The following is a 113,284-nucleotide window of genomic DNA, read 5'->3' on the forward strand; positions in this document are numbered from 1 at the left end:
CGGCCACGGGATGGCGGCCGATATTTTGACGTCAGAAGTTGCCAACGCCAGGCAGCGCATTCACCGGACCGAGCTCGCGCTTCAACGCACTGAAGAAATGCTGGCCGAGAATCTCGCGATGTGCAGAAGAATACAGGCCGCGCAACGGCGCGTGGTAGAGGCGAGATCGCGGCTGACGAAGATCGATCCCTGCAGCGCTGACAGAGTTCGCACGGGTCACGCAGCGGTCCCTCCGGGCTGACTGCCACGACAGGACTGCCTGATCATCTCGACTTGGACCGCAGACCAGAACGCGCTTTCTAGTTGCCTGACTTTTCTGCCGAGCGATAGGCGTTGACGAGCCGCTCGACACGTTCCCGCGTCACGGTCTTCCACTGGTCGGAAGGTTTGTCTTTGCCTTTTGCGGGCAGGTCTGCCGACTGAACCAGGTCCGGAGATTGAGCAGGTCGACTGAGCAGCATCATCGGACGATCTCGTCCCGGCCTTCCGGCCAGCCCTTTGCGAGCGTAAGGTCGGACATCGGAACGAAAGTCGGCTCCGCGAATTCTACTGCGAGATAATTGGAATCGTCGCCCATGAGGCTCGCGACCCTCCACCTTGAAACTGCGAGATACGGCGACGTATTTCGCGCAGCAAGGCTCGCGCAGCTGAGGCGGGAAATGGTGAGGCATATCCAGCGCACAGACGCCTCGGCTCAAAAAGTCGAGCAAGCGCTGGCTAGGTTGGCCGAAGCAAACGCACCCATGGACCGGCTCGCGCGGCATCAGTAGGGCCACGCTCATGTCCGCCTCCGCATCGGCACGATGTTGAGACGGCCGCGCACATAACTGATTTGCTCGAGACCTGATCGACATGGTTGGCACCAATCGTGCATCGCTGCTGCAAGAAGCCAGGATTCTGAAGGCGCATGGAGGTCTTACTTCCTGACCGAGTCCTGGCAGCCGAATGGTATTGGAACATTCGGGGGGGAAGCAGCAAAACGGGCTCTCGCTACCATAAACGTAATTTAGACCCGCCCCTTGGCGGGTTTTTCATTTCCGTCGCCGAGTTGGGGTGCGCGCGGTTTCGCGGCTGACGCCGCGTGCAATTGCCGCCGCAGCATCCTCCCGTTTGACCAACCGGATGGACGCGCCGAGATGATGTCCTTCATTCCACGCTTCGCTGGTCGGAGAAAACCCGAACGGGCACGAGGCGTGCTATTCGCTGTGGCGGTGAGCCTGACAACGTCGCTGTCGGCCACGGCGGAGCAGGTTTCCTCGGTGGATCTCGAACTGGTTCTTTGTGTCGATGTATCGTCTTCAACGAGCGAGACGGAACAACGGCTGCAGCGGGAGGGATATGTCAACGCACTGCTCGATGCCGAAGTGTTGCAGTCCATTAGAATCCGGCCGGCGTGGTAATGCCCATATCGGTCTCCTTCGACCAATATGAATCATAGGCCGTCCATCAAAGGAATCCTGAATCCCTTAATTCGCGACTGACTTTTAGCCCGGTGGCGGGGCAGCCACAGGGTGGACATTTCAGCCCACATGGAAAATGATCATGTTGCCATGCACAACACTGCAGTGCTCTGATCTCGACGAGAAGCCTGAGCGTAGAAGCGGATCAACCGACCTCCGGTCCAGCGAGCGAGGACGCAAATGGACACCCCAGAGAATGGGCAATTGCATCGCGACGCGGGCGGGCGACCCCGTCGATCGGCCGGCTGGCTTGCCCGCGCCGCCATGTCGACGGCATTCCTGCTCGGCATGGCTTTCAGCAGCACTGCGTTTGCGCAGGACCAGCAGCTTCCCGTGGTGACGGCGGCCAAGCCGGTGGTCCGTGAAATCGTCGAGGACGACGAGTTCGTCGGGCGCTTCGAAGCCGTCGACCAGGTCGCCATCCGTTCGCGCGTCAGCGGCTATCTGGACAAGGTCAGTTTCCAGGACGGCGCACTGGTCAACAAGGGCGACCTGCTCTTCACCATCGACCAGCGTCCGTACCAGGCGGCTTATGATGCCGCCAAATCGCAAGTGGACGTCGCCAAGAGTCTGCTCGAATTCTCCAAGATGCAGCTGGATCGCGCCGACGAACTCGCCAAGACCGGCAATATCTCAACCGCGACGGTCGACGACCGCCGGCGGGAATACCTTTCGGCGCAGGCGCAAATGCAGGGCGCGACGGCTGCGCTGACGACGGCCAGCCTGAACATGGAATTCACCGAGATCAAGGCGCCCTTGTCCGGCCGCATCGACCGCCGGCTGGTGTCGGTCGGCAACCTCGTGCAGCCGGATTCCACCTTGCTGACGACCATCGTTACGCGCGATCCGATCGACTTCTATTTCGACGTCGATGAGCGCCTGTATTTCAGCTACGCCCGCGACGCGAAGGAGCGTGGCGGCAGCATGCAGGAAGGCGCCGGCGGGCTCGAGGTGGTGGTTCGCGTCGCCGACCGCGCGGAGGCGGTATTCAAAGGCAAGCTCGATTTTGCCGAGAACCGGATCGACAACGCGACCGGCACCATGCGGGTGCGTGCAAGTTTTCCCAACGCCGACGGCATTCTCCAGCCAGGCATGTTTGGGCGCATCAACGTGCCGGGGTCGCTGCCGCATAGCGGCGTGCTGGTGCCCGACAAGGCGATCGGCGCCGATCAGGATCGCCGCATCGTGTTCCTGGTGGATGAGGCCGGGATGGTGTCGGCCAAGCCTGTGCGCACCGGCCCGCTTCTCGACGGCTACCGGGTGATCCGCGCGGGCCTGACCGGCGACGAGACGATCATCGTCAACGGGCTGATGCACGCCAGGCCCGGCACCAAGGTGAAGGTCGAGATGGTGACGTTGCCGCCCAAGGCCGAGACCGCCGAGTTGCAGCAATGAGGTTCGCACATTTCTTCGTCGACCGTCCGATCTTCGCATCGGTCGTTTCGATCGTCCTGCTGATCCTCGGCGGGATTGCTTATACCCAGCTCCCGGTCGCGCAATATCCCGAGATCGCGCCGCCGACCATCGTCGTTCGCGCGCAGTATCCGGGCGCCGACGCCGAGACGGTCGCAGCGACGGTGGCAACGCCGATCGAGCAGGAGATCAACGGCGTCGAGGGCATGCTCTACATGTCGTCCTATTCATCGGGCGACGGGGCGATGGCGCTGACCATCACCTTCAAGCTGGGCACCGATCTCGACCAGGCGCAGGTGCTGGTGCAGAACCGCGTGTCGGTCGCCGAGCCGCGCCTGCCCGAAGAAGTCCGCCGCCTCGGCATCACCACCACCAAGACCTCGCCCGACCTGATGATGGTCGTGCATATGCTGTCGCCCGACAATACCTACGACCAGCTCTACGTCTCGAACTACGCCCGCTCGCGGGTGCGCGACATACTGCTCAGACTCGACGGCGTCGGCGACCTCATCATCTTCGGCGAACGCGAATATTCGCTGCGCATCTGGCTCGATCCGGAAAAACTGTCAGCCCTGGGGATGACCTCGGGCGATGTGGTGCAGGCGCTGCGCGACCAGAACGTCCAGGTGTCGGGTGGCTCGATCGGCGCGCCGCCGACCAGCACCGGCACGGCGTTCCAGTACACGGTCACCACGCAAGGCCGCTTCAACGACGCACGCGACTTCCGATACGTGATCGTCAAATCGACCGACGACGGCCGTCTGATCTCGCTGCAGGACGTGGCGCGCATCGAGCTCGGCGCCAAGGATTACGTCACCAACTCCTATCTCAACGGCAAACCGGCCGTGGCGCTCGCCATCTTCCAGCGGCCGAGCACCAATGCGCTCGCCGCAGCCGCGGAGATCCAGGACAAGATGAAGGAGCTTTCCCGCGACTTCCCGAAGGGGTTGAGCTACGACATCGTCTACAATCCGACCGAGTTCGTCGCCGAGTCGATCCAGGAGGTATACAAGACAATCCTCGAGGCGATGCTGCTGGTCATCATCGTCATCATCGTCTTCCTGCAATCGTGGCGCATGGCGATCGTGCCGATCGTGGCGATCCCCGTGTCGCTGATCGGCACGCTGGCGGTGCTTTACGCCGCCGGCTTCTCGCTCAACATGCTGACGCTGTTCGGCCTCGTTCTGGCGATCGGCATCGTCGTCGACGATGCGATCGTCGTGGTCGAGAACGTCGAGCGCAATATCGCCAGAGGGCTGGCGCCCAATCCGGCGTCGCACCTGACCATGGACGAAGTCGGAACGGCGGTCATCGCGATCTCGCTGGTGCTGATAGCCGTGTTCGTACCGACAGCCTTCATCCCCGGCATTTCTGGGCAGTTCTACCTGCAGTTTGCGATCACCATCGCGGTGTCGACGGCGATCTCGGCATTCAATTCGCTGACGCTTTCGCCGGCGCTGGCGGCACTGCTGTTCAAGCCGCATCACGCTGCGGCGGCGCCGCCGCGCTTTTTCTTGGCGCGGTTCGGACGGGCGCTCGCCGACGGCTTCAATCGCGGCTTCGACAGCGTCGCCCACTGGTATTCGAGCATCATCCGCGTGCTGGTCGGGTCGTGGATAACGATCGCCGCCATGCTGGCCGTTTTCGCGGCCCTCATCTACGCCACGGTCTACATGGTGCAGGCGGTGCCGCGCGGTTTCATTCCGTCGCTCGACCAGGGCTATGCGATCGTCGTCGTCCAGTTGCCGGACGGCGCCTCGCTGTCGAGGACCGATGCGGTCATCCAGCAGGCGTCGCAGATCATCCAGAAAACGCCAGGCGTCGACTACGCAGTCGCCTTCGCCGGCTTCTCCGGCGCGACCTTCACCAACGCCAGCAACGCGGGCGTGATCTTCGCCAGGTTCAAGCCGTTTGACGAGCGACTGAAAGCCGGCCAGTCGGCGACCCAGGTCATCGGCAATCTGTTCGGCAGCCTGCAAAGCATCAAGGAAGCCTTCATTATCGCACTGCCGCCGCCGCCGATCCGCGGCGTCGGCAATGCCGGCGGCTTCAAGCTGCAGATCCAGGAGCGCAACAGCGCCGACATGCGGCAGATCCTGGCGCTTGCCAACGAAATCGCCGGCATGGCCAACAAGACGCCGGGGCTGACGGGCGTGTTCACCACGTTCTCCGCGTCGAGCCCGCAATTCTTCCTGGCGATCGATCGCGACAAGGCGCGCATCCTGAACGTGCCGATCCCCAACATCTTCGAGACGCTGTCGATCAATTTGGGCACCGCCTACGTCAACGACTTCAACGCTTTCGGGCGCGTCTACCAGGTGCGGGCGCAGGCCGACCAGGCGTTCCGCCTCGATCGCGCCGACATCTTGAAACTGAAGGTGCGCTCGGCGACCGGCGCGCTGGTTCCGCTCGGCACGTTGATCGAGATCCGCGACGTCACCGGCCCGGCGCTGGTCCAGCGCTACAACATGTACGTCTCGGTGCCGCTGCAGGGCAACGCCGCGCCCGGCGTTTCCACGGGCGACGCGCTGGCATTGATGGAAGGGATCACGGCAAAGACGCTGCCGGCCGGTACCTCCTATGAATGGACCGAGCTCGCCTATCAGGAGCGCAACACCGGCAATGCCGCTGTCTATATCTTCGGACTGTCGGTGCTGTTCGTGTTCCTGGCGCTGGCGGCGCAATATGAAAGCTGGGTGCTGCCGTTCGCCATTGTGCTGGTGGTGCCGCTCGGCGTGCTCGCGGCGTTGCTCGGCGTGTCTTTCCGAGGGCTGGACAACAACATCCTCGTGCAGATCGGCCTCATCGTGCTGATCGGGCTTGCCGCCAAGAACGCGATCCTGATCGTCGAATTCGCGCGCCAGGCGCAGGAACGCGGCCTGTCGGCCGCCGAGGCTGCCGTCGAAGCCTGCCGGCTCAGGCTGCGGCCGATCCTGATGACCGCTTTCTCGTTCATCCTCGGCGTCGTGCCGCTGATGATCGCAACGGGCCCGGGCGCAGAAATGCGCCAGTCGCTGGGCACCGCGGTGTTCTCCGGCATGCTCGGCGTCACCTTCGTCGGCCTGTTCCTGACGCCGGTGTTCTACGTCACGCTCAGGTCGCTGTTTTCACGGCGCAAGCCCCGTGCCGAGGCCGAGCCTTCGGGGCCGGCAGAGGCGCCATTGGAGACGGCCGCCGAGTAGGGTTACGAATTCGCCGCGTCGGGCGCGGCTTATCACTCCAGAAAATCGGCGGCGCGGTAACGGCCACGATCTGCGCACCGCGACCTCCGGAGTCCTCGCTTGCGATGTCTGCTTTCAGGACGCGGCGAAGCTGATCTCTATGACCGAAATCAGGCGCGAAGCTGCCTTTCAACACCGGACCAAAGCGCTGGATTTTGATTCGTTTAAGATATCTGGCACGACCGAAGAGATTAGACTGCTGACCCCCGAATTTGATTCCCAGCAGACGGCTCTACTCAACCGCAGCAACGAAGCCTGAACTGGTAAATTATAGGGTCTGGGGAAAGGCGGTAGCGCTCTCCCGCTACCATCGCTCCCCCCGAACGGAGACGAGGTGGCCAAGGCCTTGGTCGACCATGTTTGACAGGTATCCATCAATCAGGATCGATGGCTGCTCGCCTGCCTTCGGCGGGTAGACTGTCACGGTCGACACGACGTCGCGGACGATCTTCTTGGCTTCTTCCGAGACGAAGCCATTCTCTCCGATCGCGGCGGCGAGCGCTTCCAGATCGCGGATGTAGCGGGCGACAAGCGCCGGCTTCAGCGTCACGACCTTCGGCGGCTGCGGCAGCACGGCGAGCTCGCCCTCGAGGTGCTGGCGCTCCTCGCGTAGCATTGGCAAGCGCTGCTCGGCTTCGGCTTCCGAAATCATGCCTTTGACATAGGCGTTCAGCACGCGGTCGTATTCGCGCCTGGCGGCGTCGAGCCGCTGGGCGGCCTTTTCGCGAGGCGCCCTGCCCCGAATAGAGCTTTTGATGCTCGTCATTGTAGGCGGCGACATAGTGGTCGATCAGCGCCTTGTCGTTCAACCTGGCGCGCAACCCGTCGATGACCGTCGCTTCGATATGATCGAGCGCATAGGGCCTGACATTGGTGCATGAGCGCGATTCCTTGGCGCGCGTGCACATGATGCGCGTCAGGCGACCCATCCTGTCCTTGACCGACATGCCCGACCCGCAGGCGCCGCAGCGCAGCGGGGTGTGCCAGCGCAAGTGCCTCACGTCGGCGATTTCCTGCCTCGATTCTCCTCTGAGGAAATGCTAAATTAGTCATTGCTTGGGCAAAGAGAGGGAGGTCTTTATGCGTGCATTTGCAATTTTTCTGTTAGGCGGCGCTTTGACTAGTTTTGTGTGTGCGTCCGCATGGGCCGGCAAGCTGCCGAAGGACGCGGTCGAATTAACCGCAGCCGAGGTCAAGGCGATATATTCAGGCAAGACCGGTATTTATGACGTCTCTAGCATTTACTATGCATCTGACGGCACAACCAAAGGAATCTTTGGCAAACCTAAGGTAACGGCAACTTTTAAGGGCACTTGGAGCGTAAGTGGTAATGAGATGTGCGCCAAGAATAAGCCAAAGGGTGATCCAAAAATCTACAGGGACTGCAACAAATTTTGGCGTTCTGGAAAAAGGATATATGACCTTTGGTCTGTCCACTATGATGGATCAAAGCCGGATCTAAAGAGCGGGTATGTTACCACTACCGTTAAGAAGCTTAAGGACGGAGATTTAGTGGCGAAAAAATACGCTGCTGCAGGCGGGGAGTGACAAAAGCGACAGGAACACGCAAGGAAAAAGCCCGCCACCGTGAGGCGGCGGGCTTAGCAGTTCCGTCTGGGTGCCGGTTCAGTGGCGCCCAGCGGGCCCTTCAAGGAACTCCATGAAGTTTTCCACCGCTCTGTCCGCTGGCGTTGACCGGGAGTTGCAAGCACTGAGAATGGCGGCGGCGATTTTCAGCATATCGGTGCGACTTCCAACAATCTTTGACACCACGGCATTTTCTGTGCCGCCGTCATAAGTCGAGCGCTGCAGGACATGCAGCGTCAGCCTGAGATTGTCGCCCATAAATTGGAGTGGGCCGGCACCAGTGACGAACGTGTCAGAGACGCAGAACGGTTCGACGGTCGGGACGGCGCTCATGATGCCGCCTTTCTGGCCTTGGCGTCGGCCATCGCGTTGTCGATACACGCTCCAGCCGCTTCGTTCAGACGTTCGGCGAGGTCGCGGGCGATCATGGCCAGCGCGCTTATTTGGTCCGCCAAAGCGACCCTCTTCCCGTCGCGCTCGAACTCCTGTTCCATGGTCTGGCCATAGAGCACTTCGAGCAAGTGGTGCAGGTTCCCAGTATCGAATTGCAGGTCGTCGAGGTCATCTGAAGGCGCGGTCATGACGCGGCGCCCCCGAGGGTTTCGTAGTAGGCGTTCTTAACCTTCCGCGTCATCTGCTCTGCAATGGTGGCAATGAAGAAAAGGCGCTCCCCCCTCGCTTGGGTCAGAACGAAATTCCCGTCAGGTACTGTGGAAAAGACCTCCAGCATGGTCAGCAAGACGTCGGCCACGTTGTCCGCGTCACAGATCAGCGGCTCCAGATCGGCGAAGGTCATCTTCTCCTTGGCGGCGCTCATTTTGGGCAGAATCTGAACTTGGAGTTGGCCAGCAGTTCTGTAGCCGAAAGTGGAGTTGCGGCTCCGTGGCTCGGAAGGTCAGAGCCAGACCTTCAAGCGCCCCGCGAGCATCGGCATGAACTATGCCCCGAACCGGACTTATCCCAAAAGTCCGAAATGCCTGCTCTCGAGCCAAATCTGGCGATCCGCTTCCTGGCACAAGTGTGCGGCAGTCGACCCGTTGCGTCATTCGATCCTGTACGCAACGCCGGATCAAAGCGCTCTCCTCTGCAGTTGTTGTTTGGGATCCCGGGCTCGTGCCTTGTTGCCGAAACGGATTCCGGCGTAGGGCGAGGCCCCCGCAAAGCCGACGTTGACGTCGCGGCAGACGTTCGTCGTCTGCGGGTCAGACTTTTCGTTTCGGGAACTGCGCGATTGCGCCAACTTCGGACGTTCAGCTTCCCTACTGCTACGGCAGGTGTAATCCTGGTTAGAAGCCTCAGCGCACCGTTCACGTCGAGAGGTGAGCGCATCAGCCTAGCGACTGGACCCTTGGCTAGGAACTCTCCGTCGTTCACATGTCGAGACCAGAGAAAGACGATGAACTCCGCAGACTAAATCGCAGACTAATTTCTCTCTCTAGTCTGCGATGTCCTTCTAAGTCATTGAAATGTTGGCGCGCCCGGAGAGATTCGAACTCCTGACCCCAGATTCGTAGTTTGCAGCTACGCCGCATGCCGGCGAAAATGGAAGACGCGTCTTCGATAGTGGGTATTGCGATGTAGCGGTCTCCCGCTACCAAATTCAGATATTTGTCCAGCCCGGAGACATGGGTAACAGTTTGTACCTAAGACATGGGTGACAATCTCGTGCCGAACGGATTGCCGATGGTCTGCAACGTCCTCTGTTCCAGGTCGAGATATCCCAGATCATAGTGCATGAAGCTGACGAGCCAAATGCCTCCGGCCAAAAGCCAAAAGTGTTACCCATGTATCCGGTACAAAATGTCACCTATGTCTCGGGTCGCTCAGCCTGCCATATGCATCGAGATCGTAGCCGAATGCAGCCATATCGGGCGTGGCGCTGTAGCCGAAGGCTGGTGAGGTCGGAATCAGAAAGGCACCTGCGCTCAACGGCCATTCGCCCGGCGGACCCGCCAGATGACGTTACCGACGTCGTCGGCGACGAGCAGTGCGCCAGTCTGATCGATAGCAACGCCGACCGGACGGCCCATCGCCTCGCCATTACGCCCGATGAAGCCAGTGAGCACATCTTTCGGAGGACCGCTCGGTTTGCCGCCATGGAACGGCACGAAGATCACCTTGTAGCCGCTGTGCACGCTTCTATTCCACGAGCCGTGCTGGCCGACGAAGGCGCCGTTGCCGTAGGTCGGACCGAGCCGGGCGCCTTTGGAGAAGGTCAGTCCCAGCGAGGCGGTATGAGAGCCCAGGGCGTAATCGGGCTTGACCGCCGTCGCCACGAGATCGGGGCGCTGCGGCTTAGCGCGTTCGTCGACGTTCTGTCCGTAGTAGCTGTATGGCCAGCCGTAGAAAGCGCCGTCACGAACCGAGGTCATGTAATCCGGCACGAGATCGTCGCCGATCTCGTCACGCTCGTTCACGGCGACCCAAAGCTCGCCAGTTTCAGGATTCCAGGAGAGCCCGTTCGGGTTGCGCAGGCCCGAGGCGAAGACCCGCGTGCGGCGGGTCGACCGATCCACTTCAAGGACAGTGGCGCGGTTCTTCTCCGCGGCTATGCCGTTTTCTCCAACGTTGCTGTTGGAACCAACGGTGACATAGAGCTTGCGTCCATCCGGACTTGCGATCACGTCCTTGGTCCAATGATGGTTGAGGTCCCCGGCCGGCAAGTCGATGATCTTTTCCGGCGACGTGCTGACTCGGGTCTGGCCATTGGAGTAGAGGAAAGCGACGAGCGCGTCGGTGTTCGCGACAAAGAGCTTGCCTTTGGACAGCGTCATGCCGAAGGGCGAATTGAGGCCTTCCGCGAACGTCGTGCCCACATCCGCAATGCCGTCGCCATCGGTGTCGCGCAGCAGCGTGATGCGATTGGCGCTTTTGGTCGCGGCGCCAGCCCGCTTCATAGCCAGGTCCATGAAGACCTTTCTAAGACTGAAGCCTTCGTCATGCTTGGCAGGGGCATTGGTTTCAGCAACCAGAACGTCGCCGTTCGGAAGCACATGCAGCCAGCGCGGATGGTCGAGGCCGGTGGCGAAGGCGTTCACTGTCAGCCCCTTCGCCGGGGTCGGCATACCTCCTTTCTGCCAGCCTTTCGCCTCGGCGATGTTAACAGTCGGGATCAGCGTCGGTCTTGGTTTCGGTAAAGTGGGGTTGGGGCCATAGCCGGTTATTGCCCCGGTTTTTTGCGCCGGGATGCCGGCGCAGCTTGCCATGACGGCGCCCAACACCGCTACGAGTACGCTCCCTCGGAAGCCGGCATGCATCGGACGTCCTCCGCATGGATATGTGTCGCGCTCTTTGTGCAAACGGAAGTCAGTGGCTTATTCTTCCAATTGCTTCGAAAAAAACAGCGGCGCTCGGATCCGAGGGCCAGGAATTCGCGACAGATCTGCTCTCGGCAGAAATATGGCGCGAGAAGATTGTGGCAACCGCGCGAATATCTGTCGCGCAATATGAATCTCAGATTCGTATCGCGCGAAATCGATACGGCTTGCGCTTTTCGGTATCGAGTTGCTCATGGGCCAACATGCGTTCGAATGGAACGAGACCGTGAACGGCGGGACCCACAATGACCCACCGATTGCACCAGCCGGTGAACCAGCTGTTGTTGCTGCTTAGCAAGACGCTGCAAATCTGCTAAAGTCTGCGATGGGAGGAGACGGATATCCAATCGCTGCCGATAGCACAGCCAAATGTAGCTAAGGCGACACCCGGCGCATCACTTCCGCTCGCCTATTCCCTCGCGACGCTCTGCTGGCTCCTGTCCGCCGGCGTCTATATTGCCGCCAAGTGGGTTGCCCCCGAGATGCCGCCTTGGGCGCTCTGCTTCTGGCGGCTGACGCTCGCCTGCGCGATCCTGCTGCCTATCGTCCATCGTCATCACGGGGCGATGCTCGTGCTGATCCAATCCCGGGTGATCGAGGTGCTGGCCATCGGCGCCATCGGGCTGACCTTGTGTCAGGGCATGATCTACACGGGCCTCAACTACACCAACGCGACAACCGCCGGCATCATCATGGCGCTGTCGCCGATCATGACCATGGTGCTTGCCCGCTTCGTGCTTGGCGAGCCCCTCGGTGTCTGGAAAGCGCTTGGAGCGCTGGTCGCTCTGGCTGGGATGGTGGTGATCGTGGCGCGCGGCGACCTTGCCGCGCTTATGCAGCTACGGTTCAATCCCGGCGAGTTGTGGATCGTCGGCAGCGCGCTTTGCTGGGGCCTCTACACCGTGCTGCTGCGTCGCGCGAAATTCGGCATTGAGCTTCTGCCGATGGTGGTCCTGCTGCTGGGAGCCGGCGCGCTGGCCGCACTGCCTCTCTATCTCTGGGAACTGTTTTCCGGGGATCGTTCGGCGCTGCATGCGAACGGCCTTCTGGCCCTCGCCTATGTTGCCGGCCCGGGCGGCGCTCTGATGTACTATCTCTACAACCGCAGCGTCGAGACGCTTGGCGCCGGGCGCGCCAGCATGCTGCTCTATCTGCAGACCGCCTTCGTCGCCGTGCTCGCTTATCTGTTCCTTGGCGAAAGCTTGCACGACTACGATCTCGCCGGCGCCGCCTTCATCGTCGCCGGCCTGCTGCTCGCCACCGCGATCAAGCCGAGGCAGCGCACGGTGCGTGTCGCTTAGCGAACCTCAGCACCGTCGCTTCGGCCAGCAATTCGTAAGTCTTTGACAGTCCTTTCGGCCGGAGCGGCCCATGAGAGCTGCGTCACCGGTCGAGCTCCGTACGAAGAGGCTGCCGCGAAGGCCGCCTTCGATTTTCCTATCCGGCCCTGACGATCCGGAACCCTTCGACTTCCGCAATGACCGGCAGACCCTTCCATCGCTCTATGTCGTGCAGGACGATCAGTTGCCCAAGATCGCCGCCGATCGCGGTGTTGATGCGGTCGATGGTCTTCAGCTGCTCCCAAACACTGCCGACGGCATTGTTCAGCGGCGCATAGACGCCGTCGTGCTTGTGTCCGGTGATCTGGCGCTTCGAATAGACACAGTCGCCGGAGACGACCAGTTTGCCCCGCGCGGACTGGACGATGACGAATTGCTGTCCGATCGTGTGGCCGCTTCCCAGCCGTACATGGATGCCCGGCAGCACGTCGTCCTTGTCGCCATCGATCAGCGAAACGCGGTGTTCGACCGATGCATCAAGGGCGGCGCGCAACGTGTCGGGATCGATGATGGCGGTGAGATAACCGAACCGCGGCGGCAATGCGATCGCCTCATACCAGGACAGCAATTCGCTTTTCTGGATATAGAGATTTGCATTCGGGAACTCGGCGATCGATCCCATGTGATCGAAATGCGCATGGGTCACAAAAATGTCGGTGATCGCGCCGGCTGCAATGCCAAGCTCGGCCAGCATGCGAACCGGCGAAATCCAGTGGGGAATGTCGAACTTCAGCGAGAAGGCTGTGCTCGTTTCCTGAATGAAGCCGGTGTCGACCAGCACGTTGCGGTCGCCATGGCGTAGCAGGACAAAGGAGAAGGGCAGATCGACCTTGCCATCGTCATACATGCCTGCGACGAGATCCACCCAGGGCTGCTGCTTCGATCGGGCGAATTCGACGACGTAAACCTCCCAATGCGTGTTTTCGCTTGTCATGCTTTCTCCTTCAGCGTTCCGCCAGCGAGCGGCCCAGGCTCGCCATGCCCACGGCAATGATCAGGATGGCGCCCTGCAACACATATTGCGAGAAGGTCGGGGCGCCGAAAATGTTGAGGCCGTTGAAGCCGAAGGCGATGATGAGAGCGCCGACCAATGTGCCGAGCACATGGAATTCCCCGTCACGCAGCGTCGCCGAACCAAGGAACACAGCCGCGAATGCGGTGAGCAAGTAGGAGTCCGCGGCGCTGGCCGTGCCGCTGCCGAGACGCGAGGCAAGCAGTATTCCGGTCAGCGCCGCGCACATTCCCGAAATGACGAAACCGAGGATCTTGATACGATCGACATTCACGCCGGCAAGGCGGGCAGCCACCGCATTGCCGCCCACGGCCTGGATCTCCTGGCCGAGCGGCGTTCGCTCGACCAGCACCCAAAGCCCGCCGAGAACGAGGATCATGACGATGATGTTGTTGGGAATGCCGAACAGCCAGCGGCCAAGGGAAAGCTGGAGAAATGCCTCCGGCACGCCCGCCACAATGGGAACGCCGGCGGAATAGGCGAAGGCCAGGCCTGTAAGGATCGTTCCGACGCCCAGCGTCGCAATGACGGAATTGACCTTGATCTTGGTGACGATGAAGCCGTTGACCAGACCGATCACCGCGCCCAGCGCGATGACGATGACCACCGCAAGCGGGATTGGCAGCTTGTCGTGGACGACGAAGCCGGTGATCAGAATGCCGTGCAGGCTGGCGGCAAAGCCTATGGAGAGATCGAGTTCGCCAACGACAACGGCCAGTGTCAGCCCGCCGGCAATGATCATGGCCAGCGAAGCCTGGTTCAGCACATTGGTGAAATTGCCCACGGTTGGAAAGGCGGCGGGCGACAGGATCGAAAACGTGACGATCATCGCCAGAAGCCCAATGATCGTCCCATAGCGGGCAAAGATACCGAGCGCCGCCTTGGTTCCGGGCGACAGACGCCGGGCGCTTATCGCAACATCGCTCATCAGGGATGGTCCTCCATCAGTGCTTAGGGTTCGACATAGCTTGCCTCGACGATTGCCTTCCGCGACATGGCTAGGCCGGTCAGCTCGCGAACGATGCGGCCTTCCGCCATCACCAGAACGCGATCGCACAGCTCAGGCAACTCGTCCGGTTCCGACGAAATCACCAGAACCGCCATTCCTGCCTCGGCTTGCTGGCGGATCAGTCGGTGGATCTCGGTGCGCGCTCCGATATCGACGCCTCGCGTCGGCTCGTCGAGGATCAGCACCTTCGGTATGCGTTGGAGCCAGCGGCCGATCGCCACCTTCTGCTGATTGCCGCCGCTGAGACGGCCGACCGGCGTGCTCGCGTTCCGCGCCTTTATCGACAGGGCGCGGATCATCTCGCCGGCCATAGACGTGCGGGCGCGGCGGTTCATCAGCGGCAGGTAGCGACCGAAAGCGACCCTGTCGAGATTGGCGATGCTCAGATTGAAGGCGATACTCTTGGACAGGAAGAGCGCTTCCGCCCGGCGCTCCTCCGGGACCAGCCCAAGCCCCACCTGGACGGCCGCCGCGGGGGAAGAGGGCGTATAGGGCCGGCCCATCAGCGCCATCTCGCCGCTGTCCGGCCGGTCCGCCCCGAAAAGCAGCCGCGCGAGCTCCGTTCGTCCGGCGCCGACAAGGCCGCCGATGCCCAACACTTCGCCGGCGTGAAGCTCAAGGCTGACGCCGCGGACTTTCGGCACCCGCGTCAGGTTCTTCGCTTCCAGCACGACACCGCCGCGTGCCCTTGCGGTGGCCGTCCTTTGAGTGTCGCGAATTGCACCGCCGACGATCGCCTCGACCAGCGCGGGGCGGTGGAGCGCGTCTCCGGCGAGTTCGGCGACGGAGCGGCCATCGCGGAAGACCGACACGCGCGTGCACAGGTTCAGGATCTCGTCCAGCCGGTGCGAGATGTAGAGCACCGACACCCCTGACGCGGAAAGATCGCGGACAATCGCAAACAGCCGTTCCGCTTCACCTGCGGCAAGCGATGCGGTCGGTTCGTCCATGACGATCAGGCGCGCCTTGCGCACCAGGGCGCGGCAAATGTTGATCAGCCATATCTCGGCCGTCGAAAGTCCCTTCACGCTGGCGTTGAGCGGCGCCGATATGCCGACGCGACCGGCGATCGGCGCAACGTCACGCGCGATTGCACGCCAATCGGTCAGCCCGAAGCGCGTTTTCTTCGGGACGCCCAGCATGATGTTCTGCAGCACGGTCATGCCCGGCACGAACGCAAGCTCCTGATGGATGAAGCTCATGCCGAGTTCGGTCGCCCGCTGCGGCGTGCCAATCTCCTGGCGGCGGCCGTCGAGCTCGATACGACCGGCGTCGGGGTGGTTCAGTCCGGCGAGGATGCGGATGAAGGTCGACTTGCCTGCACCGTTGGCGCCGACAAGGCCATGGATTTCACCCGGCGCAATATCGAGCGATACGCCCTTCAGCGCTTGGGTGCCGCCGAAGGCCTTTGCGATATCGCGTGCGACCAGCAATGGGACCGTCATTTCAGCGCCGCCCGGCTGCGGCGCACCTCTTGTGAACGCCGCCGCCAAACCAAGTCCTACTTTATGGCTTCCGGATGGTCCTTGAGGAAGGCGTCGACGGTTTCCTTGGTCACCAGCACCGCCGGAACCTCGGCTGCCTTGGCTTGCCATGCGCCGCCTGCGTCCTTGATGTCCTTCAACATCTTGACCATGTTGTAGCCCTCGGTGAAGCTGTCCTGCCAGGCCGTGGCGGTCATGAAGCCATTCTTGATGTTCTCCAGCGCCTGGGCATTGCCGTTGATGCCGTAGACGAGAACGTCGTCGCGCCCCTGGGCGCGCAACGAGCCGATAGCGCCAATCGCCGGGTCGTCCCAGCATCCCCAGATCGCCAGGTTTTCCTTGCCGGCCGGATGCGACGCCAGCCACGCATTGGCGTACTGGGCGCCGTCCTCGAAATAGCCGGGAATACGCACCTCGTTCTTGGTGACGGTGATCTCGGGGTGTTTGGCGACGATCTCGTCCATGACGACTTCGCGGTTCCGGCAGACTTCGCCGGTCCGGTAGGTGAGCGCCAGTATCGAGCCCTTGCCGTCCATCTTCTTGACCATCAGATCCACGACCGGAATCGCCATCGGGCCGCCCGAGCCGTTGGTTGCGGCAACGGTCGAGCCGAGCCCGCCGCCCCAGGTCACCACAGGTATTCCAGCGTCGCCTGCGGCGGCCAGACCGGCGCCGATCGACGAATAGGGAAACACCATGTCGATGATCGCATCCGCCTTGAGCTGCGCGAAATTCTGGATCGCCGCGTTCGCCTGGTCGGCGCTGCCGGCGGCATCCACGACGTTGGTCTTCCAGCCAAGCTCGTCGGCGGCCTTCGTCGCGCCCTGGATGTAGCGGACATTGTTGGCCTCGGTGGCGCTTATCGACACAACGCCAAGAAGCGGCTTGTCCTGCGCGGCAGCGCTGGCCGTCGCCAGCGAGAGCGCTCCTGCGGCAATAATGCAAGCTAGATTTTTCATGGTGTTCCTCCCTTCGCCTAGTCTGCCGTCAGAGCCCCTTGATAGCAAACCGTTTCGCTAACGTCCTGCAAAACGCAGTCCAATGCAAGCATGAATCCGCTGGACACAGGGATAAATCTGAACCAAAGTTCAGCGAAACGATTAGCTATCGGGGCAAAATGGCCACCATCAAAGACGTCGCCAGAACGGCAGGCGTATCGACTGCGACGGTTTCGGCCGTCATGAACGATACGGCCTTTGTCAGTCCCGAGCTGAGGGCTCGCGTCGTCACCGCCATTCGCGAGCTGCGCTATGAACCGTCGCTGGCCGCCCGCAATCTGCGTCGCAACCGCAGCCAGCTGATCGCCCTTGCGGTGGCCGATCTCTCGAACCCGTTTTACGCACGCATCGTCTGGTCGGCCGAGGCAGCGGTCGCGGCATGGGGTTATTCACTCGTTCTCTTCAACAGCGATGAAAAGCCCGACACCGAACGGCGCATCCTGTCGCGGATTCGCACCCTCGGTTGCGACGGAATGGTTCTGGTTCCGGTGGGCGCCGCAAATCAATATCAGCCGCATGAGTTCGAAGGCATCGCGACCGTTCTTCTAGGTCGACCGATCGAAGGCAACAGCGCCGATACGGTGAGCATAGACAATCGGGCAGCCGGCAGGCAGGCGGTCGACTACCTGCTCGATCTTGGGCATCGCCGCATAGGTTCGGTCACCGGGCCGATGCAACTGTCGACCAGCAAGGGCAGGCTTGACGGCATGATCGACGCGATGGCCGCGCGGGGATTAACTCCGCAGCCTGGCCATGTCAGGTCCGGCGAATTTCGCGAGGAGGCCGCCTATTCGGTGGCCCGCGACATGATGGGTTCGCCCGACCGTCCCACGGCGATCTATGTCGCGAACGGCGTCATGGCGATCGGCGTGATGCGCGCCATTGCCGATCTCGGCTTGCGCTGTCCGCAAGACGTCTCGGTCGCCTCTACCGACACCGTCGCAGGCGCCGGAGGCCTGAAGCCGCGACTGACGAGAACGGAACATCCCATTGCCGACATGACCAACGAAGCGCTGCGCCTGCTCGTCGACCGCATCGAGGAAAGAGTGTCGGAGCCCGTGCGCAACATCGTTTTTCAGCCGGCACTGATCGTTGGCGAGAGCTGCGCGCCGCTGCGTAAGGATATCGGGTGACGGACCCGCAATGGTGCGGAACAACGAGCCTCAGAGCACCGCTGAAGCGAAGCCGGATCATCGAAGCCGGCCGTGCTGGACAATGGCCCGCCGACGCCCAGATCGACCTTGAGGAGCACGAAGTCGTCTTGGCCGACGGCCGCACCCCACATCAACTCCGCAATGGCCGAGCAGTTGCTCTCATTTTCGGCGAAGATCGGCTGTTCGAGGGTCGGCCCAAACAAGGTCGGAACGATACTCGCGCACAGCACACCGCCGCACCTAAGGCGCTACGCCTTGACCAGCGACATTGGTCGATCCCGTGTCAGTCGATCCGAATGCTTGAGACCCCAGTGCGCAAGCGGAGCAAGAGCGTCGTCCAGCTCCAGACCTAGGTCAGTCAACGAGTATGCGACGCGAGGCGGAACCTCCCCAAAATCGTGTCGGTCAAGGAGTCCGTCCGCCACCATCTCTCGCAAATGCTGGATGAGCATCTTCTCGCTCATGTCGGGAATAAGGCGACGCAACTCGCCAAACCGCCGCGGCTGCTTCCGGCAAAGCCAGAGGATCGTGCCTTTCCACTTGCCGCTGATCACAAGGAATGCCGGCCCCAGGCCGCAGGCTTCAGGTAAGTTCGTTGCCATCACATCGCTCCGATAGGGTACCTACAAAATAGTAGGTACTTGCCAAACCGGCGGTAAGTCAATCACCTTGCGCCTCCCTCGTGGCGTTATCGCGCCGCAGGCAAGCAAAAGGACTTTCCCATGGATATCCCATCCAAGAATTTTTCCGCCGCACCCGATCCACGACGCTGGATTGCATTGGCGGTACTTTGCGTAGCCTTCTTTATGGTTTGCCTTGACGGACAGATCGTCCTCCTCGCCTTACCCTCGATCGAGGCACAACTCGGTTTCACCCCATCCGCGGTGCAGTGGGTGATGAGCGCCTACATGCTGGCTCTGGGCGGGCTTCTTCTTCTCGGGGGTCGAGTATCGGATCTGTTGGGTCGGCGGCGCCTGTTCATGGCGAGCACAGCTGCTTTCCTTGTCGCCTCGCTGGCGTGCGGGCTTTCCGGCAATCCAGGATTTCTCATCGGTGCCTGGGTTGTTCAAGGAATTGCCGCTGCCGTATTGACCCCCAGCGCCCTATCGATCCTCATGACCACCTTCGAGGGAAATGAACGGAATCGAGCCCTGGGGCTATGGTCCGCGATGGGAGCCGGCGGGGCCACCGCCGCGCTGCTGGTGGGTGGACCGCTTGCCGATTGGCTCGGTTGGCGCTGGGTGTTCTTCATTAATGTCCCCATCTGCGCCATGATCCTGGGGCTCAGCCCGTTCACGCTGCGCGAGAGCCGTGCTATCGGCAGCCGCGGTGGCTTCGATCTCGGCGGCGCCGTGACGATTACCGCGGCGCTCGTGGCATTCGTACTGGCGATCACCGAGGTTCCCAGCGTTGGCTGGGCCCATCCGCAAACCCTGGGCCTGTTGGGTGCAACGCTCGGACTGCTCGGCGCATTCGTGCTGATCGAAAGGCGGGTGAATAACCCGCTTGTTCCCCTTGCCATCTTTCGGTCTCGCTCATTTGTCGGCGGGAACCTGACCATGCTCTTCGCCGGGGCGCTCGTATTCGGCATGGCACTTTTGGTGTCGCTTTATGCCCAGAAGGTCCTGGGTTACTCGCCGCTTGTCGTTGGCCTTGGCACGATGATCTATGCAATCCTGTCGATCGTCTCCTCAACACTGACGGGTAAATGGATCGGTCGGGCCGGGGCGCGTGCGATTGCCGTGATCGCCATGCTCTTGATGGGCGCTGGGTGCGCACTCTTCACCTTCATCGTTCCCGAAGGCACCTACCTCGCGCATCTGCTTCCGGGCTTGATCGCCTTCGGGCCTGGTATCGGAATGGCTGCCGTTGCCGGTTCCGTTGCAGCTCTCTCGAAGGTCAAGGAAGCCGACGCAGGCCTCGCGTCCGGGATAAACAGCGCGATGTTCCAGATTGGCGCTGCTCTGGGGGTAGCTATCACCGCCACCGTCGCTGTCTCGATGACGGGGACGTCGGATACCCCCGCAGCACTGACCGCAGGGTATGCGGCGGGCTTTTGGGCCTGTGTGATCATCGCCGCCACCGGTGCAACGCTTGCGCTGCTCCTTCTTTCGCGGGACAGAACGCCGGCCCCTGCGCCGGTGCACGTCGGGGTATGAGGAATTGGGGAGCCGCCCTCGCGGCTCCCCAACCAGGTGCGCAAACGCGAGGCGGCACAGCCTGCGACGGGCCATATGGGTTGCATCATACAAGTCAATATGTAGGCTGTGCCGATGCTTAGACGCGTCTACGAAACCAGAACTGCTCAGCAGCGCGCGCCCCGGCCCGATCGAGTTCCGCGACGCCTTGGGCCGACAGCGAATCGAGTTGTAGTTGCGCCGCGTCGACGACGATACGCTGGCTGACGTCGCCGACGTGGTTGCCAGCCTGGCTCAGCGCGGCCAGAGTTGTGCATTAGATATTTGAGGTCCACATGCCGCTGCTTGGCGGCAACGCATCGAGGAGAGCAAGATGGTTATTCGTCAATGGCGCGCTCGCGCCGCGGCGTCCAATCCGCACGGTTATCCCAACCACTTCAGAACCAGTGTCCTTCCGGCATTGCTCCAGACGGCCGGATTTCTCGGAGCGCAGTTGAGCGTGCGCAAAGTTGATGCCGAAATCGAATTTCAGGTGCAGACCCGGTGGCAATCGATGGAGGCCATCGGCAGATTTGCCGGGTCAGATGTCGAAAAGGCGGTCGTCGAGCCGGGCGCTGTCGCCGAGCTGCTCTCCTTCGATCCGCGTGTATGCCACTACGACGTCATTGAGGACGCAGGGAAGTCGTCCGGGTCAAGCGGAACCTGACCGAGTGTTCCAGCCATCATCCCGTGCAAAACTCGGATTCCAGCCGACCGCCGGGAGTGTATCCTGCATCGCCGCGCGAGGAGAGGATGACGAGCCGCTTGCCGGCGGGCAGCGAACTCCGAAGCTGGATTCATTTTGGACGCTGGTGCACCGCCTCCCCGGGAGGCCGAGAATGTCGGCAGCGGCGAGGGATATGGCGCCATCCACGACGGCTTCACCCGCCTTTCCCGCTCTTTCGCCGGATCAGCTCGAAAACACCTGAAATATCTTCATCTCCGAATCCGTCTCCGACCCGTTTGCGGAACAGGTCCAGCATGGGGTCGAGCAGATCGGCGGCGACCCCCTGCTCCCGGGTAGCTGTGAGGATGTTGTCCAGTGAGGCGGCCTGCATCCCGAGGTTCGACACCACATTCACGCCATGCCTGCCGCTGTCGATCTTCTCCGCATATCCCGGCAGCTCGCCCATCATCGCGGTCATCCATGGGCCAAGGAGCTTGAGGAAAGCGCCCGCGCCGATGCCTTCGGAATCTACGAGCGCGGTAGCGTGGAAGAAGCCGGCGAAAAGGCCATACATGCCGCTAAGAAGGGCCAAGTCGTGCAGCGATGCCAGCCCGGCATCCCCGCCGAGATAGTTCGCGGCGCCAAGCGCCTCGAGCGTTCGGGCGTGCGCATCGAAGGCCGCTTTGGAGCCGCTGTAGAGGATAAGCGCATGTTCGCCGCCGATCATCGGAGGCGTCGCCATGATGCCGCCGTCGAGATAGGCGGCGCCCAGCTTGGCAATCCGCTCGGCCGTGGCGCGCGCCTGTGCCGGCGTGCCGTTGGTCAGATTGACCAGCGAACGCCCGGAGAGCGCCGATGCCGCATCATCGATCACCGAATCCGACGCGGCATAGTCCAGCACGCACATCACGGTGACGTCGCTTGCGGCGGTCGCGTCGGCGGCGGACTTCACCTCGCGCGCGCCTTTGGCAAGCAGTGATGCGGCCTTGCCGGGCGTGCGGTTCCAGACCGTGACCGTGTGGCCCTGCGAAAGAAATCGGGCGGTCAGCGCCTGCCCCATAGCCCCGAGGCCGAGGATCGAGATATTGGCCATGTACGTGCGTCCTTCTACGTTCCGAATTGCAGCCCCGCCCCACGGCGGCGGCTACAAAGAGATGCAATATTGGACGCAGAAGCAGTAGTGGGTTATCTGTAGACCTATCGTCCACATTTAGGAACGATGAGAGCTCCGGATGCTGAATCTCAACGACCTCCTCGTTTTCGTTCAAGTAGTTGATCATGGCGGCTTCGCTGCGGCGGGGCGTGCCCTGGGCATCCCCAAGTCCACTCTCAGCAAGCGGCTCTCCGAGCTGGAAAAGGCGATCGGCGTGCGTCTGGTCCAGCGGACCTCGCGCAGCTTCACCGTGACCGAGATCGGCCGAGATTTTCATCGTCATGCCGCCGCCATGCTGATCGAAGCGGAGGCGGCCGAGCATGTGATCAAGGGTCGCCTTGCGGAACCGAGCGGAACGGTGCGGATCACGGCATCGCTGCCGATCGCCCAGTTCCGTCTAGCGCCGATCCTTCCGCGTCTCGCGGCGAGCTATCCGAAGGTCCGCATCATGCTCGACGTCTCCGACAGGTTCGTGGACATCGTGCAGGAAGGTTTCGACATCGCCATCCGCAACCACTTCGCCCCGTTGCCGGATACCGAACTCGTGCAACGTCGCATCGATTACGACCCCGCCTGGCTCGTCGCCTCGCCCGACTATATTCGGAAGAACGGCATGCCTTCTCGACCCGAGGAAGCGAACGGGCTCGATGGGGTTATGGCATCGTCGTCGGAGAGGGTCTGGACGCTTCACGATGGGCAAGGCGTCGTTGCGGAGGTCACGCCATCTCCGCGCTATATCGCCAACGAAACCGTCTCCTTGCGGGAAGCCGCAAGGGCCGGGCTCGGCGTGGCTTGCCTGGCAGGTAGCTTCTGTGCGCCGCTGATCGAGTCCGGCGCGCTTGTCCGCATCTTACCGGACTGGACAGCGCGTGGCGTGGCGACGACTCTGCTGATGCCGCATCGTCGCGGGCAGCTTCCCTCCGTTAGGGTCGTTGCCGACCATCTGATCGCTGAACTCTCGCAACGGCCACAAGGTGCAGACCTAATCAATGCAGGCTGATAGTCGTTGGGCGGGCACGTTGGAATCCTAGGCCGATCGCTGGGGTGTCGTGGGCGCCGAAGTGTGATGTCCGCTTACGTGCGACCAGACCCCAAATGTCGCAAAATGAGGGCTGAGCCGTCATCGCCTCAACGGATTCGAACTCAATCAGTCGCCGCCGCTGCTAGGCTGGCGTGCTCTGGCCGGCGCGTGCGCCGTAGGCGGCGGCAAATGGCGGTGTTTGGTGCACCCAAAGGGATTCGAACTCATGACCTATGCCTTCGGACGGCAAGGTTTACCTGGAACGTAGCCATATCATCGCAGTCGGCTATTGTGGCGCAGCACGAGGCCGACCGCGCCGAGCAATGCATCGTTCTCCGTGTGCTTGCCAACGATTATCCGCGTGCGCAGCGCGGGCGCCACATCGCGGGACTTGATGAGCGTGTGGCGTTCATATGACGCGATCAGTGGCGCCAGGAGAATGTCGCCCGCCAAGGCCATGCGGCCGCCGATGATAATGAGCGGCGGATTGAGCACCGAACCGATCAAGCCGAGCCCACGGCCGGCGAACTCGGCGGTGTCCTCGATCATCCGCAGCGCCCTTACGTCGCCCTGCTCGGCCATCATGATCACGTCGTCCATCGTGACCGGCCGCCGCACGATGCGCGAAATCTGCTCGAGCGGCCGGGCAAAGCTGGCATAGAGCTCCAGGCATCCGCGATTGCCGCACCGGCAAAGGTCACCGCCGGGATCGATGCTGATATGCCCGAATTCGCCGGCGCCGCCGGCGATGCCGCTCACCAGCCGGCCGTGCTGGACAATGGCCCCGCCGACCCCCAGATCGACCTTGAACAGCACGAAATCGTCCTGGCCTACGGCAGCCCCCCACATCAGCTCCGCAATGGCCGAGCAGTTGCTCTCATTGTCGGCGAAGATCGGCTGTTCGAGGACCGGCCCGAACACATCGCGGATGTTGACCCCGGCCCAGGTCGGAACGATACTCGCGCGCAGCACCACTCCTTCGCGGCTGACTGGGCCCGAGACGGAGACCCCAACCCCCAGGAGCCCCGCCATCGGCAGACCGTTCTCTTCGTAGCATCGGGCAATTACTGACTTGGCGAGCTGGGCCGCCTGTTGCGGCTGGTAGTCCAGACCCATGGGGATAGTTTGTTCGGCAACGAAAGAATGCGAGACGTCGGCGACGACGCAGCGCATCTCGTCGAGGCCCAGATGGATGCCGACGCAGGTGCCCGCAGCGGGATTGAGCGTCAATGTCGTGGCAGGCCTGCCGATACCCCTGGCCGCGTCATGATGGACCGAGGATTCGATCACCATCCCCGACTTTCTCAAGCCATTGAGCGCGGTTGAAACCGTCGACCGCGCCAAACCGGTAATGCGGGTAATTTGCGACGCAGAAAGCACGCCGCGCTCGCGCAGGCATCGGACGATCAGGCTCTCCGGCGACGCGGACGGCCTGTCGATCAGCCAATTTCTAAGCGAAGGTTTGTTCATGATGAGCACAAAGCACGTTGACTGATAGCCCAAATATGTCATCTTGGAAAGAACGGAGATTACTGCATCTCACCGGCCACGACCTCAAATCGCGGGCCACAAGCGGTCGATACGAACCGTGCATCACATATGGGAGTGAAACGATGAAATATCTGAGGACGGCCTTTGCGGCCGCTACCGCCTTCACCTTGGTTACCGGAACAGCGCTCGCGGAGCCCAAGACCAACCTCTTGCACCAATGGGCGACCGGATCGGACGCCCAGGCTATCGCCAAGCTCGGCGAGATGTTTACCGCCAAGGGTGGCACCTAGCAGCAGACCTCCATCGCCGGCCATACAGCCAACACATTGGCCAAACTGCGTGCCGATGTGATCGCCGGCAACGCACCTCCCGCTGTACAGCTCAAAGGCCCCGAGATCGCCGAATGGAACGAGACGGGCATGACAGCTAATCTCGACGACCTGGCGAAGGCGGAAAATTGGGAGAAGGTCGTCGCTCCCGAATTGCTGCCGGTGATGAAGCCGACGGGGAATTGGGTGGCGGCGCCGATGAACATCCACCGCATCAACTGGCTGTGGGCATCGCCAAAGGTCATGAAGGATGCGGGCGTCACCGAGATGCCGAAGACATGGGCGGAATTCAACGCCGCCTGCGACAAGATCGTGGCCAGCGGCAAGATCTGCATTTCGCACTCGACCGCCGACTGGACCGACTCGACCGTTTTCGAAGTTGTCGTGTACGGTCAGGACCTCGATCTGTACAAGAAGGCTTTCGTCGAGGGCGACGTCGAGGCGATGCGCAGCGACGGCATGGTCAAGGCCTTCGAGCAGTTCCGCACCATGACCTCGAAGTACATGGATCCCGGCATGAACGGACGCGACTGGGATACCATGTCGCATCTGGTCGGCCGCGGCGAGGCCGCCTTCCACATCATGGGCGACTGGACGATCGGCCTGCTGACGGCTGGCGGCTTCAAGGAGGGCGCCGACTATGTCTGTGCCCAGGCGCCGACCGATTGGGGCAAGCCCGGCTTCATCCTGAATTCAGACTCGGTCGTGTTCTTCAAGCAGAAGGACCCGGACTACATCGAGGGACAGAAGCTGCTTGCCAGCATCATCCTGTCGCCCGAGTTCCAGACCATTTTCAATCAGACCAAAGGCTCCATCCCGGCCCGCCTCGACGTCGATCTTTCGAACGGCTTCAATCCCTGCCAGCAACTCTCGCAAAAGGATCTGCAAGCCTCGATCGCCGCCGGCACGCTCGTCCGTTCGATGGCGCACAACATGACGGTTCCGCAAAAAGTCCGCGGCGCAATGATGGATACCATCACCGAGTTTGTGGCGACGCCGGATATGAGTGCGCAGGATGCGGCCAATGCCATGGCGGATGCGGCAGAAGCGCAGAAGTGAAGCTGCCGATGATGGCCGGGGGCGAAGCGCCCGGCCAGACCTCGCCGGAGCAGCCCGATGTCCACCCATGACCTGATTGTGCCAGGAGCAGCCGCCACGACCCGGCCGTGGCGCGAGCGCCTCGGCACGATGGTGCCCATTCTGGTGCTGGCGCCGTCGATAGCGGCGAGCTTCGTCTATGTTTTCGTCTTCACGCTCTGGACGCTCTACATCTCGCTGTCCAATTCGTCGCTGTTGCCGACCTATGGGTTCGTCGGCCTCGACAATTACGCTTCGCTCTGGGCAAACCGGCGCTGGAACATCGCCTATACGAATCTCTTCCTGTTCAGCGGCTTCTATATCGTTGGCTCGATGGCGGTTGGCCTGCTGCTCGCGATCGCGATCGACCAGCGCGTCCGCGGCGAGGCGGTTTGGCGCACTATCTTCCTCTATCCGTTGGCGGTGTCCTTCATCGTCACCGGTACGGTGTGGAGCTGGCTCTATAACCCTGTCGACGGTATCCAGGCCTTCGTTCGCGGGCTTGGCTGGACCGACTTCAGCTTCGCCCTGACGGCCAACCGCAACACGGCGATCTATGCGGTGATCATAACCGGTATCTGGCAGTCGTCCGGCTTCGCGATGGCACTTTTCCTGGCCGGTCTGCGGTCGGTCGATCCGGATCTCGTCAAAGCCGCGCAAATCGACGGCGCGTCGGTTTTCCGGACCTATCGCAGGGTCATCCTGCCCACCATCGCCCCGATATTCCTGGCGGTGGCGGTCATTCAGATACAATTCGCCATCAAGACCTTCGACCTGGTGGCGGCGTTGACGCGGGGTGGGCCAGGCGTGTCCACCACCTTCCCCGCCATCTATGTCTACGACCTGATGTTCCAGCGCGGGCAAATCGGCGAGGGTGCCGCCGCGGCGATGATGATGCTCGCGGCAGTCGCGGTGGTGCTGGTGCCGTACTCGTTGTGGATCGTCTGGCGCCGGCGGGCGGAGGGCCGCAATGGCTGAAATTGCCCCCAATGCCAGCTTTGACCCGGCCCGCCCCAATCCGACCGGCTTTGATCCGGAAGCTGCCGCAGCCACGCGCCGGCATTTCTGGAGCCGCTTCCTTGTTTATGCCGTGCTGGCGCTTTTCGCGATGGTCTATCTCGTGCCGTTGCTGGTGGTGATCTTCAACTCATTGCGCGAGCAGTCGGAGATTGCCCGCAACGGCCTCATCTCCGTACCTCGCAGCTTCCGGTTCGATGCGTGGGCGCAGGCCTGGGGATCCTACTGTGTCAGCGGTACCTGCGAGGGCATGAAGCGCAATTTCTTCAACTCGCTGGCGATGACGATCCCCGCCACAATCATCTCGACCATTCTCGGCGCCATGAACGGCTACATCCTCTCCAAATGGCGCTTCAGGGGTTCCGAACTGACCTTCAATCTGATGCTGCTCGGCGTATTCATGCCCGGCCAGATTTCGCTGATGCCGTGGGCGTTCCTGCTCGGCAAGCTCGGCCTGACCAATTCCACATATGGGCTGGTGTTGATCCACGTCGTCCAGGGCATCTCGTTCACCACCCTGTTCTGCCGCAATTTCTACGTCAGCATACCGGACGACCTTATCAAGGCGGCGCGCATTGACGGCGCCGGCTTCTGGCGAATCTTCCGCAAGATCATCCTGCCCCTGTCGCCGCCCATTCTGATTGTCACCGTCATCTGGCAGTTCACCGGCATCTGGAACGAGTATCTGTTCGGCGTCGTCTTCACGTCGGGCCAGCAGCAGCCGATTACGGCGGCGTTGGTCGCGCTCACGGCCGGCGGCACGACTGCACGTGCTTACGATGTGATGAGCGCAGCCGTGCTGATCGGCGCGTTGCCACCGCTGCTGATCTATCTGTTCGGTGGCAAATACTTCGTGCGCGGCCTCACGCAGGGCGCCATCAAATGAGGCGTCGCCCATGTCCGCGTTGATGATCCGCAACCTTCACAAGAGCTACGGCTCGCTCGAGATTCTTTCCGGCATCAATCTCGAGGCTAAGACCGGAGAATTCGTCGCGCTTGTCGGTCCATCGGGTTGCGGCAAGTCAACCTTGCTCGCCATGATTGCCGGCCTGGAAACCGTCACGTCGGGAGAGATTTGGATCGGCGACCGGCTGGTGAACTCGGTGCAACCCAAGGACCGCGACATTGCGATGGTGTTCCAGTCATACGCCCTCTATCCCACGATGACGGTGCGCCAGAACATCACCTTCGGCATGGAAAGCCGCGGCGTGCCCAAAGCGGTGCAAGCGGAAGCTGTCCAGCGCGTTGCCGCACTCCTGCAGATCGAACAGCTGCTTAAACGCAAGCCTGGCCAGCTCTCGGGCGGCCAGCGGCAGCGCGTTGCGATGGGGCGTGCCCTCGTCCGCGACCCGAAGCTGTTTTTGTTCGACGAGCCCCTGTCCAATCTCGACGCCAAGCTGCGCGTCGACATGCGTACCGAAATCAAGAAGCTCCACCATCGCGTCGGCAAGACCACGGTGTATGTCACCCACGATCAGGTCGAGGCGATGACGCTTGCATCCCGCATTGCGGATGAACCAGGGCTCGGTACAGCAGTTCGACACGCCGAAGCGGATCTACGACCGGCCGACAAACATGTTCGTTGCCGGTTTCATGGGATCGCCGGCGATGAATTTCATCCCGGCGCGGCTTACCGGCTCGACCAGCATCTCGGTACGCGCCGCTGACGGCAGCGACGCCAGCCTTGCCCTTGCTGCGCCGATGCCCGCCGGTGCGCCAAAGGACGTCGTGCTCGGTATCCGGCCGGAACACATCTACCGTTTCACGACCGACCTGAAGTCGCGCAAACCTGCTGTGGCGTCCATGCAGGCGCCGGTCGAGCTGGTCGAGCCGACCGGGGCCGAGACGCTTGCCGTGCTCAGGCTGGGTGACCTGGAGATCACCGGCCGCTTCGAGCCGGACGACGCTCCCGTCATGGGCGAGACGATAACGCTCGGCATCGATATGTCGCGCGCCTGCCTGTTCGATCCAACAACCAAGGCGCTTCTGTAATTTGATGTCCGTACAATTCGCAACCTATCCGAGCTTGGCCGATCGGGTCGTGCTGATCTCCGGCGGCGCCTCCGGCATCGGCGCCGATATGGTCTGCGCCTTCGCCTCGAATGGCGCCCGGGTAGCCTTTCTCGATGTGCAGGACGAACCAGCGGAGGCGTTGCTGCGCGAGCTCGGCGGTACCGCCGGGCGGGCTCCCTTATATCTCCATTGCGACGTGACCGACGTCGATGCGTTAAAGGCGTCGGTAGAAGGCGTGCGCGCGCGGCTTGGTCCGGTCGCCGTCCTGGTGAATAACGCTGCCAATGATCAGCGCCATCCCATCGACGCAGTGACGGCCGAATATTGGGACCGCAGCTTCGACATCAATCTCCGGCATCACTTCTTCGCCGCTCAAGCTGTGCATCCGCATATGCAGGAACTCGGCTTCGGCTCGATCATAAACTTCTCCTCCATTGCCTGGCGTTTCGGAGCGGACCAGATGGTGGCCTACGCCACCGCCAAAGGGGCTGTGGTGGCGCTGACGCGTGCGTTGGCGCGGTCGTTCGGACCCGACAACATCCGCGTCAATGCAGTCGAACCCGGCGCCGTCATGACCGAGCGGCAGCGCGAGCTGTGGTTCAAGACGCAGGAGGCAGTCGACCAGACGGTGCAGCGGCAATTGATCCGTCGCGTCCTCCTGGGCGAGGAGATTGCACGGACCGTGCTCTTCCTGGCAGCGGATGACAGCCGCATGATCACGAAGCAGTCCATCACCGTCGATGCCGGCCTGCGCTAGTGACCCCTCTCCGCCCTCCATTGGAACCGCCAAGCTGATGCTTCGTCTCGGCCTCAACCCCTACGGACTGACCTACCATCTCGGACTGCAGGGCCGTGGCACGCCGCGGCACAATCCGGACGGCGTGGGACTGGAAGGCTTCATCGCGCTGGCGCAGGAACTGGGCGCACGCACGCTCGAGATCTACGAACCCTGGTTGACCGACTTGCCGGATGCCGAAATCGTCGCGCTGCGCAAGCGTATGAGTGCGCTCGATATTGTCCCCGTGGTGAGCGGCGGGCTGCTGGTGGCAGGTCCGCTGGACAACGCATTTCGGGCTGCGCGCCTGCTCGAGGCGACGACGATCCGTATCGCACTGACGCCTGTCCTGTGCGGCGACCGCAACGCCTGGGGCCGGAAATGGAGTGAGTTCAATACGACGATCCGCGCTGCGTTGACAGATTGGGGACCGCGTGCGGCGGCCGAGGGCCGGGTACTCGGCATCGAGAACCATCAGGACTTCGGCAGCGACGAACTGGTCGCGTTCTGCGAGCTCGGCGGACCGGGCGTCGGCATCACCTACGACACCGGCAACACTTTTCCTGTCGGCGAGGCGCCGCTTGCCTTCACGCACCGGATCGCACCCTATGTCCGCCACGTTCACCTCAAGGACTATCGCGTGCAGTTCACGGATGAGGGCTACCGTCTGGTCCGCTGCGCGATCGGCGACGGCGCCGTGCCTTTTGGCGAACTGGCAGCCATCCTTGGCGAGCACCACGACACGCTGACGGCGGTGCTCGAACCGGGCGCGCTGGAGGCCCGTCACGTTCGCTGTCTCACGGACGACTGGTGGAACGGATATGCGCCGAAGACCGCACGCGAGTTCGCGGCCTGCCTGAGTGCTGCGCGCGCGAACCGTCTTGCGGACGACGCCGACTACCGCACGCCATGGGAGCGCGACGATGACGGCGCGCTCGTTTCGTATGAGCTCGACATGATCCGCCGCAGCGCCGCCAATATGAAGAAGTTCGGTTTCATTGCAATGGAGAGATCAGCATGACCACCCGAGACCTCAGCGGCCTGACCGCCTTCGTCACCGGCTCGGGACGCGGCCTCGGCCGCGTGATGGCCGACCGCTTGGCCGAACTTGGCGCAAACGTCGCGGTCCACGACCTCGATTGGGCCCGGCCATCTCAATATGGTGAATTCGCGGACCTCGGCGACTCTGCCCGGGGCTTGGAGAAGCATGGGACACGGGTGACCGCGGTCACCGGCAATATAGGCGACAAGCAAGCTGTCGCCGAAATGAAGAGGAAGATCGAGGCGGACCTCGGCGACGTGCACATTCTGGTCAACTGCGCCGGCGGCGACATCGGCGCCAAGGGCGTAAAGCCCAGTCCCAACAACGCACTCGACATCGACTACGACGACATCAAGGTTCTAACCGAGAACAATCTCATCGGCACGATGTTGGTTTGCCAGGCGTTCGTTCCGCCGATGGTCAAGCGGGGCTCGGGCTCGGTGATCAACATCGCCTCGGCGGCAGCGCATATCGGCTGCTCACCCGAGGTGGTCTACTCAACGCTTAAGGCGGCCGTCGTCCATTATACGCGCTGCCTCGCCAAGGAATTGATCGACGATGGCGTACGCGTCAATGCGGTAAGCCCTGGCGCCACCAAGACGGCACGGTTCCAGGCGAGTCGCGTGGTCGATCCGCAGCGCATGGATTCGAGCAAGAAATCGCTGAACCGGTATGCGGAGCCTGAAGAGATCGCCGAAGCGGTGGCCTTCCTCGCCGGTCCGCGCGCGCGCTTCATCAACGGGCAGGTAATCCGTGTCGATGGCGGTTTCACAATCTTTCCAGGTTAAGCCGCAACCATTGCCGGTTTCGGATGAGTATTTGATCGTGCCGTGACCCGATAAAACTGTTATCGTGCCCTCGCGTCGGGGGCGAAACCATGCAGATCGAGGGGATGGGTTCGGGCAGCATCGGCCGCTGTTTGGCGGTTGTCCGTTGGCAGAGGCGTTACGCTGATGGCGCCAGTGCCGCCTCACAGCGCTGCAACGGCGCTAGCCTCCGGATCCGCGGCAAATGACGGATAATGCCAACGTCCTTGATGCAGTAGTAGTCGGGGCCGGCTGGGCCGGTCTGGGCGTCAGCTATTCGCTGGCTCGGCAAGGCTTGCGCCATGCCGTATTGGAGCGCGGCCGCATCGGAGAGACCTGGCGCACCCAGCGGTGGGATTCCTTCCGGATGAATACGCCCAACGTGCAGACCGTCATGCCCGGCGACTGCTATGACGGTTCGGATCCGTTCGGTGCCCTGACGCGCAACCAGTTCGTCGCCCTGCTTGAGGATTTCGCCAGGCGAAACGAATTGCCGGTCGAACCGGACACTGTGGTGACCGAGCTCGCCGGCGGGCACGAGAATGGCGGCTATCGGCTGATCACCTCGCGCGGAACACTTTTGGCACGCAACGTGGTGATCGCCAGCGGCAACTTGAATTGTCCGGTGCGCCCAGTTTGGGCCGCTGCGTTGCCGCCGGGCCTGCGCCAGATCGATGCTTCTGATTATCGCAGCGCCGCTGATCTCCCGGCTGGAGCGGTGCTGGTGGTCGGAAGCGGCCAGTCCGGTGCCCAGATCGCGGAAGAACTGGCGGAAGCAGGCCGAACAGTCTTCCTTGCCACCAGCCGGGTCGGGCGGCTCTCGCGGCACTACAGAGGTCGCGACATCATGCTCTGGCTCGTCGAAAGCGGATTTCTCGACGTGCGTCGAGACGAGATCATTCGACTTGCGGGGCGCATTCCACCTCGTGGTCTGCTTGGGGTAGAACACACGATAAGCCTGCAAGGGCTCGGCGCCCAAGGTGTCGTGCTGCTGGGGCGGTTCGCAGGCGTCGAAGATGACGGCCGTCTGTCATTCGCCGACGATCTCGAAGAGCATGTTCGTTTTGCGGATGAGGCCTCCGCCAACGTCAAACGCTATATCGACGAATACATCAGCCGCTCCGGAATCGATGCCCCCGTTTCGGAACCCGACCCAGCGGAGACTGTCGCAGCGCAGCTGCCGAATCCGGCTGTCCGTTCTCTTGATGCTGCCGAGTCCGGCATCACGACCGTGGTGTGGTGCACCGGATTCAAGGGCGATTTCAGTTGGGTGAGGCTTTCCGGTCTGCTCGACCCGGAAGGACAGCCTGTTCACGAGGATGGCGTGGCCGCCCTGCCAGGCATCTACTTCGCCGGGTTGGATTTCGCCTCCACGCGCAAATCAGGCATAATATTGGCGATTGCCGAGGAGGCCCATCGCCTTGCGGAACACATCGTGCGGCGTTCGTGACGACCTGGACACCGTCGGCAGGTTTCTAAACCCCCAAGCGGTGAACGGAAGCCGTCACGCCGCCTATCACAGCTTCCTGCAAGCACGCGGCCTTCCGCTGCGAGATGACCTTGTGATCGGCGGTGCAGAGGCGCGCAAGGCTGCGTTTGCCAATGTCACGGCGCTGGCCGCCCGCATGGACCGGCCGACCGCGCTTTTCGTCGAATCCGATCTTGCCGCCGTGACCGCCCTGCACGCATTCGAGGAGGCCGGGCTCTCCGTGCCGGGCGACATAGCGGTCATCGGGTGTGGCAATATCGACGAGGGCGAATTCAGTCATACGGCATTGACGACGATCGGTCCTGAAACGGCCCACTACGACCATTTTGCCGATCATCTGATCTCATTGATTTCGGCAACACCGGGCGCAATACCTACCCTTTTCAGCGTTTCGTGGCAGTTGGTCCGTCGCACGTCCGCATGAGCAGGATCGCCGCTATTTGACGCCTACGCTTTCAGGCCAGAGCGCCTGGATTTCCTTTGGCAGCGCATCTCGCACCTTTGCCGACTGGCCAAGGTCGATATGCCGTGCAAGCACGCGAAATACCGAGCGTACTGCATCCTCGGGATCGACAGGACGGGTCGATTTCAATTCATCGGCGATGTGTTGCAGGAACTCCTCGAGCGAGCGTGTCTTGTCGGGCATGTCGGCGGGCCGATAGCGATCATAGTAGGCGCCGCGCACGAGCAGCGGCAGTTCGGCTCCCAATTTGGCCGCCAGTCCGATCTGTAGCCTGTCCCGCAGGGTTCGCAGAACGGCGCCCAATGTGTGCCAGGCGACGTGGCGATCTGGACCAAGATCCGCCATGATCTCGTCGAGCCAGATGTTTGTTAGTTGCAGCGTTTTGTCAAAAACGTCCAAGCCGGTTGTGCTCATCGTCGCCTCCTCGAAAGGTTCTGCGGGCGAAACGGCGACCGGAGACAATTGTTTCGTGGTCCTGTGAAAATAGCCTGGCAAAGCGATGGAAGCCGGTTTAGGTCGGAGAGCCTCTTTGCGTCAGGTCTGCTCTTGGCGCTTCGGCTTCGCTGCCGACGAGCTTCGCCAGCTTCGGTGAGCGCCGTCTCGAGGCGCGCAGCTCTTCGAACGTCAACGGCGCGCGCAACCTTCCCATGGTCGTATCCGGCCATCTGCGTTCCGATCATGAAAGCCGTCTCTGCTGATCCGAAATGCGTCTTTGTCCCCCTAACTGGGCTTGCGCTCATCGGTTCCGAACGCCTCGCCGTCTAGGCCGGCAATGAGACCAGTCCTCACGTTGCCCGAACCGGATATCTCTTGCCGGACATCTCTTGACTGAATGAGCGGCCCGCGCCGACAATGGCATTGGGAAGATGGCGGGATGTCGTCCACGGTGTTCGGCACCACTTGCCGATCAAGCTGTGAAAGGCCTGTCATGGATTGGAAGCTGGAACTGGTCCCGGTCCCCGTATCGGATGTCGATAGAGCAATCGCCTTTTATGTCGGCAAGGTCGGCTTTCATCTCGATCACGACCACACCGTAAGCGACGAGATACGTTTCGTGCAATTGACGCCGCCCGGTTCGGCCTGTTCGATTGCCATGGGCAAGGGCCTCGTCGACAGCCCCCCGGGATCCATAAGAGGCCTGCAACTGGTCGTGCCCGATATTGATGAGGCACACCGGCACCTGGCAGCTCAAGGTATCGTGGTCAGCGATATCAAGGATTTTCCCTGGGGCAGATTTGTCTTCTTTGAGGATCCCGACGGCAACACCTGGTCTGTCCAGCAACTTCCACCTCGCAGCTGAGGCGGCGCGCTACGGCAGGGTCGCGCCCCGACGCAGATAGCGCGGGATGCACGCTTCAACTCGAACGCATCCCGGCCTAACGCCTCTTCTCGTCGAAGGCGGCGTTCCAATTGTGATAAGGCGCGCGAAAGGTGGGGATGCGGTTCTCGACATCGGCAAGCTCTTCGAACGGCTTGTGCGGTTCCGCCTGATACCAGAAAGCGACCGACGAGATGTCGTCAGAGCGGCGATTGGCGTGACCGTGCTCGATGGTCACCCGGATGCGTTTGTGAAAGATGACCGGGTCTTCTATGTGCCAGCGATAGAGCGTAACCGGCTCGGTCCAGTTCGGCCCGCCGGCGGCGATGATGCCGTGATAGGACGCACTGTAGTCCTGTGTCGGGCACCATGCCGTATTAAAATAATCTTCCGTGCCGGTGCCGTGCAGCGTCGGCGGCCATGCGTCGTTGGCGCCGGGGCTGGTCTCGCCACGATCGCCGACCAGTTCGGCCTTCGGGCCGATACGCGGATCGGGCTTGCGCACCGCATCCGGCACGGAAATGCCCGGCTCGCCATCGACGAAGATCATGTCGTCGCCCTCGCCATACCAGTCCCATAGAGGGGAACGGCGCCGCGAATAGACCGAATAGAGCAGGCCGACATAGTGGCCGTGACCCTCCGCCTCCAGGATGGTGTAGTTGCCGTTCCCGTCGGTATTTTCCCCGCCAAACAGGACCTGCTCGTTGGCCAGCCCCGTCTCGTCGATGCCATCGGGTCGCTGCTGCCTGTATTGGGCGTGGAAGCGGCCCAGGCCTTCCTCGAGTTCCTCATGCAGTTCGAGATCGACATAGTAATAGAAAAGCAGGTCGTCCTCAGCTTCATTGGTGACGGTGAAGCGCATATGGCTGGCAAACGGCATCGGAAAATAGCAGTTGAAGGCCTTGCCATCCTCTGGACTTGCCTGCACCGGCAGGCTGGCAAAATTGCGGGTGCGGGCATGGCCCATGCCGAAGAAATCGCCGATCGGTGTTTCGATGCTCGGATGTTCTTCACCATCCCAATAGGCGCGCAATACGATCTTGCGCAGGAAGTCCTCGCTCTTGCAGGCGAGCGTCGCCCAGATATGCGTGATGATGCCGGCACCATAATGCTCGGCAATCACCAGCGTCTGGCCAGGTTCAATATGCAGCCGGTCGTCATTGCCGCCGGTGCGGTCGTAGCTTGAGAACCGGCGGGTTTTGGCATCGCGCAATTTGGCGAGCCCGCGAAGCGGCGACAGGCCGGCATTATCCATGTGTTTCTCCTCTTGCTTCAGCGGTTATTTCAGGCCGCTTGTCTTGATGGATTCCATGATCTGGCGCTGGAAGATCACGAAGAGGACCAGCATCGGCACGGCGACGATGGTCGAGGCGGCCATGACATAATTCCAGGCGGCGGCGTACTGGCTCTTGAAGTTTGCGATGGCAACCTGCACCACCCAGAGGTTGAGGTCCGATGTGATCGTCAACGGCCACAGGAAAGCGTTCCAGTTGGCGAGAAAGAACAGGATCGCCAACGCCGACAGGATCGGCCGGCTGAGCGGCAGGATGATGCTCCAATAGATGCGCCAATAGCTGGCGCCATCCATGATCGCCGCTTCTTCCAGCTCCCTCGGCAGCGACAGGTAGTATTGCCTGAGCAGGAAGATGCCGAATGCGTTGAAGATCGCCGGAATGATCAGCCCGGCATAGCTGTCCAGCATGTGCAGCGTCCGCGTCAAAATGAACAGCGGCACGATGATCACCGGTAGCGACACCAGGAACGTCGAGAACATGGCGAGGAACAGGATGTCGCGGCCCGGAAAACGCAGCCGTGCGAGCGAATAGCCGGCCATCGAATGGAAGAACAGCGCAGCGACGGTCACCGTCGCCGACACGAAGAACGAGTTGAAAAGGTAGCGCAGGAACGGCACCTCGGTCAGCACATAGAGGAAATTGCCGAGCGTCGGCTGTTCCGGAATGAGGCTCGGCGTGAAGACGTCGCTCGCCGGCTTGAGCGAGATGACCAGCATCCAGACAAGCGGGAACACCGTCATCAGGCCAAGCGCCGCGGTCGCCAGCATCCAGGCAAGCCTCGCCGCTCGTATCTGCGAACGCGTGGAAGGAGTTCGGCTGTCAGTCATGCTCGAAACGTCCGCCGCGCGTCAGCAGGAAGAAGAACACCGTGACCAGCATCAGCGCCAGCACCAGCAGCGATGCCATTGCCGATGCATAGCCGAAGGCGCCGAACTGGAACGCCTGCTTGTAGATGTAGATGATCAGCACCGAGGTCGAATTGACGGGCCCGCCCTTGGTCATCACATAGATCAGGTCGAAGACCTGGCCGCCGGCGACAGCCGCGACCAGCGAGACCAGGAGGACGAAGAAGCTGGTCGGTTTGAGCAAGGGCAAGGTAATGTACCAGAAGCTTGTCACCGGCCCGGCGCCGTCGATCTTTGCGGCCTCGTAATACTCTGCCGGGATGTCCTGGAGCCCGCCGAGGAAGATCAGCATGTAAAAGCCCATCAGGAACCAGACGCTGACCAGCACCAGCGTGAACAGCGCCAGATTTGGATCGCCGAGCAGCGAAATTCCGCTGAGGCCGACGAGCGGCGCCAGCCGGCTGACGATGCCGACCTTCTCGACCAGCATGAGTTGCCAGACGAGCGCCACGACGACCAGGCTGACCATCTGCGGCGCAAAGAACATCGAGCGCATGACCGCGTTGAAGCGGTTGGTCTTCTGCACCAGAAGCGCCAGCCCCAGCCCGGCGGCGTAGAGCGCCGGCACCAGCATGACGGCATAGGCCACGGTCACCTTCACCGACGACCAGAACAGCGGATCGCTCCACATGCGCCGATAATTGCCGAGCCCGACGAATCTATAGCCGCCGAAGCCGTTGACCTCGAAAAACCCGACGGCGAGCGACAGCAGCATCGGCACGCCGACGAACACCAGCAGTCCGAGCGCATCGGGCAGGACGAACAGCCATGCGGCGTAGCGTTCCCTTTGCTTGGCGGTAAGGCAGCGAGCGGATTTGGCGCCCGCGGCCGGCGATTTCATCTCGTCTGCGTGCATGCTGGAAGGGGACCTAAAGGATCGGCGCGCCGGAATAGGAAGCGAGGAACGCGTCGAGTTGCTGACTGGCTGCCGTCGCGGCCTGCTGGGCATCGACCCCGCCAAGCTGTGCCGACTGGATGGCATCCGAGATGATCTTGTAGGCTTCAGGCGGAACCCGCGGTTCGGCACGCGTTCCCGGGTGGATTTCCTTGGCGAAGGTGCCGAACTTACCCGTGCTGAAGACATCGGCGCCGGCCTTCAGTGCGCTGTTGCGCGGCGGCATGTCGCTTTTGGCGACCGTGCACCAGTTGACGACCCGGTCGATCGATCCCTGATCCATCGAGGCCAGCGCCCAGGCGCAGAACTGGGCGGAAGCATCCGGGTTCTTGCCCCCGGCATTGGCGACGAAGGCCCAGCCACCGCCGACGGTGACATATTTGCCATTGGCAGGTGTCGGCAATTTGAAGATGCCGTAGGGCACGTCCTTGGCGTTGTTGTCCATCGCCGAAATGCCCCAGATGCCGCAGTTCTGCATGGCGCACAGCCCTGCCCCGAGATTGGCGACGATGTCGAAGCCGCCGCCGACCACCTGACGCGGCGCCACACCGGTATTGATAGCATCCTGCCAGAGTTTAAGCGCCTGGACCGTGGCCGCCGAATCGAAGGCGCTCTTGCCGTCCTTACCCTGGAATTCGCCGCCGCCCTGCCACAGAAACGGATACCAGGTGAAGTTCTGGTAATAGCCAGGCGTCGTTTCGAACAGCACGCCATAACGGTTGGGCGTCGTCAGCTTCTTGGCAACCGCCAACAACTCGTCCCAGGTCTTCGGCACGTCGTTTTCGTTGAGCTTTGCTTCCTCGAACGCTTTGACCGAATAATAGAAGGCCATCGGCTCGACCTCCATCGGCACGCCGTAGATCTTGCCGTCGACCATGCGGTTGGCGATGACGCTTTCCGGGAAATCGGCCTTGGCGGCATCCTCGATATGCGGCGTCAGGTCGGCCAGTACGCCGCCATTGTAATAACGCAGGAAATCGCCGGGGCTGATGAGGAAGATGTCGGGGCCCTCGCCCGACGCGAAGGCCGTCGCCAGCTTGGAGCCGGAGATGTATTCGCTGTTGACGACATATTCGAGCTCGACCTTCTGGTCGTGGCCGTCGTTCCAGTCGGCCACCAGCTTTTCGAACCACTGGACCTGTGGCTTCACGTCTCCGCCCGGCGCATAGAACTGCCAGAATTTCAGCGGCGCTTCCTGAGCGCGCAAGGCCATCCTATTGATGAACGGGAAGCCTGTAAGGCCGGCGGCGGCGAAAGTGGCGCCGCCCTGGATCAGCCGACGGCGGTTGAGGGTCGTTTTGTCAGTCATCATTTCCTCCCTGGGTGTTGTTCGGTCGAACGTTGGCGAAGGACCTCCGTTCCCTCTGCCGGCATTTGGCGTCATGCGCTGTCGGATGGGCTCAACGCGCATGGGATCACTTCGGTGCGCGGCGCGCCCTCGACTTTGCCGCCCAGGCGCTCGAGCAGCATTTCCGTGGCGCGCTTGGCGAGCATTGTCGGGCTGTTGCCGACACGGGTCAGCTTCGGCCTGACATATTCCAGTTGAGGCAGGTCATCGAAGACCGCGATGGCGATATCCTGAGGGATATTAATCGCATGGTCGTAGAATTCAGTCAGCGCACCGGAGGCCATCAGATAATTGGCGAAGAACATCGCCGACGGCAGGTTTCCGCCGTGCTTGTCCAGGAGCCAAGCGACCGCCTCCCGTCCTGACGGGGCAAGATAGCTTCCCTCGAACCGAAGATCGGCGGCGATTGGCACGCCATTGTCGGCAAGCCCTTTCTCGAAGCCCGCGGCACGCGCCATCGCCTCCTTGAAAAAGGATGGCCCGGTGACATGGGCGACGCGGCGATGGCCCCTCTTCGCCAGATACTCGCCCATCAGATAGCCGCCGCCGAAATCGTCCAGCTGGACGCTGTCGACGGCTTGATTGGGGAGATTGCCGATGAAGACGGCGGGCAGATCGAGGTTGAGCAGCTCGCTGTGCATGCCGTGCAGCGCGAAGTCGGCAACGATGACGCCGTCGACCCGCTTGCGCCCGATCTGGCGCAAATACTCGCGGCCGTGATCCTGTGAATGTCCGCCCGGTACGTCGGTGTTGAAGATCAGCATGTCGAGGCCGACCACTTCGAGCGTCGACTGCGCCGTCTTCACCAGCTCCGGGTAGAACGGGTTGCGGATGTCGGGGATCAGCATCGCGATGATGTTGGTGCGGCCGGTGCGCAGACTTTGCGCCTGCGGGTTCGGCGTGTAGCCGAGTTCGTCGATCGCCGCTTGCACGCGTTCACGCAGCGATTTCGACACCCGGTCGGCATGGTTGATGACATGCGACACGGTCGTGCGCGACACGCCCGCTCGCGTGGCAACCTTGGAAATCGTGCTCATGGTGATAGGTTATGAGCACATGAATGCATTTGCAAATCGATTTTACCGACGCCTCGCAGATTCGAGTTGTCCGGCGGATTGCTGCACAAATGACCAAAAGAAAAAGGCCGGACTGTTAAGTCCGGCCAAGCGTGAAGGTCTATAACCTCCAGAGGGGAACGCGCCGGACGCAATGGGAGGAGACATCCGACGCAACTTAGATATGGGTCTGTATTGGTGACGTTTCAACGACATGGCAGTGGACCAACGTCGCTGTTGCCATAGTGCCAGGAACGCAAAGCATTCAAAGGGAGCGGTGGATCGCAGCTGCCAGTCGGATACAAAGGTTGCCGAATGCAAGGCGGGGTCCATTGCTCCTGGCATAGGGACTTCAGTCTGTCGACCAAGGACCTGCACGGCCAAACTTTGGTCCGAGGCTGCTATCGCAAAAGCCCGAAATGCGAGAGTTTCAGGAACTGAGTTCCAAAGAACCCCGTTGCGATGCCGACTGGTACAGGAGGCCGCTATGGACCCGAGCACTCATCAGGCACGTTGGCTGCTTTTTCCGTTGTTTGGCCTGTGTTTCGGGATCGCGGCCATTGGATTTATTGTTGGCTGACGGTGGGAAGTCGGCGCTATCACCGAGAGACGCAACCAACGGAAGGCAAAAGACTTGCGCAGTAAATAGTCCCTTCCTGCGCCAGCGAGACCCACCAGTTACCATCGTGGGACTGGTGGGTCTTGACGTCCCGGATACAAACCATTGTTTTAAGCATGACACGAAGTCGAACAGGAGGCAGCACGACAGGTCCGTATGATTAAGGGGATTTACGACATGCGACTGGCAAGTTCATTGATGACGACCCGGAGACGAAGGACCAGATCTTCACGAGGACGTCGTGTCCGTATTTCCGTAATCGTGTTGACCTTCATTCTCGTCGTAGGCCCGTATCGCGTCATGTTCGACGGACCGTCGCCGACGCTCGGCCTGCAGGCCGCCTGTGCCAAAGACGGTGGGAACGGCAACGGCAATGGCGGAAACGGGAACGGGAACGGGAATTCAGGCAATTCGGGTGGAAACTCCGGCAATTCAAACTCGAACGCTGGAGCCGGCAAGGGCAAAGCAAAGTCGCAGGACGACAATCCCCCTGATCCCGCCCCTTTGGTAAACCCCGACAGCAAGCCAAAACTCTTTGTCAACGCGACCACAGGAGACCGGGTCGAGGTGCGTGGGCCGAGCATTGGCGTGGTGCATTCGAACGGCCTCAGCGAACGCATCGACAGCGGCCAATATGAAATGCGGGATGCCAAGGGCCGCACCATCATTCGGCGCCTGGCGACGCGTTCCGATCGGGACAGATTGCTTGAAATGATCAACTGAGGGCCAGTTCACATAGCTGCGCTGTGCGGCAATTTTGGCTCAAGCATGATCGCGAACAGGCGGATGCTGGCGCTCAGTCGCGTCGCGCAACGTCATTGCGGCTTCGGTCCTGTTGCTGACGTTGAGCTTGGCCAGGATTCGCGTCATGTGGTGCTTTATCGTTTTCTCATGCAGGTTCAGCCGAAGCCCGATCCGCTTGTTGCTCAGTCCCGCGGCAACCAGCGTCAGGATCTCCCTTTCGCGGCTGGTGAGTTCGGCAAGTCCGTCAGCTTTCGCCGGCTCTTTTGATTGAGCCGACAGATCGGCCAACAGGCGCGCCGATAATTGTGGACAGACATATCGTTCGCCCGACGCTACCGTGCGCAGGATCGCAGCCAACGTCCTCGACCCGACCCCCTTCAAAACATAGCCCCTTGCCCCGCTCTGCAACGCGGTCATCACGTGCTGGTTTTCTTCCGAAACGGTCAGCATCACGATTTTCAATGCCGGCTGCCGCTCCAGGGCCGGTCCGATCACACCAAGGCCACCTCCGGGAACCGAGATGTCCATCAGCAGAATGTCGGGCCGCTGGTCTTCGATTATCCGCAGGGCGTCATCTCTGCTGCTTCCTTCACCGACTATCTCGAATCCGCCGATCTGATCGAGCGTGCGCACAACGCCTTCCCTGAACAGAGGGTGGTCGTCGACGATGGCAAGCTTGATGGCTGCGGTCATGTCTGCCCCATTTCAACGATGTTGAGAGCCATTTTCACGATCGTGCCACTTTGTGAGGAAGTCACGGTAAACTGGCCCCCGAGGCTTTCCACCCGCTCGCGCAGCCCAACGAGCCCCAGCCTCTCGGGACGCACGATTTGTGGGTCAAAGCCAGGGCCGGCGTCGGACACTTCGATACAAACGCGCTCGCCGTCGAAATGTTTCTCGACCGACTGACCTTCACCTCCGGCATGGCGAAATCCATTGTTCAGCGCCTCCTGGACGAAGCGGAAGATGCAGATCTTGGCCGCCGGCGACAACGTCGCATGGCCGCCGGTCATCGATAGCGCCACTTTGGCTCCGGTTCGTTCTTCGTGCGCTTGCACGGCAAGCTCGAGAATTTCGGCCAACTCGGCATGCTCGATATGCGGCAGGACAAGGCCCTTGCTGATGCTCCTGATCTCGCGCATGGCATCGTCCAGATGTGCTTTCACAGCCAGCAATTCCTGTGCACGCTTCGGTTGCGGCGTAGCGGGATCGGCAATGAGGGGGCTGTCGATCCCCAGCGCCGCGAGAGCAACCAGTTGGGCCGGCCCATCGTGCAAGTCCGCACCGATGCGCCTGAGATAGCGTTCGTTGAGTGCGGTGGCGCGCTGCGAGGCACGCTGCACCTTCAGCCTCAACAGTCTGTTTTGAGCAAGCAGGTCGGAGAGTTCAGCAATGCGCTGCTTCAACGAGCGGCTCTGCGAACTGATCGTGCGGCTGCCACGGAACACGATTGCCGACAGCCCGAGAAAGAAGGCCGTTGTGACGGCGGCAACGTCCAGCCAGGTTCGAATAAGTGCCTGATGCAGGTTTCTTTCGAAATCAGTGGCGACCTCGTAGAATTCCGAAACGGCCACCACTTCCCCCGACCATGGCTGCAGCACCGGGTTGTAGATCTCGAGGAGATGCAAGCCGCTGGCTCTTTCGGCCTCGCTGTCCGGATCGTCGAGCTTGTCGAACTCCGAAACCATTTGGCCTGCAAACGCCGCGCGGAGATTGCCGCTGGGTTCAAAGCGCTTGCCGATCAATGTCTTGTCGGTCGAATACAGGATGGTTCCGTCGCGACGCCAGAGCTTGAAGGATTCGAGCCTTGTGCCGAGTGCCCCTTGTCCCAGCGTTTCATCGAGCGCGTGGGCGACGCTCTCGTCGAGGACTTCGCTCTTGCGCATATCCGGAAGCAGCGGCGCGATAACGCTGTCCACGTAAAGAGCCGTAGCGGATGCCGAATTCTGCGTGACCACGGCTTCTATGTGGCTCGTGACTGAAATCCCCACCACCACCATGGCCGACAGGGAGAATAGACCACCCGCGAGCAGGAACTGCGTGGCCAGCGACAACGCGTTCCAGCGGCCGACAAGGCTTGTCACCCAGTGTGGCCTAGTGTTCCGAGTGGCCCGCTCGGCAACACGCCGCATCAGTGGCGCGATTCTGGAGAACCGGCTAATTTGCTGTCGAACGTCGCTAAAAGACGCCATCCTTGGTGTGTAACCGATCAATTGCGATGGAACTAGGGCCTGATGAGAGGGCGAACAGCGCATCCGGCGCTTTTTTGCGCAACTGTCTCATTGCGTCGTTCGGTAAAGCTCGGACGCGGCCTGCTTCAGTGCCGCCCGTCCATCCGGCCTCAGATACATCATGTGCCCGCCTTCCAGCACCTCGGCGCGAATGGGCTTTGCGCCGGCAAGTGAAGGAATTTGACCAAGCAGGTAGCGCGAGCCCATGTACGGCGTCACCAGGTCGCTGTAGCCGTTGACGATCAGCACGCCGAGATTGGGGTTCAGCGTGCGCGCCTGCTGAAGGTCGTCCATGACACTCGCATAGCCCTGACGCGTCGGGCTCGTTCCATAGTCCCAATTGCCGCTAACTTCGCGGTTGAGAAGCCGATAGCTGATATCCGTACGGAAGTTCAATTCATCACGCACGTAGCCGACGAAAGCAGAGGTGAGCGCCGGCACGCTTCGGTCGAGCACCGGATCGGGACCCTCGACTCCAAGGCTCTCTGGCGCCACGTCCGCCGTCGCGATGTTGCCGTCATAGGCGCTGAGAACATTGCCCTTTGCCCGTGCAAACTCCTTGGCAAAGAGCCCTATGGGAATGCGTGCAAAGTGCCGCTGGACAAGGTTGAGCGGCAGACCGGTGATTTCGGCGACACGCTGGCTCGCCAGCCGTCCACCTTGCTCCAGTCCACCGGCTAGCGCGGCCAGATAATCGCCGAGCGCATAGCGTTCGACTTCTGCCAGCCGCTCCTGCAGAGCCGGGCCGGAAACGCCTTCGCTGTGCAGGCGCACTGCCGCCAGCGACGGCAGTTCCAGCGCCCAGTGGAGCGGCTGGAACTCGTCCGGGCGCACCAGCGTGAATTCGAGCGCCGGCGAAATCAGCACGACGCCGCTCGGGCTGATGCCGATGTCTTCCTGAAGCTTCCTGGCGAGCAATGCCGCCCGAAACCCGCCATAGCTTTCGCCGGCAAGAAACACCGGCGATGCCGTGCGGTTGGTCTGCGCCAGATAGAGCCGGATGAACGCGCCTATCGACGCGGCGTCCTGACTGACGCCCCAGAAGCTGTGTGCCTCCGTGCCGGGCGCTTCACGGCTGTAACCGGTTCCGACAGGGTCCACAAAGACCAAGTCGGTCATGTCGAGCCAAGTGTCGGGGTTATCGAACAGCCTCTGTGGCGGCGGCAGGAAACTTCCATCGGCCGCCGTCGCCAGGACCCGCGGACCGAGCGCGCCGAGGTGCAGATAGGCGGAAGCTGCTCCCGGACCGCCATTAAACACGAAGGTGATCGGACGCCGCGGATCCGGTCCCGTTTCTTTTCCGGGATGCAGTGCATAGGCGACATAGAAAATCTCGGCGGTGATATCGCCTTTGCCGGACGGCAATGACAGCGTGCCGGCCTTGGCCTCGTAATCGAGCGTGCGTCCGGCGATGACGATCGAATGATCGGAAGTCTGCGGCGGCGGCAGGAGCGAGAGAACCCCGCCTGTGGGCGGCGGCCGCTGGGCCGCCTCCGCATGACTGGCCCCAGCGCCGGCGGCCAACAGCAGAAGAGCGAGGGCGATTTCTTGCAGCTTGATAAGCATGACGTCTCCGGAGCAATTGGCTGGAAACTAGCACACCGTCGGCCGAACCAAAGTCACAGCACCGTGCGCCAGTACTCGGCGTCCAGGCGGAAGACAGGGTGCGAGGGTCATGGCAGCAGCGTCAACCCCTTGCAGCAGATGCGCGGCGGTGGCGCACCAAACGACTTCGTGAATTTCTGCCGGTTGACTCGACTGGCTCACTTCCTAGGTTGGCATTCGGGGCTCCCATGCAATCCGAAGTTGGTATGACATCTTTCCACACACGAAAGCTTGCCCTTCTCGTTCTATCCGTAAGCGCCGCCATCCTGTCCTCCTGCGTCATGCCCGACGACACGTCGAGCACTGCGAAGGAGGACGCCACGGCGGCAGCAGCCCGCAAGGAGATGGTCGGCCTTAGCGAAGCGGATGTTCGAATGTGTGCCGGCTTTCCGACAGCCACCGCCGATGTTGGCAGATCCGGCCAGATCTGGACCTATCAGCGCGTCGTTCAACGCGGCAATCTCAACATTGTGGTTCCGACCGTGGCCATTGGCCCCGTCCCGGCGCTCGGAGGTTCCGTCAACGTCGCCCCCGGCGGCTATTGCAATACGCAAATTCGAATGGTTGACGGCCATGTTGCCGAGGTCGCCTACGCCGGTGACAACAACCTGCCGAACAACCGCGACGGACTCTGTGTCAGCACGGTGGACGCCTGTGTCGCCTATGCCCGTCAGCGCCATCCAGTCAAGGCGATGGGTCGCACGCGGTAACCGGGATCAGACACGCCTCTGATTGATTTGCCGGCTAATGGATGCTGCCGGATCTCGATTTGAGCACCAACGACTTACCTAAATTTCTGCTCTCAACCGCCGATCCCATCACGAATGGCGCAGAAATAGCGGTCGGTTCCGACCTGTCCGCCCTTGAGGGCAATTTCCAGCCCGTCAATCGCCTCGATGCGCGAATGCGCGAGACAAAGCGGCGAGCCCGGCGATGCCGGCAGCGGCATTCGCACCGTCAGCGCATCGACGCCTATCTGGCCAAGTGCGTGGCTCGACGTATCGCCGCCGGCGATGACCACGCGCAGTAGCTTCTCTTGAAGCGTCAATTCGCGGAGAAGCTCGCCAAGGCCGCGGCCAAGCTTATGGCGGGCGCCTTCCTGGAGATCGATTTCAGCACCGCGGTCGGCCGCCGGTCCGAGCGCGGTGTAGAGGATGACGCTGCGCCCGGCCTTCAGGCTGGAGCGGCCGGTTGCAACCGCGCGCGCAATAGCGTCGTTCGAAGCCTCAGAAACCAGTTCGACCGGGTCGATCTCGATCCCGTCGAAGCCATCGGCTAGAGCATGCCGGATCTGCCGTTCCGTCGTCGGCGAGCAGCTCCCCGAGACCACGGCGATCCTGTCGGCAGCTCCCGGCGGCGAAAACGCGAGTTTGGCATCCACGATCCGGTTCGATGCCCATTCGGCCAGCAAGGCATATTCGATGCCTGAAGAGCCGACGACGAAATAACCGCCCGGCCTGCGAGCGCGCCATATCTCCTTGCCGGCAAGCGCCTGGGTTTCCAGGCTGTCGGCATCGAAGAGCACGATGTCTGTGCCATTCTCCACAAGCCGGTCGAATGCTTCCGACCGCGACGCCGATTGCAGCGTCGCCAGGTCGACCAGCCCCGAGCTGAGGTCTGTCTGGCGCGACAGATGGATCAGCAGGTCGGATTCGTCCATCGGCGTGGTCGGATGGCGGCTCATCACGGGATGGCGATCGATACGGAAATATTTGTCGCGGTAGGCCGCGAAGAGATGACCGAAGGCGGTGTAGCGCTTCAGCTGCGGCGCGCCGACCACCAGCGGCACGCCGCCTTGCCGGAAAACCGAGCGGCCGATCTCGATCGCCCGGCCGATGCTGCCGATTGCCGGGCTGGAATCGAAGGTCGAGCAGACCTTGTAGTGGCAGATCTCGGCGTTGAGGGTCTTCAGCCAGGCGAAGGCATCTCGCAGATGCGTGTCCATCCACTGCGGCGTCTCGCTTCTGCTGGTGCCGGCCAGCCCGATGGCGCGGCAATGCGCAAATTGCGAAAGCAGCGCCTCGTCCGGCTGCCGCATGAACAGCACGGTCGGCACGCCGCCGAGCTCGAGCGCCTCCATCACATCGGTCGAGCCGGTCAGGTCGTCGCCATAATAACTCAGAAGCAGGTTTTGCATGGCGTCAGGCCGCCTTGCCGTCGCCGAACTTCTCGATCGACCGCGCCAGCTCGACATGGCTCAAGGCATAATCCGCCAACGGGATGTCTTGGACCGCCGCCTTCCAGGCCTGCTGCACGGCGCGCACGCCGGCGCCCGGCCCGTCCGGGTGGCTGACGATGCCGCCGCCGCAGAGATAGAGAAGATCGACCGTCCGGCCGGTTCGCTGGAAGGTTTCAGGCGCCTGCCCGCCCCACTGGCCGGAGCCGGCGACCGGCAATGCGCAATCGGCCGGCGAAAAGATCGGCGTGGTCACCGCCTTGAAGGATTCGACGAAGGACCAGTCGGGTTCCCAGTATTTCGAGGCGATGCCATTGATCTGGAATTGGTCGACGCCGAGCAGCCGCCAGAACTGCTGCCAGACCTTGAAGTCCATGCCGAGGCCAGGATGACGGGTGAGAATGTCCCAGCCATTGCGGTGGGCATGGAGCACCAGGCTGGAGCGCTTTCGGAGGTAAGCCATGCCGCCAAAACCGATCGAATTGATGTTGACCACAGCACAATTGCCGCCGGCCTTTGCCACCAGGTCGTGGTTTCGCATCATCTCGTCGGGATCGGCATGTGAGATGCCAAAGGCATACATGACCTTCTTGTCGGTCTTCTGCTCGTGGTCGAGGATCAGCGGCATAATTGCCCTCACCCGCTCCGACAGTGGTGAATAGGCCGGGCTCATCAGCTTCTCGTCGTCCTTGATGAAATCGACGCCGGCGGCAATCAGCTCTTGCACCATCGCGGCCGTCTCGTGCGGGCGGAGTCCCAGCGCCGGCTTGACGATGGTCCCGATGATCGGACGATCCGCGACACCGGTCAGCCTGCGGCTGCCCGTGACGCCGAATTGCGGGCCGGGATGCGCGCCCCGGTACTCCTCGGGTAGCTTCATGTCGACCACCCGGATGCCGGATAGGCCCTTGATCGAAAAGGTGCCGCCGATGGCGATGGTCATCAGCGCCGACAGGTCGGTGCCGATGGCGTCCAGCGGAAAGGCAATATCGACGTCGGCGCGCTTGACCGGGCCGTTGCGTGCTTCGGGGCTGGCTCCGGGACCGGTTTCGGGAAGAGACGGCCGATCCGCCTCCGGCAGATGCCGTATCGCCAGGACCCGCGCCGCGACCCTGGCCTTGAGCTCTTCGGTCTCGCCGGCCAGCGCGACGAAGGTTCCGGTCGACTGGTCGCTTGCGATCTTGGCCGCCAGCGCCTCGATATTGTCCGGCGTTTCGATGCGATAGGTGAGAACAATCATATTCGCGCGGCCTGCCGGGGTGGTTCGAAAAAGGTTCCTTGGCCCTCGAAGTCTGGTATAATGAGTACATAAGCATTGCAAGCCCTGTCCGGCTTGGCGGGAAAAGGCGGGCGGGCGACAGGCGTTCCGGAACTCGCGGTGGAAATGCTAGATAGAGGCCGGTCATAGGAGTGATTCGCGACGATGAACCGTTCGGAGCCGATCGTCCGGCGCAAGCTTTCCGACGAAGTATTCTTGAGATTGAAGCGCCTGATCACCAGCGGCGAATTGCAGCCGGGCGACGACATGCCGTCGGAGCGCGAACTGATGGAGCGCTTCGAGGTCGGCAGGCCGGCGATCCGCGAGGCGATGCAGGCGCTGAGCAATATGGGGCTGGTAGCGATCTCGCATGGTGAGCGGGCCAAGGTGCTGCAGCTGACCGCCAAGTCGATCATCAAGCAGGTCGATGGCGCGGCGAAGATCATCCTGTCATCGTCGAAGGATACGCTCGAGCACCTCAAGAACGCGCGCATCTTCTTCGAGCGCGGCATGGTCAGGGAAGCCGCGGAGAAGGCAACCGCCGAGGACGTGCAGCGGTTGCGCGCAACGGTTGCAGAGCAGCGCAGCCATCGTGGCGACTCGGAAGCCTTCATATCCGCCGACATGAAATTCCACACCCAGATCTCGGCAATATCCGGCAATCCGATCTATGTCGCCGTCAGCGAGGCAATGCTTGGCTGGCTAAAGGAATACCACACCGAAATGCTGATCTGGACCGGCAAGGAAAAGTTCACGCTGACCGAGCACGAAGAGATCATCGGACGCATCGAAGCCAAGGATGCGGATGGCGCCGAGAAGGCGATGATCAAGCACCTCGAACGCTCGCGTGCGCTCTACGTGATGAATTCCGGCAACTGAAAATCAAGCGCAGGTCTCTACCGGCGTCGCGGTCGGGACTGTGTTCTCGGCCTACTGACTGACTACAGGTCAGCCTGAGTCCAGACCGGCGCAGTTTGCTGTAGCCGTTTGAATCCGATGTATGTGCCGCGTTGTTTTCATTCAGCGATTTCCGCATTTGCATCTCTCCAGCCATGGATTTCCGCGGCCGCTGTCGTCAGCAAGCCCGTATACGGCCATCCTGGAGGCGCCGGCCTTTTTCTGGAATTGGCAATTTTGACAAAGACTGTGCTAGACGTGCCACTCGGCGGGAATGACGTCGGGAGAACCGCAATGGCTGACAGGAGCCTCCACGTTGTGATCTGGCTGCCGTCGAATTTCTATTCGGCCGTTGTCTCGACGCTGGTCGAAATGTTTCAGCTTGTGAATGACGTCTGCCGTTCACAGGTTCTTTCATGTGAGTTCGTTTCAAGGGGCGCGCCGTCGACATCAAGCACCGGAATTTCCTTCCCGACAAAGGCTCAGCCGTCCCGAAAAATGGATGTCCTGATTCTCATTGCGATGCCGGGTGTCGAGATTCCGGAGCTTCTGCGCTCGCTCGACGAGGAGAGTGAGCATTCAAACCCGCTGATCGCGCTCGCTCAGCAGCAGGAGGCAATCATCGCAGCACATTGCGGCGCATGTTATCTGCTCGCCAATTCAGGATTGCTGGACGGCAAGCGCGCAACGATATCCTGGTGGCTGAAGAACGAGGCAAGCCGCCGGTTTCCGCAAGTGCGATGGGACGCTTCCCGCCTGCTCATTCGCCAGGACCGCCTTTACACATGTGGCGGCGGATTTTCCGGACTCGAACTCGCCAGGGCTTTGCTGATCGATCTGGGCTTCTCGAAGGAAGAGCGGATCATTCGAAAACTTCTGGTTCTTCCTCCGCCGCGCAAATTCCAGAGTCCCTACGAATTTCCTCTTGACGAAATTTCGAACGAGGCCAGCCCATTCGAGAACAAGCTGCGCGAGCTCTCGAAAGACAAGATGTCGGAAATCGATTTGAAATTTCTCGCAACCGAATTGGCGATGTCTTCGCGAACCCTGTCTCGCAGGTTTTTCGACGAGTTCCAGACAACGCCGGGAAAATGGATTCAGGAAAGGCGGCTGGAGTTGGCAAAATCCATGCTTGAGGAAACGAAACTGAGCGTTTCAGAAATTTGCTATCGGGTGGGATATCAGGACGTCGCCTCGTTCAGCCGTCTTTTTTCCAAGACAACTGGAATGGCGCCAGGCGAGTTTCGAAAGCAAATCCGGTGACAAGCCGGCAGCGGAAATGCTGCGGCTAGGGGCAACCGTTGCGGAATTGCGGCGATTCATGAACCCCGGCATATGACTTCAGCCGATCCGGACGATTGCGTAAGGCGTCATCACAAGACGGTCTCGGCCCGACGCGTCGCGCTGAATCTGGCGTGACGTTCGTCCATCCCAGATCTTCAGAAAACCCTGATCGGAGCCGAGCCCGGAAACATCGACTAAAACGTCGTCAGGGGTAAGGTTCGTCAGCCAGACGATGATCTTGCCTGTCTGGGTGCGGCTGGCCAGTCCGAGCACCCGCGTCTCATCGGTCGTTGCTGCCGCCATGTGCGCATGGCCGGCCAGTTCGCAAAGTCCTTTCACCGCGTGGAAAATCGGCCGGCGTGTACCTTCTTCGACCGGTTCGTCCGACGAGGCCAGCACGCCGAATGGCCCGGTGAAGCTGCAGAGCGTGAGCATTTCGAGCCCGGCAGGGGCGAGGCGTGCGGCATAGCCGATCGTCCACGCAGCCCCGAACAGTCCGGCATGGCGAGGGTCGCGGTCGGCCATGGCAATGCGCTGACTGTCGGGATTGGCCTTGGTCGCGCCGCCATAAGGGTTCTGGCGCATGGCAATGGTCGACGGCCCGATCCGATAAGGTTTTGTTCCGAAGATCGCCCGTACAGACGCCGCGATGAAAGGCAGCGCCTCCAGCGATTGCATGACGCTGAGATCGTCGGCGGCATGCACGATGGGGCAAGTGCAATGCGTGACGAAATCGAGCGGGTCGGCCGGCACACGCTTGCGGTTGAGTTCGGTGAAATAGCTGAACATGCCGCCGCCGAGGCGGATGTCGGGAAAGGCACGCCGCGCCGCGGCATAGACGTCTTCGAGCGCCAGGCATTGCGGCCACGCGCTGCCCGGTGGCGTCGACTGCCGGTCGACCGAGGGCGAGACGGCAATGGCCGAAAGCTTGAGCCCGGCCTGGCGCACCCTGTCGGCGACGCCTGAAAGCTCGGCGTCGAGATCGCCGTCGCCGGCAATGACACATTCGAGCGTTGTCCGGACCGGATAGGCGGCGGCGAGCCGGGCGTAGGATCGCAAGGCATCGAGCTCGTGGCCGCGCGTCGGGTCATAGTGGAACATCAATTGTTGCGGACCAAGCTCGGACAGCACCGACAGCTTGCCCAGCACCGCCTCGACCTCATCCGGGTAGATGATCACGCCAACGTCCGGCAACACCGGTCCGGCTTGGCCGAGCGTGACACGGATCGGTTCGGCGCTTGCCGCGGCAGCCGGCACTTTCCCGCGGCCCTCCATCCGCAAGCTGATGGTTTGGCGGAAGGTTTTGCCGGCAGGCAGCACATAGGGCCATGGCAGCGCCAGCGGCCGGACATAGGTCTTGTAGGAGGCATCTGACCAGTTGCGCTGGTCCTCCATCTCGAAAGTATCGCCTTGCATCCGGCATTCGGCGCTGACGCCCGGCCGGACCTCATGGGTGATCGCCCGCAGATTCTTGAACGGCTGCCAGGGATCGATCAGCTCTGGAAGCCGCGTCGCGACCACGCTGCCATCGGTATGCTCGACCGTGACCGGGCGGCCGGCCAGGCCGGCGATCGGATGCAGGATGCAGAAACCACAGCGATTTGTTTCGAAATCGCTGTCGGGAAGTGCGCTCACGTCGAAGACCAACTGGCCATCGGCGGAGCCCTTGATGGTCGCACCGAAGCCGAGTCGGCTGCCGTCCGGTGCCTGGCAACTTGCCGAATAGCTGACCGAAAATGCCTCGGCATCTTGCTCGATGGCAAGGTTGGTGAGCGCCGGCTCGTAAGTGCCCCAGTCGCGATCCCTGACGATGTAGGCGATGGCGCGCAGAACTTCGGTGCTGCCATGCCGAATGGTGCGCAGATTGCCGTTGACGAAGTCCGCCGTCAGCGCGCCGGCGCGCAGCCTGACCGGTTCGACTTCAACTGCACGTGTGCCGTAGAGGAGGAAGGCGTCGGCTGTCATTTCAGCAAGGCGTCGAGTTGCACCGGTTCGCGGCTTGCGGCGCCGGCATAGGCCGCCTCGACCAGCGCCAATGTCTTGAGGTTGTCCGCGCCCGAGGTCGCGGGCTCGGTTACGTTGGTCAAGCAATCGACCCAATGCTTTTGAATGGCGACGACGCTTTCCTGGATGTTGTGCCACGGCCGCGATGCCCAGGGCAGCAGCGGTGGCGAGACGTCGCTGACAGCCGTCCCGCTCATGCCGGTGACGGTGAGGCGGTAGCCCTGCGCCAGCCGGATCGTGCCCTCGCTGCCGTCGATCTCGATCAGCGTCTCGGGGAACGGTTCTGTCGCGAGCTTGGTCGCATAGCTGCAGTCGACCACCGAAGTGGCGCCGCTCGTGTGGTCCATCAGCATCGTCGCAACGTCCTCGCCGGCAATGCCAGGGTTGATGCGCGCCGTTCGCGCGGTGACCGTCGAGACGTCGCCCAGCAGAAAGCGGGCGATGTCGAGGATGTGGATGCCGAGGTCTTCGATAATGAAGCGCTTTCCCGTCGCCAGATAGGGCTGGCCGGAAAACACGTCATAGGCAGAGCGGAACGAGATCCGTCCGAAAAAGGGGGTGCCGATTTCGCCGCTGTCGAGCACGGTACGCACCGCCTGGATCGGCGACTGCCAACGAAAATTTTCGTGCACCATCAGCGGCACACCGGCGACGGCGCATGCCTTCACTATCGCCTTGGCGTCGGCAAGCGTCGGCGCGAACGGTTTTTGGCAGATTCCCGGGACGCCGTGCTGCGCCGCCATCTCGACGAGGGGACGGTGGCTCGGCGCGGTGGTGGCGATGTCGACGAAATCCAACCTTTCGCCGGCAAACAGTGCTGCCGCGTCGGTATAGCGCCGCGCGACCCCGAACTGGTCGCCGACGATCCTCAACCGGTCCGGATCGCGGTCGCAGATGGCAGCGATCGAGGCACCCTCTATGTCGCGCCAGGCATGCATCTGGTTGACGGCGAAGAAGCCGCAGCCGATCAGCGCTCCCCGCAGTTCCGTCATGTCAGCCGGCCTTTGCCATCTGCATCAGCGTCACCCGGCTCTGCAGCCGGCGCTGTGCCTGGTCGACGACGACGGCGACGATGATGACGAGGCCCTTGATCACCATCTGCCAGAACGAGCTCACCCCCATCATCACCAGCCCGTCCGAAAGAATGCCGATGACGAAGGCGCCGACAATGGTGCCGCCAATGGTGCCGCGTCCGCCCGACATCGAGGTGCCGCCGAGCACTGCCGCGGCAATGGCGTTGAGTTCGAAGCTCTCTCCGGTCGCCGGATGCGAGGCCATCAGTTCGGACGAGATGATCAGTCCGACGATCGCCGCGCAGAAACCGGAGAACATGTAGACGAACATCTTCACCATGTTGACGCGGACGCCCGAAATCCGCGCCGCCCGCTCGTTGCCGCCAACGGCGAAAATGTGGCGGCCGAGCGGGGTGTACTTGGCGAGATAGGCGGCCCCTAATGCAACAACGAGCAAAATCCACAGCGCGACGGGCAGGCCGAGCAACCGGCCGGCGCCGAGAAAGCCGAATCCGGTGGTGCCAAGCTCCGGCTTGCCGACGAGATTGGGGAAGGTGCGCCCGTCGGACGACAGCAGCGCCAGGCCGCGCGCGACATAGAGCACGCCGAGCGTGGCGATGAACGGCGCAACGTTAAGCCTGGTGATCAGCAAGCCGTTGACGGCGCCGATCAATATGCCGACGGCAAGCGTGATCAGCGCGATCTCGAAGACGTTGAAATAGATGGTATAGCCGACCTGCAGGTCGATGCCGTTGAGCACGAGATAGCCGGCCACCATGCCGCACAGGCCGACGATCGAGCCGACCGACAGGTCGATGCCGCCGGTGATGATGACAAAGGTCATGCCCATTGCGAGGAATGCGTTCAGCGCCACGTGCTTCGACATCAGGATAAGATTGGCGGCCGAGAGGAAATTGGGGGCAGCTATCGAGAAGAACAACAGCACGGCGATCAGCGCGATGAACGTCCTCGCCTTCATCAGCGTCAGCAGGACCGAGCCGCTCGAAAGGGAGGTGACCGCCGCCTTGGCTGGAATGTCAGTCATGCGCCTTGCTCTCCGTGCGGGACCGGTCCGTGGCCGAGCGCCGAGGCAGCGACGATTGCGGCCTCTGTCGCCTCGGCGCGGTCGAACGTACCAGTCAATTTTCCATTGCTCATCACCGCGATGCGGTCTGACAACGCCATCACCTCATCGAGATCCGAGGTGGCAAACAGGATCCCCAGGCCGTCGCGCGACAGCTTGCGCATGGTGCGGAACACGTCGGCCTTGGCGCCGACGTCGATGCCGCGGCTCGGCTCGTCCATCAGCAGCACCTTCGGTCCGGTGAGCAGCGCCTTGCCGATCACCACCTTCTGCTGGTTGCCGCCCGATAGCGACGAGACTTCCTGCGCCGGATCGGCGACCTTGATCGCCAATTCGCGCACGGTCTGGGCCACCGCCTGTCGTTCGGCGGCACCACGAATGTGGAACAGGCGCACGAAACGCGACAGGCTGGCCAGCGTCAGATTGCTGGCGACGGAGAGGGTCGACACCAGCCCTTCGCGCTGGCGGTCTTCGGGGATCAGCGCCAGGCCGCGGCGGATGCGTCGCGTCGTGTCCCGCTCGTGCACTTTTTTGCCGGCAATGAATATCGTTCCGGTCGAATGGCCGTGACGGCCCATGATGCAGTCGAACAGCTCGCTGCGTCCGGCTCCCATCAGCCCGTAGATGCCGAGGATTTCACCGGCGCGCAGCGACAGCGAGACGTGGTCGACCGCGAGCCCGCCGGTGACACGCGGCAGGCAAATGTCCTCGGCACGGAATATCTCTTCGCCCGGAACATGGCCGTCGGCCTTGGCGAAGTCCTTGGCGTCGGAGCCGATCATCTGCCGCACGATCCACTGGGTATCGACGTCTTTCATCTCCGCCTGGCCGGTGATGCGCCCATCGCGCAGCACGGTGATGGTGTCGCCGATGCGGATCAGTTCCTCGAGCCGATGCGAGATGTAGACGATTGCCACGCCGCGCGCCTTGAGGTCGGCAATCACCTTGAACAGGATCTCGACTTCCGCCGCGCTGAGCGCCGAGGTCGGTTCATCCATGATCAGGATGCGCGCATCGAGCGAAACCGCCTTGGCGATCTCGACCAGTTGTTGCTGGCCGATGCGCAGATCCTCGACCAGCATGTCGGGCCGGATGCCGGCTTCCAGGCGTTCAAGGAACTCCGCCGCGCGGCGCTCCTGCTCTTTGCGGTCGATCTTGCGGAAGCGGTTGGTGATCTCGCGGGTGGCGAAAATATTTTCGGCGACAGTCAGATTGCCGAACAGGTTCAGCTCCTGGAACACCATGCCGATGCCGCGATTCACCGCATCCCCGGATGACGAGAAGGAAACCTCCTCGCCGTCCAGCAGAATGCGCCCGAGTGTCGGCTGCTCGACGCCCGCGATGATCTTCATCAGCGTCGATTTGCCGGCTCCGTTTTCGCCGACCAGCACGTTGACCGCGCCCTTGCGCACCTCGAAATTCGCGCGCTTGACCGCGACGGTGCCGGAATAGACCTTCGAGACATCCTCCAGCTTCAGGATGACATCTTGATCGCCGCTCATGGCTTCGGCCCGATCTCTGCCTCCTCCGGCGTCACCAGCGGCAGGTCCTGGCCACTGCCCGGCGTATAGGCGCCGAGGATCTTGACGCTGCGGCCCTCGAGTGTCTCGCGCGGCAGCTTGGAAAGTACGGTCTTGTCGGCATAGGCGTTGAACGACTTGCCGAACTGGGCGAAGTCGATCTGATTGGTGAAATCGTTGAACTGGATGAAGTCGAGGCTGTCGCGCAGGGCGGTCCCACGCATGGCGGGGCCGATCTGCACCCGCGCATCGGCCTTGCCGTCGCCGTCGGCATCGACATCCATCGTCGCCGCACGTGACTGTGTGTTGGCTGCAACGACCTTGCCCTCGAGCCGAACGGCGAAGGTCCACGGCGAATTCGCCTGCTTTTTCGGGTTGCCGTATTTGGCGCCGGCAGCGGCGGGATCGGCCTTGGCCAAGGCATGCACCTCGGGAAACGGCCCGGCCTTCTGCTGCAGATAGGGTATCACTTTCGCCGCCCAGATGTCCTCGACCATCTTGTCGGGATTGAACGCGGAGCCAGTGCCGCCGTTTTCCGCCGACGGCGTCGGCAAGATCTTGCAGGCGGTCAGGCTGACTATTGCTGCGAGGAACAACGCGACAAAGATCGGCCGGGTCAGCGTGTTGAACATGTCGGCTCGTTCGGCATGGCGGTGAGGAGCACCCAGAGAAATGGAAGCAAGGGCGAAATGGAAGCAAGGGACGAACCGGAGGCTCGTCCCTTGCTGCCTGATGTTACGCGGGCTCAGTTGGTGAGCGCGAACGTCTCGAGCTTGGCGGCATTGTCGCCATTGACCAGGACGCAGTCCATCAGCTGCTTTTCTTCGGCGGGAGACTTCTTGTTCTTGATGAAGTCGTTGGCCTGCTCGACCGCCATCTGCGCCTGCGCGAAGGCCGGCTGCAGGACCGTCGCCTTGATGCCGCCGGAGGTGATCGAGTCGCGCACGTCGTTCGACCCGTCGAAGCCGACGACGATGACGTCCTTGCGGCCGGCAGCCGCGAGTGCCGCATAGGCGCCCATCGCCATCGTGTCGTTGCCGGAGATCACGCCCTTGATATCGGGATTGGCCTGGAGGATCGATTCCATCTTTGAATAGGCCTCGGTCTGGCTCCAATTGGCCGACTGCTGCGCCACCATCTTCAGGTCCGGATAGTCGTCGATGACGTCGTGGTAACCCTTGGAGCGGATGCCGGCATTGGTGTCGGATTCCTTGCCGACGAGCTCGACGAAATTACCCTTCTCGCCCATCAGCTTGACGAATTCCTGCGCGCCGAGCTGGGCGCCCTGATAGTTGTTGGAGACGATCTGCGCGACGGCAACGCCGGTGGCATTGATCTCGCGATCGATCAGGAATGAAGGAACACCTGCGTCCTTGGCCTTCTGCACGGCGGCAACGGTGGCGTCGGCGCCGGCATTATCGAGGATGATTGCCTTGGCGCCGCGGCCGATCGCCGTGTCGATAAGTTCGGACTGCTTGTTGGCATCGTCGTCATGGACGAGCACCAGCGCCTCGTAGCCGAGTTCCTTGGCCTTGGCCTCTGCGCCGACAGCTTCCGCCTTGAAGAACGGATTGTCATGCGAGGGCGTGATGATGGCGATCAGATCCGCCGCATAGGCGGGTGCGGCCGTGCCAAGCGCCAGCATGCCGGCGAAAGCCGCAAGCGTCATTCTGCGTGTCAGTTTCATGTATTCCTCCCGTTGAAAACCCGTGCCTTGATCCCAAGGCTATATGCATTCAATTCGTTAGCCAGCGCGGATCGCGGCTCGCGTCAGGTTCACAAGCCCTTTGCCGGCTTCACCTCGATCGATCGTCTCCCCGCTATCCTCCACTCGTCCCAGGCCCTGAGCTTGCTGCGAAGCTTGACGGTCCGAGCCATCGAACAGCTAAGCTAACTGGTATGATGAGTCAATGACAATTTCAGGTGATATGTTCCGGAAGACGCGTCGCGCCCTCAGGTGATGCGCTGAATGCTCGCGGCAATCTCCTCCGGCTCGAACACCCGCTTCCAGTCATCGCGCATCAGCACCGGCTTGCCGAACTCTATCGCCTTGTTGCAGGCGTCGGAGAACACGCCTTTGGTCTCGCCGAAGATGACGGCGCCAAGCACGTTCATATGGCCAAGCAGGAAGTCGAGCGCCGCCTGCTTGTCGACCCCGCGCGCCACCACCTCGTCGACGGCCTCCTTCATGACGACGAGCAGCGAAGCGCATACCGTTTCCGAAAGGCCGGGCTCGAGCAGCGCCATTTGATCGACAGTGACGCGATGCGAGCGCATGACCGGGGCCCAGATGATCTTGGCGATCGCCTCACCCTTGGCGAAATCTTCCTCCGGTCCCTGCATCAAGGCGCTGACCATGTGCTGCTTGGCCTTGACGCCGCCGAAATAGTCCTTCTTGGCCGCCATGTCGGTCTCGTCGTTGAAGATCGGCGGGTGGCACGGGTGGGTGACGAAATAGGTCAGGTCCGGTCGCTGCGGCAAATGCCCGGCGAAAGGTGCCGCGGCGTCGAGCACGACGACCATCGTGCCTGATGGAAGCTTGCTCTCGATGCTCGCCGCGACCTTGCCGATATGCGTATCCGGCACCGCCAGGATCACCACATCAGCGCCATCAAGCGCCTCATCGGCGCTGACGGCATCGATGCCGAGGCCCGACTTCAGCCGCTCGCGGCCGGCGTCGCCGACCTCGACATGGCGTACCGTATAGGGAGATCCGCGAAAATTGGTCGACAGGCGGTAACCCATTTTGCCGCCAGCACCAAACAGCGCAATCGTTGTCATTGTCCGTTACTCCTGATTTCCAACGACCGCCCTGCCGATCGTCATCCCATTGACTTGTATGCACATTGCCGCCGGCTGGCGGATTAGAAAAGGCGGGGAGCCGCCGCTCAAATGACGATGCCTGGACGATGTCCCGGGCGCTCGGATGTCCAGCACAGCGCAGCTATGCGGGGCAATGCTACCTCAGGTACATATTATACCAGCATACCAAATTGGCAAGCGGCCGTGGCACGGCTCTGCGCCACCGGCGAGCCGCAGCAATCGCTTGGGTTTGGCCGTCGTTTACCTCCTGTTCAATGGCAATGAGCGATCATCGCGCTGAACTGCCAATCGGGCGGGATGATTCGCAGCGAACAAAGGCCCATGCTCGAGACTTCACTCTACAGCCCGGTCAAGACCTTCCTCGAAGGCCTGGGATTCATGGTCAAGGGCGAGATCGGCGGCTGCGATCTGCTGGCGCTGAGTGCCGACTCTCCACCGATCGTCGTCATCTGCGAGCTAAAGCTGAAGTTCAATCTCGAGCTGGTCCTTCAGGGCGTCGACCGTATGGCGGTGAGCGACGAGGTCTGGCTCGCAGCATGCATGTCGGGCCGTGGCAAAGGCCGTGAGAGCGATGTGAGGTATCGCAATCTCTGCCGTCGCCTCGGCTTTGGCCTGCTTGGCGTGCGGACGAACGGCGAGGTTCAGGTGCTGCTCAGCCCGACGGCATTGGCTCCGCGTAGGGATTCCCGGCGCCGCTCGAAACTAATCGACGAACATCGGCGTCGGCAGGGCGATCCTGTCGCCGGCGGCGGCTCGCGTGCGCCGATCATGACCGCCTATCGCCAGCAGGCCCTGGCATGCGCCGCAGCACTCGCGGACGGCCCAAAGCGGCCGCGTGACTTGAAGCCCAACCTGCCGAACGCGCCCAAAATCCTGCTGCACAACGTGTATCGCTGGTTCGCGCGCACCGATCGCGGGATCTACGAACTGACCACTCAGGGCCGTGAAGCATTGCAGCGCTGGCCGCAGCCCCATCGCAGCCACACCGCTGGCTGAGACAGGCAACGCCGGATTTCGCGCTCGCTTCCGCGACAATCACGGCTTCGGCAAGACTGCAACCTCCGTGACGGAACCATATTTCGACACGAGGGTTGTGTCGTCACCGAATTGATCGTCCCTGAGCAAAACGGAAGGAAAGGCCATGCGGCTATCGACGACAATTGCCACACTCTCGGCACTGGCTCTTGCCTCGCCGGTCTATGCGCAATCCGTGGGACCAGAGCTTGCCCCTGTCCCGCCGACGGCCCCGCAAACCCTGCCTGAGCAAGCCACGCCCGAAGGGGCCACTCCCGACCAGGCTACACCTGACCAAGCCTTCTCCGCCCAGAATTTCACCGCAGTGACAATCGTGGCGATGGAGGATCTGCCTCCTGACATCAAGGCACAGGCGGAGGCCGTCGTCACCCAGACCAGCGCCGAGGATTTGCGTATCCTGCAAAGTTCGATCGACGCATCGCCGCAGGCGGCATCGGCACTGGCGGCGAACGGGCTTAATTCCACGCAGGTCGTGGCCGCCAATATCGACGGCGACGGCACGCTGACGCTGATCATCCAGACGACGACGTGAGCGGCTGAAAGCGGACAAGCCGGTTCCGGCATGGAACCGAAGCCCGCCTGGATCGCGGAGGACTGTCATGGCCGAGGCTGCAGTTCGCAACTTCACCATCAATTTCGGGCCACAACATCCCTCCGCTCACGGCGTCCTGCGGCTGGTGCTCGAACTCGACGGCGAGATCGTGGAACGCGCCGATCCCCACATCGGCCTGCTGCATCGCGGCACCGAAAAGCTCATCGAGTACAAGAACTACCTGCAGGCCCTGCCCTATTTCGACCGGCTCGACTACGTCGCGCCGATGAACCAGGAGCACGCATTCTGTCTCGCCGCCGAGAAGCTCCTTGAAATATCGGTTCCGAAGCGTGGGCAACTCATTCGCGTGCTTTTCTGCGAAATAGGCCGGCTTCTGTCGCACCTCCTCAACGTCACCACCCAAGCCATGGACATCGGCGCGCTGACGCCGCCGCTCTGGGGTTTCGCCGAACGCGAGAAGCTGATGGTCTTTTACGAGCGCGCGTCCGGCGCCCGCATGCACGCGAATTATTTCAGGGTCGGCGGCGTGCATCAGGATCTGCCGCCGGAGCTCCTCGACGACATCTGGAATTTCTGCGATCCGTTTCTCAAGGTCTGCGACAATCTCGAAGGGCTGTTGACCGAAAACCGCATTTTCAAGCAGCGCAATGTCGATGTCGGCGTGATCGGCCTTGACGATGCCTGGGCCTGGGCCTTCTCCGGCGTGATGGTGCGCGGATCGGGCGCCTCCTGGGATCTGCGCAAGGCGCAGCCATACGAATGCTATCCGGAGATGGATTTCGATATCCCGGTCGGCAAGCATGGCGACTGCTACGACCGCTATCTCGTACGCATGGAGGAAATGCGCCAGTCGGTCCGGATCATGCGGCAATGTCTGGAAAAGTTGCGCTCACCCGAAGGCCAGGGGCCGGTCGCGATCCCGAACCGCAAGATCACGCCGCCGCCGCGTGCCACGATGAAGCGCTCGATGGAAGCGACGATCCACCACTTCAAACTTTATACAGAAGGCATTCGCGTGCCGCGCGGTGAAGTCTATGCCGCCGTCGAGGCGCCGAAGGGCGAGTTCGGCGTCTACCTCGTATCGGACGGAGGCAACATTCCCTACCGATGCAAGATCCGCGCACCTTCCTTCGCCCACCTGCAGGCGATGGATTTCCTGTCCCGAGGCCATATGATCGCCGATGTTGCCGCGATCATCGGCTCGCTCGACATTGTGTTTGGAGAGATCGACCGCTAGGGCGGATCGAAGGGTGTTTGGAGAGATCGATCGCTAGAGCGGATCGAAGGGTGTTTGGAGAGATCGACCGCTCACCAGGTCGAAGGATCTTCCACGATCGCGGGATTGTTCGTCCTTAGCCAGATCTCACCTGCCTGGACGGCGCTCGAACGCCCGTCGGACGAGGGCTCTCAATTGCGGCGGGCCAACTCAAATTCTCACATCAAAGACGGACGCATGGCCGCGACAAGGCGCAGCCAAGCGTCAAGGAGTTTCACAATCTGCGCGGCCTGACGGGGCACGAGTCCTTCCAAGTTCGGAAGCGCTCCCCGCAGCGCGGAAAGAACGCGTGTTCCGCCGTTCCTCGTATCGCGTCAATGCACGATCAAGCCCTTCATCCAGGCAACAAATCTGTTGCCGCGAACTATCCCGCGCACCCTGGCAGCGGCCCATCGCGCTTGCATCGTGGCGCCAACGTGGCAATGGCAAACGATTTGGTGCAACTGCCGGTCGCTCAGTTCGAAGAAGCGCTTTGCCTCACCATAGGTATCGTCGTTCAAGCCCATGGCACGCAGAACCGGATCCTCGAAAGCGACAGTGAGCGGCGTCCCAGCGCCACGCGATCTGTCGCGCGCTTCCCTGTTCATATATTCGGTGCCTGGAAGCGCCCCAAGGCATCGCGTCGGGTTTTGCTCGAGAAGTTCTGCCCAACGCTCAATCCGCTGGTTTCGGGTCATCGCCGGATACGCCGCGAAGGACTCAACTTCCGCGACGGCATGCAGTTGGTCGAGTGTTTGATGTTTCATGGTCGGCTCCTGTCGACAGGTGAATTCGCCCACGCCTATATGAGCAATTATCGCGCCGTGGAGCGCTGACAAGGCCAGACCGCCGCAACATCAGGCGTACGGATCATCTGCCCGGTGAAGCGGCGCTCGAGTTCAACGCGCCGGCGCCGCTCGGTGGGTTCGACGTCGCCCCGTTAACCGAACCCATTCCGGGCAGGAACTTTTGCGGAAGTTCGCGGTTTGGCTTTGCGTCCGCTCCGGCGGCTGCAATATCAGTCTTGAAAGCCATTCCGTTGGACACGAAGCCGCAAAGCGTCGAACAAGACGTCGAGCCTGTAAATGAAACTCGGGAGCAACCGGCCCGGGTTCGAGAATCTCGTGAGCGATCGGCAGAGCCGCGGCAGGAAAAGCCCGACGGGGATGCCTCGCAACGAAAGGCCGGTCTGCTCGGCTTTCCCAGGCGCCATCCCTATGCGACGGCGGCGGTTGCGCTTGCGCTGTTGCTCGTCGCGGCAGGCGTCGTGATCTGGTGGCTGAACGCTCGCCAGTACGAATCGACCGACGACGCCTTCATCGACGCCCGCACGGTGACGATCGGCGCCCAAATCGCCGGCCGCATTACCGAGCTGGCGGTTAGCGACAATCAGCACGTGCAGGCAGGTGATGTCCTCCTGCGCATCGACGACAGCGACTATCAGGCACATCTGAAGCAGGCCGATGCCGGCGTCGCCGCGGCCGAAGCCGAAATCGTCAATGTCAACGCTCAGATCGAGGCTCAAAACGCAAAGGTGAACGCTGCCCAGAGGCAGGTTGCACAGGCCAAGGCAGCGCTGGATTTCGCCAAGGCTGAGGATCAACGCAATCGCGAACTCCTGGCCAGGGGCACGGCAACGCAGCAGCAGGCGCAGCAAGCGGCATCGACGCTGCGTCAGGATCAGGCCGCGCTGGACAGCGCCGAGGCCAATGTCGCCTCGGCAAAAAGCCAGGTTTCGGTCTTGCAGGCACAGGCCAGGAGCGCCGAGGCGCAGCTCGAACAGGCCAAGGCCAGCCAGGAGCAAGCCCGCACGACGCTGTCGCGCACGACCATCACAGCACCCGCAGCCGGGCGGGCAACGAGCATTTCGGCCGCTGACGGAACCTACGCCCAACCCGGCCAGGTATTGATGATGTTCGTTCCCGACGAGGTCTGGGTGAAGGCCAATTTCAAGGAGACGCAGCTCGACCTGATGCGGCAGGGACAACCGGTCGACTTCGATATCGACGCGTACCCGGACAAGTCCTTCCATGGCCGCGTCGACAGCATCCAGGCCGGCAGCGGCACCGCCTTCAGCCTCCTGCCGGCTGAAAATGCCACCGGCAACTACGTCAAGGTGGTGCAGCGCGTGCCGGTCAAGATCGTCTTCGACAAGCCGCCGGATGTGCTTCTCGGCCCAGGGCTGTCGGTGGTGCCGACGGTCAAGGTGCGATGAACGGCGAAGCAGCCAGAAATCAGGGCGAAAGCCGATCCGCCGCCGGGACGCACAATCCCTGGCTCATCGCCATTGTCGTTTCCATCGCCACGTTCATGCTGGTGCTGGACACCTCGATCGCCAATGTCGCCCTGCGCAACATCGCCGGCAGCCTGGCGGCCGGAATGGACGAAAGCACCTGGGTCATTACCACCTATCTTGTGGCCAACTCGGTGATCATCCCGGTCAGCGGCTGGCTGGCAAGCGTCATCGGCCGCAAGCGCTACTACATGCTCTGCGTGGCGACCTTCACCGTCGCGTCGCTGCTGTGCGGACTGGCGCCCAACCTGGAACTGCTCATCCTGTTCAGGATCCTTCAGGGCCTCGGCGGCGGCGGCATGGCGCCAAGCGAGCAATCGATCCTTGCCGATACCTTTCCGCCGGAAAAGCGCTCGCAAGCCTTCGCGCTTTACGGCATTGCCGTCATCGTCGCACCAACGGTCGGGCCGACGATCGGCGGCTGGCTGACGGACCATTTCTCCTGGCACTGGATCTTCTTCATCAACGTGCCGTTCGGCATCCTGTCGCTGGCACTGGTGCAATGGCTGTTGGTCGAACCGGACGTACTCGAACGCGAACGCAAGGAACGGCTGAAAGGCGGCCTGAAGATCGACGGGGTCGGATTCATCCTGGTGGCTACCGCACTGGGGTGCCTCGAGATCTTCCTCGACCGAGGCCAGCGCTACGATTGGTTCGCCTCGAATTTCATTACGACTTTCGCAGTGATTTCCGCGATCGCGTTCCTGCTGCTTATCCCATGGGAAATCAGTCGCAGCGATCCGGTCGTCGACATGCGCCTATTGTTCACGCGCCAGTTCGGCACGGCCTTCCTGGTTATGATGGCGGTCGGTGCTATCCTGTTCAGCACCACCCAGATCGTGCCGCAGCTGCAGCAGACGACATTTGCCTACACCGCGACGCTGTCGGGCCTTTCGATGATGCCGGGCGGCATCGCCATGCTGATCTTGATGCCGGTGTCCGGATTTGTAGGCAGCATCGTGCAGCCCAAATACCTGATCATGGTGGGCATGTCGGTGGTCGCAGTCGCGCTTTGGCACATGACCTCGCTTACCCCGGACGCCAGCTTCCGCTTCTTTGCCTTTGCCCGTGTCTTCCTGATGGTCGGGCTGCCGTTCCTGTTCATTCCCATCTCGACCGCGGCCTATGTCGGCCTGCCCCCGCAACAGACCAACCAGGCATCGGCGCTGATCAACGTTGCACGCAATATCGGCGGCAGCATCGGCGTCTCGCTGTCCAACACCGTCATTGCGCAAAGCTCCCAGATCCATCAATCGAATCTGGTTGGCCACACCGTGCAATCGTCGCCCGCCTATCAGCAGGTGCTTCGGCAGGCGACCGAGCATTTCGTCGCCCAGGGTTCGCCGCTGGTCGAGGCGAAGCAGCAGGCGATCGGCTGGCTCGGCCAGTTGATCGCCCGCCAGGCCACGCTGCTCGCCTACGTCGATGTCTTCCGCTATTGCGCGGTGGCAACCGCCCTGCTCGTTCCGCTTGCCCTGCTGCTGCGGTCAGGCAAGTCGGGCAGCAGACACGAGAATCCGGAGATGGGCTGACCCGCAGGCGCGACGGTGTGGTTCCAAAAACGAGGAAGCCGGGAACCAGCTGACCCATTGCGTTGTTCTGCGCCAAGAGGAGATGATCACGATGGCCACTATTCCCACACCCGAGCCAACACCGACCCCGGTACCACCGCCTCCCATCCCCGATCCCAAGCCCGTGCGTGAGCCGGACCCCGACAGGCTCCCCGACGAGGACCCCATTCCCAATCCGGATGAAAACGATATTCCGCCGAAGCGGATGTCTTTCAGCCGGCAGTTGCCGTGATCGTTCTGCAGCCTGTCTGGCGATTGCTTGCGCCAGCGGCGCCGCCTGTCAGATTTCGAGCATGGCGTAGGGGCGGCCGGTCGGCTTGGCGACATGCATGGCAACGTTATAGACCGACGCTCCGCCCGGCGTACGGCCCTCATAGACGCCACGATGCGCATGGCCATGCACCACTGCGCTGACCTGGAACCGGTCTATTGTCTCGGCCAGGCGTGACGAACCGAGAAACGGGAAAATCTCCAGCGGCTCGCCTTCGACCGTCTCGACGACAGGCGCGTAGTGCAGAACGACAAGCGTGCGTTTGGCGCGGACCTGCCGCATCGCGTTTTCAAGCCGCATCGCTTCGTTCACGCTTTCCGCCACCATCGACTTGATCGCCGGTTCGCCAAAGGAGCCGAGCATGCGCGATCCAAAACCGCCAACGAAACCCTTGACCCCAACGAACCCGACCTCGTGAATCTCCGTCGCCTCGCCGTCGAGGAGATGAACGCCCGCCTGACGCAAAATGTCGGTGACCTGCTCGACGGCGCCTGACTCATAGTCGTGGTTGCCAAGTACGGCGACGACCGGGATCGTGCAGGCACGCAGTTCCTCGGCAAGGATTTCGGCCTCCCGAGGCTTGCCGAGATTGGTAAGGTCGCCGGTCAGCACGAGAACCTGGGCTTCGCGCGACATCTCGCCGAAAAGATCGCGGTACGACGCCTGGTCCTCCTTGCCGACATGCAGATCGCCGATGGCGGCGACCTTGAGTGTGCCGCCGTTTTCGGCCTTTGCCGAAGCAGATTCGAGCTCGTCAGCCATCGCTATATTCTCCTTCACCGCCGACGTCGGCAAAGCCCCATTGCTTGACGTCGATCTCATAGTCGGTTCGTGAAAGCATGCGCCCGCGGCAGATCCGCATCCGGGAAGGCGGCAATTCGCGCTGCTTGGCCAGCCGGTCGAGCAACTCGTCGAGCAGCCACGCGGGCACACGGTCTCGCTCCGTCGGATAGATCCATCTGAAGTTCAAGAGATGCATCAGCAAGACTTCCCAATGAACTTCCATGTAGGAAAGCAGCCTTTGCCAGTCGATCTGGTCGTGCGCCTTGAGGATGGTGTGCGCGACGTCGGCGCCATCATGCCGGCCGCGGTCCTGGATGAAGCATTTGGACCAGATAAGCTCGGTTGGGCCGATGATCCGCACGTGGCTGCCCAGCAATTCGGCCTGGCGAGCATGCTCCAGCCACTGGTCGTCGACAGGCATTGTGCCGTTCATCGAGGTGAAGATGACGTCGAAAAAATGCGTGCCCCTGAACACCTTGCCGAGCCACCGGTCGTCCTCGACCACGACCGCATAGCCGATCTGCTTGAAATGGGCGAGGATGCGCGGGCAGTCGCCGGCCTTGCAGAAAATGTCGAGATCCTTGGTCGGGCGGATGATCCCGGTATAGGCGCTTACGGCATAGGTGCCGGCGACGAGAAAGGGGATGCCCGTCGCGACAAGCTCGCGGATCGCTTCGATATAAAAGACCTCCGCTTCGGCATTGCGAGGCGTCGGGGCGGCTTTTGGATCGACCGACGGAACGGACGCCGGGATGGCGCTTTCCGGTGGGGGATTGATGATCATAGCAAATGGCTCCTGGCCCGGCAGACCAGCAGCCGCCTGTATCTAATAGCCAAGCATGCCCGATGGTTCCCGCCGCTGCGTGCCACCGCCGCTCTCGCCTGCTGCATCAGGCGAACACGCCGCGGTGGCGGGCCTTCAAAGCGGTCATGGCTCTCGGCCGCGGCGGCAGCCATAAAGAGACATGTGAGCGGTTATTTTTGGCGTCAAGATCGCAGCGCGCTTCGGCCTCAAGCGCGTCGAGGCGTAGTGGGCCCGCTATCATTCTCGGGTCCGGAAAGGATTGGTTTCAACATGGTTCCCGAGCTGTCGGAGGCGCTGCGCACCCGGCGTAACAGCCACTTGAGCGCCCGTAGCCAAACCGACTCTGTTTTCCGGAACGCTGCAGGCGGCGTGGCGAAAAGGCCATTCTCCATTTTGTAGTTCCTCACTGTCTCAGTCCAATCAGCGTTCTTCAACGAGCAAAACTTGTGTTGGTTCCGTGTCGCCATCGGCGGGAGCACGTGCTGGACAGGCGAAGCCATCATTGGTGGGTTCAAGCAGGCTAGCCTTCTGCCGCGAGATCAGGGGCCTCGGCGATCAAGTCGCGGAATTCAGCCACTAGCCGGCAGGATTCAGCTCTTATCCTGATGCGCCGGCGCTGGACACGACCCGCGAAGGCTGAAATTGTGATCGGTATTTCCAGTTGCAAACTTGGTTGGGCTCGGCGGGGATGGCGCTGGTTTCTGAAGACATTGCCCGCCATCCGGCACTGCGTCGCCACGTCCAGGCTCAGTCGCGGACGCTTCTCCAAACCTATGAAGCGAACCCGCGGCTGGCCTCCGTATTCGCCGCGCAACAGCGTTGGCTGATGGCCCATATCGGCCTTGGCTTGTATTTCAATCGAGAGCCGGACGATCATCGCAAGGGACTTACGTCTGCACGGTTCATGGACGACATCTGCCGGCATTCGGTGGCCAGCCGCAACACCGCCGACGCCTTCCTGAAGGAGATGCTGCATTACGGTTTCATTCGGCATCTGCCGATCAAATACGGGCGCATCCGCCCCTTTGAGCCGACCGCGGGCACTCTGGAGACGGTTGCCGGCTGGGTCATGGCGCATCTGAAAACGCTGGACAGCCTGGACAATGGATTTCGACTGGCTGCATTCGTCGCACAACCGGACCTGCTCGCCAAACTGCAGCCGCTGGTGGCCGACGGCCTGCTTTCGTCGCATGCCGTGCGGGAGCCGAGACAGACCTTTTCCTTGTTCACCTGGCTCGACAATGGCGGCATCGTCATGGATTGGCTGATGTCTGGCGTCGATCCCGATCATGCCGACCTGGACCGAATTCCGACCGGTGTCGTCTCAATCGGAGATTTCGCGAACTGGCTCAAGCTTTCCCGGACCCACCTGTCACGCAAATTGCGCGATGCCGAGGAACTCGGCAGCATTGGCTGGTTGGGCCAGCGGGGTCACTCGGTCATGTGGGTTTCGAGCGAGTTCTATCAGGAATACATGACTGCCCAGGCGGTCAAGCTCGCCATCATCGATGCAGCCTTCGACAATTGTGTTGTAACTTCCGAAGCCAGCTGAACGGCGAGCCAAACGCCGTCGTGGCGGCTTTGGCGCCGCCACCACGACGGTCTGGCATTTCAATCGATGTCGAACGACACGCCCTGCGCAAGCGGCAGCGCCTTGGAGTAGTTCACCGTATTGGTAGCGCGGCGCATATAGGCCTTCCAGGCATCCGAGCCCGACTCGCGGCCGCCGCCGGTTTCCTTCTCGCCACCGAAGGCGCCGCCGATCTCGGCCCCCGAAGTGCCGATATTGACGTTGGCAATGCCGCAGTCCGAACCGTCGACGCCGAGGAAACGCTCGGATTCCTGCAGGTCGCGGGTGAAGATGGACGAGGAAAGCCCCGCGCCGACCGCATTGTGCTCATAGAGCACGGCGTCGAAATCCGAATATTTCATCACATAGAGGATCGGCGCGAAGGTCTCCTCCGTCACCGGCGAAACTTGGCGCGGCATTTCGACCAGCGCCGGACGCACATAGTAGGCCTCCGCATGGCCGTTCTCGACCCGCATTCCGCCGGTTATCTTACCGCCATGCGAAGCCGCGTCCTCCAACGCCTTCTGCATGTTCTCGTAGGCAGCCTTGTCGATCAGCGGGCCGACGAGAGCGCTTGTCTCCAGCGGATTGCCGACCGAGACGCTTTCATAGGCCTTCTTCAGGCGCGGAACGAGGTGATCATAGACGCTTTCATGCACGAACAGGCGCCTGAGCGTCGTGCAGCGCTGGCCGGCCGTGCCCATGGCGCCGAAGGCGATGGCGCGCAGCGCCATGTCGAGATCGGCCGTCGGGCAGACGATGCCGGCGTTGTTGCCGCCGAGCTCAAGCACGGCACGGGCAAAGCGCTTGGCCAGCCGTGGGCCGACATCCCTGCCCATGCGCGTCGAACCGGTGGCGGAGACCAACGGCACCTTCGGATGGTCGACCAGGATCTCGCCGACGGCGCGATCGCCGATCAGCACGGGCGCCAGCCCTTCCGGCGCATCGCCGAAACGGTTTGCCGCGCGCTTGAAGATCGCTTCGCAGGCGAGCGCCGTCAGCGGTGTCTTCTCGGACGGCTTCCACACCACCGCGTCGCCGCAGACCAGCGCCAGCGCTGCATTCCACGACCAGACCGCCACCGGGAAATTGAAGGCCGAAATGACGCCGACGACGCCGAGCGGATGCCAGGTCTCCATCATGCGGTGGCCGGGGCGCTCGGTGGCGATGGTCAGGCCGTACAATTGCCGGGAGAGACCGACGGCGAAATCGCAGATGTCGATCATCTCCTGCACTTCGCCAAGACCCTCGGATGGAATCTTGCCGACTTCGATCGAGACCAACCGGCCAAGCTCGGCCTTGTGTGTGCGCAATTCCTCGCCGAGCAGCCGCACCAGTTCGCCGCGCTTGGGAGCTGGTACCTGCCGCCACGCCAGGAAAGCTTTATGGGCATTGTCGATGGTCGTTGCCGCGTCGGCCGGCGAGATGGTTTTCAGCGCGGCGATCTGCTCGCCGGTCACCGGGCTACGCACGATGAGATCGCCGCCTGTAAGCGCGCCCTCGGCAACACCCAGTTTCGCCAGAAGCCCGGCCGTTTCCTTCGCAATCGTCATTTTCATCCCTTTCAGATCCCGCCGCTCATATGGCGTCGGTCAAAGCCTTGTGCCACGCCGTCTCTGTGCTGGTCGGCACATCAGGCACTGTCATGGCGTGGCATTACTCGTTTCAGGGAAAAATCGCCACCCCGGCATGGTCTAAGCAAAGGTCAGACCGTTGAACCAGGCGGAGGCGTCGGATCAATGCGCCCTTTGCTTGGCGCCTTCTTTCATCAGCCGGTCGATATGCATGCGGATATGCGCCGCCTCGGCTGCCGTGTTGGCAAGCGCGATGGCGCGGTCGAAAGCGACACGCGCCTCGTCGCCGCGGCCAAGCTGCATCAGCAGGCCGCCCTTGAGGCCGAAGAAGTGGAAATAACCGGAAAGCCTTTGCTCCAGCGGCTCGATCATGGCGAGTGCGGCTTCCGGTCCACGCACCTTGGAGACGGCGACGGCGCGGTTGAGCGTCACCACCGGCGACGGCTGCATCTGCTCGAGCAGCCCGTAGAGCAGGTCGATCTCGTTCCAGTCCGTATCCTCGGGCTTTTCCGCCCGTGCATGCAGCGCGGCGATCGCCGCTTGCACCTGGTAGGGACCGGGCTTGCGATGGCGCAACGCCTTATCGACCAGCGCCAGGCCTTCATCGATCATTTTGCGGCTCCACAGGCTGCGGTCCTGGTCTTCGAGCAGCACGATCTCGCCGTTCTCGTCGAAGCGGGCCGGCGCGCGTGCATGCTGCAGCAGCAACAGCGCCGTCAGCCCCATGATCTCCGGCTCGGTCTGGAATAGCCTGAGCAGCAGCCGGGCCAGCCGGATCGCCTCTTCGCAAAGCGGCGCACGCGCCGACGCCTCGCCGCTGTTGCTGGAATAGCCTTCGTTGAAGATCAGGTAGACCATGGCGGCGACGGCGGCGAGCCGTTCGGAGCGCTCGACCGCTCCCGGCGTCTCGAACGGCACCCCGGCATCGGCGATACGCGCCTTGGCGCGCGTGATACGCTGCTCCATGGCGCTTTCCCCGACGAGGAAGGCGCGGGCGATCTGCTTGACCGTCAGGCCGGAGACGATGCGCAACGCCACCGCGATCTGCTGGGTGGCCGGCAGGTCGGGATGGCAGCAGATGAACAGCAGCCGCAAAATATCGTCGCGGTAATGCGCACCGTCCAGCCGCTCGGCGATGTCGCTCTCGGCATCGTCGAGATCGGAGATCTGGTCCTCCTCCGGCAGCGGCGCCTGCTTGGCGCGCTTGCGCACCGCATCGATGCCGCTGTTGCGGCCGACGAAGATCAGCCAGGCTGCCGGATCGCGCGGCGGGCCATTTTTCGGCCAGTTGTTCAGGGCCCTCAGGCAGGCGTCCTGGAATGCTTCCTCCGCCGCGTCGAGGTCGCGGAAGTAGCGCAGCAATGCTCCCATCGCCTGCGGGCGAGCGGTGCTGATTGCCGTGCTGATCCAGGCAAGTTCGGTCATGCGGAAACCTTGGCGGGATTGAAGAGCGAGACCGGCCGGATCTCGTAGGAGCCGCCGCTCGGGTTGACCTCGGAAAGCTCGCGCGCGAAGTCGACGGCCTCGTCGAGGTCGGCGCATTCGAGCGTGTAGAAGCCGAGGAACTGTTCCTTGGTTTCGGCAAACGGGCCGTCGATGACGATCGATTCGCCCTTGACCTTTCGCAGCGTTGTCGCCGCCGTCGTCGGCAAAAGCCGCGCCACGGGGCCAAGCCGCCCGGCGTTGGCATATTTCTCTTGTACGCCGATAAGTTTTTCCATGACGGCATCGTCCTGCTCCTTGCTCCAGGAGCAGACGACGTCTTCAGAGGCATAGCAGAGGATCGCGTAGAGCATGGGTCGTCCTTTTCTCTGTCAAAGGACGAAACACTAGGACCGATCCCGACATGGCGTCGACAAAAAAATACGCCCCCGGTCCTGCGTCATTCCCTCGCCTTCAGCCATCTCAAGACCAGGGCCTCCTCGTCGTCGAGCCCGGCGATCGAGCGCTTGCCTCTGTTGGCGTCCGCCATTTCGCCAAGCAGCCCTCCTTCGGACCAGGCGCGGAAGACTTCCGGATGGATGTAGCAGCGGCGGCAGACGGCGCGCGTATTACCGAGCCGCTCGGCAACCTTGTCGATGACGCCGTTCATCGCCCGCTTTTGTTGTGCCTGGCCTTCCGGGCGTTCGGTTTGCGCAAACAGCGACGCCGCGTGGATGGTTCCGCCCCACGTTCTGAAATGCTTGGAGCTGAACTCGACGCCGGCATTCTCCCTGATATAGCGGTTGACGTCGTCGGAGCGCACCGGATGCCTGTTTCCTTCCTCGTCGAGATACTGGAACAGTTTCTGGCCCGGCAGGTCCTGCGCTCCACGCACGATCTTGGCGATCCGGCGATCGACAAGCTTCAATCTCCATTCCTTGCCGGATTTGCCGATGAAGGCAAAACGCAGGCTCGAGCCCTTGATGTCGACATGGCGGTCGCGCAGCGTGGTCAGCCCAAAACTCTTGTTATCGCGGGCGTAGGCGGCGTTGCCGACGCGGATCATCGTGTTGTCGAGCAGCCAGACGATGGCCGCAACGACGCGTTCCAGCGGCAGGCCGTGACGGCGCAGATCGGCATCGATCTGCCGTCGCAATTCGGGCAGGCTTTCGGCGAAGGCGATGAGGCTCGAGTATTTGACCCCGTCACGCTCCTCCGCCCAGTGCTGATGATAGCGGTATTGCTTGCGCCCGCGCTGGTCCCGACCGGTTGCCTGAATGTGACCGTCGGCATCCGCCGAGATCCACACATCCGTCCAGGCCGGTGGAATGGCGAGCGCCTTGATGCGTGCCAGCGCGTCCTGGTCGACGGCACGTCCGTCGGGCCCTTTGTACGAGAACCCGTTGCCTGAACGCAGCCGGCGAATACCGGGTTCGGTGTCGGCGACATAGTTGAGCGAGGCCCGAACGGCCGAGGCGTGCGCGCCGTTCTCCAGCGCTCCGTTCCGCGGCACCCCGTTTTTTGGTGCAGCTTTCCTAACAGCCGATCGGCCAGACGACGACCCGGATTTGTCCAGCATGTCCTCTCCACGGAATTTCCGTAGATAAGCCGCCTGCTGGCTGCGGGTTCCACCGCCTTTTGATTGCCAGGACAGATTAACGACGACGCCGTGCAACGAGGAGGTGCCGTCACGCCTTTTCGAGCACGACCGGTATGACGTCGACTGCCTGCTCGCCAACCTGCCCGCCCGTGGTTTTCAGCACGCCGACGATCGGCGCCACATCGGAGTAGTCGCGGCCATAGCCGACCGTGATATGATCGTTGCTTGCCCGCATGCCGTTGGTCGGATCGAATTCCTGCCAGCCGGCATCGCGCCCGCACCACACCTTGACCCAGGCATGCATGGCGTCGGCGCCTTCGAGCCGCGGCTTCCCACGCGGCGGGATGGTGCGTAGGAATCCGCTGACATAGCCTGCAGGAATGCCGAGGCCACGCAGGCCGGCGATCATGATATGGGAAAAATCCTGGCAGACGCCGCGCTTCAGGCCGAAGGCGTCGCTGGCCCGCGTCTGCACCGTGGTCGCCTCGCCGTCATAGGTGAAATCGCGGTGAATGCGGTTGCACAGAGCCATGGCCGTGCCGACCGTCGAACTGCTGGCACTGCCTTTCGCATAGGCAGTGATTGCCGGGTCGATGCCGGCATGATCGCTGGCGGCCAGAAAGTGATGCGGCGAAGCCGGCGCCAGCGAGTGCACCGCGCCGAGTTCTTCCCTCAGCCGGCGTAGGTCGGGCGATACGTCGAGCCCGGGCTCCGGCCGCGACACTGAAACACGCGCGCTCATCCTGATGTCGAGCGCATCATGTGCGTCACGAAAGGCGATCGAGGTGATACTGTTGCCGAAAAAGTCGGAAAAGTCGGAGCGTTCGCTGGGCGCCGGCACAAAAGACAGTGAAGCGGCGATGACGCGCTGTACGCCAGGGATGGTCGGCGGCAGCACACGCACCTGATGGCGGCCGCCGCCGGCCGCCGCATCATAGTCGTAACGCAGGTGAAGCCTGATGTCGTAGAGCATGCCGTCTCTATCCGAAATAGGCTTTGGAGAGGCTGTTGTAGAGGCCGCCGATTTCATTGGCGAGATCGCTGAGGGCCTTGGCCGTCATGTCCGAGGGCTCCCTGATGGCGATCGACGTGTTGAGCTGCAGGATTTCCTTGGCCGCCGGCGACATATGGCCTTCACCGCCGACAGAGGGCAGCAGCGCGATTTCGGCCTTCAGCCGTTCGAGCTGGAACAGGATTGAGCGCGGGTTGAGCGGATCGAGCGCCAGAAGGTCGACCACGGTACGCCGTCCCGCCTGCACCGGATATTGCCGGCGGTGGGTCATGACGCTGTCGCCGATCTCCAGCATCATGTCGAGCGCGCCTTCCGGCGCCTCGGCCCTGGTCAGTCGGGCGAGCGTGCGGGCGATCTGGATGCCGCGTTCGAGCCTGCGGCCGATTTCCAGGAAACGCCAGCCGGCAAAGCGGTACATGTTCTCGTGCAGCAGGCCGGAAAACCCGGCCAGCTTGCGCAGGATGACCGTCATTGCCCTTGTCGCGTCGTCGCCCGGCGCCACTGTCACGGCAAATTGATGGATCGTCTTCGACAGGTCCTTCAATGCCAGCCAGCCATCGGGCGAGAAGCGGTCGCGGATCTGCCCGGCGCTGTACACGGCGCTGTCCAGCGTGCCGATGAGCCCCAACGGGATTGCCGTCTCGACGTCGATACCGAACGGCGCGAGATAGTCCCTGATGTCGGCGAGCAGCGGCATCTCGGGATCGGATGTCTCGGCCAGCCGCACGTGGTAGGCGCGCAGGATGCGCACCGTGTCTTCCGATCGCTCGATATAGCGGCCGAGCCATGTCAGGTTTTCCGCCGCGCGGCTGGGCAGGCTGCCCGGCAAGGTTCGGGTGAAGCTGTCATGCTCCTGCGGCAGCAGCGTCTCACGCTCCACCGGCCTGTCGCTGACCACCCAAACATCCGCCGCCTGGCCGCCGCGCTGCATGGCGATGGCCGTCGGGTCGAGCGAGAAGCCGACACGGGCAAAACCGCCCGGCATCACGGTCCAGCCTTCCGGCGTCCGCGCCAGATAGACGCGCAGGCTTGCCGGCCGCGGCTCCAGCCAGCCGCTGACATAGACAGGAGTGGTCGACAGCGTCACCGCTTCCTGGCCGACAAAGTCGCCGCCGTCTTGTTCGATCCGGGCGACGAGCTCGGCCCGTTCCTCGGCCGACAGCGCTGACCCGAGCTTGGTCGAGCCGTCGTCCTCGAAGGCAAGCCGCGTCGACAGTGCCGGGCCGATCACCATGCTATCGATATTGGCGAGCACATGTTCGCGCTCCGTATCCTGCCCGCACCACCATGTCGCGACGGTCGGCAGCAGCAGTTCCTCATTGCGCAGGGCGCGCGAAATCTTCGGCAGGAAGGCGAGCAGAGCGCGCGTCTCCATCAGGCCGGAACCCAGTGCATTGACGGCCGAAACCGCCCCTTGCCGGACCGCTTCGACCAGCCCCGGCGTGCCGATCTGCGAGTCCGACCGCAACTCGAGCGGATCGGCAAAGGCAGCGTCGAGCCGTCGCCACAAGACGCTGACCGGCATCAGCCCCGAAACTGTGCGCACCATCAGCCTGCCGCCGGAGACAGTCAGGTCCTCGCCCTCGAGCAGCATGATGCCGAGATAGCGGGCGATATAGGCATGTTCATAATAGGTCTCGTTCAGCGGTCCCGGCGTCAGGATGGCGACACGGCCGCCGGCTTGCTTGGCCATGCCGATCAGCGCATCGCGAAAACGGCGGAAGAAACCGGCCAAGCGGTGCACATGCATCTCGCCGTAAATGTCGGACAGTGCCCTTGTGGTGGCGACGCGGTTTTCCAGCGCAAAGCCGGCGCCCGATGGCGCCTGGGTGCGGTCGCCAAGCACCCACCAGCGGCCGTCCGGGCCACGACCGAGCTCGAAGGCGCAGAAATGCAGGAAATGGCCGCTGGCAGGCCTGGTGCCGACGACCGGCCGCAAATATTCCGAGCTGGCCGCGATCAATCCAGCCGGCAGAATGCCTTTCTCGACCAGCCGGTTCGGCCCGTAAATGTCGGCGATGGTCTCCTCGAACAGATCGGCGCGCTGGACCAGGCCGGCGCTGATGTCAGCCCATTCCTCCTCCTCGATCAGCAGCGGCACATGCGCCAGCGGCCATTCCCGCTCATTGGCGCCGGCCTTGTCGTAGACGCGGTAGTAGACGCCGGCATCGCGCAGGTACTGGTCGGCGCGGGCAAAACGCTGGGCAAGCTTTTCCGGCCCCAGGTCCTCCAGTGCCTCGATGAAGTGCCGCCAGGCCGGCCGCGGATTGCCCGACGCATCGACCATCTCGTCGACGACGCCGTCGATCGGTTGATAGTGCTCCAGCAGACTGTGGGTCTGCGGCTTGCTGCGCAGCTTTTTGTGATTCCCCTTCGCCATGGCTGATCAGAGTCTTTGCGGCCGCCGAAGGTCAAGGGTCATCGGGAAATCTTCAGAGACTTCTTCGTTGCGCAGCACATAGCCGGACGGAGTATGGCCACGCGGCTCGAAGCGGGCGAGCCGCCGCGCCTCCGCTTCATTGCCGTTGACCGGGAACGTGTCGTAGCTGCGCCCGCCGGGATGTGCCACATGGTAGACGCAACCGCCAACCGCGCGGCCCGACCAGCGGTCATAGATATCGAAGACCAGCGGCGTGTTGACCGGCAGCGCCGGATGCAGGCCCGACGCCGGCTGCCAGGCCTTGAAGCGAACGCCGGCCACCGCGATCTCGCGGTTGTCGGTCACCTTCATCGGCACCCGGCGGCCGTTGCAGACGACGGCGTGACGTTCCGGGTTGAGCCCCTCGGTCTTCACCTGCAGCCGTTCGACGGAGGAATCGACAAAGCGCACCGTGCCGCCGATCGCGCCTTGCTCGCCCATCACATGCCAAGGCTCCAGTGCTTGCCTGAGCTCCAGCTTGATGCCGGCATGCTGGACCTCGCCGCAGAACGGAAAGCGGAATTCGAGCTGGGCGTCGAACCATTCCGGACGGAACGCAAAGCCGTTCAGCTTGAGGTCGTCCAGCACATCGAGAAAATCCGCCCAGACATAATGCGGCAGCATGAAACGGTCGTGCAGCGAGGTGCCCCAGCGTACGAAGCGGCCGTCGAGCGGGTTCTTCCAGGCCCGGGCGATGATGGCGCGCACCAGCAATTGCTGCGCCAGGCTCATGCGCGCGTTGGGCGGCATCTCGAAGCCGCGGAATTCGACCAGCCCCAGCCGGCCGGTCGGCCCGTCCGGCGAAAACAGCTTGTCGATACAGATTTCGGAGCGATGCGTATTGCCCGTCACGTCGGTCAGGAGGTTGCGGAACAGCCGGTCGACCAGCCACGGCAGGGGTGCCGCGCCCTTGTCCGGATGCGGCACCTGCGCCATCGCGATCTCGAGTTCGTAGAGCGAATCGTGTCGTGCCTCGTCGAAGCGCGGCGCCTGGCTGGTCGGGCCGATGAACAGGCCGGAGAACAGATAGGATAGCGACGGATGCCGCTGCCATTGCAGCACCAGGCTCTTCAACAGGTCGGGGCGGCGCAGGAACGGACTGTCATTGGGCGTGGCACCGCCGACGACGACGTGGTTGCCGCCGCCGGTGCCGGTGTGACGGCCGTCGATCATGAACTTGTCGGCGCCAAGCCGCGTCTGCCGCGCCTCTTCGTAGATCGCCGTGGTCGTCGCCACGCAATCCTGCCAATTCGCGGCGGGGTGGATATTGACCTCGATGACGCCGGGATCGGGTGCGACACGGATGACATTGAGGCGCGGATCGTGCGGCGGGCCGTAGCCCTCGATATGCACCGGCAGGCCGATAGCCCTTGCCGCGTTCTCCGCCGCCGCGACCAGTTCGAGATAATCCTCCAGCGCCTCGACCGGCGGCATGAACACACAAAGCCGTCCGTCGCGCGGCTCGACCGAAAGCGCTGTGCGCACGGCGCCGCCGATCTCGGTAATCTCCTGTTCGACGCGGTCTTGCTGGCCGGTAACGGCCGTGAAGGAGACCGCCTGCTGGCGTCGCGCCATTTCGTCGGCGCCTTCCAGTTCGGCCGGAGCGGGCGAAGAAGCAGCACCGGGCAAGATCGCCTCACGCGCCGGCAATGGTCCGCGCGGCAGCGATGGATCGACCGGTACGATATAGGGGAACTGCGCCGGCGGCACATAAGGCAGCGTGCCGAGCGGCAGGCGGTAGCCGACCGGCGAATCGCCGGGCACCAGGAACAGCCTGCCGCGCCGCGTCTTCCACTTCTCCGAGCGCCAGCGCGGTCCGGAAGCCTGGCTGTTCCAGCGCTGGACGGGCAGCACGTAGCCCGACGGCTTGGTCAGCCCGCGTTCGAACACCCGCGCCATGCGGCTGCGCTCCTCCGGGTCCTCCAGCTTCGAATTGGAGGGATCGACATTGTCCGGCAGCTTGCCTTCCTTGAGCAGCCATTCGGCCGGATCCTCATAGGCTTCGCTGACCATCGTCTTGTCGATGCCGAGTTCGTCGGCAATCGCGGTCAGCAGGCTCTCGGCCTGCTTCGGTCCGACATCCGCCTCGCTCTTTTCATGTGCGATCAGTGACGGATCGCTCCACACCGGCTCGCCGTCGGTGCGCCAGTAAAGCGAGAACGTCCAGCGCGGCAGGCTTTCGCCGGGGTACCATTTGCCCTGTCCGTAATGCAGGAAGCCGCCCGGCGCGAAGCGTTCGCGCAGCCGGCGGATCAGCGCATCGGCCTTTTCGCGTTTTGTTGGCCCGACGGCGGCGGTGTTCCACTCGGCCGCCTCGAAATCGTCGATTGAGACGAAGGTCGGCTCGCCGCCCATGGTCAGCCGCACGTCGCCGGCCTGGAGTGCTGCATCGACCTCGACGCCCAGCGCGTCGAGCGCCTGCCAGCTCTCGTCGGAGAACGGCTTGGTGATGCGCGGATGTTCGGCGATGCGGTCGACCCGCATGTCGAAGCCGAATTCGACATTGGCGAAGCTCGCCATGCCGGAGATCGGCGCGGCATTGCGGAAATGCGGCGTTGCCGCGAGCGGCACATGGCTTTCGCCGGTAAGCAGGCCGGAGGTCGGGTCGAAGCCGATCCAGCCGGCGCCCGGCAGATACACCTCGCACCAGGCATGGAGGTCAGTGAAATCGGTCGCCGTACCGGGCGGTCCGTCGAGCGCGACGAGGTCGGGTTTGAGCTGGATCAGATAGCCGGAGACGAAACGCGCGGCGATGCCGAGGTTCCTCAGTATCTGCACCAGGAGCCAGCTGGAATCCCGGCACGATCCCTTGCCGGCGGCCAGCGTTTCCTCGGGCGAGAAGACGCCGGTTTCCATGCGCACGATATAGGCGATCTCGCGCTGCAGCCGCGCATTGAGGTCGACGACAAAATTGACGGTATTGGTCGCACTGCGGTCGATGGTTTTGAGGAACGCCTGCAACAGTGGCCCTGCCGGTTCCGGCGTCCGGTAGATGGTCAGATCGTCCCTGATCTCTTCCGGGTATTCGAACGGAAACGTCTCGGCCGACGGTTCGACGAAGAAATCGAACGGATTGTAGACCGTCATGTCGGCAACGAGATCGACCTCGATCTTCAATTCCGTTACCGGCTCGGGGAAGACGAAGCGGGCAAGGAAATTGCCGTAGGGGTCCTGCTGCAGATTGACGAAGTGGTTTGCCGGCCCGACCTTCAGCGAATGGCTGAGCACTTTGGTGCGGGAATGCGGCGCAGGCTGCAACCTTATGACTTGCGGGCCTAATACGACCGGCCGGTCGTATTTGTAGTGGGTCAGGTGATAGACGGCTGCCAGAATTGCCATGGTGCCCCTGAAGTCGGCGTTTCAAAAGGAGTTCGCTGAACCCTGACACGAATGCTGACCATTCTCCAAGCAGAGATGTTGCGCTGCACCTAAATTAAGCAGCCTTCACAGCCTCACAAACGGAGCGCCGACCCTGGGATTCCGCAGCGTGGCGGCAGACGTTGCAACGCTGCAGAGCCGAAGGCCGGCGGGTCAGCACCGGGCGCTGTCCCGCCGATATCGATGATCGGCAGCACGCGCGATGCGTGGTCCAAAAGAGCTGAAAAGAAAACCCGCCTCGGTGGGCGGGTCGCCGGTGCCAATTAGCACCATAGCCAAATTAGTAGCATAGCTGCCGGCACAAAGCAAGAACAAAATGTGGCACCGTCGGCGAAAATTGCCGATCTGCCGCTTTGCGAGGGAAGATGCCAAGCAGTGGCGTCCTGGAAGCGGAGGACATCTGCCAATGCTAAAAGAACGCCTGCAACCCGGTCTGCGCCCGTCCGAGGATCAGCGCATGCACATCATGCGTGCCCTCATAGGTGTTGACCGTTTCCAGGTTCTGGGCGTGGCGCATGACATGGTAGCCGATCTGGATGCCATTGCCGCCATGCATGTCGCGGGCCTGGCGGGCGATGTCGAGCGCCTTGCCGCAATTGTTGCGCTTGACGAGTGAGATCATCTCCGGCGCCATCTTGCCTTCATCCATCAGCCGCCCGACGCGCAGGCTGCCCTGCAGGCCGAGCGCGATCTCGGTCTGCATGTCGGCGAGCTTCTTCTGGAAAAGCTGCGTGCCGGCCAGCGGCTTGCCGAACTGCTTGCGGTCGAGGCCATACTGGCGGGCGCGGTGCCAGCAATCCTCCGCCGCGCCCATGGCGCCCCAGGAGATGCCGTAGCGCGCGCGGTTGAGGCAGCCGAACGGCCCCTTCAAGCCCGAGACATTGGGCAGCAGCGCGTCCTCGCCGACTTCGACGCCTTCCATCACCACTTCGCCGGTGATCGACGCTCGCAGCGACAGCTTGCCGCCGATCTTCGGCGCCGACAGCCCGTTCATGCCCTTTTCCAGGACAAAGCCGCGAATCTCGTTGTCATGCGCGGCCGATTTTGCCCAGACGACGAACACGTCGGCGATCGGGGCGTTGGAAATCCACATCTTCGAGCCGGAGATCCTGTAGCCGCTCGCAGTCTTCTCGGCCCGCGTCTTCATGCCGCCCGGGTCGGAACCGGCATCCGGCTCGGTCAGGCCGAAGCAGCCGATCCATTCGCCCGACGCCAGCTTCGGCAGGTATTTCTTGCGCTGCTCTTCCGAGCCATAGGCATGGATCGGATACATCACCAGCGACGACTGCACGCTCATCAGCGAGCGATAGCCGGAATCGACGCGTTCGACCTCGCGCGCCACCAGCCCGTAGGTGACGTAGTTGGCGCCGAGCCCGCCATATTCCTCGGGGATGGTGATGCCGAGCAGACCGGCCTCGCCCATTTCGCGAAAGATCCCGGCGTCGGTCTTCTCCTCGAGATAGGCTTCCTCGATCTTCGGAGCGAGCTTGTCGGCGGCAAACGCCGCGGCGCCATCACGCACCATGCGCTCGTCTTCCGAAAGCTGGTCCTCGATCAGGAAAGGATCGTCCCAGACGAATGCATTCTTATCGGCGGCCATGGCTCTCGGTCTCCCAAACTCATGCATGTCGCCCAAAGCTTGCCCACGGGCCTGACCCGAGGGTGTTCGGCAGCTTGGGGATAACGACATGCATCAAACAGAAATCTTGAAACGCGCGGCTTATCGGCTTCCGTCCCCAAAAAATCAAACGAAATAGCTTCGCCGATCCATGAGCATTGGTGATGGATCATCAATGTCGAGCGCCGCCGTATGACCTGCCACAGCCCGGCTCGCGAAATTACTTCCGCTTCAACGCATCGGCCAAAGCGGCGCCGAACGCGCCCTGCTGCGCCGGCCGCTCCGGCTGGCGTTGGGGCGTGGGCGCGCGCGGCACCGGCCTGTTGCCATTGTCGCGCGGCTTCGGTGCGCCACCGTCGCCGTCCTTGCGCATCGACAGGCCGATGCGCTTGCGCTTAATATCGACGTCGACGACACGCACCTTGACCACGTCGCCGGCCTTGACCACCTCGTGCGCGTCCTTGATGAAACGGTCGGCCAGTTGCGAGACGTGCACCAATCCGTCCTGGTGCACGCCGATATCGACAAAGGCGCCGAAGGCCGCGACATTGGTGACGGTGCCTTCAAGCTGCATGCCGGGCTTCAGATCCTTGATGTCGTCGATGCCGTCGGCAAAGGTCGCGGTCTTGAAGCCGGGGCGCGGATCGCGGCCGGGCTTTTCCAGCTCCGACAGGATGTCGCGCACCGTCGGCAGGCCGAAGCGTTCATCGACGAAGACGCGCGGATCGAGCGCCTTGAGTGCGGCGCTGTCGCCCATCAGCGAGCGGAGGTCGCGCCCGCAGGCGGCGACGATCTTTTTCGCCACGCCATAGGCCTCCGGATGCACGGCTGAGGCATCGAGCGGTTCGCTACCATTGGGAATGCGCAGGAAGCCGGCGCATTGCTCGAACGCGCGGGGTCCGAGCCGCGCCACCTTCAACAGTTCGCGGCGGCTGGCGAACGGGCCGGAGGCATCGCGATGCGCAACGATCGCTTCGGCCAGCGATGTGCCGAGACCCGAAACCCGCGCCAGAAGCGGCGCCGACGCCGTGTTGAGATCGACCCCGACGGCGTTGACCGCATCCTCGACCACCGCTTCCAGCGAGCGGCCGAGCCGGTACTGGTCGACATCGTGCTGATACTGGCCGACGCCTATCGACTTCGGCTCGATCTTGACCAGTTCGGCGAGCGGATCCTGCAGGCGCCGCGCGATCGACACCGCCCCGCGCAGCGACACGTCGAGGCCGGGAAATTCCGCCGCCGCCGTTGCCGACGCCGAATAGACCGAGGCGCCGGCCTCGCTGACGATCACCTTGAGCGGCTTCGGCCCGGACCCGGCCGGCATATCAGCCAGCATGTCGGCCACCAGCCTTTCGGTCTCGCGGCTGCCAGTGCCGTTGCCGATCGAAATCAGCTCGACCTTGTGCAGCCGGATGAGCTTGGCCAGTTCGGCCTGCGTGCCGCGGACATCGTTCTTCGGCGGGAACGGATAGACCGTCGTCGTCGCCAGCAGCTTGCCGGTGCCGTCCACCACCGCCACCTTGACGCCGGTGCGAATGCCCGGGTCGAGGCCCATCGTGGCGCGCGAACCGGCGGGGGCTGCGAGAAGCAAATCCTTCAGATTGCGGGCGAACACATGGATCGCCTCCTCCTCGGCTCGCTCGCGCAAGTCCCGCATCAGATCGAGCGTCAGGTGCAGCGACAGCTTTATGCGCCAGGTCCAGCCGGCGACCTCCATCAGCCAGCGATCGCCTGGCAACTGGCGGCCGATGGCGTAGGCGTCGGCGATCATCCGCTCGACCGGTTTCACCGGCGAGGCATCGTCGGCATCGACCTCGATATCGAGCGACAGAACCTCCTCGTTGCGGCCCCGCAGCATGGCCAGCGCGCGATGGCTGGGCACGTTGGCCCAGCGCTCGACATGGTCGAAATAGTCGGAGAATTTCGCGCCCGCCTCCTGCTTGCCGTCGACGACGCGCGAGCGCAGGAAGGCGCGTTCCTTCATGTAGGCACGGAGCTTGCCGACCAGGTCGGCATTCTCGGCGAACTGTTCGGACAGGATATCGCGCGCACCTTCGAGCGCTGCCTTGGCGTCGGCCACCTCCTCCTCGACATAAGCCTGCGCCAATTCGGCCGGCACGGCCGTACGGTCAGCGAGAATGGCCTCGGCCAGCGGTCCCAGTCCGCGCTCGCGTGCGATCTCGGCCTTGGTCCGGCGCTTCGGCTTGTAAGGCAGGTAGATGTCTTCGAGCTCGGCCTTTGTGATGGCCGCAGCGATCTTTGCCTCAAGCTCTTCCGTTAGCTTGCCCTGCTCGCGGATCGAACCAACGATGGTGTCGCGGCGCGCGTCGAGCTCGCGCAGATAGGCGAGCCGCTCGGCGAGGTCGCGCAACTGCGTGTCGTCGAGGCCGCCGGTGACCTCCTTGCGGTAGCGGGCAACGAACGGAACGGTCGCACCGTCGTCGAGCAAGCCGATCGCCGCCGCGGCCTGTTCGGGCCGGGCGCCGATCTCGGCGGCTATGATGGTTGCGATGCGCTTGATGTCGGATGCCATGTCGATCCTGCTGTTTGTCGAAAAGAGACGCGACCATAGGCGCAGAGCACCGATGCGCCAACTGCGCCATTTTCAACCCGGCGAGAGGTCCACAGGAAAGGCGCGGCTGTCTGGATCGGATCAGACCATCCGGCTCAGCGCCTCGAAGAAAGAAAGAATATCCAGATCGAGCGGATCGTCGACCGGTACCGGCTGCGACGACATCTTTGCGATTACCATTTCGGCCTTCGGATTGACGTAAAGCCACTGGCCGTGGATGCCGATGCCGCAGAAGGCGCCGCTTGCCGCGCCCGTCTGGTACCATTTGTTGCGATAGCGGCCACGCGGAAACAGGAACGCCATCGTGCCGCGTTGCCAAGCCTCGGCGTCACCGCCAGTTTCGGTCGTGTCGCGCACCCAGCTCTCCGGCACGATACGGCAGCCATTGGCCATGCCGCCTTGCCGCATCATCTCGCCGACCCGGGCGAGGTCGCGCGGCGTCACCGAAATGCCGCCGGCCGTACGCGCCGTGCCTTCCATGTCCACGGTTACCGAAGCTTCGCTGACAGCGCCGAGCGGCTCCCATAATTTCTCGCGCATCAGATCGGCGAAGCGCCGGCCCGACGCACGTTCGAGCAGGATGCCGAGCAGGTCGGAATTGGGCGAACGGTAGCGGAACGTCCGGCCATGCGGCTCGGCCAGGCCCTGCAGCGTCATGAGGAAAGTGGCCAGGCTCTCGGTGCCTCCGCCTGGATTCCACAGCATGGCGCGGCGATAGCGGGCGAAGGCGCTTTCCGGATCGAGATAGGCCTCTTCGAAATCGAGGCTGACACTCATATCGAGCACGTGCCGCACCCTCGCATCGCCATAGGCCGAGCCGGCAGCTTCGGGCAGATAGCGGCTTACCGGAGCCTGCGGATCGAAAATCCCCTCGCCTGCCAATATCCCGGCAACAATCGCGGTCAGCGACTTGCTGATCGAAAAGACGATGTGGCGCGCCCCGAATTCCATATGCGGTGCGAACCAGTCGCCGACGAATTTGCCGCCTTTCATGATCGTCAGCGCGTCGGTATCGGAGCGCTTGAGAAAAGCTGCGACAGTCTCCGCGCCGCCTGCAAGAGCGACCTTTTCACCAAGTAGCTCGCCGAAATCCTGCGCCGGCGCCTCGCTGCTGCCCGGCTTTGCCGCCACGGCAGCGCTCGGCACCAGCTCGCCGGCATTCTGGAACGACCACCGGCTGAACGGGCTTTCCCGCCAATTGCCGAGCAGCACCTGGTTTCGGGCAAAGCCATATCTGGTTTCGAACGCGGTCTTGCCGGCCATTGGCGCTTCCCTCCGGGTCTTTGGCGTTCTAGGCGAGCGCCGCGGCGATGGCGTGCACGGCCGATCGCCGGAAAAACCCGGCGGCAATGCCGCCGGGTGGGCCGGGTTACTTCTGCAATTCGGTCCAGATTTTGCTGTAGATGTCCTGCACCTCCGGGGAACACAGTGTCTGCAGCTCGCCACGCGCTTTGACGGCTTCCGGGATAATGACCTCCGGCGCGTCCTTCATGTCGGCCGGCATGTACTTGTCCGAACCGGCAATGCCGTTGGCATAGCGGTGGAAAGCCGACAGGCCGGCGGCGTTCTCCGGATCCATGATGAAGTTCTGGAACAGCTTGGCGTTCTCGACGTTCTTGGCTTCCTTCAGGACCATGACATTGTCGCTCCAGAGACCAAAACCTTCCTTGGGATAGAAATAGTGGATCTTGGGGTTCGCCAGCCGCTGGCGCAGAGCCGAGCCGTTCCAGTCGCTTGTCGCCTTGAAATCGCCGGCGCCCATCTTCTCGATTGTGTTGTATTCCATAGCGATCCAGTTCGGCTTCGCGGCAACCAGCGTGTCACGCACCTTCTTCAGCGTTTCCTTGTCGCTGGCGCATTGCGCGCCGCCGACATATTTGGTCGCCGCGAACATGACGTCGTTCATTTCCGGCACGACGTTGACCTTGCCCTTCAGTTCATCGGGCGTATTGAAGATGATGCCCCAACTGTCCGACGGTCCGTTGTAGGCGTCGGTGTTCACCACGATGCCTACGGTGCCCCAGGCCCACGGCACGGAATATTTGCGGCCGGGATCGAAATCGGGATTGGCCCATTCCGGCGCCACATTCTTGAAATTCTCCATCTTGCCCGGATCGGTTTCCTGAACGAGGCCTTCCTTGATCCAGATCGGCACGAAGGTCTGTGACGGCACCGCGATGTCGAAGCCGGTGCCGCCCTGGCGGACCTTGGCCAGTGCCGTGTCGTTGGAATCGTAGTCGGTGATGGTCACCTTGACGTTGTATTTTTGCTCGAACTTCTTGATCACGTCGGGGCTGGTGTAGTTGCCCCAATTGTAGATGTTCAATTCGCCGTCGGCGCGAGCCAGGCTCGTCGAGGCGAGCAATGCCAACCCGATGGCGGTCGCTGTTGTCTTCCAGTTCATGTTCTAACTCCCATTTTCATGCTCAGTCCCGTTTCCTGCTGATGAAGAAAAACAACGTCACGATGGCGACCGACAAGAGCAGGAACACGGTCGAAATCGCGTTGATTTCAGGCGTTATGCCTCGGCGTATCTGGCCGAGCATGTAGGTTGGCAACGTGTCCTGGCCGCCGGATTTCACGAACTCGGTGATGACGACATCGTCGAGCGAGATGACGAAGGCCAGCATCAGTCCGGCGAGGATGCCGGGCCACAGCAGCGGCAACGTGATGCGACGGAACGTCCGCCACGGCGTCGCATAGAGATCGGCGGCAGCGCGCTCCAGCGTCAGGTCCATGTTCTCCAGCCGCGCCCGGATCGGCAGATAGGCAAAGGGAATGCAAAAGGCCGTATGCGCGGCGATTAGATAGCCGAGACCCGAATAGCCGGTGAATATCTTTATGCGCGAAAAAAAGATCAGCAGCGCCACGCCGGTGACGATCTCCGGCACCATCAGCGGTTGGTTGATCGCCGCATATTTGAAAGTCAGGCCCGGATAGGCTGCCGTGCGCGTTGTCGCGAGCGCCGCCATGGTCGCCGCGATGGTCGCAAGGGTTGCCGCGATGGCGCCGATCTGGAAGGAACGCAGCGTGGCGTCGATCACCTGCGTATTCTGCCAAGCCGACTGGAACCATTTGAGCGAGAAACCGCCCCATTCGGAGGTCGAAGTCGCGGCATTGAAGGCATAGACGACGAGTATGACGATGGGCAGATAGAGCACGACGAAACAGGTCGCGGCGATCGCGGTGAACCCTGGCTGATGCTTGATTGCGAAGCTTCTAGCCATGGCGCATCTCTGAGCGGCCGGCGTTACGCACATAGGCAAGCAGCGCCACCATGACGATGATCATGACGGCGATCGACAGGGCCGAGCCAAGCGGCCAGTTGCGGCCTTGCCCGAACTGCATCTCGATCAGGTTGGAGAGCATCATGGTCTTGCCGCCGCCGAGCAAGATGGGCGTGACATAGGCGCCGAGCGCTGGAATGAAGACGAGGATCGAGCCAGCGATCACGCCGGGCTTGACCAGCGGGAAAATGATGCGTCTGAGCACCTGAAAGCGTGTCGCATAAAGATCGTAGCCGGCCTCGACCAGCCGGAAATCGAGCTTCTCCATGCTGGCATAGATCGGCAGCACCATTAGCGGGAGATAGACATAGGCCATGCCGATAAGGATCGCTGTGTCGGTGAAGAGTATCTGGATCGGCGCGGAAATGATGCCGAGCTTGAGCAGCACTGTATTGATCAGACCTTCATTGCGGATGATCTGCAGCACGGCGAAAGTTCGGATCAGCAAGTTGGTCCAGAACGGTATGGTGATCAGGAACAGCCAGAGATCGCGCGTCTTCTCGCTGCGTGTCGCCATGAAATAGGCGGTGGGAAAACCGAGCGCCAAGGTGGCGAGCGTGGTCACGATAGCAAGCTTGATCGAGCGCCAGAAAATTGTGACATGGGCAGCGGCGAGCGACAGCGTGCCGTCAAAGATGTCGCGTTCCATGAACACCGAAATCCACGCCTCCGGTGAAAATTGCCACTTCACGTCGCCATAAGGACCCGGCGTCAGAAGCGAATAGACCAGCACGATGAGCAATGGGCCGGTCGCTGCCAGGAAGATGATCAGCAGGGCCGGCGCCGACAGCAGCCAGCGGTCGCGGATGTCGCGCCGTTCGGCCGCCTTGGCGACTTCTTCCGCGCTCGCCATCAATCCCTCAGCACTTGCGCGGCGTCGTTGCCGATCGAGACGCCGACCTTGTCGCCCCGCTCGAAACCGCAGCCTGCGCTGCGCGTGTTCTGCTGGCGCACGGTGAAGGCTTCGCCGCTGTCCAGTTGGACATGAATATGCGTGTCGGTGCCGAAATAGACGATGTTTTCGACGGTTCCGGAAAGATCGCCCTTGCCGCCGGTCAGCTTTGCGTGTTCCGGCCTGACCACCAGGGTGGCATTCGCCTTCGGCTGGAAGCCCTCAGCCACGGTCGCGTCGATCGTCGCGCCGGACTTGAGCGTCGCACGCGCCTTGCCGTTGTCGATGCCGGTGATGGCAGCGGTCAGGAAATTGGTTTCGCCGATGAAGTCGGCGACGAAGCGCTCGGCCGGCTTGTCATAGATGTCCCAGGGCGTGCCGACCTGCAGGATCTTGCCGGCCGACATCACGGCGATGTGGTCCGACATGGTCAGCGCTTCTTCCTGGTCGTGGGTGACGAAGATGAAGGTGATGCCGGTCTGGTGCTGCAGCCGTTTCAGTTCGATCTGCATTTCCTTGCGCAGCTTGTAGTCGAGCGCCGACAGTGGCTCGTCGAGCAACAGCACTTTCGGCTGGGGCGCCAGAGCGCGCGCCAGTGCCACGCGCTGTTGCTGGCCGCCGGAGATCTGGCTGGTGCGGCGGGCGCTCAGCGCCTCCATCTTGACCAGCTTCAGCATCTCGGCGACGCGTGCCTTGATTTCGGTCTTCGGCTTGCCCAGCATCTCCAGCCCGAAGCCGATATTCTCCGCCACCGTCATGTGCGGGAACAGCGCATAGGACTGGAACACGGTGTTGACCGGCCGCTTGAACGGCGGCAGCGGCGCGATGTCCTGGCCGTGCAGCAGGATTTCGCCTTCGCTGGGGAAATCGAACCCGGCGATCAGCCGAAGCAGCGTCGTCTTTCCGCAACCGGACGGCCCCAGCAGCGTGAAGAACTCGTTCTCGCGGATCGACACCGAAACCGTGTCGAGAGCGGCGACTTGTGCGTCCCCGGTACCGAACACCTTGCGGACGCCGCGGACCTCGATTGCACTCTTACCCGGCTGATCCGGCACGCACTACCCCATTTGTCATGTCCGCTCTTGATGGCGGATCCAGTTCCCATTCGATTGTCAGCATATGCCGGTCGGCTTGGCAACCATGCATCTGAATCTCGGTTCAGAACGCAAGCTCCGTGCCATCGTCAGCGCCACCATCAAACCTGATAAGTGATCTTGCCGCCGCAGATGGTGCTGACCGGATGCACCTCGTGTAACGAAGCCGGTTCAGTTGTCTCGATATCGGCCGACAGCACCACCAGATCGGCCAGATAGCCTGGTTTCAGCCGGCCTTTGCGGTGTTCCATGAATTCGGCATAGGCACCTTCGACCGTATAACCGGCAAGCGCCTCGATCAGCGAGAAGCTCTGGTCTGGATCGCCCTCTGCCCAAGGCTTGCGCAGCACCGCCGCCTGAATGCCCAGGATCGGGTCGACCCGCGACACCGGCCAGTCGGAAGCGAAGACGACATGCGCGCCCGCCTGTTTCAGTGTCCGCCAGGCATAGCTCAGCGGCCATCTTTCGCGGCCGATGCGCGAAAGCGTCGGCTCCAGCGGGAAGTCCATGGCGCCGGGCGGGTGCGGCGGCTGCATCGAGGCGATGACGCCGAGTTCGGCGAAGCGCGGCACGTCGGCGGCAGTGGTGACCTCGATGTGCTCGACCCGGTGCCGGCTGTCGCGCCTGCCGTTCTTCCGCTGCGCCGCCTCGTAACCGTCGAGAACCGCGCGCACGGCGCCGTCGCCGATCGAATGCACGGCGATCTGCAGGCCGCGCCGGTCGGCCTCCAGCGCCACCTCGGCGAAATGCTCGGGCGTAAACAGCGGCTCACCGCGCCAGCCCGGCCGGTCGGCATAGTCGTCGACCATGACCGCGGTCCAGCCTTCCAGCACGCCGTCGTAAAACATCTTGACCATGCCGGACGACAGCCATTCCGATTGGTAGGAGTTGGCCATGCTCGATGCCTTTTCCAGCACGTCGAGCGTCATGAAATTCTTGAAATGAAAAGGTATCTTGGTGCGGCAGAGCAGCCGCCCTTCCTGTTCCAGCCGGCTAGCAGCTCGAGCTGGTAAAGATTGCCGTCCATGTTCTGGATCGAGGTGATGCCGTGGCGGGCGCACCATTCCAACCCGCGATGCATCAGGTCGCGATCGGCAGCGACTTCGGCGGCGGAAGGGTACGGCTCGGGCTCGCCGCCTGGCGCAAGGCCGAGCCGATGACCTTCGTGGCCGGCCCTTTCAGCGCCTCGATCGTCCGGCGATCGCCAACCGCCAGGATGTTGCCGTCCTTTATCGCCACCGCTTCGGCCGTCGGATTGCCTTCATCCATGGTCAGCACGCGGGCATTGGTGACGATCAGGTCGGCATTTGAACTCATGATTTCCCACGGTTTGGTTGCGCTGCCGGCAGGCTAGACGACCGGCTGCCGTGCCAGCAAGCCATGGCTGGTTGGCCCAGCGCCTTGTGAAGGGCCATGCAGGACGGTTAGGGTCGCCGCGTCTCACCACGGAAAGATTTCATGAAGACTGTTTTTTCGCCTCTCCATGCCGGCCATTCCGGCAATGTCGAACTGATCGCCGGCGCCATCGTGCCGGCTTTTGAAAAGCCCTCGCGCGCCGAGTTCATCAGGGCGCGGGTAGAGAGCGAAAAGCTCGGTCCGATCCTGTCACCGGAAAGTCACGACCTCGCCGCCGCCAAGAAGGTTCATGCCAGCGACTACATCGATTTCCTGCCGACCGTGTGGCCGCTCTGGGAAGCGTCGGGCCGCACCGGTTCGGCCATTCCCTTCACCTGGCCGACGCGCGGCCTGCGCGGCGACGTGCGCCCGAAAGGCATCGATGCGTTGCTCGGCTTCTACTCCTTCGACGGCGGCGCGACTTTTGTCAAAGGCACATGGGACGCTATCAAGTCGTCCTATGATGTCGCGCTGACAGCCGCCGCGCTGGTCAAGGCCGGTGAGCCTTCCGCCTTCGCGCTGTGCCGCCCGCCGGGGCACCATGCAGGGGCGGCCTTCATGGGCGGCTATTGCTTCATCAACAACGCCGCCGTCGTCGCGCAAAGGTTTCGCGACCATGGCGCCGGGCGCGTTTCGATCCTCGACATCGACTATCACCACGGCAACGGCACCCAGGAGATATTCTATCGCCGCGGCGACGTGCAGGTGCTGAACCTGCATGGCGATCCGATGACCGAATATCCGTTCTTTCTCGGCCATGCCGACGAACGCGGCGAGGGCGACGGCGAAGGCTTCAACGACAATTATCCGATGCCCTTCGGCACCGGCTGGGACGTGTGGAACGCCTCACTCGAGGAGGCCTGCACGAGGCTTTCGGCTTATGCTCCTGACGTCGTCGTGGTTTCACTCGGCGTCGACACTTTCGAGAAGGACCCGATCAGCCAGTTCAAGCTGAAAACGGAAAACTATCCCAGAATCGGCCGCCGCATCGCCAGGCTCGGCCTGCCGACGCTGTTCGTCATGGAAGGCGGCTACGCCGTCGAGGAGATCGGCGTCAACGCCGTCGGCGTGCTGACTGGCTTCGAGGACCGCTAGAAGTGCCGCCGGTGCCTGCAATCATGTAGCGGCGCTCGGCGTGGCAAGCGGTGCGGCCTGCCCGCGCGAGCGGCCAAGATAATAGACCGCCGCCGCCGCGATGACGCCGGCGGCCAGGATGCCTGCCGCCAGCACCGGCCGGTACCAGAACCAGGCGATCGCCATCGTCGTCGTGCCGACCAGGATCGCCAGGAAAAAGGCAATGATGCCGGTGCCCATCCGCGCCACGCTGCCGAGCAAAGGAATAATGTCGAGGACGACGCCAATCGGGCTGAGCAGCAGGGCAAAGCCGATGGCCAACAGCAGCAGGCCGGCGGCGCGCAGCAGCCAGGTGATAAGCGTGTTCTGGCTGACCGCGTCGGCGAACATCTTTTCCGCCAGCACATTGCCGATGTCGACCATCAGCAACTGGTCGCCGGCCTTTGTCTGGTAGGGTTCGAACCCGCCCGCTGCCTGGCGCGCGACGACGCTGACCAGGCCGAGCGGCGCCAGCTCGTAGCCAATGCGATAGTCGCCCAGCGCCGGCGACGTGGTGTTGAAGCCGAGATAGATCTTTCCGTCGACGATGTTGACCCGCTTGGTGCCGGTATAGGCGGCATCGATGGTAGCCGACTGGTCCGGTGACAGTGAAAATTCCTTGTCGCCGCCGATCAGGTCCAGCACCGGCCGGTCGAGCGTGAAGGCACCGAGCTTGCCGTCCGGGATCTGGAACCTCTTGCTGTGTATCTCCATCGGCGGATTCTCATGGGCGTCCGGCTTCTTGAACTCCGACGAGTTGATCTGGCTGTCGTCCCACACTTTCGAATAGCTGTAGGTTGTCACCGTCTCCTCGCCGCCACCAAGCTTCTTCGTCGTCTCGGATTTCTGTTCTTCTTTCCACTGGTACATCTCGGTGCTGCGCGACAGCCGCAATCCTTGCGCCGAAATGCCAAAGTCCGGATCGGTAAGGCCGCCGCTCGCCGTCACCGCCCCGGTGACATGGACAAGCTTGCCGTCATTGCCAGCATCGATGCTATCGGCGCCAACCGAGATCACCGCGCCCGATCCCTCGGCCAGCGAACGCGCCGTCTGCACGGCGCGACCCTCGTTCCAGAACAGGCCGATCACCATCAGCACGATCAAGAGCAAGCCGAAAACGATCCCGCCGACCGCGCGCTTGATCCGCCCGAACCACGAGACGGACGTTATTTCCTGAATTGAATCGCCCATTGTTTCCCCCAATTCCCCAAAGCCAGTTTCACGAATCCGCGCTCTGTCGCGCAGTGGCATGCAACCGGCGTTACGCCAAACCGAGACAGACGCCCCATCCGTCCCGACAACAGGAGCCTATCGCAATCGACGAATTGCCGATACGGCACACTTGCAGTTGGATCCGACCGCCGCAAAGCACACGGGCGCTTCGAAAATGTACCGTCGGAGCGACCCGACCGATGGAATTCGTTTCAGTCAAATCGCGTTTGATGTCGGATTCGTCTACGGTTAGATTGTAGCCGAATCAGCCGTTCCTCGGGGGCGCGGCGACCACCAAAACCTCATGTTCCGGAACCATTCCGGAGCCGGATTCGCGCTCCCTGCAACAGGTGCGATTTTGTGCGCGGCGTCGCGTGGTGGTGTCCCTGGTGAAGTGATGCGTATTCGGCGCTGGCGATGCCAGCATCTGGATCAAATCTCGCAACTCGATCTGTTGAGTTTCCTGACCTGACAACGCCGACGGAGCGGTAGAGCAGCAACGATGTATCAATTCCCCCGAGCCGAAATGCAGACCGCTGCCGGGGCCAGGCATCGGCAGCTTCTTAGCCGTTCGATCCACATGCTGTTGGCGGCGATGGCGGCTGGCCGCGATTCGCTAGAAGCGGCCGAGGCCCTGCATTTCACCAGTCGCGTCTGGACCGCCTTCGTCGAAGATCTCCGCTCTGGCGACAGCGCCCTGCCCACGGAGCTGCGCGCCAATCTCATCTCGATCGGTTTGTGGCTGCTGCGCGAAACCGAAGACATCCGCCAGGGCCGCACCGACAATTTCGAAGGCTTGATCGAAGTGGCGGCGATCGTCAGGGACGGCATGCAGTGAGCCCGCTATGGCGCGCGCGGACGGGCTCCGCGCTCGCTATCTTGTTGTTGGACCATGATCTTTCTCGAGAATGCGTTCGCCCTTTGCGCTGTGATGTTCTATTTTTTGAATCCATGGCTTGAGGGGCCGATTCATCGCAAGAACAAACGCATTTGAGCCCGGGAAAGCATCGATGAACGACGACACACCGGAAAGCGAAAGCGCCTCGGCGCTGGCGCCGTTCCGGCACGGCATCTTCCGGGCGGTGTGGTCCGCCAGCCTCGTCTCCAATTTCGGCGGCCTCATCCAGGGCGTCGGTGCCGCCTGGATGATGACTACGATCGCTACCTCGTCCTACCAGGTCGCATTGGTCCAGGCCTCGACCACTTTGCCGATCATGCTCTTCGCGCTGCTGGCCGGCGCCATCGCCGACAGTTTCAACCGGCGCAAAATCATGCTGATCGCGCAGATCTTCATGCTCGCCGTCTCGGCTCTTCTCACCGTCTTCACCTATCTCGACCTGATGACGCCGTGGACGCTGCTCGCCTTCACCTTCCTGATCGACAGTGGCACCGCGCTCAACAGCCCGTCCTGGCAGGCTTCGGTCGGCGACATGGTGCCTCGTCCCAAGGTGCCGGCGGCGATCGCGCTCAACTCGATGGGCTTCAACCTGACGCGCAGCGTCGGCCCGGCGATCGGCGGCATCATCGTTGCCGCCGCAGGCGCCGCCGCGGCCTTTGCCGTCAACACGCTGAGCTATGTCGGCCTCATCGTCGTGCTGGCCCGCTGGAGGCCGGAACTGCCGGCATCGACCTTGCCGCGCGAGACGCTGGGCGCCGCGATGGGCGCTGGCCTGCGCTACGTCGCGATGTCGCCCAATATCGGCAAGGTGCTGGTCAGGAGCTCGGCCTTCGGCTTCAGCGCCGGCGCGGTCCTGGCACTGCTTCCCCTGGTCGCGCGCGACGTCGTCAAGGGCGACGCCTTGAGCTACGGCATCATGCTCGGCGCCTTCGGCATCGGCGCCGTCGGCGGCGCGCTGACCAGCGTCAGGCTGCGGCAACTGCTGTCCAGCGAAACCATGGTGCGCATGGCATTCGCCGGTTTCGCGCTCTGCGCCTTCAATGCCGCCGTCAGCGAGAATGCCTGGCAGACGTCACTCGGCTTGCTGGTCGGCGGCGCCTGCTGGGTGACAGCGCTTTCGCACTTCAATGTCACCGTGCAGATGTCGACGCCGCGCTGGGTGGTCGGCCGCGTGCTTTCGGTCTACCAGACCGCAACCTTCGGCGGTATCGCGCTCGGCAGCTGGGTCTGGGGCGTGGTTGCCGACGCCCATGGCGCCGAAGTCGCCCTGATGGCGGCCAGCGTCGCGATGCTGGCGGGAGGCGCCATCGGCCTGCTGCTGCCGCTGCCGCAGCAGGCCGTGCTCAACCTCGATCCGCTCAACCGCTTCCAGGAGCCGCATCTGGCACTTGATCTGAAGCCGCGCAGTGGTCCCATCGCCATCATGATCGAATACGTGATCCGCAACGAGGACGTGCCGGAATTCCTCGCCACCATGGCCGAACGGGGCCGCATCCGCCGGCGTGACGGCGCCCGCAACTGGACATTGGCGCGCGATCTCGAAAATCCCTCGATATGGATCGAGCACTACCACACGCCAACCTGGGTCGAATATATCCGCCACAACAGGCGCGCCACCTACGCCGACGCGGTCATCGGCGAGCGCATAAGGGCCCTGCACAGCGGCAACGAGCCACCCCGCGTCCGCCGTATGATCGAGCGGCCGACGACAGCCGGCACGGCGCTGGTGATGCCGAAGGGACCGATCGAGCATTAATGGCCGGCGGCGCGTCCAGTTGGTCGAGCAAATGAAAATTGCGGCGCCTGGCCCAATCCGCGAATGCACGAATGGGATGGCCATTGTGGAGAGACGGTTTATATCAGTTGATGTGACTATGACCACTAAGGGGAGACGATGCGTTACATACGTCCGCTTTCAATTGAAGACGCCGCCGGCCTGTTGGCCGGCTCAGCCGGCACGGCCGCCATCCTTGCCGGAGGCAGCGACCTCTTGGTGAGAATGAAAGGCGGCTTTATCGAACCCGACCTGATCGTCGACATCAAGGCGATCGACGGGCTTGGCGAGATCAGGGAAACAGCCGAGGGCTTCAGCATCGGCGCGGCGGTCCCCTGCGCAGTGCTGGGCGAGAGCAAGGCCCTGAAGAAGGCATGGCCCGGCGTCGTCGAAGCTGCGAACCTGATCGGCTCGAAGCAGGTGCAGGGACGCTGCACCATCGTCGGCAATCTGTGCAACGCCTCGCCGGCCGCCGACAGCGTGCCGGCGCTGGTGGCCGCTGGCGCCAAGGCGGTGGTCGTCGGCCCGGGAACCAGGCGCACGATTGCAGTGGAAGCGGTACCGACTGGGCCGGGCAAGACGTCGCTGGCCAAGGGCGAGATCATCGAGGCAATCCTGCTCGACAAACGTCTGCCGCGTTCGGGCGATGCCTATCTGCGTTTCATTCCTCGCACGGAGATGGACATCGCGGTGGTAAGCGCCGGCGTGAACCTGATGCTCGATGAGCAAGGTCGCGTCAAATTCGCCCGCCTGGCGCTGGGCGCCGTGGCGCCGACGGTGATTCTGGTCGAGGAGGCCGCCGAGGTTCTCATCGGCTCCAAGCTGGACGAAGCCACGCTGGAGAGGCTCGCCAAGGTCTGCTCGGGGGCCTGTCGTCCGATCGACGACAAGCGAGGCACTATCGAATTCAGACGGAAAGTTGCGGGTGTGCTGGCCAAGCGGGCCGCCACGACCGCCTATGCACGTGCAGGAGGCAAATGATGGCTGGTGTGGCAGTATCAACGACAATCAATGGCGACAATGTCGAGTACCTTTGCCAGCCGGACGAGACGCTGCTCGATGTCCTGCGCGATCGCCTGGGGCTGACGGGCGCCAAGGAAGGCTGCGGCACCGGCGACTGCGGCGCCTGCAGCATCATCCTCGACGACCGGCTGGTGTGCTCGTGCCTGGTGCTCGGCGCGGAGGCTGAAGGGCGGCGCATCGAAACCATCGAGGGCATGGCGCATGGCGACAAGCTGCATCCGCTGCAGCAGAAATTCCTGGAACACGCCGCGCTTCAATGCGGCATCTGCACGCCGGGCTTCCTCATAGCGGCCAAGGACCTGTTGGCCAAGAACCCCGATCCGACCGAGGAGGAGATCCGCTTCGGCCTCGCCGGGAACCTCTGCCGCTGCACCGGCTATGACAAGATCGTGCGTGCCGTTCAGGACGCCGCGAGCGTGATGAAGGGAGCATGACGATGAATTTCGATCCACGTTACTCCGGACGCAATTTCACCTCTGTCGGCACGCGCCCCATCCGTCCCGACGGCGTCGACAAGGTGACGGGCCGCGCACGCTATGGCGCCGACTTCAACATGGCCGGGCAACTGGTCGGGCGCGTTCTCAGAAGCCCCCATGCGCATGCCACGATCAGGAAGATCGACACGTCGAAGGCGGAGAAGCTCGCCGGCGTCAAGGCGGTGATCACCGCGGCCGACCTGCCCGACCTCACCGACGGCGATGCCGCCATGTACGACATCCTCGACAACTGCATGGCGCGCAAGAAAGCGCTCTACGACGGCCATGCTGTGGCCGCGGTCGCTGCAGTCGATGCCCGCACGGCGAGGCAGGCACTGAAGCTGATCGAGGTCGACTACGAGGTGCTGCCGCATGTCACCGACGTCGACGAGGCGATGAAGCACTCCTCACCCGTGCTCAACGACGCCATCTTCACCGAGGGCCTTGAGCAAAAGCCCGTCAAGCCTTCCAACGTCACCAAGCGCACCCAGTACGGCCATGGCGACATCCATGAAGGTTTCGGCCAGGCCGATTTCGTCGTCGAACGCTCCTTCAAGACCGAGCAGACGCACCAGGGTTATATCGAGCCGCATGCCTGCGTCGCCAATTTCAGCTCCGACGGCACCGCCGATCTTTGGGTCTGCACGCAAGGGCATTTCGTCTATCGCCAGCACTGCGCCCAGCTGCTTGGCATGGAGGCCTCGAAGCTGCGCGTCACCTCGTCGGAGATCGGCGGTGGTTTCGGCGGCAAGACCCATGTCTGGGCCGAGCCGGTGGCGCTGGCGCTGTCGCGCAAAGCCGGCCGGCCGGTCAAGCTGGTCATGACGCGCGACGAGGTGTTCCGCGCCTCCGGCCCGACTAGCGCCACCTCGATCGACGTCAGGATCGGCGCCCGTAAGGACGGCACGATCACGGCGGCCGAGGCCACGCTGCGCTATTCCTGCGGCCCCTATGCCGGCATGTGGGCTGAGATCGGCGCCATGACCGCCTTTGCCTGCTACAAGCTCGAGAACGTCAGGACGGTCGGCTACGAAGTGCTGGTCAACCGGCCCAAGACGGCGGCCTATCGCGCGCCGTCGGCACCGATGGCGGCGTTTGCGGTGGAAAGCGCGGTCGACGAGCTGGCCAAGGAGATCGGCATGGACCCGGTCGAGTTCCGGATCAGGAACGCGGCGCAGGAAGGCACCAGATCGTCCTACGGCCCGGTATACGGCCCGATCGGCATCGGCCCAACGCTGGAGGCGGCGAAGAGCCATCCGCACATGAAGGCGCCGCTCGGCAAGAACCAGGGCCGCGGCATGGCCTGCGGCTTCTGGTTCAACTTCGGTGGCCAGACCTGCACCGACCTCAACATCGGCATGGACGGTTCGGTCTCGCTTGCCGTCGGAACCGTTGACGTGGGTGGCTCGCGCGCCTCGCTTTCGCTGGTGGCGGCAGAGGAGCTCGGTATCCCCTATGAGCAGGTCAAGGCGGTGGTCGCCGATACCTCCAGCCTCGGCTACAACGATATGACGGACGGCAGCCGCGGCACCTTCTCGTCTTCGATGGCGACGATCTCCGCCGCTCGCAACGCCATCAAGATCCTGCGGGATCGCGCCGCGCAGACGTGGGACATCCCGGTCGACGACGTGGTCTGGGAAAAGGGCCACGCGATCGCTAGGGGCGAGAAGTACGGCAACCTTGCTGCGCTGTCGCTGAAGGAGATCGCGGCCGCTTCCGGAAAGACGGGCGGACCGATCGCCGGCCACAGCGAGCTCGTCGCCGACGGCGCCGGCGTCTCCTTCGCCACCCATATCTGCGATATCGAGGTGGATCCGGAGACCGGCTTCACCAGGGTGCTGCGCTACACCGTCGTTCAGGACGCCGGCAAGGCGGTGCATCCGACCTACGTCGAGGGGCAGTACCAGGGGGGTGCCGCGCAAGGCATCGGCTGGGCGCTCAACGAAGAGTACATCTACGGCAAGGACGGGCGGCTGCAGAACCCTGGCTTCCTGGACTACCGCATCCCGGTCTGCTCGGACCTGCCGATGATCGACACACAGATCCTCGAGATCCCCAACCCTAACCATCCCTACGGGGTGCGCGGCGTCGGCGAGACCTCGATCGTGCCGCCGCTGGCGGCGATCGCCAATGCAGTCTCGAACGCGGTCGGCGTGCGCATGGCGCATATACCGATGTCGCCGCCGCGCATCCTGGCGGCGATCGAGGCGGAACGGGAAGGCTGATGGTTGAAGTAACGCTCTGGGGATCGCTCGGCGCGATCGCCGGAGGCAAGAGCAAGGTCGAGATCGAGGCGAAGGATATTCGGGAGCTGTTCAGGAAGCTGGCTGAACAGTATCCCGGCCTCGAGCCCTACATCGATCGCGGCATCGCCGTCGCCATCGACGGGACGATCTATCGCGACACCTGGTCGAAGGAACTGCCGGAAGGGGCGGAGATATTCCTGCTGCCGCGTCTTGCCGGGGGATAACTGGACAACCGTGTCCCTACCATCGACGACCAAGACTTGGCCTAGGCTCGAGAAAAACCTTGGCTATCCACGAGAATTCTTGGCCAGTTCAGCCGGCGAGTTTGGCTCCTTTTCGATGACTGCTTCTGTGTCAATCACAGACATAGAGGCGAGCGAGCTACACGTCTGCTTTGAGGCGAAAGCAGCCGCCCGCAGCGTAGAAGTCAAATGGCTTGGATCAGAACCTACCATTTACCAATGTCAGCTTCATGATTCATAGGCACAGTCTTGGGAGTCAGATGCGATGGCGGAGCGCCTCAATGATCACCGCCATCGCAGGCGAGAGCTGTCGCCTGCTCGGGTAGTAGAGGTGATAGCCCGCAAATGGCGGACTCCAGTCGTCAAGCACGAGCCTAAGGCATCCCTTGGCGATGTGGTGGCTGACGAGGTTTTCCGGGACATAGGCGATCCCGAAACCGCTTATCGCAGCCTCGATCATGGGAATGGACGAATTGAAGGTGAGCTGGCCTTCCACGCGCACACGAAGGTCGCGGCCATCCCTGGCGAATTCCCAGGCATATAATCCGCCGAACGTCGCCTGCCGCATATTAATGCAGTCATGATCGACCAGATCCTGCGGTGCGGTCGGAACCGGATGGCGGGAAAAGTACTCCGGCGAAGCCACGGCCACGAGCCTCCAATCCGGCCCGATGCGCACTGCGATCATATCCCTGTCGATGCTCTCACCAAGCCGCACGCCTGCGTCGAAGCGCTCCTCCACAATGTTCTTCATGCCGTTGTCGCTGTAGAGTTCGACGCACACGTCAGGATAGTCGCTGAGTAAGGGCTGCAGCTTCGGCCAGACGGTCGTCTGGAGCGCATGGTCGGAAAGCGTGATACGGACCGTTCCGGAGGGCTTGTCGCGAAAGGCCACCAGGCTTGCGAGGTCCGCTTCGATTTCCTCGAAGCGGGGAACAAGAGATTGGAAAAGTCGCTCGCCGGCCTCGGTCGGTGCGACGCTCCGCGTCGTACGTGTCAGCAGGCGGACGCCGAGACGAGCTTCAAGCTCCTTGATTGTCGAACTCAGGGTCGACTGCGAGGTTCCGAGCTTGGCCGCCGCCTTGGTGAAGCTCCGTTCCCGCGCGACCGCCACGAACCATAGCAGATCCTTCATGCCATCGCGCTGCATAGGGTACCTCCCGTCGGATATTTATATCATGAGCAGATAAGTCCATGCGAATTACTTAGTCTAATAGAATGGGTTCCTCTGCAATATCTTCTGGCATCGCGACGGCGTTGGCGGCTGATCCGCCCGGTCGCCCTGCAAGGATGCCAATTATGGAAACGACGTACGACACAAGGCTTGTCGGTGACCGCGCCGCATGGGGCGCGGTTTTGGCGATGGCGCTGTGTGTTTTCGTGCTCATCGCGTCGGAATTCATGCCGGTCAGCCTGCTGTCGCCGCTAGCGGCCGATCTCGGCATCACCGAGGGCCGCGCGGGACAGGCGATCTCGATTTCGGGCGTTTTCGCCGTCGTGACCAGCCTGCTGGTCGCCGGCCTCACGCGCCATATCGACCGCCGACTGGTCGTGACCGGCTTCACCCTCCTCCTCATCGTGTCCGGTTTGGCTGTCACCTTCGCGCCGAACTACGCGTTCCTCATGGTCGGCCGGGCGCTGCTCGGCATCGCGATCGGCGGGTTCTGGTCGATGTCGACCGCGATCGTCATGCGCCTCGTGCCGCAAGACATGGTTCCGAAGGGTCTCGCCATGCTGAACGCCGGCAATGCCATTGCGGCCACCATCGCCGCGCCGCTGGGCAGTTTTCTTGGCGCCTATGTCGGCTGGCGCGGCGCTTTCTTCCTCGTCGTGCCGTTTGGGCTTCTGGCGCTGGCCTGGCAGTGGACAAGCCTGCCGGCGCTGCCCCCGCGCCGGGGGAAGCGTTCAGGCAATCCACTGGCGCTCCTCGGCCGTCTTCCCGTCGCCATCGGCATGGCGTCGATCATGATGCTGTTCATGGGCCAGTTCGCGCTCTTCACCTATCTGCGGCCCTTCCTCGAGGGCGTCACCCGGCTCGACATCGCTGCTCTCTCGGCGATCCTGCTGGCGATGGGGCTGGCGGGGGTGCTCGGCACATGGTGCGTCGGCCGGCTTTTGTCCACGCGTCTGTTCAGCATCCTCATCGTCATCCCGCTGGTCATGGCGGCCTTGGCCGCTGCGCTCATCGCCCTTGGTGCCCTCCCCGTACCCACAGCGCTGCTGCTCGTTGCCTGGGGCTTCTTCGGCACGGCCGCGCCCGTTGGCTGGGGCACGTGGCTCAGCCGGACGTTGCCGAACGACGCAGAGGCCGGCGGCGGGCTGCAGGTGGCAGTCATCCAGCTCGCCATCACCGGCGGCGCCGCGATCGGCGGCACGCTCTTCGATACGGTCGGCTGGTGGGGAGCGTTCACTCTAGGTGCAGTGCTGCTCTGCGGATCGGCGCTCGCCGCCCTTGCCGCATCGCATATGGCCCGGAGATCTTTGCCATGATCATCGAGCGTGCGCCGCTTAACCGCCGGACATTGCTCGGCGCCGCGCTCGCGGTGGCGGCCCTGCCTCGAGCAGCCGCCAGCCAAGAAGGCGAAGCCCCAGTCAGCCATGAGTCAACCAACATGAAGATCAGGATGATTTTCAACGGCCGCATCATGACCGCCACGCTCTACGACAATCCGTCGGCGCGCGATTTCTTTTCCATGCTGCCGCTCGATCTCAAGATCGAGGACTACGCGCATAACGAGAAGATCGCCTATCTGCCGCGCAAGCTGACAGAGAAGGGAAGTGGTCCGTTCGCCAACGAGCAGCCCTACGACCTCTGCTATTTCACGTCCTGGGGTAACCTGGCCATGTTCTACGCCGACTATCGCCATCCCGGGCTGATCAGGCTCGGCCGCTTCGACGAGGGCGAGCAGGCCCTGCACATTCGCGGCGAGTTCCCGCTTCGCATCGAACGCACTTGAGGACACAAAGGAGATCACCATGGACATTCTTCGCGCTGGCACGAGGCCTTCCGGCAAGGGACCACCTGACTGGTTCACCGGAACGGTGCGGATCGATCCGCTCTTCAATCCCTTCGATGCCGGGCGGGTTCAAGGCGCACAGGTGACCTTCGAGCCCGGCGCCCGCACCGCTTGGCACACGCATCCGCTCGGCCAGACGCTGATCGTCGTCTCGGGCCTGGGCCGCGTGCAGCGCGAGGCTGGCCCGGTCGAGGAAATCCGTGCCGGCGACGTCGTCTGGTTCGCGCCCGGCGAAAAGCACTGGCACGGCGCGTCGGCTCAGATTGCCATGACCCACATTGCTCTCCAGGAGGTCAAGGACGGCAAGGTCGTGGACTGGCTGGAACATGTCAGCGACGCCGACTACCGCGCTTGATCTTCTCCACTCGAAAGGAACCAAAATGCTCGCAACCGTTCTTCACAAACCGGGCGACATCCGCTGCGAGGAGATCGCTGATCCGAAAATCATGCGGCCGACGGACGCCATCATCAAGCTCTCGGCAAGCTGCATCTGCGGCTCGGATCTGTGGCCCTATCGCGGGCTGCAGCGGGTCGACGGCCCGATGCATATGGGCCACGAATATTGTGGCATCGTCGTCGAGGTCGGCGCAGAGGTGCGCACGGTGCGCCCCGGCCAGTTCGTCGTCGGCTCGTTCTGCCTCTCCGACAATACCTGCCCGCATTGCCGCTTCGGCTTCCAGTCGTCCTGTGTGCAGCGCGAGTTCATGTCGGGCGCGCAGGCGCCTTACGCCCGCGTGCCGTTGGCGGATGGCACACTGGTCGCCACCGCCGAGGTGCCGCCGGCCGAACTCATCCCTGACCTGCTGGCTGTGTCCGATGTGCTCGGCACCGGCTGGTATGCGGCCGACGCAGCCGAGGTCCGAGAAGGATCGACGGTGGTGGTGGTCGGCGACGGTGCGGTCGGCCTGATGGGCGTGCTTGCGGCCAAGGAGATGGGCGCCGAGCGCATCATCGCCATGAGCCGGCACGCCAGCCGCCAAAAACTCGCCCGCGAGTTCGGCGCGACCGACATCGTCGCCGAGCGCGGCGAGGAAGGTGTGGCCCGGATCAAAGAGCTCACCAAGGACGTCGGCGCGGACTCGGTGCTGGAATGCGTCGGCACGGCGGAATCCTTCGACCAGGCGCTGGCCTGCTCTCGCCCCGGCGGCACCATCGGCTATGTCGGCGTGCCGCACGGCGTGAACTTCGACGGCCAAAAACTGTTCTTCGGCCAGAAGCGCATGCTGGGCGGCCCGGCGCCGGTGCGCCGCTTCCTGCCCGACCTTATGGGCCGTGTGCTGCAAGGTCGGATCAAGCCCGGCAAGGTCTTCGACCTCAAGCTGCCGTTGGCCGAGGTCGCTGAAGGCTACCGCGCCATGGACGAGCGGCGCGCCATCAAGGTCATGCTTTCGGTGTGAGCGAAGATTGGGCGGACGGCCTGTCCGCACCCACAAATCAGAAAAGGAACAACGACATATGACGATGAGATTGAAGATTGCCGCCCTTGCGCTTTCGGTCGCCACGCCGGCTTTCTCGCAAGAGTCGCCGATCATCGGCGCATGGCGCATGAGGTCGCTCGAGGCCGGTGCCGAGGGAAGCCTCAAGCCCGTGCCATATTCCGGCCAGGTCATCTTCACCGAGGCCGGCACCCTGTCGGTGCAGGCGCAGAACCCCGACGCCAAGGCACCGGACACGCCTTACACAGAGAATGGCTACGAAGCCTATTACGGGCCGGTCGCTATCGACGACCAGGACAAGACCTTCGTCATCACGATCGAGTCCTCCCTGGTCCGCAACCTTGTCGGGAAGAGCATGAAACGCAAATTCGAAGTCTCGGACAACAAACTGGTCCTGACGCCGGACAATCCGGCCGAAGGCTGGCGCGTGACCTACGAACGTTACTGATCGGAACAGCCCGACTGTCAAAGTTTTATCGGTGGCCACAATGGCGCGGACTTCAGACCGAAATGGCGCGATAGCGGAACTGGTGCCAATCATGGCGGCTGTCTTCGCCGGCTTCCTCCTGATCGGCTTGGCGCTACCCGTCCTGCCGCTGCATCTTCACCAGCAGCTCGGCTTCGGCCCCTTCGCGGTCGGGCTGGTCACTGGCAGCCAGTTCGTCGCCTCGATGCTGTCGCGCATTGGGGCTGGAAACTATGCCGATGGGCGCGGCGGCAAGAGGGCCGTCGTCGTCGGCCTCATTGCCGCTGCCGTGGCGGGGCTATTTTACCTCGGCTCACTGACATTGCTCGACCGGCCGGTGGCGTCCGCATCGGCGCTGTTCGCCGGCCGGGCGGTACTGGGCGCGTCTGAGAGCTTCATCATCACCGGTGGCGTCGCCTGGGGCCTCTCCCTTGCGGGCGGACAGAACTCCGGAAAGGTCATAGCCTGGGTGGGCACGGCGATGTTCGCAGCACTCGCGCTAGGCGCGCCGATCGGATCTGCGCTTTATGCGGCGAGCGGCTTCACCGCGATCGCACTGGCGACGATCGTCCTGCCGCTTGCAACGCTGCTTGCCATCCTGCCGATGCGCGGCGCCAGCGCCGCCGCGAGCAGCGTGCCGCAGTCATGGAGGAGCGTGGCGCAAGCGGTCTGGCTTCCCGGAGTGGGAGCAGCTTTCAGCAGTCTCGGCTATGGTGCGATTCTGGCCTTCGGCGCGCTGCTCTTTGCCGAGCGGGGCTGGCAGCCGGTCTGGCTTCCCTTCACGGCCTATGCCGCGTCGCTGATCGTGGCAAGGCTATGCTTCGGCCACCTGCCTGACAGGTTAGGGGGCGCACGGGTCGCCATGATCTTCGTGGCTGTCGAGGCCGCAGGGCTGATGCTGATCTGGCTTGCGCCCGGGCCCGTTCTAGCCGCCATCGGAGCGGGCCTGACTGGCCTTGGCTACTCGCTGGTCTATCCCGGCCTCGGTGCCGAGGCCGTGAGCCGTCTTCCGCCACGCAGCCGCGGCCTGGCCATGGGACTCTACACCGTCTTCCTCGACGTGGCGCTCGGCTTCGGCAGTCCGGCGCTCGGCTTGGTCGCCGCATCGGCCGGGCTGCAATTCGTCTTCTTCGCCGTCGCGATGGCGACGCTTCCGGCGTTGGGCATCGCTCTGCTGCTGGGTCGCCGTAACGCTCCACTATAGAGCCGGATAGTCTGGGCTCGAGATGTCGCGCAACTACGATCGCTCCCGCTTCGCGGGAAGCTGAGGCATCAGCCGAACCTGCTTTTGGTGGCGATAGAGGCCGATCAGGTCGTCGGATCGATCATGGCCGGGTATGACGGCCATCGAGGGTAGATATCGCGCATCGCTACCCTGCAGTCCCATCGCCAAAAAGGGATCGGCGAGGCCCTCATCCACGAAGCGGAAAGGCGGCTCGCCGGCCTTGGTTGCATAAAGATCAACCTCCAAATTGTCGCTTCCAATTCGACGGTTCTTGGGTTCTACCGAAAGTGCGGATACGAGGTCGAGGAGCGCATAAGCATGAGCAAACTGTTACCGAAAGCTTGAGGTACTCCGCCGATTAACTCGTCGTCGCGGCTCGACGGCTCAGGTCCATTGGAATCTTGCTGCCGGTGATTATTGTGGCAGGCGAATCTCTCCGGGTGAATCGCGCTGCGGGACACGGCCGAAGCCGGGCGAAGTCCAGCCAGCCGGAGGGGCACACAACGCCCTACATATGGTCCAATTACTGGTGCAGTGAGAACATGCATGCAAATCGCATCCAAGCCACGCGTCCGGCTGGCAAGCCGTCAGGAACTGGATGAAATTGGCGGGCTCGTCTCCGACGCCTTCGCATCGTTACGGCCCGTTCTGGCGCCACACATCTTCGAGCCCTACGTGAACGACGCGCGGGATATCGCGGGGCGATGGGCGAAGGCTAGCGTCGCGGTGCTCGAAGCCGAGGGACGGCTCGTCGGGACGGTCACCTACTACGCCGATGCCGCCTTTGACCGCATGGGCTGGCCGCCCGGGCTGGCAGGCCTCAGGACCCTCGCGGTCGCTCCCTCGGCACAGGGCCGCGGATACGGCCGCGCGCTTTGCGAATGGTGCGTCATGCAAGCGCGTCGGCAAGGCTCAGGCGGCCTTGCGCTTCACACTGCCTCGTTCATGCCGTCTGCATGCAAGCTGTACGAGAGCCTTGGCTTCGAGAGACGCCCTGCTCACGACCTTTTCGCATCCGACATTATTGGCTTTGATCCAGCTCTCGGCGATCAGCAGATCATCGCCTACCTGCTGCCGCTCAAGCAGGTCGAGAGCAGCCACGATCGATAATGTTTGACCGCCGTTTGAACGGACGGGGGTATCATCTCGCTTCCGGACGCTGTCCTCAGCTTCCGCCGTTTGTCTCGATGCGAGCAGATCCTAGTCTTTCGTATAGTCAGGCCCAAAACGGGTCGGCAGGTTGTCGGCGAGTTTCAACCAAGGGAGCTTCTCCTCAAAGGCGACATGCAGCGTAGGTGCAAATTTTTCTGGCTCCTCCATCGCTGCCGCAAAAAAATGCATGACATCAGACATGTTCTTTGAGCGGAAGGACAGCGGCGTGCCACAGTGATCGCAAAATGTTCTTTCCACACCGGGAGAAGAGTTGAATACCTTCGGTAGCTTGCTCAGCCATCGCCATTGGCCGTTCAAGACGCCAATATAGGAGGTCATCGGCGCAGAACATTGCCGCCGACAACTTTCACAATGACAGACCACGCAGGCCTGTGCCGGGCCATCGACTTCAAAAGCAATAGCGCCACATAAGCAATGACCACGCATGCAAATTCTCCTTGAGTCAACAAGGACAGCTTCATGCCTGGGCGTGAGGGAGGCGCCATGAAATGCGTCGAGCTGGCGCCCAATTCCGACATTCGGCGCCAGCGATTGTCCTAGCGTGCGCTAGGCGTTCCTTCACTACCGCCTTTGCGGCATATTGAAAGTTCGTAAAGTTTCTTCGCCGGGCCGCTGAATTCACGGCCTAGCAGGTCTATCGCAACCCGAACACTACAGTGGAATTGCGGTCACTTCTTTGGCCGTTCGGATCACGAACATCGTTTGGTATCGCGCGACGTTGCTTCGGTCTCGGAACAGTCGCTCGCATAGCGCATCGAACTCTTCCATATCCGTCAGGCGGAGCATAAGGACGGCGTCGGTTTCGCCGCTCACGCTGTAGGCCTGAGTGACGGCCGGTTCCTGAGCGGCCAACTCGAGAAAGTCCCGCATATACTGCTCGCCATGACGCTCCAGTTCGACGGTGACGATCGCCTTCAAGCCCCGGCCAGCCTTTGCCGGTGCGAGAAGCGCGACAACGCGGCTGATGATGCCGCTTTTCTTCAGTCGTCGTATGCGGCGCAGGCAGCTCGAAGGGGAAAGCCCGACTAACCCCGCCAGTTTGGCATTCGTTCGTGAGGCATCATCCTGGAGCAGACTGAGAAGCCTTCTGTCGATCTTGTCCATCTCGGTCGCGCTCATCGTCGGTGTATTGCAATTTTATTGCACGAAATCGCAAACTTTGACCACAAATGCGAAGCGTCTCAGGTTACGCAGATGGCTCCAGGGATGATGGAGCAGCATGATGGCAATTTGCGCCGCCTTCAATCGCAAGACATTGGAAACGCTTGAAATCTATTGGGAACTGGTTCGCGTGATCGTTCCGGTTGCGATAGCCACGCGGCTCCTGCAGGACCTTGGCGTCATCCAGGCGATTTCTCCGTTCTTCTCCCCGCTCATGTTGCAGGTGGGGTTGCCACATGAACTCGCCTTTGCCTGGCTGACGGGATTGCTGGTCGGGATCTGGGGCGCGCTTGTGATCGTATTCACCTTGGTCCCGGTTTCGGCGCTCAGCACTGCCGAGATGACGGTTCTTTCGGCTCTCTTGCTGTTTGCACATGCCATTCCGATCGAGCAACGCATCATTCAGAGGGCCGGGCCGAGCTTCCTGGTCACCGCGGCGCTTCGTATTGGCGGGGGTTTGGTCTTTGCTATCCTTCTGCATCAGATATTCGCCATGACCGGATGGCTGTCAGGACCGGTGGCGCCGGCGTGGATGCCGACGAATGAAAGCACCGACTGGGGCGGCTTTCTCCTGGGCACAGTCAAAACCCTGGGCATCATGCTCATCGTTTTGCTTGCGCTAAGCTGGGTTATCGAGCTTCTCAAGATGGCGGGCATTTTGGAGTGGATGAACAGAGGACTTGCACCGCTCTTTCGGCTCGCCGGCATCGAAAAGCAGACGGTACCTTTCGCCGCTGTCGGCCTGTTTCTCGGGATTTCCTATGGCGCAGGACTGCTGATCCGCGAGGCGCGCACGCCTAGCGCGGAGCCGCGTCAGATATTCCTCGCCTGCGTGTTCATGGGTTTTGCCCATAGCCTCATTGAGGACACGTTGGTCGTTGTCGCACTTGGCGCCGATGCTACGAGCGTGCTTCTCGGTCGCCTAGCGTTTGCCGTGCTCGCGACCGCCGTGATCGCAAAAGTAATCAATGCGGTTCCCGACGCTCTTTTCTTCAAGACACTCTTCCACAAGGAAGAAGGCAGTTCGCGCAATCGGATTTCTGAGCCGGCGATTAGCGGACCGTTGACGTGAGCCGTCCTTACGCAGCAGCCGACATGTGTGTCGCATCACTATCGCGAGAGGACGCGAATCCGGCTCTGGAACTCACCACGATCGACATAGCATCCGCGCAGATGTCGCCGCCCGGTGTTCGGGTTGAACGATTGGCGGCCATGCAACACCCGGCGATTGTCGAAGACCGCCATTTCGCCGGCCTTCAGGCGGTAGGCTATTTGGAAACGCGGCCCGCGGATCATCATCATCAGCTTGCGATAAGCCGCATAAAAGGGCGCGCATAGGTCGGAGGGAAGGTCGATGACATCGACAAGATGGGCGTTGAACCGCAACTCCGTCACTTCCCCGTCGCGTTGCGTTACAATCACAGGAAACCGACCGCGCAGATCGTAGCTTTCATCGTGAAAACGATAGGGGATCTCGATCTCGCACAATAGGCGGTAGGCTTCCGGATCTTCCGCCTGTAGCGCGGCGACGACCGCAAACCCGTCGGCAAAGATCGATCCACCGCCCTCAGCGTCATTGGCGATACAATGCAGGAACTGGTAGCCGGGCGGCACCTCCTGGTTCGCGAGATCGGTGTGTAGCGGCAAGGCGACCGGCGTATAGGCCAGATTGTTCGGGTTCGGCATCGACACGACTTCGAACATCGTGCCGAAATTTGTCTGGCGCAGGAAACCAATCCGCTCGGCCGAACGCCGCCCCGCATCGGGATCATCGTCAAGCCCATCGACGATGGAGAGCCCGTATGCAGCCGTTGCCTTCAGCCAGGCGAGCAGATCGGCATCGCTTTGCAAGATGTCCCCGGCGGCGTGACGCGGCATGGTTTCAAGATTGATTGAGGCGTCCCAGAGTTTCGGAGCGATGTCGGCCGGATCGTCCCGCTTTCTGCCGGGACGGTAGGACTCAAAGAACTGGCTCGGGAATTCCTCCTCAGCCTGGTCGTTCTGCCAGACAATGCCCACAGCGCTGCCCCTGTCCCGCACGCTGATGGGTCTGAGCGAGGGGTCTACGCTGGTCAGGTCGAAAGTTCGTTCTTCGGTCTGCGGGTGAAACGCCGATGGTGCATTGTCCTTTAGCCAAAGCCAGGGGTAGCAGACTGTTTCGCCCGACACGAAAGTCACGGCAAGCGCGGTCTCCCGGGCTTCCACGGAAAGCAGGGTATTCATGATGATGTCTCTCTGAACACAGAATTTGATTTTCAGCTTGGATCAGGCCCGCAGGCCGTCAACCCAACGGTGGTGGCCACCACAAGCTCGGCTTCCCATAGCGATGGGATCCGGGATTTCTGTTCGGTTCTTCGAGCACGCCATCTCCAGGCGGAATCTGGCTCCAGATGAAATCTGGTTCAAAGCCACCGCGATGGTAGCGGTCATTCGCCGGCGGTGTCCAGCTAAATGCAGCGGGATCGCCATCCCCTCTCGGCTACCCCTCGCCCGACAGATCGCGCCGCGCCTTGTCGAGTTCCTCGGCATAGCGGCGCATCAGGTGGCCTTCGGTCAGCAAACCGACCACCTTGCGGTCGGTGAAATCCTCGACCACTGCCAATTCCTCGGCGCCGGCGCGCTGGAAGGTCTCGGCCGCCGACTGCACGTTCATGCTCGGCACCAGCACCGCATCCCTAAATTTGGCGAAGGACAGCACCGGCATCTCGTCATCCGACAAATGGCTGTGCAATTCGGCGACGATCAGCACGCCGACATAGTGCAGTTCGGCATCCACCGCGATGACGCGCTGCGAGGCACCGAGCGGCACCTGCTTGCGGAATGTTGCAAGCGTCGTTGAGGCGTCGATGGTGCGGACATCCTTGCGCATCATCGAGCCGACCGTCAGGCTGCGCATCCAGCCTACATCATGGGCGCTGCGGATGGTTTCGCCGCGCAGGTGAAAGCGCCATGTCGAGAAGGAATAGCCAAACGTTTCTCGCACCAGGATCGCCGCCATGAGCGAGGCGGCCAGCACCACGCCGGTCAGCGTCAGGTCGCGGGTCGATTCCAGCGCCAGGAAGGTCATCGTCAACGGGCCACCGACGACGCCGACGGCGAGCGAGGTCATGCCGACGACGGCGGCGACGGCGGGGTCGATGCCGGTCGCCGGCGAGACGAACGCCATCGCGCCGGCGAACATCTTGCCGAGCAGGGCACCGAGGAACAAAGAGGCAAAGAACAGCCCGCCGCGGAAGCCGGAGCCGAGCGAGATCGCCGACGCCGACAGCTTCAGCACGAAGACGCTGGCCACCACGGCCAGCCCGTAATTCATCGCGAATTCGCGGTGCAGCGCGCCATGGCCGCTGGACAGGACCTGCGGCGTGATCAGCCCCAGCAGCCCGACCATCACGCCGCCGATGGCTGGGCGCAACGAGGCGTCGATCGACAGCCGCGCAAAGATGCGCTCGATCAGGCTCACCAGATGCATGATGGCGATCGAAGCACCGCCACCCAAAAGCCCGAGCAGCATGAACGGCAAATACTGGCTGACGGTGAGCGCCGGCAGACCCGCGAGCTCCAGCGGAAACGGCACGCCGCCGAACATTTCGGCGGTCAGCGAGGCCGAGATCGCGGCGGCCATCACCGGCGCGACATTGGCGACCGAATAGATGCCGATGACCAGCTCGAAACCGTAGAAGGCGCCGGTCAGTGGCGCATCGAAGGCGGCGGCGATCGCGCCGGCCGCACCGCAGCCGACGAGGATGCGGACATCGTTGCGGCGCAGCCTGAACAAGCGCGCCAGCCGCGACGCCAGGCCGGAACCCACCTGCGTGTAGCCGGCCTCGAGCCCGA

At 62.5% G+C, this 113,284-nt stretch carries 104 protein-coding genes and 4 pseudogenes (1 of these 108 cut by a window edge); 47 read left to right on the forward strand and 61 right to left on the reverse strand.

Translation table 11 applies throughout. From position 1 onward, the window contains the following. Positions 1–31: 31 nt before the first annotated feature. Entirely contained in the window at positions 32–220 is a 189-nt protein-coding gene (locus NKJ09_RS15135; RefSeq protein ID WP_352482032.1) for a hypothetical protein, read from the reverse strand. Positions 221–299: 79 nt separating this feature from the next. Next, positions 300–464 (reverse strand): hypothetical protein, encoded by a 165-nt coding sequence (locus NKJ09_RS15140; protein ID WP_023719283.1) that lies wholly within the window; start codon positions 462–464, stop codon positions 300–302. Positions 465–1,136: 672 nt separating this feature from the next. On the opposite strand from NKJ09_RS15140, the gene NKJ09_RS15145 reads away from it, so the two are divergent. From NKJ09_RS15145 to NKJ09_RS15160, 4 genes are all read left to right on the forward strand, one after another. Further along, positions 1,137–1,400 (forward strand): DUF1194 domain-containing protein, encoded by a 264-nt coding sequence (locus NKJ09_RS15145; protein ID WP_352482031.1) that lies wholly within the window; start codon positions 1,137–1,139, stop codon positions 1,398–1,400. Between the two features lie 324 nt (positions 1,401–1,724). Next, positions 1,725–2,855 carry an efflux RND transporter periplasmic adaptor subunit gene (locus NKJ09_RS15150; protein ID WP_352494795.1) on the forward strand — a complete coding sequence of 377 codons (1,131 nt, stop codon included), beginning with the start codon at positions 1,725–1,727 and terminating at the stop codon, positions 2,853–2,855. Continuing rightward, the gene (locus NKJ09_RS15155) at positions 2,852–6,055 is read left to right on the forward strand and encodes an efflux RND transporter permease subunit (protein WP_352762973.1); all 3,204 of its coding nucleotides are present in this window, start codon (positions 2,852–2,854) and stop codon (positions 6,053–6,055) included. The genes NKJ09_RS15150 and NKJ09_RS15155 overlap by 4 nt, the downstream gene beginning before the upstream one ends. Positions 6,056–6,194: 139 nt before the next feature. Beyond that, positions 6,195–6,353 (forward strand): hypothetical protein, encoded by a 159-nt coding sequence (locus tag NKJ09_RS15160; protein WP_352482029.1) that lies wholly within the window; start codon positions 6,195–6,197, stop codon positions 6,351–6,353. A gap of 45 nt (positions 6,354–6,398) precedes the next feature. Here NKJ09_RS15160 and NKJ09_RS15165 read toward each other — a convergent pair whose 3' ends face one another. Next, positions 6,399–6,860: a hypothetical protein gene (locus NKJ09_RS15165; protein ID WP_352494800.1), complete on the reverse strand. Its 462-nt coding sequence runs from the start codon at positions 6,858–6,860 to the stop codon at positions 6,399–6,401. A gap of 61 nt (positions 6,861–6,921) precedes the next feature. Next, positions 6,922–7,095 (reverse strand): annotated as a pseudogene (locus NKJ09_RS15170) (recombinase zinc ribbon domain-containing protein); the annotation flags it as partial. Positions 7,096–7,174: 79 nt separating this feature from the next. On the opposite strand from NKJ09_RS15170, the gene NKJ09_RS15175 reads away from it, so the two are divergent. Then, positions 7,175–7,642, forward strand: a complete 468-nt coding sequence (locus NKJ09_RS15175; protein ID WP_156948081.1) for a DUF995 domain-containing protein — start codon at positions 7,175–7,177, stop codon at positions 7,640–7,642. Between the two features lie 78 nt (positions 7,643–7,720). Here NKJ09_RS15175 and NKJ09_RS15180 read toward each other — a convergent pair whose 3' ends face one another. The 5 genes and pseudogenes from NKJ09_RS15180 to NKJ09_RS15195 all read right to left on the reverse strand — a co-directional run bounded on the left by NKJ09_RS15180 (position 7,721) and on the right by NKJ09_RS15195 (position 10,938). Next, entirely contained in the window at positions 7,721–8,014 is a 294-nt protein-coding gene (locus NKJ09_RS15180; protein WP_352482028.1) for a hypothetical protein, read from the reverse strand. Then, positions 8,011–8,262, reverse strand: coding sequence for a hypothetical protein (locus NKJ09_RS15185; protein WP_352482027.1), 252 nt, complete (start codon positions 8,260–8,262; stop codon positions 8,011–8,013). The genes NKJ09_RS15180 and NKJ09_RS15185 overlap by 4 nt, the downstream gene beginning before the upstream one ends. Continuing rightward, a complete protein-coding gene (locus tag NKJ09_RS15190) occupies positions 8,259–8,498 on the reverse strand; it encodes a hypothetical protein (protein ID WP_352494765.1) in 240 nt (79 codons plus the stop codon). The genes NKJ09_RS15185 and NKJ09_RS15190 overlap by 4 nt, the downstream gene beginning before the upstream one ends. 826 nt (positions 8,499–9,324) lie before the next feature. Then, positions 9,325–9,438, reverse strand: a pseudogene (locus NKJ09_RS32495) (transposase); the annotation flags it as partial. A 168-nt stretch (positions 9,439–9,606) separates the two neighbouring features. Next, positions 9,607–10,938 (reverse strand): PQQ-dependent sugar dehydrogenase, encoded by a 1,332-nt coding sequence (locus NKJ09_RS15195; protein ID WP_023720304.1) that lies wholly within the window; start codon positions 10,936–10,938, stop codon positions 9,607–9,609. Positions 10,939–11,339: 401 nt separating this feature from the next. Here NKJ09_RS15195 and NKJ09_RS15200 point away from each other — a divergent pair, with 401 nt between their 5' ends. Continuing rightward, positions 11,340–12,299 carry a DMT family transporter gene (locus tag NKJ09_RS15200; RefSeq protein ID WP_352515704.1) on the forward strand — a complete coding sequence of 320 codons (960 nt, stop codon included), beginning with the start codon at positions 11,340–11,342 and terminating at the stop codon, positions 12,297–12,299. A 136-nt stretch (positions 12,300–12,435) separates the two neighbouring features. On the opposite strand, the gene NKJ09_RS15205 is transcribed toward NKJ09_RS15200, so the two are convergent. The 4 genes from NKJ09_RS15205 to NKJ09_RS15220 are packed head-to-tail and all read right to left on the reverse strand — an operon-like array spanning position 12,436 to position 16,802. Then, positions 12,436–13,272 (reverse strand): N-acyl homoserine lactonase family protein, encoded by an 837-nt coding sequence (locus tag NKJ09_RS15205; RefSeq protein ID WP_023720302.1) that lies wholly within the window; start codon positions 13,270–13,272, stop codon positions 12,436–12,438. Between the two features lie 10 nt (positions 13,273–13,282). Beyond that, positions 13,283–14,278, reverse strand: coding sequence for an ABC transporter permease (locus NKJ09_RS15210; protein WP_352482025.1), 996 nt, complete (start codon positions 14,276–14,278; stop codon positions 13,283–13,285). A gap of 23 nt (positions 14,279–14,301) precedes the next feature. Further along, complete coding sequence (locus NKJ09_RS15215; RefSeq protein WP_023720300.1) at positions 14,302–15,804, reverse strand: sugar ABC transporter ATP-binding protein; 1,503 nt, start codon at positions 15,802–15,804, stop codon at positions 14,302–14,304. Positions 15,805–15,860: 56 nt separating this feature from the next. Next, positions 15,861–16,802, reverse strand: coding sequence for a sugar ABC transporter substrate-binding protein (locus tag NKJ09_RS15220; protein WP_023720299.1), 942 nt, complete (start codon positions 16,800–16,802; stop codon positions 15,861–15,863). Between the two features lie 158 nt (positions 16,803–16,960). On the opposite strand from NKJ09_RS15220, the gene NKJ09_RS15225 reads away from it, so the two are divergent. After that, entirely contained in the window at positions 16,961–17,974 is a 1,014-nt protein-coding gene (locus NKJ09_RS15225; RefSeq protein WP_023720298.1) for a LacI family DNA-binding transcriptional regulator, read from the forward strand. Here NKJ09_RS15225 and NKJ09_RS15230 read toward each other — a convergent pair. Both NKJ09_RS15230 and NKJ09_RS15235 read right to left on the reverse strand, forming a co-directional pair. After that, positions 17,917–18,225, reverse strand: a complete 309-nt coding sequence (locus NKJ09_RS15230; protein WP_156948117.1) for an ROK family protein — start codon at positions 18,223–18,225, stop codon at positions 17,917–17,919. The genes NKJ09_RS15225 and NKJ09_RS15230 overlap by 58 nt on opposite strands. 18 nt (positions 18,226–18,243) lie before the next feature. Further along, positions 18,244–18,597 (reverse strand): winged helix-turn-helix transcriptional regulator, encoded by a 354-nt coding sequence (locus NKJ09_RS15235; protein WP_023720297.1) that lies wholly within the window; start codon positions 18,595–18,597, stop codon positions 18,244–18,246. Between the two features lie 120 nt (positions 18,598–18,717). Between NKJ09_RS15235 and NKJ09_RS15240 the strand changes: the two genes are divergently transcribed. Both NKJ09_RS15240 and NKJ09_RS15245 read left to right on the forward strand, forming a co-directional pair. Continuing rightward, positions 18,718–20,154 (forward strand): MFS transporter, encoded by a 1,437-nt coding sequence (locus NKJ09_RS15240; protein ID WP_352762979.1) that lies wholly within the window; start codon positions 18,718–18,720, stop codon positions 20,152–20,154. A gap of 352 nt (positions 20,155–20,506) precedes the next feature. Next, on the forward strand, positions 20,507–20,839 hold the full coding sequence (locus NKJ09_RS15245; RefSeq protein WP_352515694.1) for an antibiotic biosynthesis monooxygenase family protein: 333 nt from the start codon (positions 20,507–20,509) through the stop codon (positions 20,837–20,839). A gap of 214 nt (positions 20,840–21,053) precedes the next feature. Here NKJ09_RS15245 and NKJ09_RS15250 read toward each other — a convergent pair whose 3' ends face one another. Beyond that, complete coding sequence (locus tag NKJ09_RS15250; protein ID WP_352494762.1) at positions 21,054–21,932, reverse strand: NAD(P)-dependent oxidoreductase; 879 nt, start codon at positions 21,930–21,932, stop codon at positions 21,054–21,056. Positions 21,933–22,071: 139 nt separating this feature from the next. Here NKJ09_RS15250 and NKJ09_RS15255 point away from each other — a divergent pair, with 139 nt between their 5' ends. After that, positions 22,072–22,992: a LysR substrate-binding domain-containing protein gene (locus tag NKJ09_RS15255; protein WP_352494761.1), complete on the forward strand. Its 921-nt coding sequence runs from the start codon at positions 22,072–22,074 to the stop codon at positions 22,990–22,992. 294 nt (positions 22,993–23,286) lie between these two features. Here the strand turns inward: NKJ09_RS15255 and NKJ09_RS15260 are convergent, their stop codons facing one another. Next, entirely contained in the window at positions 23,287–24,525 is a 1,239-nt protein-coding gene (locus tag NKJ09_RS15260; protein ID WP_352762983.1) for an ROK family transcriptional regulator, read from the reverse strand. 101 nt (positions 24,526–24,626) lie between these two features. Here NKJ09_RS15260 and NKJ09_RS15265 point away from each other — a divergent pair, with 101 nt between their 5' ends. The 10 genes and pseudogenes from NKJ09_RS15265 to NKJ09_RS15310 all read left to right on the forward strand — a co-directional run bounded on the left by NKJ09_RS15265 (position 24,627) and on the right by NKJ09_RS15310 (position 33,476). Beyond that, positions 24,627–24,794: a hypothetical protein gene (locus tag NKJ09_RS15265; protein WP_352494760.1), complete on the forward strand. Its 168-nt coding sequence runs from the start codon at positions 24,627–24,629 to the stop codon at positions 24,792–24,794. Between the two features lie 36 nt (positions 24,795–24,830). Further along, positions 24,831–25,892 (forward strand): ABC transporter substrate-binding protein, encoded by a 1,062-nt coding sequence (locus NKJ09_RS15270; RefSeq protein WP_352494759.1) that lies wholly within the window; start codon positions 24,831–24,833, stop codon positions 25,890–25,892. 57 nt (positions 25,893–25,949) lie between these two features. Continuing rightward, positions 25,950–26,888: a carbohydrate ABC transporter permease gene (locus tag NKJ09_RS15275; protein ID WP_352515695.1), complete on the forward strand. Its 939-nt coding sequence runs from the start codon at positions 25,950–25,952 to the stop codon at positions 26,886–26,888. Beyond that, positions 26,881–27,813 carry a carbohydrate ABC transporter permease gene (locus NKJ09_RS15280; protein WP_352515696.1) on the forward strand — a complete coding sequence of 311 codons (933 nt, stop codon included), beginning with the start codon at positions 26,881–26,883 and terminating at the stop codon, positions 27,811–27,813. The genes NKJ09_RS15275 and NKJ09_RS15280 overlap by 8 nt, the downstream gene beginning before the upstream one ends. Before the next feature lie 10 nt (positions 27,814–27,823). Next, positions 27,824–28,919, forward strand: a pseudogene (locus NKJ09_RS15285) (ABC transporter ATP-binding protein). 4 nt (positions 28,920–28,923) lie between these two features. After that, a complete protein-coding gene (locus NKJ09_RS15290) occupies positions 28,924–29,697 on the forward strand; it encodes an SDR family NAD(P)-dependent oxidoreductase (RefSeq protein ID WP_352494758.1) in 774 nt (257 codons plus the stop codon). A gap of 37 nt (positions 29,698–29,734) precedes the next feature. Then, positions 29,735–30,736 carry a sugar phosphate isomerase/epimerase family protein gene (locus NKJ09_RS15295; protein WP_352494757.1) on the forward strand — a complete coding sequence of 334 codons (1,002 nt, stop codon included), beginning with the start codon at positions 29,735–29,737 and terminating at the stop codon, positions 30,734–30,736. Beyond that, positions 30,733–31,545, forward strand: a complete 813-nt coding sequence (locus NKJ09_RS15300; protein ID WP_023720285.1) for an SDR family NAD(P)-dependent oxidoreductase — start codon at positions 30,733–30,735, stop codon at positions 31,543–31,545. Before NKJ09_RS15295 ends, NKJ09_RS15300 begins: the two co-directional genes overlap by 4 nt. Positions 31,546–31,768: 223 nt before the next feature. Further along, the gene (locus tag NKJ09_RS15305) at positions 31,769–33,013 is read left to right on the forward strand and encodes a flavin-containing monooxygenase (RefSeq protein WP_352482017.1); all 1,245 of its coding nucleotides are present in this window, start codon (positions 31,769–31,771) and stop codon (positions 33,011–33,013) included. A gap of 40 nt (positions 33,014–33,053) precedes the next feature. Then, positions 33,054–33,476: a substrate-binding domain-containing protein gene (locus NKJ09_RS15310; protein WP_023720284.1), complete on the forward strand. Its 423-nt coding sequence runs from the start codon at positions 33,054–33,056 to the stop codon at positions 33,474–33,476. Positions 33,477–33,488: 12 nt separating this feature from the next. Here NKJ09_RS15310 and NKJ09_RS15315 read toward each other — a convergent pair whose 3' ends face one another. Continuing rightward, the gene (locus tag NKJ09_RS15315) at positions 33,489–33,929 is read right to left on the reverse strand and encodes a DUF2267 domain-containing protein (RefSeq protein ID WP_023720283.1); all 441 of its coding nucleotides are present in this window, start codon (positions 33,927–33,929) and stop codon (positions 33,489–33,491) included. Between the two features lie 514 nt (positions 33,930–34,443). Here NKJ09_RS15315 and NKJ09_RS15320 point away from each other — a divergent pair. Next, entirely contained in the window at positions 34,444–34,815 is a 372-nt protein-coding gene (locus NKJ09_RS15320) for a VOC family protein (protein WP_352494756.1), read from the forward strand. Positions 34,816–34,891: 76 nt separating this feature from the next. Here the strand turns inward: NKJ09_RS15320 and NKJ09_RS15325 are convergent, their stop codons facing one another. The 5 genes from NKJ09_RS15325 to NKJ09_RS15345 all read right to left on the reverse strand — a co-directional run bounded on the left by NKJ09_RS15325 (position 34,892) and on the right by NKJ09_RS15345 (position 40,313). Then, positions 34,892–36,088, reverse strand: a complete 1,197-nt coding sequence (locus tag NKJ09_RS15325) for a glycoside hydrolase family 172 protein (RefSeq protein WP_023720279.1) — start codon at positions 36,086–36,088, stop codon at positions 34,892–34,894. Positions 36,089–36,112: 24 nt separating this feature from the next. Further along, positions 36,113–36,955 carry a carbohydrate ABC transporter permease gene (locus NKJ09_RS15330; RefSeq protein WP_023720278.1) on the reverse strand — a complete coding sequence of 281 codons (843 nt, stop codon included), beginning with the start codon at positions 36,953–36,955 and terminating at the stop codon, positions 36,113–36,115. Continuing rightward, positions 36,948–37,874: a carbohydrate ABC transporter permease gene (locus NKJ09_RS15335; RefSeq protein ID WP_352494755.1), complete on the reverse strand. Its 927-nt coding sequence runs from the start codon at positions 37,872–37,874 to the stop codon at positions 36,948–36,950. Before NKJ09_RS15335 ends, NKJ09_RS15330 begins: the two co-directional genes overlap by 8 nt. A 28-nt stretch (positions 37,875–37,902) precedes the next feature. Then, positions 37,903–39,237, reverse strand: coding sequence for an ABC transporter substrate-binding protein (locus NKJ09_RS15340; RefSeq protein WP_352494754.1), 1,335 nt, complete (start codon positions 39,235–39,237; stop codon positions 37,903–37,905). 71 nt (positions 39,238–39,308) lie between these two features. Beyond that, positions 39,309–40,313 carry a LacI family DNA-binding transcriptional regulator gene (locus NKJ09_RS15345; protein ID WP_352494753.1) on the reverse strand — a complete coding sequence of 335 codons (1,005 nt, stop codon included), beginning with the start codon at positions 40,311–40,313 and terminating at the stop codon, positions 39,309–39,311. A 901-nt stretch (positions 40,314–41,214) separates the two neighbouring features. On the opposite strand from NKJ09_RS15345, the gene NKJ09_RS15350 reads away from it, so the two are divergent. Then, positions 41,215–41,673, forward strand: a complete 459-nt coding sequence (locus NKJ09_RS15350; RefSeq protein WP_352494752.1) for a hypothetical protein — start codon at positions 41,215–41,217, stop codon at positions 41,671–41,673. A gap of 39 nt (positions 41,674–41,712) precedes the next feature. Here the strand turns inward: NKJ09_RS15350 and NKJ09_RS15355 are convergent, their stop codons facing one another. From NKJ09_RS15355 to NKJ09_RS15365, 3 genes are all read right to left on the reverse strand, one after another. Beyond that, positions 41,713–42,387: a LuxR C-terminal-related transcriptional regulator gene (locus NKJ09_RS15355; RefSeq protein ID WP_352482007.1), complete on the reverse strand. Its 675-nt coding sequence runs from the start codon at positions 42,385–42,387 to the stop codon at positions 41,713–41,715. Next, on the reverse strand, positions 42,384–43,826 hold the full coding sequence (locus NKJ09_RS15360) for a sensor histidine kinase (RefSeq protein WP_352494792.1): 1,443 nt from the start codon (positions 43,824–43,826) through the stop codon (positions 42,384–42,386). Before NKJ09_RS15360 ends, NKJ09_RS15355 begins: the two co-directional genes overlap by 4 nt. Positions 43,827–43,973: 147 nt before the next feature. Continuing rightward, complete coding sequence (locus tag NKJ09_RS15365) at positions 43,974–45,491, reverse strand: S10 family peptidase (protein WP_352762990.1); 1,518 nt, start codon at positions 45,489–45,491, stop codon at positions 43,974–43,976. 320 nt (positions 45,492–45,811) lie between these two features. On the opposite strand from NKJ09_RS15365, the gene NKJ09_RS15370 reads away from it, so the two are divergent. Further along, a complete protein-coding gene (locus tag NKJ09_RS15370; RefSeq protein ID WP_352482004.1) occupies positions 45,812–46,240 on the forward strand; it encodes a hypothetical protein in 429 nt (142 codons plus the stop codon). A 92-nt stretch (positions 46,241–46,332) separates the two neighbouring features. Here the strand turns inward: NKJ09_RS15370 and NKJ09_RS15375 are convergent, their stop codons facing one another. Together NKJ09_RS15375 and oiaX are read right to left on the reverse strand one after the other, a co-directional pair. After that, positions 46,333–47,667 (reverse strand): four-carbon acid sugar kinase family protein, encoded by a 1,335-nt coding sequence (locus NKJ09_RS15375; RefSeq protein ID WP_352482002.1) that lies wholly within the window; start codon positions 47,665–47,667, stop codon positions 46,333–46,335. 4 nt (positions 47,668–47,671) lie between these two features. Then, positions 47,672–48,946: a 3-oxo-isoapionate-4-phosphate decarboxylase OiaX gene (oiaX, locus tag NKJ09_RS15380; RefSeq protein ID WP_352515697.1), complete on the reverse strand. Its 1,275-nt coding sequence runs from the start codon at positions 48,944–48,946 to the stop codon at positions 47,672–47,674. 183 nt (positions 48,947–49,129) lie between these two features. Between oiaX and NKJ09_RS15385 the strand changes: the two genes are divergently transcribed. Beyond that, a complete protein-coding gene (locus NKJ09_RS15385) occupies positions 49,130–49,843 on the forward strand; it encodes a transcriptional regulator NanR (protein WP_352494750.1) in 714 nt (237 codons plus the stop codon). Between the two features lie 312 nt (positions 49,844–50,155). Further along, positions 50,156–51,124, forward strand: a complete 969-nt coding sequence (locus tag NKJ09_RS15390; protein ID WP_352494749.1) for a GlxA family transcriptional regulator — start codon at positions 50,156–50,158, stop codon at positions 51,122–51,124. Between the two features lie 78 nt (positions 51,125–51,202). On the opposite strand, the gene apnL is transcribed toward NKJ09_RS15390, so the two are convergent. The 7 genes from apnL to NKJ09_RS15425 all read right to left on the reverse strand — a co-directional run bounded on the left by apnL (position 51,203) and on the right by NKJ09_RS15425 (position 59,547). Further along, positions 51,203–53,110, reverse strand: a complete 1,908-nt coding sequence (gene apnL, locus NKJ09_RS15395; protein WP_352494748.1) for a D-apionate lactonase — start codon at positions 53,108–53,110, stop codon at positions 51,203–51,205. Next, positions 53,107–54,141, reverse strand: a complete 1,035-nt coding sequence (locus NKJ09_RS15400; protein WP_352494747.1) for a Gfo/Idh/MocA family protein — start codon at positions 54,139–54,141, stop codon at positions 53,107–53,109. Before NKJ09_RS15400 ends, apnL begins: the two co-directional genes overlap by 4 nt. Before the next feature lies 1 nt (position 54,142). Further along, positions 54,143–55,207 carry an ABC transporter permease gene (locus NKJ09_RS15405; RefSeq protein ID WP_023720264.1) on the reverse strand — a complete coding sequence of 355 codons (1,065 nt, stop codon included), beginning with the start codon at positions 55,205–55,207 and terminating at the stop codon, positions 54,143–54,145. Next, the gene (locus tag NKJ09_RS15410; RefSeq protein WP_352494746.1) at positions 55,204–56,748 is read right to left on the reverse strand and encodes a sugar ABC transporter ATP-binding protein; all 1,545 of its coding nucleotides are present in this window, start codon (positions 56,746–56,748) and stop codon (positions 55,204–55,206) included. The genes NKJ09_RS15405 and NKJ09_RS15410 overlap by 4 nt, the downstream gene beginning before the upstream one ends. Continuing rightward, positions 56,745–57,398, reverse strand: coding sequence for a DUF2291 family protein (locus NKJ09_RS15415; RefSeq protein WP_352494745.1), 654 nt, complete (start codon positions 57,396–57,398; stop codon positions 56,745–56,747). Before NKJ09_RS15415 ends, NKJ09_RS15410 begins: the two co-directional genes overlap by 4 nt. Before the next feature lie 113 nt (positions 57,399–57,511). Next, entirely contained in the window at positions 57,512–58,453 is a 942-nt protein-coding gene (locus tag NKJ09_RS15420) for a D-ribose ABC transporter substrate-binding protein (protein ID WP_023675475.1), read from the reverse strand. A 266-nt stretch (positions 58,454–58,719) separates the two neighbouring features. Next, entirely contained in the window at positions 58,720–59,547 is an 828-nt protein-coding gene (locus NKJ09_RS15425) for a phosphogluconate dehydrogenase C-terminal domain-containing protein (protein WP_023720261.1), read from the reverse strand. A 363-nt stretch (positions 59,548–59,910) separates the two neighbouring features. Here NKJ09_RS15425 and NKJ09_RS15430 point away from each other — a divergent pair, with 363 nt between their 5' ends. From NKJ09_RS15430 to NKJ09_RS15440, 3 genes are all read left to right on the forward strand, one after another. Continuing rightward, positions 59,911–60,585: a DUF2161 domain-containing phosphodiesterase gene (locus NKJ09_RS15430; protein WP_352494791.1), complete on the forward strand. Its 675-nt coding sequence runs from the start codon at positions 59,911–59,913 to the stop codon at positions 60,583–60,585. Between the two features lie 145 nt (positions 60,586–60,730). Continuing rightward, positions 60,731–61,156: a hypothetical protein gene (locus NKJ09_RS15435; RefSeq protein ID WP_023720258.1), complete on the forward strand. Its 426-nt coding sequence runs from the start codon at positions 60,731–60,733 to the stop codon at positions 61,154–61,156. Between the two features lie 67 nt (positions 61,157–61,223). Next, entirely contained in the window at positions 61,224–62,414 is a 1,191-nt protein-coding gene (locus NKJ09_RS15440) for an NADH-quinone oxidoreductase subunit D (RefSeq protein WP_023720257.1), read from the forward strand. 353 nt (positions 62,415–62,767) lie between these two features. On the opposite strand, the gene NKJ09_RS15445 is transcribed toward NKJ09_RS15440, so the two are convergent. Further along, positions 62,768–63,199, reverse strand: a complete 432-nt coding sequence (locus NKJ09_RS15445) for a hypothetical protein (protein ID WP_352465792.1) — start codon at positions 63,197–63,199, stop codon at positions 62,768–62,770. Positions 63,200–63,471: 272 nt separating this feature from the next. Between NKJ09_RS15445 and NKJ09_RS15450 the strand changes: the two genes are divergently transcribed. Both NKJ09_RS15450 and NKJ09_RS15455 read left to right on the forward strand, forming a co-directional pair. Then, a complete protein-coding gene (locus NKJ09_RS15450; RefSeq protein ID WP_352494744.1) occupies positions 63,472–64,647 on the forward strand; it encodes an HlyD family secretion protein in 1,176 nt (391 codons plus the stop codon). Further along, a complete protein-coding gene (locus NKJ09_RS15455) occupies positions 64,644–66,257 on the forward strand; it encodes a DHA2 family efflux MFS transporter permease subunit (RefSeq protein WP_352494743.1) in 1,614 nt (537 codons plus the stop codon). The genes NKJ09_RS15450 and NKJ09_RS15455 overlap by 4 nt, the downstream gene beginning before the upstream one ends. A gap of 319 nt (positions 66,258–66,576) precedes the next feature. Here NKJ09_RS15455 and NKJ09_RS15460 read toward each other — a convergent pair whose 3' ends face one another. Both NKJ09_RS15460 and NKJ09_RS15465 read right to left on the reverse strand, forming a co-directional pair. Continuing rightward, positions 66,577–67,329, reverse strand: a complete 753-nt coding sequence (locus NKJ09_RS15460; protein ID WP_023720253.1) for a metallophosphoesterase family protein — start codon at positions 67,327–67,329, stop codon at positions 66,577–66,579. Further along, entirely contained in the window at positions 67,322–68,134 is an 813-nt protein-coding gene (locus NKJ09_RS15465) for a nucleotidyltransferase family protein (RefSeq protein ID WP_023720252.1), read from the reverse strand. Before NKJ09_RS15465 ends, NKJ09_RS15460 begins: the two co-directional genes overlap by 8 nt. Positions 68,135–68,843: 709 nt before the next feature. On the opposite strand from NKJ09_RS15465, the gene NKJ09_RS15470 reads away from it, so the two are divergent. Continuing rightward, on the forward strand, positions 68,844–69,707 hold the full coding sequence (locus NKJ09_RS15470; protein ID WP_352481991.1) for a hypothetical protein: 864 nt from the start codon (positions 68,844–68,846) through the stop codon (positions 69,705–69,707). Between the two features lie 59 nt (positions 69,708–69,766). On the opposite strand, the gene amaB is transcribed toward NKJ09_RS15470, so the two are convergent. The 16 genes and pseudogenes from amaB to NKJ09_RS15550 all read right to left on the reverse strand — a co-directional run bounded on the left by amaB (position 69,767) and on the right by NKJ09_RS15550 (position 91,910). Continuing rightward, complete coding sequence (amaB, locus tag NKJ09_RS15475; RefSeq protein WP_023720251.1) at positions 69,767–71,278, reverse strand: L-piperidine-6-carboxylate dehydrogenase; 1,512 nt, start codon at positions 71,276–71,278, stop codon at positions 69,767–69,769. A 183-nt stretch (positions 71,279–71,461) separates the two neighbouring features. Then, entirely contained in the window at positions 71,462–72,724 is a 1,263-nt protein-coding gene (locus NKJ09_RS15480; RefSeq protein ID WP_352481990.1) for an RNA polymerase sigma factor, read from the reverse strand. Then, positions 72,721–73,095, reverse strand: coding sequence for a YciI family protein (locus NKJ09_RS15485; RefSeq protein ID WP_023720249.1), 375 nt, complete (start codon positions 73,093–73,095; stop codon positions 72,721–72,723). Before NKJ09_RS15485 ends, NKJ09_RS15480 begins: the two co-directional genes overlap by 4 nt. Before the next feature lie 86 nt (positions 73,096–73,181). Further along, positions 73,182–74,300 carry a DNA topoisomerase IB gene (locus NKJ09_RS15490; RefSeq protein ID WP_023720248.1) on the reverse strand — a complete coding sequence of 373 codons (1,119 nt, stop codon included), beginning with the start codon at positions 74,298–74,300 and terminating at the stop codon, positions 73,182–73,184. Positions 74,301–74,409: 109 nt separating this feature from the next. Continuing rightward, positions 74,410–75,294, reverse strand: a complete 885-nt coding sequence (locus NKJ09_RS15495) for a transglutaminase family protein (protein WP_352494742.1) — start codon at positions 75,292–75,294, stop codon at positions 74,410–74,412. 7 nt (positions 75,295–75,301) lie between these two features. Next, entirely contained in the window at positions 75,302–77,713 is a 2,412-nt protein-coding gene (locus NKJ09_RS15500; protein ID WP_023720246.1) for a circularly permuted type 2 ATP-grasp protein, read from the reverse strand. Between the two features lie 6 nt (positions 77,714–77,719). Then, positions 77,720–81,091 (reverse strand): transglutaminase family protein, encoded by a 3,372-nt coding sequence (locus NKJ09_RS15505; RefSeq protein WP_352494741.1) that lies wholly within the window; start codon positions 81,089–81,091, stop codon positions 77,720–77,722. A gap of 448 nt (positions 81,092–81,539) precedes the next feature. Continuing rightward, complete coding sequence (locus NKJ09_RS15510; RefSeq protein ID WP_352494740.1) at positions 81,540–82,730, reverse strand: acyl-CoA dehydrogenase; 1,191 nt, start codon at positions 82,728–82,730, stop codon at positions 81,540–81,542. 238 nt (positions 82,731–82,968) lie between these two features. Next, entirely contained in the window at positions 82,969–85,281 is a 2,313-nt protein-coding gene (locus NKJ09_RS15515) for a Tex family protein (RefSeq protein ID WP_352494739.1), read from the reverse strand. 120 nt (positions 85,282–85,401) lie between these two features. Further along, positions 85,402–86,583 (reverse strand): serine hydrolase domain-containing protein, encoded by a 1,182-nt coding sequence (locus NKJ09_RS15520; RefSeq protein ID WP_352494738.1) that lies wholly within the window; start codon positions 86,581–86,583, stop codon positions 85,402–85,404. A 106-nt stretch (positions 86,584–86,689) separates the two neighbouring features. Continuing rightward, positions 86,690–87,724 (reverse strand): ABC transporter substrate-binding protein, encoded by a 1,035-nt coding sequence (locus tag NKJ09_RS15525; protein ID WP_352494737.1) that lies wholly within the window; start codon positions 87,722–87,724, stop codon positions 86,690–86,692. A 22-nt stretch (positions 87,725–87,746) separates the two neighbouring features. Further along, positions 87,747–88,547, reverse strand: a complete 801-nt coding sequence (locus NKJ09_RS15530) for an ABC transporter permease (protein WP_023720239.1) — start codon at positions 88,545–88,547, stop codon at positions 87,747–87,749. Then, on the reverse strand, positions 88,540–89,460 hold the full coding sequence (locus tag NKJ09_RS15535; protein WP_352494736.1) for an ABC transporter permease: 921 nt from the start codon (positions 89,458–89,460) through the stop codon (positions 88,540–88,542). The genes NKJ09_RS15530 and NKJ09_RS15535 overlap by 8 nt, the downstream gene beginning before the upstream one ends. Next, on the reverse strand, positions 89,460–90,554 hold the full coding sequence (locus tag NKJ09_RS15540) for an ABC transporter ATP-binding protein (protein ID WP_352494735.1): 1,095 nt from the start codon (positions 90,552–90,554) through the stop codon (positions 89,460–89,462). The genes NKJ09_RS15535 and NKJ09_RS15540 overlap by 1 nt, the downstream gene beginning before the upstream one ends. 140 nt (positions 90,555–90,694) lie before the next feature. Next, positions 90,695–91,767, reverse strand: a pseudogene (locus NKJ09_RS15545) (amidohydrolase); the annotation flags it as partial. Then, positions 91,674–91,910, reverse strand: a complete 237-nt coding sequence (locus NKJ09_RS15550; protein WP_352494733.1) for a hypothetical protein — start codon at positions 91,908–91,910, stop codon at positions 91,674–91,676. The gene NKJ09_RS15550 and the pseudogene NKJ09_RS15545, both read right to left, overlap by 94 nt. A gap of 141 nt (positions 91,911–92,051) precedes the next feature. Between NKJ09_RS15550 and NKJ09_RS15555 the strand changes: the two genes are divergently transcribed. Continuing rightward, positions 92,052–93,083: a histone deacetylase family protein gene (locus NKJ09_RS15555; RefSeq protein ID WP_352481981.1), complete on the forward strand. Its 1,032-nt coding sequence runs from the start codon at positions 92,052–92,054 to the stop codon at positions 93,081–93,083. A gap of 21 nt (positions 93,084–93,104) precedes the next feature. Here the strand turns inward: NKJ09_RS15555 and NKJ09_RS15560 are convergent, their stop codons facing one another. Beyond that, positions 93,105–94,292 (reverse strand): TMEM43 family protein, encoded by a 1,188-nt coding sequence (locus tag NKJ09_RS15560; RefSeq protein WP_352763002.1) that lies wholly within the window; start codon positions 94,290–94,292, stop codon positions 93,105–93,107. A 523-nt stretch (positions 94,293–94,815) separates the two neighbouring features. Here NKJ09_RS15560 and flaF point away from each other — a divergent pair. The 6 genes from flaF (at position 94,816) to NKJ09_RS15590 (ending at position 100,954) form a co-directional block, all read left to right on the forward strand. Beyond that, a complete protein-coding gene (gene flaF, locus NKJ09_RS15565) occupies positions 94,816–95,151 on the forward strand; it encodes a flagellar biosynthesis regulator FlaF (RefSeq protein WP_352481979.1) in 336 nt (111 codons plus the stop codon). A gap of 172 nt (positions 95,152–95,323) precedes the next feature. After that, a complete protein-coding gene (locus NKJ09_RS15570; protein WP_023720230.1) occupies positions 95,324–96,967 on the forward strand; it encodes an MFS transporter in 1,644 nt (547 codons plus the stop codon). Positions 96,968–97,105: 138 nt separating this feature from the next. Further along, entirely contained in the window at positions 97,106–97,966 is an 861-nt protein-coding gene (locus NKJ09_RS15575; RefSeq protein ID WP_352494731.1) for an FAD binding domain-containing protein, read from the forward strand. Continuing rightward, entirely contained in the window at positions 97,966–98,442 is a 477-nt protein-coding gene (locus NKJ09_RS15580) for a (2Fe-2S)-binding protein (RefSeq protein WP_352494730.1), read from the forward strand. Before NKJ09_RS15575 ends, NKJ09_RS15580 begins: the two co-directional genes overlap by 1 nt. 2 nt (positions 98,443–98,444) lie before the next feature. Beyond that, complete coding sequence (locus NKJ09_RS15585; protein WP_352494729.1) at positions 98,445–100,709, forward strand: xanthine dehydrogenase family protein molybdopterin-binding subunit; 2,265 nt, start codon at positions 98,445–98,447, stop codon at positions 100,707–100,709. After that, complete coding sequence (locus NKJ09_RS15590) at positions 100,709–100,954, forward strand: MoaD/ThiS family protein (RefSeq protein WP_023675441.1); 246 nt, start codon at positions 100,709–100,711, stop codon at positions 100,952–100,954. Before NKJ09_RS15585 ends, NKJ09_RS15590 begins: the two co-directional genes overlap by 1 nt. Before the next feature lie 274 nt (positions 100,955–101,228). On the opposite strand, the gene NKJ09_RS15595 is transcribed toward NKJ09_RS15590, so the two are convergent. Beyond that, entirely contained in the window at positions 101,229–102,122 is an 894-nt protein-coding gene (locus NKJ09_RS15595) for a LysR family transcriptional regulator (protein WP_023720226.1), read from the reverse strand. Between the two features lie 149 nt (positions 102,123–102,271). Here NKJ09_RS15595 and NKJ09_RS15600 point away from each other — a divergent pair, with 149 nt between their 5' ends. The 6 genes from NKJ09_RS15600 to NKJ09_RS15625 are packed head-to-tail and all read left to right on the forward strand — an operon-like array spanning position 102,272 to position 107,095. Then, entirely contained in the window at positions 102,272–103,462 is a 1,191-nt protein-coding gene (locus NKJ09_RS15600; protein ID WP_352481976.1) for an MFS transporter, read from the forward strand. After that, positions 103,459–103,929, forward strand: coding sequence for a cyclophilin-like fold protein (locus NKJ09_RS15605; RefSeq protein WP_023720225.1), 471 nt, complete (start codon positions 103,459–103,461; stop codon positions 103,927–103,929). The genes NKJ09_RS15600 and NKJ09_RS15605 overlap by 4 nt, the downstream gene beginning before the upstream one ends. A gap of 19 nt (positions 103,930–103,948) precedes the next feature. Further along, positions 103,949–104,344, forward strand: a complete 396-nt coding sequence (locus tag NKJ09_RS15610; protein WP_352481974.1) for a (R)-mandelonitrile lyase — start codon at positions 103,949–103,951, stop codon at positions 104,342–104,344. Between the two features lie 25 nt (positions 104,345–104,369). After that, complete coding sequence (locus NKJ09_RS15615; protein WP_352494728.1) at positions 104,370–105,386, forward strand: zinc-dependent alcohol dehydrogenase family protein; 1,017 nt, start codon at positions 104,370–104,372, stop codon at positions 105,384–105,386. 58 nt (positions 105,387–105,444) lie between these two features. Then, positions 105,445–105,873, forward strand: a complete 429-nt coding sequence (locus NKJ09_RS15620) for a lipocalin-like domain-containing protein (RefSeq protein ID WP_352481972.1) — start codon at positions 105,445–105,447, stop codon at positions 105,871–105,873. Between the two features lie 40 nt (positions 105,874–105,913). Beyond that, positions 105,914–107,095 carry an arabinose transporter gene (locus NKJ09_RS15625; protein ID WP_031194356.1) on the forward strand — a complete coding sequence of 394 codons (1,182 nt, stop codon included), beginning with the start codon at positions 105,914–105,916 and terminating at the stop codon, positions 107,093–107,095. A 33-nt stretch (positions 107,096–107,128) separates the two neighbouring features. Here NKJ09_RS15625 and NKJ09_RS15630 read toward each other — a convergent pair whose 3' ends face one another. Then, entirely contained in the window at positions 107,129–107,362 is a 234-nt protein-coding gene (locus tag NKJ09_RS15630; RefSeq protein WP_352515698.1) for a hypothetical protein, read from the reverse strand. Here NKJ09_RS15630 and NKJ09_RS15635 point away from each other — a divergent pair. After that, positions 107,306–107,461, forward strand: coding sequence for a GNAT family N-acetyltransferase (locus NKJ09_RS15635; protein WP_352515705.1), 156 nt, complete (start codon positions 107,306–107,308; stop codon positions 107,459–107,461). The two genes, NKJ09_RS15630 and NKJ09_RS15635, sit on opposite strands and share 57 nt — an antisense overlap. A gap of 201 nt (positions 107,462–107,662) precedes the next feature. Beyond that, the gene (locus tag NKJ09_RS15640; protein ID WP_352481968.1) at positions 107,663–108,226 is read left to right on the forward strand and encodes a GNAT family N-acetyltransferase; all 564 of its coding nucleotides are present in this window, start codon (positions 107,663–107,665) and stop codon (positions 108,224–108,226) included. A 90-nt stretch (positions 108,227–108,316) separates the two neighbouring features. On the opposite strand, the gene NKJ09_RS15645 is transcribed toward NKJ09_RS15640, so the two are convergent. Further along, positions 108,317–108,715, reverse strand: a complete 399-nt coding sequence (locus NKJ09_RS15645; RefSeq protein ID WP_023720218.1) for a GFA family protein — start codon at positions 108,713–108,715, stop codon at positions 108,317–108,319. A 225-nt stretch (positions 108,716–108,940) separates the two neighbouring features. Further along, positions 108,941–109,393 carry an Lrp/AsnC family transcriptional regulator gene (locus NKJ09_RS15650; RefSeq protein WP_352481967.1) on the reverse strand — a complete coding sequence of 151 codons (453 nt, stop codon included), beginning with the start codon at positions 109,391–109,393 and terminating at the stop codon, positions 108,941–108,943. A gap of 118 nt (positions 109,394–109,511) precedes the next feature. On the opposite strand from NKJ09_RS15650, the gene NKJ09_RS15655 reads away from it, so the two are divergent. After that, on the forward strand, positions 109,512–110,522 hold the full coding sequence (locus tag NKJ09_RS15655) for a nucleoside recognition domain-containing protein (RefSeq protein ID WP_352481966.1): 1,011 nt from the start codon (positions 109,512–109,514) through the stop codon (positions 110,520–110,522). A 38-nt stretch (positions 110,523–110,560) separates the two neighbouring features. Here NKJ09_RS15655 and NKJ09_RS15660 read toward each other — a convergent pair whose 3' ends face one another. Both NKJ09_RS15660 and NKJ09_RS15665 read right to left on the reverse strand, forming a co-directional pair. Then, positions 110,561–111,673 carry a TauD/TfdA family dioxygenase gene (locus tag NKJ09_RS15660; protein ID WP_352481965.1) on the reverse strand — a complete coding sequence of 371 codons (1,113 nt, stop codon included), beginning with the start codon at positions 111,671–111,673 and terminating at the stop codon, positions 110,561–110,563. 256 nt (positions 111,674–111,929) lie between these two features. Beyond that, positions 111,930–113,284, reverse strand: partial view of a chloride channel protein gene (locus NKJ09_RS15665; protein WP_352494726.1) — the 3' portion only. The gene runs 427 nt beyond the window's last position; the window shows 1,355 of its 1,782 coding nt (coding positions 428–1,782); its start codon lies off the right edge, out of view — the gene reads right to left on this strand; it ends in the stop codon at positions 111,930–111,932.

It is taken from the genome of Mesorhizobium sp. M0189 (genome assembly GCF_040322135.1).
GTDB lineage: Bacteria > Pseudomonadota > Alphaproteobacteria > Rhizobiales > Rhizobiaceae > Mesorhizobium.

Coding starts and splice junctions, on each gene's coding strand:
- NKJ09_RS15160 (WP_352482029.1), top strand. CDS start 6,195: ATGACCGAAATCAGGCGCGAAGCTGCCTTTCAACACCGGACCAAAGCG.
- NKJ09_RS15600 (WP_352481976.1), top strand. CDS start 102,272: ATGGAAACGACGTACGACACAAGGCTTGTCGGTGACCGCGCCGCATGG.
- NKJ09_RS15280 (WP_352515696.1), top strand. CDS start 26,881: ATGGCTGAAATTGCCCCCAATGCCAGCTTTGACCCGGCCCGCCCCAAT.
- NKJ09_RS15520 (WP_352494738.1), bottom strand. CDS start 86,583: ATGGCCGGCAAGACCGCGTTCGAAACCAGATATGGCTTTGCCCGAAAC.
- NKJ09_RS15355 (WP_352482007.1), bottom strand. CDS start 42,387: ATGACCGCAGCCATCAAGCTTGCCATCGTCGACGACCACCCTCTGTTC.
- NKJ09_RS15465 (WP_023720252.1), bottom strand. CDS start 68,134: ATGATCATCAATCCCCCACCGGAAAGCGCCATCCCGGCGTCCGTTCCG.
- NKJ09_RS15615 (WP_352494728.1), top strand. CDS start 104,370: ATGCTCGCAACCGTTCTTCACAAACCGGGCGACATCCGCTGCGAGGAG.
- NKJ09_RS15340 (WP_352494754.1), bottom strand. CDS start 39,237: ATGACTGACAAAACGACCCTCAACCGCCGTCGGCTGATCCAGGGCGGC.
- NKJ09_RS15335 (WP_352494755.1), bottom strand. CDS start 37,874: ATGAAATCGCCGGCCGCGGGCGCCAAATCCGCTCGCTGCCTTACCGCC.
- amaB (WP_023720251.1), bottom strand. CDS start 71,278: ATGACGATTGCGAAGGAAACGGCCGGGCTTCTGGCGAAACTGGGTGTT.
- NKJ09_RS15505 (WP_352494741.1), bottom strand. CDS start 81,091: ATGGCAATTCTGGCAGCCGTCTATCACCTGACCCACTACAAATACGAC.
- NKJ09_RS15415 (WP_352494745.1), bottom strand. CDS start 57,398: ATGTTCAACACGCTGACCCGGCCGATCTTTGTCGCGTTGTTCCTCGCA.
- NKJ09_RS15490 (WP_023720248.1), bottom strand. CDS start 74,300: ATGCTGGACAAATCCGGGTCGTCGTCTGGCCGATCGGCTGTTAGGAAA.
- flaF (WP_352481979.1), top strand. CDS start 94,816: ATGTATCAATTCCCCCGAGCCGAAATGCAGACCGCTGCCGGGGCCAGG.
- NKJ09_RS15175 (WP_156948081.1), top strand. CDS start 7,175: ATGCGTGCATTTGCAATTTTTCTGTTAGGCGGCGCTTTGACTAGTTTT.
- NKJ09_RS15640 (WP_352481968.1), top strand. CDS start 107,663: ATGCAAATCGCATCCAAGCCACGCGTCCGGCTGGCAAGCCGTCAGGAA.
- NKJ09_RS15425 (WP_023720261.1), bottom strand. CDS start 59,547: ATGACAACGATTGCGCTGTTTGGTGCTGGCGGCAAAATGGGTTACCGC.
- NKJ09_RS15320 (WP_352494756.1), top strand. CDS start 34,444: ATGGATTGGAAGCTGGAACTGGTCCCGGTCCCCGTATCGGATGTCGAT.
- NKJ09_RS15360 (WP_352494792.1), bottom strand. CDS start 43,826: ATGCGGCGTGTTGCCGAGCGGGCCACTCGGAACACTAGGCCACACTGG.
- NKJ09_RS15660 (WP_352481965.1), bottom strand. CDS start 111,673: ATGAATACCCTGCTTTCCGTGGAAGCCCGGGAGACCGCGCTTGCCGTG.
- NKJ09_RS15480 (WP_352481990.1), bottom strand. CDS start 72,724: ATGACCGAACTTGCCTGGATCAGCACGGCAATCAGCACCGCTCGCCCG.
- NKJ09_RS15445 (WP_352465792.1), bottom strand. CDS start 63,199: ATGAAACATCAAACACTCGACCAACTGCATGCCGTCGCGGAAGTTGAG.
- NKJ09_RS15290 (WP_352494758.1), top strand. CDS start 28,924: ATGTCCGTACAATTCGCAACCTATCCGAGCTTGGCCGATCGGGTCGTG.
- NKJ09_RS15245 (WP_352515694.1), top strand. CDS start 20,507: ATGGTTATTCGTCAATGGCGCGCTCGCGCCGCGGCGTCCAATCCGCAC.
- NKJ09_RS15645 (WP_023720218.1), bottom strand. CDS start 108,715: ATGCGTGGTCATTGCTTATGTGGCGCTATTGCTTTTGAAGTCGATGGC.
- apnL (WP_352494748.1), bottom strand. CDS start 53,110: ATGACAGCCGACGCCTTCCTCCTCTACGGCACACGTGCAGTTGAAGTC.
- NKJ09_RS15440 (WP_023720257.1), top strand. CDS start 61,224: ATGGCCGAGGCTGCAGTTCGCAACTTCACCATCAATTTCGGGCCACAA.
- NKJ09_RS15305 (WP_352482017.1), top strand. CDS start 31,769: ATGACGGATAATGCCAACGTCCTTGATGCAGTAGTAGTCGGGGCCGGC.
- NKJ09_RS15225 (WP_023720298.1), top strand. CDS start 16,961: ATGGCCACCATCAAAGACGTCGCCAGAACGGCAGGCGTATCGACTGCG.
- NKJ09_RS15620 (WP_352481972.1), top strand. CDS start 105,445: ATGACGATGAGATTGAAGATTGCCGCCCTTGCGCTTTCGGTCGCCACG.
- NKJ09_RS15165 (WP_352494800.1), bottom strand. CDS start 6,860: ATGACGAGCATCAAAAGCTCTATTCGGGGCAGGGCGCCTCGCGAAAAG.
- NKJ09_RS15155 (WP_352762973.1), top strand. CDS start 2,852: ATGAGGTTCGCACATTTCTTCGTCGACCGTCCGATCTTCGCATCGGTC.
- NKJ09_RS15590 (WP_023675441.1), top strand. CDS start 100,709: ATGGTTGAAGTAACGCTCTGGGGATCGCTCGGCGCGATCGCCGGAGGC.
- NKJ09_RS15495 (WP_352494742.1), bottom strand. CDS start 75,294: ATGCTCTACGACATCAGGCTTCACCTGCGTTACGACTATGATGCGGCG.
- NKJ09_RS15455 (WP_352494743.1), top strand. CDS start 64,644: ATGAACGGCGAAGCAGCCAGAAATCAGGGCGAAAGCCGATCCGCCGCC.
- NKJ09_RS15420 (WP_023675475.1), bottom strand. CDS start 58,453: ATGAAACTGACACGCAGAATGACGCTTGCGGCTTTCGCCGGCATGCTG.
- NKJ09_RS15555 (WP_352481981.1), top strand. CDS start 92,052: ATGAAGACTGTTTTTTCGCCTCTCCATGCCGGCCATTCCGGCAATGTC.
- NKJ09_RS15215 (WP_023720300.1), bottom strand. CDS start 15,804: ATGACGGTCCCATTGCTGGTCGCACGCGATATCGCAAAGGCCTTCGGC.
- NKJ09_RS15650 (WP_352481967.1), bottom strand. CDS start 109,393: ATGGACAAGATCGACAGAAGGCTTCTCAGTCTGCTCCAGGATGATGCC.
- NKJ09_RS15365 (WP_352762990.1), bottom strand. CDS start 45,491: ATGCTTATCAAGCTGCAAGAAATCGCCCTCGCTCTTCTGCTGTTGGCC.
- NKJ09_RS15255 (WP_352494761.1), top strand. CDS start 22,072: ATGCTGAATCTCAACGACCTCCTCGTTTTCGTTCAAGTAGTTGATCAT.
- NKJ09_RS15510 (WP_352494740.1), bottom strand. CDS start 82,730: ATGGCCGCCGATAAGAATGCATTCGTCTGGGACGATCCTTTCCTGATC.
- NKJ09_RS15260 (WP_352762983.1), bottom strand. CDS start 24,525: ATGACATATTTGGGCTATCAGTCAACGTGCTTTGTGCTCATCATGAAC.
- NKJ09_RS15195 (WP_023720304.1), bottom strand. CDS start 10,938: ATGCATGCCGGCTTCCGAGGGAGCGTACTCGTAGCGGTGTTGGGCGCC.
- NKJ09_RS15315 (WP_023720283.1), bottom strand. CDS start 33,929: ATGAGCACAACCGGCTTGGACGTTTTTGACAAAACGCTGCAACTAACA.
- NKJ09_RS15410 (WP_352494746.1), bottom strand. CDS start 56,748: ATGAGCGGCGATCAAGATGTCATCCTGAAGCTGGAGGATGTCTCGAAG.
- NKJ09_RS15435 (WP_023720258.1), top strand. CDS start 60,731: ATGCGGCTATCGACGACAATTGCCACACTCTCGGCACTGGCTCTTGCC.
- NKJ09_RS15275 (WP_352515695.1), top strand. CDS start 25,950: ATGTCCACCCATGACCTGATTGTGCCAGGAGCAGCCGCCACGACCCGG.
- NKJ09_RS15530 (WP_023720239.1), bottom strand. CDS start 88,547: ATGGCTAGAAGCTTCGCAATCAAGCATCAGCCAGGGTTCACCGCGATC.
- NKJ09_RS15345 (WP_352494753.1), bottom strand. CDS start 40,313: ATGAGCACGATTTCCAAGGTTGCCACGCGAGCGGGCGTGTCGCGCACG.
- NKJ09_RS15390 (WP_352494749.1), top strand. CDS start 50,156: ATGGCTGACAGGAGCCTCCACGTTGTGATCTGGCTGCCGTCGAATTTC.
- NKJ09_RS15470 (WP_352481991.1), top strand. CDS start 68,844: ATGGCGCTGGTTTCTGAAGACATTGCCCGCCATCCGGCACTGCGTCGC.
- NKJ09_RS15235 (WP_023720297.1), bottom strand. CDS start 18,597: ATGGCAACGAACTTACCTGAAGCCTGCGGCCTGGGGCCGGCATTCCTT.
- NKJ09_RS15385 (WP_352494750.1), top strand. CDS start 49,130: ATGAACCGTTCGGAGCCGATCGTCCGGCGCAAGCTTTCCGACGAAGTA.
- NKJ09_RS15525 (WP_352494737.1), bottom strand. CDS start 87,724: ATGAACTGGAAGACAACAGCGACCGCCATCGGGTTGGCATTGCTCGCC.
- NKJ09_RS15265 (WP_352494760.1), top strand. CDS start 24,627: ATGAAATATCTGAGGACGGCCTTTGCGGCCGCTACCGCCTTCACCTTG.
- NKJ09_RS15605 (WP_023720225.1), top strand. CDS start 103,459: ATGATCATCGAGCGTGCGCCGCTTAACCGCCGGACATTGCTCGGCGCC.
- NKJ09_RS15180 (WP_352482028.1), bottom strand. CDS start 8,014: ATGAGCGCCGTCCCGACCGTCGAACCGTTCTGCGTCTCTGACACGTTC.
- NKJ09_RS15250 (WP_352494762.1), bottom strand. CDS start 21,932: ATGGCCAATATCTCGATCCTCGGCCTCGGGGCTATGGGGCAGGCGCTG.
- NKJ09_RS15325 (WP_023720279.1), bottom strand. CDS start 36,088: ATGGATAATGCCGGCCTGTCGCCGCTTCGCGGGCTCGCCAAATTGCGC.
- NKJ09_RS15515 (WP_352494739.1), bottom strand. CDS start 85,281: ATGGCATCCGACATCAAGCGCATCGCAACCATCATAGCCGCCGAGATC.
- NKJ09_RS15610 (WP_352481974.1), top strand. CDS start 103,949: ATGGACATTCTTCGCGCTGGCACGAGGCCTTCCGGCAAGGGACCACCT.
- NKJ09_RS15430 (WP_352494791.1), top strand. CDS start 59,911: ATGCTCGAGACTTCACTCTACAGCCCGGTCAAGACCTTCCTCGAAGGC.
- oiaX (WP_352515697.1), bottom strand. CDS start 48,946: ATGATTGTTCTCACCTATCGCATCGAAACGCCGGACAATATCGAGGCG.
- NKJ09_RS15370 (WP_352482004.1), top strand. CDS start 45,812: ATGCCCGACGACACGTCGAGCACTGCGAAGGAGGACGCCACGGCGGCA.
- NKJ09_RS15295 (WP_352494757.1), top strand. CDS start 29,735: ATGCTTCGTCTCGGCCTCAACCCCTACGGACTGACCTACCATCTCGGA.
- NKJ09_RS15580 (WP_352494730.1), top strand. CDS start 97,966: ATGGCTGGTGTGGCAGTATCAACGACAATCAATGGCGACAATGTCGAG.
- NKJ09_RS15585 (WP_352494729.1), top strand. CDS start 98,445: ATGAATTTCGATCCACGTTACTCCGGACGCAATTTCACCTCTGTCGGC.
- NKJ09_RS15375 (WP_352482002.1), bottom strand. CDS start 47,667: ATGCAAAACCTGCTTCTGAGTTATTATGGCGACGACCTGACCGGCTCG.
- NKJ09_RS15210 (WP_352482025.1), bottom strand. CDS start 14,278: ATGAGCGATGTTGCGATAAGCGCCCGGCGTCTGTCGCCCGGAACCAAG.
- NKJ09_RS15205 (WP_023720302.1), bottom strand. CDS start 13,272: ATGACAAGCGAAAACACGCATTGGGAGGTTTACGTCGTCGAATTCGCC.
- NKJ09_RS15625 (WP_031194356.1), top strand. CDS start 105,914: ATGGCGCGGACTTCAGACCGAAATGGCGCGATAGCGGAACTGGTGCCA.
- NKJ09_RS15220 (WP_023720299.1), bottom strand. CDS start 16,802: ATGAAAAATCTAGCTTGCATTATTGCCGCAGGAGCGCTCTCGCTGGCG.
- NKJ09_RS15550 (WP_352494733.1), bottom strand. CDS start 91,910: ATGAGTTCAAATGCCGACCTGATCGTCACCAATGCCCGCGTGCTGACC.
- NKJ09_RS15575 (WP_352494731.1), top strand. CDS start 97,106: ATGCGTTACATACGTCCGCTTTCAATTGAAGACGCCGCCGGCCTGTTG.
- NKJ09_RS15485 (WP_023720249.1), bottom strand. CDS start 73,095: ATGCTCTACGCGATCCTCTGCTATGCCTCTGAAGACGTCGTCTGCTCC.
- NKJ09_RS15560 (WP_352763002.1), bottom strand. CDS start 94,292: ATGGGCGATTCAATTCAGGAAATAACGTCCGTCTCGTGGTTCGGGCGG.
- NKJ09_RS15655 (WP_352481966.1), top strand. CDS start 109,512: ATGGCAATTTGCGCCGCCTTCAATCGCAAGACATTGGAAACGCTTGAA.
- NKJ09_RS15145 (WP_352482031.1), top strand. CDS start 1,137: ATGATGTCCTTCATTCCACGCTTCGCTGGTCGGAGAAAACCCGAACGG.
- NKJ09_RS15300 (WP_023720285.1), top strand. CDS start 30,733: ATGACCACCCGAGACCTCAGCGGCCTGACCGCCTTCGTCACCGGCTCG.
- NKJ09_RS15405 (WP_023720264.1), bottom strand. CDS start 55,207: ATGACTGACATTCCAGCCAAGGCGGCGGTCACCTCCCTTTCGAGCGGC.
- NKJ09_RS15570 (WP_023720230.1), top strand. CDS start 95,324: ATGAACGACGACACACCGGAAAGCGAAAGCGCCTCGGCGCTGGCGCCG.
- NKJ09_RS15500 (WP_023720246.1), bottom strand. CDS start 77,713: ATGGCGAAGGGGAATCACAAAAAGCTGCGCAGCAAGCCGCAGACCCAC.
- NKJ09_RS15190 (WP_352494765.1), bottom strand. CDS start 8,498: ATGAGCGCCGCCAAGGAGAAGATGACCTTCGCCGATCTGGAGCCGCTG.
- NKJ09_RS15535 (WP_352494736.1), bottom strand. CDS start 89,460: ATGGCGAGCGCGGAAGAAGTCGCCAAGGCGGCCGAACGGCGCGACATC.
- NKJ09_RS15400 (WP_352494747.1), bottom strand. CDS start 54,141: ATGACGGAACTGCGGGGAGCGCTGATCGGCTGCGGCTTCTTCGCCGTC.
- NKJ09_RS15330 (WP_023720278.1), bottom strand. CDS start 36,955: ATGACTGACAGCCGAACTCCTTCCACGCGTTCGCAGATACGAGCGGCG.
- NKJ09_RS15240 (WP_352762979.1), top strand. CDS start 18,718: ATGGATATCCCATCCAAGAATTTTTCCGCCGCACCCGATCCACGACGC.
- NKJ09_RS15185 (WP_352482027.1), bottom strand. CDS start 8,262: ATGACCGCGCCTTCAGATGACCTCGACGACCTGCAATTCGATACTGGG.
- NKJ09_RS15460 (WP_023720253.1), bottom strand. CDS start 67,329: ATGGCTGACGAGCTCGAATCTGCTTCGGCAAAGGCCGAAAACGGCGGC.
- NKJ09_RS15595 (WP_023720226.1), bottom strand. CDS start 102,122: ATGCAGCGCGATGGCATGAAGGATCTGCTATGGTTCGTGGCGGTCGCG.
- NKJ09_RS15150 (WP_352494795.1), top strand. CDS start 1,725: ATGTCGACGGCATTCCTGCTCGGCATGGCTTTCAGCAGCACTGCGTTT.
- NKJ09_RS15140 (WP_023719283.1), bottom strand. CDS start 464: ATGATGCTGCTCAGTCGACCTGCTCAATCTCCGGACCTGGTTCAGTCG.